Genomic DNA, 88,714 nt, shown 5'->3' with positions numbered 1-88,714 from the left:
TTTCTGGCGAGTTTGCTGAAAAGCGGCGACCTCAAAACGACCCTGACCCTTGAAGCGAAGGCCGGCGCGGCGGCGCTGGTCGCGATCAATGAAAACCTGCAGGGCGCCATTGAAGCCGCCGAACGGGCGGTCCATGGCGCGCAGCACATTGCACTGCAAGACCCCGCCGCCAAACGTTTCCGCCTGAACGAAATTGCCCATCGACGCAGCCTTGCCCAATTGCGCGGCATGTTGCCGCAAGCGTTTGGCGACCTGCATTTTCTGTCCCACGCCGACGCCCGCAGAAAGAACTATTACATTTTCGGCCTAGACGACATGCCCGAAAACGTCGGCCGCGCCGCGCAGATTTACGGCGTGTATCGCAATGAAAATGGCGTCATGAAATCCCCCGCCGAGGATCACGGCTTTGCCCGGCCGCAACTGGAGCTGCCACCCGAACGAATCGTCCTCGGCATCCCACGCAGCCATCGCACGGCCAGTGACCGTTAGCCGACTCAACCAAACGTTTAACGACGCCTGGCAACAAGACATGGCCAAGCGCGCAGCAGACAAGGCGGACAAGCTGAGTGGGCTGGAGAACGCGATCAAACTGCGGGATTCGATGCGCGACAGTACGGCTTTCCGGGTGTTGGATTCGGTGATTGTGGCGGGGCTGATTGTGGGGTTGGAATTTTATAATCTTAGGAATGAGCTGGATGCGGCTGCCGGAACTGAGCGGGAGAAGAATCGATGGCGAGCACGGTCGGGGGTAATTGGAGCTTATGTTGATTTGCTGATTGCAATGGAGTCTCTAACCGTCAAATTAGTGGGTAGCAATTCTGTCTTAGCGGTCAGTCGCAAGACATTACTAACTATTCCTGATCGCTTCGCTAAACAGCTTCTCGGCTCGTTGAGCAGTTATTTAGTGAAGTCCTATAGCGGTCGTATGCTCGGTCAAGTTGCGGGAGGTCTGATCTTCGCAGGTCTTAACCTTTACGATGCTTGGTATTTTTACAAATGGGAAGACGACGCTTATATAGGTCACTTGATAATGGCAACGGGCGGTTTGGTCGGTACATTTAGCACTTTTGTTGTTGGTGGTAGCAGTGCGTTTCTAGGCTTGGGCCCCGCGGGCTGGGTCTCGTTGTTCTTGATCGGCGTGGGTGCCGGATTAGCCTACTGGCTTAGCAGCAAATCCGTTGAAGACTGGCTCAATAAGGGGCCGTTTGGAGAGGACTCGTATGAGGTCGCACCACACCTGCAAGAGCCCGAAACGGCCTTTTATTACCTGCTCAGCCTCTTCGCCAATATACGTATCAGCATCGACCACAACCCGGAGTTCGTTCCCAATTACCCTCTGGACTTCCGTGACACGGTGCCATTCGACGTACGCAAGGCCAATACCCGAATTCGTATTGAAAGCAGTCTCGCCGGTCTTCTTAATGTAGTGGAGGGGATAGATGTCGGGGCGTTTTTAGCCCTCAAGCGTACTGAAACATTTCACGATATATCGCGTATCAATGCATACGAAAAGAACACGCTGACACCTGTTAAAGATTTTGTTCATCGACTTCTGCCAAATGCCCTGGAAATATTTGTCAATACGCCTCCGTTCTATATGTCGGAACCCTTAAATAACCTTCCGGCTGTGTCTCATCAGTGGTACGTCCGTGCGCAACTTTCGCTGAGAGACGGCCCGCTTACTTGGGTATTCCCCGCTCCGCCACCCAAGGACCCGACGCCCTTCGGGCCAGCCTACGCAAAACCGGATTTTGAAAGTCGTGGAAGTTTGTTCTGGGCTGATGAAAGCGAAAATAAAGCGGAGGACGCGCAGTGACCTCCGTGAAACCGCCTTATTATGCAGCCACGGCTTATCGTTCAGACAACACTCCTAATCAAGCAGATTCAGTAGAGCGCTCATGGCTGAAGCGCTTTGGAAAAAAAAGACTACCGTGGGGGCAAGCACGCGAACTTGCTCCTGACGCATTTATGCGGCGACGCGGGCCGAGTAGTTTACGACGTCGTGAGCAAATGCGTAACGAGCGTGAATACAAGTTAGAAAAGGGCACCTACATTCCTGCGCCTTACGAACATGTGGATTTCCATGACAGACACGACCATGAGCGGTTTCGGTTTTCGCTCTGGTCAGCCAGATCACAGTTTTGGGTTTATCTAACAAGTTTTGGTAAGGGGTTCTTTCTGGTCGGCATAATCCCTGCGTTGATTACGTGGGTTGCAAGAATGAATAGATCCGATAGGTCATGGTTTTATGACACAATTGATATTTTTCAAAGTTTTTTTTCTTGGATTTTAGGCGTTCCTCTCATATGTTGGTTTATTGGTTCATTAGTCATCCATAAATTCCCCAAGCTCTGGGTAAAACCCTCCCGTGGCCCAATCTGGGAACTAAATCGCCGCACCGGACTGGTGACCTTGTTCGATTACAACAATAACGGCGAATACAAAAAGAACGGCACTATCGGCGAAATAACCGCGCCGTTTTACGAGTTCGATGCTTATCTTGAGTCGGGACCGGATCGGCAGGGTTCGATGAACCATGTGTTGTGCATCGCCCATCGTTATCGGGACATCGTGATCAATTTCTCGTCGTTGGTGAATCTGGATAACCGCTGGCAAATGCCCTGCGCTTTGTGGGACTTTCTGCAAAATTACATGGACACCAGCCGCCCATTGCCGGATTTGCCACGCTACGAAGAGTTCCGCCACCTCGACCCGACCACCGCCGCCCACGACCTGAAAACCGGCCGCAACCCGCGCTTCTGGATCGATATGGACGACGCAACCTACAAGCAGCAGCTAAACCAGCTGCTGGAAAACATCGACAACATCGACACCTTCAAACGCCCGAACCTGATGGCGCGGCATGTTCGGTATGTGGATTAAAACGCATGAAACTGAAAAATAATCACACTGCGCAGCAGTGCAAACCTCTGGAGCATGTGTGGAGCGTAGTCTGTATATTTTTATTGCATGCCGCTAGCTCCGTCGCTTTATTCTGGCTCATTTCCGAACCACAGCGCGATTCAGGTATTTGCAGGTACGCAGGCTTGCTTGGGTCTAGCCTTTGCACTACCAGTGGAGTTCTGCTTGGGTTAGCCTTCGCCGTCTTTTCAGGTTTCATGGCATGGAAAGTAGTTATTGATTTTTTTGATATGTTTTCAATTTCACCCAAAGATCCGTTCGACCCGACTTTGCGTGTTCTGTTGTATTTGAACAGGGTGCGTCTGGAAAAGGTTTTGTATGGTGACGTACTAGAACTTTACTTAATAGTCATGGATGATGATCTTCAAGCTCAAAAGTTCTTTACATTGAACATAAAAGGAGTGCAGAAATTCAATTTCTACAACGTTGACAATGAACCCGTTTCTGCAAACTGTATTTTCCGGCGCGGTGCGCTTCTGGAGTTTAGCCCTATCGAGTATTCGACTGAATTCTATTGTGCCAGAGTCATGGTGCGCAGCCTCTATCACGGCGCTTTCTACTATGGCCAACTTGAGCTAGAAGCGGAGAGTTATGAACTGCGGGCATTGCCGAAGCCCCCGGATTTAAATGAACGCACCCGGTGAGTTATCGGCTGTATTCTCACCTCAAATCCTATCCGTCATATGGATTAACGCTTATGAACCTAAAAAATCTCCGTTTAGTTGAACGGTGGGAGCGCCTTGAGGAAATTTACACTTGTGTGGGGTTATTTCTATTATTTATCACTGTCAGCGGAATGTTTTTCTGGATTGCTGGTGAGCCGTCACGTGACCCTGGGGGTTGTGTGCGTGTCGGCGGAAAATTTAGTTCGCCTGGTCGCCTCTCCTGCGATCCTGACGACATAATGTTTGTTTTGCTTTTTGGCGTTATATCTGGATTTTTGTCCCTTTATATAGCCTTTATGCCAATTATAGATATTTTTAAGGAATTCCTGAAGCCGCTCCAGTCTCGCGCTTTCAGCCCAACCTTACGCGTATTTTTATTGCTTAAGCGGATGCGTCTGGAAAGGGTCTTCAAAAGCGATGCATTGGAGCTCAACTTAACAACGCTGGACGATAACCATAAGCCGTACCAACTCTTCACTTTTAAAATAAAAGGTATACATAAATTCAACTTTTACAACCGTGACAATGAACCCGTTTCCGCCGATTGCATTTTCCGGGGCGGGGCGCTTCTGGAGTTTAGTCGGGTGAAGGATTCATCCGAGCTTGATTGCGCCAGAGTCATGGTCAGCAGCCTATATCAAGGCGCTTTCTATTCTGGCCAGCTGGAACTGGAGGCGGAAAGTTATGAAATTCGGGCTTTACCCAAAGCCCGGTAGCCTCACCTCAAACCCTATCCGTCATAGCCGCCAACGCCACCGATGTCGCCGCCGTCCGCGTTTCCACCCCGAGCTTTATATAAATATGTTCCAGGTGTTTGTTCACGGTACGCGGGCTGAGTTGGAGGATGTCGCCGATGTCTTTGTTGGTTTTGCCGCAGGCGACCCAGCGCAGGACTTCGATTTCGCGTTCGGTGAGTTGGAAGCGGCTGGAGAGTTTGCCGTAGGCGGGTTTGTCGTTGAAGCCCAGGCTGGCGGATTGGGAGGCGTTGCGTGCCGATTGCAGGATGCGGGCGGTGCGCAGGTGGGAGGCGACGCGGGCCAGGACTTCGTTGCAGATGATGGGTTTGGTCACGTAGTCGATGGCGCCGGCTTCGAAGCCTTTGACCACGTGTTCGCTGTCGGTCAGGGCGGTCATGAACAGCACCGGGATGTTGGCGGTGTCGGGCTGGGCTTTGATGCGTCGGCAGGTTTCGAAGCCGTCGAGGCCGGGCATCATGGCGTCGAGCAGGATCAGGTCCGGGCGGCGGCGCTGGATGCGGTTCAGCGCGCTGGTGCCGTCCAGCGCGACGAGAACCATGTAGCCGGCCTCATCCAGCGCATCGGAGAGCAAGGCCAGATTGTCCGGGGTGTCGTCGACGATCAGGATCACACCGTTTTCAGCGGGTTGCGTCAGGGCGTTCATTGAGGGCCTCCTTGAGTTGCAGGCTGAGTTCATCCAGTCGGAAGCCTTTGGCGAGCATCCGCAGGTCGGCGACAAAACTGGCGCTGTGCTGGCTGTCACGTTCGATGGCGTCGAGTTTGGCTTGAATGCCGCGCACATAACCCAGGCCGCAGAGTTCATACAGATCTTCCAGATCCTGACGCGGCGGCAGCGTCCAGGGCAGTTTGATCAGTGGCGCGGGGCGCAGACGGCGCAGCCAGTGCAGCTGCAGGTGATGTTGCATGCGGTCGAGCAATTGCTGGATATGCACCGGTTTGGCCAGGTAGTCGTTGCAGACTTCGGGGAGACTGCGCTCCTTGTCGTCGGCAAAGGGGTTGGCGTTGGCGGAAATGATAATGATCGGCGCCAGCGACAGCGCGTTGCGACGAATCAGGCGGCTGGTTTCCCAGCCGTCCATGTCCGGCATCGACAGGTCCATGAGGATCAGGTCCGGATGCAGCAGTGAAACCTGACGAATCGCTTCCTGGCCGTTGGCCGCCTGGGCGACCTCAAAACCCAGCGGCGTGAGCATGCCGCTGATGACCTTGCGATGTTCAATGTGGTCGTCCACCACCAGCACCAGGCGGCGCGGACCTTCGTAGCCCATGACGTCGTGATCGACATGAATCACCGCCTTGGGCACGCGCACTTCGGAGAGGAACAGCCGCACCTGAAAATGCGTGCCTTCATCCGGCTGGCTGGTCACCGACAGCGCGCCGCCCATCAACGAAGTCAGCATGCGGGTGATAGTCAAACCCAGGCCGACGCCGTTGTCCTGGCGGACCAGTCCGCCGCGTTCGAACGGCTGGAAAATCCGTTCGATCTGTTCCGGGGCGATGCCGATGCCGGTGTCCATGATGTCGAAAATCGCCGTTTCCCGGCGGTAGCTGACCCGCAGGCAGACTTCGCCGCTGTCAGTGAAATTCACCGCGTTGCCCAGCAGATTGATCAGGATTTGCCGCACGCGCTTTTCATCGCCGCGCACCACGGCGGGCATACGGCCTACCACCTCAAGGCGAAAGCCCAGGCCTTTTTCCCGTGCGGTGGGGGCGAACATGTGTTCCAGGTCGTGAAGGAATTCCTGAAAGAGGATTTCCGAGGGTTCCAGACGCAACTTGCCGGCTTCGATCTTGGCGACATCCAGCAGACCGTCGATCAGCGACAGCAGATGGGAGCTGCTGCGCAGAATGGTCGCCAGCGGGTCTTGCTGATGCGCGGGAGTCGCGGTGTCGCGCTGCAAAATCTGGGTAAAACCAAGAATGCTGTTCAGCGGCGTGCGCAATTCATGAGACAGCCCGGTGACGTAGCGGCTCTTCGCCGCGTTGGCCGCCTCGGAGGCTTCCTTGGCTTTTTGCAGGGCCTGATCGGTCTTGTCGTGAGCGTCGATTTCCTGCATCAGTAGTGAGGTCTGGCGATCCGATTCTTCCAGGGCGACGCGGCGGCTTTCCCGGGTCAGTACGACCCACCAGGCGAGGATTCCGGCGAACACGCACAGCGTGAAAAACGCCTTGAGGAACGCCAGGAAAAGCGTGTGATGCACGGCGGGCGACTGGTCGATCAGGCTGTGGGAAACCTGGCCATAGATGACCGCCAGCGCGCCGGAAATAGTCAGCAACAACACGGTCAGCAAACCCAGGTACTGCGCCAGCCGGGTGTGCAGGTAGTGCAGCGGTAATTTCGGCAACAGTCGGCTGATGGCGTCTTCGAATTGCATCGACAGGCGCGCGCGGCTTTTGCACTGGTCAGCGCAGCGTGCGTCCAGGGAACAGCAAAGTGAGCAGATCGGCGAGCTGTAGGCCGGGCAATACGCCATGTCGGGGGTTTCGAATTCGTTGCTGCACAGGCCACAGCGCAGACTGGTTTGCTGGCCGAGGGGGAACAACTGCAACGGGTCGCTGCTGCGGGCAATGTAGTACTTGCCGTTGGTCCACCAGGCGATCAAGGGGGCGACGATCAACGCGGTGGTCAGGGAAATCAGCGGCGGGGCGGTCTGCGCCAGGGCGCCGAATGCCCCGAAATGGGCACTGATCGACAGCAGCGAGGCAATCGACATCGCGCCCACGCCCACCGGGTTGATGTCGTACAGGTGCGCACGCTTGAATTCGATGTGTCTGGGCGACAGGCCCAAGGGTTTGTTGATCACCAGATCGGCCACCAGCGTGCCGATCCAGGCGATGGCCACGTTGGCGTACAGACCGAGCACTTGTTCAATGGCGTCGAACACCCCCAATTCCATGAGGATCAGGGCAATCGCCACGTTGAACACCAGCCACACGACACGGCCGGGGTGACTGTGCGTGACCCTGGCGAAGAAGTTCGACCAGGCCAGGGAGCCGGCGTAGGCATTGGTCAGGTTGATCTTGATCTGGGAAATGATCACGAACAGCACCATGGCCGCCAGCGCCCATTCCGGCGAGCTGAACACATAGCGAAAGGCGACCAGATACATCTGCGTCGGCTCGGCGGCGCGCTCGATGGGCACTTCATGTTGCAGGGCCAGAAACGCCAGAAACGCACCCGCCATGATCTTGATCGCACCGGGAATGATCCAGCCCGGCCCGGCCATCAGCAGCGCCGCCCACCAGCGCTTGCGATTCTTGCGGGTTTTCTCCGGCAGGAAGCGCAGGTAATCCACTTGTTCGCCGATTTGTGTCACCAGCGACAGCGCCACGCTGAACGCTGCACCAAAGAACAGCAGATTGAAGGTGCCGCCTTCGCCTTCACGCCCGGCGAAACTGGTCAGGTCAGAGAGCGCTTCGGGGTTTTTCCAGATCACGAAGATGTACGGCACCAGCAGCAAAGTCAGCCACAGCGGTTGCGACCACATCTGCAAACGGCTGATCAGGGTAATGCCATAGGCGACCAGAGGGATGACGATGATCGAGCAAATCACATAGGCCAGAGCCAGCGGGATATGGAAATACAGCTCGATGGCCAAGGCCATGATTGCTGCTTCCAGGGCAAAAAACAGGAAGGTGAAACTGGCGTAGATCAGCGAGGTGATGGTCGAGCCTATGTAGCCAAAGCCCGCGCCACGGGTCAGCAAGTCCATGTCCACGCCGTAGCGGGCCGCGTAATAGCTGATAGGCAGGCCGGTCAGGAAAATCACCAGCGCCGTGGCGAGAATCGCCCACAAGGTGTTGGTGAAACCGTAACTCATGACCAGCGCGCCGCCGATGGCCTCCAGTGCCAGAAACGACACGGCGCCGACAGCGGTGTTGGCAATGCGGAATTCCGACCATTTGCGAAAGGATTTTGGCGTGAAGCGTAAGGCGTAGTCCTCCATGGTCTCGTCGGCGACCAGACTGTTGTAATCGCGGCGCACCTTGACGATGCGTTGGGAGCCGGAGGGTCGCAAGGCGGATTCCTGTGACGGATGTTTAGGGTTATGGAATTGGCGACAGCAACTTCCGTGCCTGGGAGTGGCTCGGCGGCTTCAAGCGTAGGACCGGCTTTAGCCGGGAGGAGGCAGGTACATCCGACGTATTGGTGTCGCCAGAAGTACTGCCCTCCCGGCTAAAGCCGGTCCTACGAGGTTGCTACCTCTCACACGGGCGCAATCATCCTCGCTTTGCGCCCATTCGAACCTACGTTAAATGACGTACCCCGGTACGTCATGGTGCGTATACCGGCTTTGGTCCCGCGACTTCATGCTTGCTCCAGCCTCGCCACGACGCCTTTACCGGATCTCGGCGAACCACCAGCACAGGAGCGGGAACATGGATTCACGACTGACAGGCGCCAAACGTTTTTTGCCGCGTCGATTGGCGTTGGGCGCAGCTGCGCTCTCGCTGATTGCGGCCGGTGTATTTGGCCAGGTGGCCTTGGCCGATGACGCCAACACCACCGGACTTGCCGTTACCGCGACTGAAGTAACCGTGGGCCAGCTGCACTCGGCAACCGGCACCATGGCGATTTCCGAAACCGGTTCGATCCAGGCCGAACGGCTGGCCATCGATCAGATCAACGCTTCGGGCGGCATCCTCGGTCGGCAGATCAAGGTCGTGCAGGAAGATGGCGCGTCGGACTGGCCAACCTTTGCCGAGAAAGCCAAGAAGCTGTTGGTCGGCGACAAGGTCGCGGCGGTCTTCGGTTGCTGGACATCGGCATCGCGCAAAGCGGTATTGCCGGTGTTCGAGAAAGAAAACGGCCTGCTGTATTACCCGACCTTTTATGAAGGCCTGGAACAGTCGAAAAACGTGATCTACACCGGCCAGGAAGCCACCCAGCAAATCCTCGCCAGTCTGGACTGGATCGCCAAGACCAAAGGCGCCAAGACCTTCTACCTGATCGGCTCGGATTACATCTGGCCGCGCACCTCGATGAAGATCGCCCGCAAGCACATTGAAAACGTGCTGCACGGCACCGTGGTCGGCGAAGATTACTACCCGCTGGGCAACACCCAGTTCGGCTCGCTGATCAACAAGGTCAAGCTGAAGAAACCTGACGTGGTGTTCGCTGCGGTCGTCGGCGGCTCCAACGTTGCCTTCTACAAACAGCTCAAGGCGGCAGGCGTCGATTCCACCAAGCAGACCTTGCTGACCCTGTCGGTCACCGAAGACGAACTGTTGGGCATCGGCGGCGAAAACATGAAGGGCTTCTTCGCGTCGATGAAGTACTTCCAGAGCCTGGATAACCCCAACAACAAAGCCTTCGTCGACAGCTTCAAGGCCAAGTACGGCAAGGATTCGGTGATGGGCGACGTGACTCAGGCCGCGTATCTGGGCCCATGGTTGTGGAAAGCCGCGGTCGAAAAAGCCGGCAGCTTCGACGTCGACAAAGTGGTCGCCGCATCCCCTGGCATCGAGCTGAAAACCGCACCTGAAGGCTACGTGAAAATCCACGAAAACCATCACTTGTGGAGCAAGACGCGCATTGGCGAAGTTCAGGCCGACGGCCAGTTCAAAGTCATCTACGAGTCAGAGCTGATCGAGCCGAATCCGTTTCCTAAGGGCTATCAGTAACAGCGCAGCCTCGCGGAACCCGTAGGACCGGCTTCAGCCGGGAGGGCGTCAGTTCACTCACCGCAAATCATGTGCTGTTTGGCAAATAGCCCTCCCGGCTGAAGCCGGTCCTACGACGCTGCCACAACCGCACTTTTCCACCTCGGAGACCATCATCATGGAATGGCTATCGGAATTTGGTGCCATCGCGGCGATGCAGGGGTTCAACGGGCTTTCCGTGTTCTGCGTGCTGCTGCTGATGGCCCTGGGGCTGGCGATCATTTTTGGCCAGATGGGCGTTATCAACATGGCCCATGGCGAATTTCTGACCATCGGCGCTTACACCACTTACGTCATGTCCAGCCTGACGCTGCAGTACATGCCGTCCATGCAGCCTTATTACTTTTTCTTCGCCATCGCGCTGTCATTCGTGGTGGCCGGTGCGGTGGGTTGGGTCGTCGAATCGGTGATGATCAGCCGCTTGTACCATCGCCCGCTGGACACGTTGCTCGCCACCTGGGGTTTGTCGCTGGTGATGCAACAGGGCTTTCGTTCGATCTTTGGCGCCCGGGAGGTCAGTGCCACGCCGCCGGAATGGCTGATGGGTTCCGTGAGTCTGAGCGATGCCATCGAGATTCCGCGTAACGGCCTGTTCGTCATGGGCCTGACCGTTCTGCTGACGGCGACAATTTTCCTGATGCTGTATCGCACCCGCTGGGGCCTGCATGTGCGGGCCACGGTACAGAACCGCATCATGAGTCGCGCCGTGGGGATCAACACCCGCAAGGTCGACCGCATGACTTTCGCCCTGGGCTGCGGGGTGGCCGGAGTGGCCGGTGCCGCCTTCACCACTATCGGTTCCACCGGGCCAACGGCCGGTTCGCTGTACATCGTCGACACCTTTCTGGTGGTGGTTTTCGGCGGTGCGCAAAGCCTGTTGGGCACCATCGCCTCGGCATTTGCCATAGCTCAGACCCAGTCGATTTCCGAGTTTTTCATGAGCGGTTCCATGGCCAAGGTGCTGACCCTGTCGGCGGTCGTCCTGATCCTGCTGATGCGCCCGCAAGGGTTGTTTGCCAGCAAGCTTCGTAAATAAGTGTTCGTAAAGAGAGGCAGCCCCATGAATGCTCTAAACCGTAGGACCGGCTTTAGCCGGGAGGGGGCCGGTATGCTCGGTGGTCGGCAGGGCGTGATTGGCCTGTTGATCCTGGCCGTGCTGATTCTGGTGGTATTCCCGCTGACCCTCGACGCGTTTCGCCTGAACATGGTCGGCAAATACCTGACCTACGCGTTTGTCGCGGTGGGCCTGGTGTTGTGCTGGGGCTACGGCGGGATTCTCAGCCTGGGGCAGGGCGTGTTTTTCGGCCTCGGCGGCTACTGCATGGCGATGTTCCTCAAGCTGGAAGCCTCGGACCCGGAAAGCACCAAAATCCAGTCCACACCTGGCATTCCGGATTTCATGGACTGGAACCAGATCACCGAACTGCCCTGGTTATGGGTGCCGTTTCACAGCCTCACCTTCACGGTGATTGCGGTCATCGCCGTGCCGGTATTGCTGGCGCTGGTGATCGGCCTGGCGATGTTCAAACGCCGGGTCGGTGACGTGTATTTCTCCATCGTTACCCAAGCCATCGCGCTGATCCTGACGGTGCTGATCATCGGCCAGCAAGGCCTGACCGGTGGCGTCAACGGCATCACCGATCTGAAGACGCTGCTGGGCTGGGACATCCGCGACGACAGCGCCAAGCTGGCGTTGTACTTCGTCAATGCGGCCTTGCTGTTCGGCTGCATTCTGATCGGCAAATTCATCCTCGCTTCCAAGCTCGGCCGCTTGCTGATGGCCATGCGCGACAAGGAAGAACGCGTGCGTTTTTCCGGCTACGACGTGGCCAGTTTCAAGATTTTCGTCTATTGCGTTGCCGCCGCATTCTCGGCGATTGGCGGGGCGATGTTTGCCTTGCAGGTGGGCTTCATGTCGCCTTCATTCGTGGGCATCGTGCCCTCCATCGAGATGGTGATTTTCGCCGCCGTGGGCGGGCGCATGTCGCTGCTCGGCGCGGTGTACGGCTCGCTGCTGGTCAATTATGGCAAGACCTATTTCTCCGAATCCTTCCCTGAACTCTGGCTGTACCTGATGGGCGGGTTGTTCATCGCAGTGGTCATGTACTTCCCCAACGGCCTGGCCGGGTTGTGGGAAAGCCACGGTCGCAAGTGGTTCGACCGAGTGCTGCACAAGCCCGAGCCGGTGATTGCCAGAGCGGTCGTCATTACGCCGCCACCCGGGCCAGCCCCGACGCCTTCCAAGAACGCCGCGACTTCCCTGGAGACTCAGCCATGAGCAGCCCAACGGCTTTTCAGATGCACAAACCGGTGCTGGCCATCGAAGGGCTGACGGTTTCGTTCGACGGGTTCAAGGCAGTGGACGACCTGAATCTGTACATCGACCGCAATGAAGTGCGCGTGGTGATTGGCCCCAATGGTGCGGGCAAGACCACGGTGCTCGACCTGATCTGCGGCAAGACCCGCGCCACCAGCGGCAGTATCCAGTTCGACGGCCGTGAGCTGACCAAAATGCATGAGTACGACATCGTCCGCGCCGGGGTCGGCCGCAAGTTCCAGACCCCGTCGATCTACGACAATTTGAGCGTGTTCGAAAACCTGGAAATGTCCTTTCCGGCAGGCCGCTCGGTGTTCGGCGCGCTGTTCTTCAAACGCACGGCTGAGGTGGTGGCGCGGGTCAACGAGGTCGCGGCGGATATCTTCCTCGGCGAATTGCTCCAGCAGCAGGCGGGTTTGCTGTCCCACGGCCAGAAGCAATGGCTGGAGATCGGCATGTTGCTGATGCAGGACCCGGAGTTGTTGATGCTCGACGAGCCGGTGGCGGGGATGAGCGTCAGTGAGCGTGCGCAGACCGCCGAGCTGCTCAATCGCATCAGCCAGGGCCGCTCGGTGCTGGTCATCGAGCACGACATGGAATTCGTCAAAAGCATCGCGCACAAGGTCACGGTGCTGCATCAGGGCAAGGTGCTGGCCGAGGGCAGCATGGAATCGGTGCAGAAAAACCCGAAAGTCATCGAAGTGTATCTGGGCCATTAATAAGGAGCGCGGCATGTTCAAGATCAATCAGCTGGCGTGCGGTTATGGCCAGAGCCAGATTCTTCACGACCTGGATCTCAACGTCGAGAAACAGGAAATCGTCGCGGTCATGGGCCGCAACGGCATGGGCAAGACCACGCTGTTCAAGAGCCTGATGGGCATCCTCCCACAATGGGGCGGGCAGATTCAGGTCGCGGGTGTGGAAGTTTCCGGCATGGAAACCCACTCGCGGGTTGAGCACGGCATGGCTTACGTCCCACAAGGCCGGATGATATTTCCGGCCATGAGCGTGCTGGAAAACATTCAGACCGGCTTGCCTGCATCCGCTCGCGGCATCGTCCCCGAAGACCTCTACGCGCTGTTCCCGGTGCTTTACGACATGCGCGGTCGGCGCGGCGGCAATCTGTCCGGCGGGCAACAGCAGCAACTGGCGATTGCCCGGGCGCTGGCGACCAACCCCAAGGTGTTGTTGCTGGACGAGCCCACCGAAGGCATCCAGCCGTCGATCATCAAGGACATCGCCCGCACCCTTAAAGAGATCCGCACCTTGCGCAACCTGACCATCGTGGTCTCCGAGCAAGTGCTGTCGTTCACCCTGGAAATCGCTGATCGCTTCCTGGTCATCGAGAAGGGGCGCTTCGTCATCGAAGAGACCCGGGCGAATGTCGATGAAGCGACGATCAGTCGGTATTTGTCGGTGTGATGCCTGGCAAATTCCACCTTTTGTAGGACCTGCTTCAGCCGCGAGAGCGCCCTCCCGGCTGAAGCCGGTCCTACCAAAACCTCTACCTCAAGGAGCTACGCCATGACCGAAACGCTGATCAAAGTCGACCTCAACCAGCCTGTCACCGAAAATGAAAACATCCACAACCGCTGGCATCCGGACATTCCCATGGCGGCGTGGGTCAAGCCGGGCGATGACTTCATCCTCGAAACCTATGACTGGACTGCCGGCGCGATCAAGAACAACGACGACGCCAGTGACGTGCGCGACGTGGACCTGTCCACCGTGCATTACCTGTCCGGCCCGATTGGCGTGCATGGCGCCGAGCCCGGTGACTTGCTGGTGGTGGACCTGCTCGACATCGGCGCACGTGCCGATTCCCAATGGGGTTTCAACGGGTTCTTCTCGCGCAATAACGGCGGTGGCTTTCTGACCGATCACTTCCCGTCGGCACAAAAAGCCATCTGGGACTTCAAGGGCATGATGACCAGCTCCCGGCACATTCCGGGTGTTGAGTTCGCCGGCCTGATTCACCCCGGCCTGATCGGTTGCCTGCCGGATCACAAGATGCTCGCCGAATGGAACAAGCGCGAACAGGAACTGATCGACACCAACCCGACCCGCGTGCCGCCCCTGGCCAATCCGCCCTCGGCCGCAACCGCGCACCTGGGCAAGCTCAAAGGCCCGGCCCGCGACCTGGCTGCCGCAACCGGCGCGCGGACCGTGCCGCCCCGCGAGCATGGTGGCAACTGCGACATCAAGGATCTGTCCCGGGGCTCGAAGGTGTTCTTCCCGGTTTACGTGGACGGCGCGGGCCTGTCGGTGGGCGACTTGCACTTCAGCCAGGGCGACGGCGAAATCACCTTCTGCGGCGCCATCGAAATGGCCGGCTGGGTGCACATGCGCGTCGAGCTGATCAAGGGCGGCATGGAGAAATACGGCATCAAGAACCCGGTGTTCAAGCCCAGCCCCATCGTGCCCAACTACAACAAATACCTGATCTTCGAAGGCATCTCGGTGGACGAGGCCGGCAAGCAGCACTACCTGGACGTCAACATTGCTTACCGCCAGGCATGTCTGAATGCGATCAACTACCTGACCAAGTTCGGCTACTCCCCGGCTCAGGGTTATGCGTTGCTCGGCTCGGCGCCGGTACAAGGGCATATCAGCGGCATCGTCGATATTCCCAACGCCTGCGCGACCTTGTGGCTGCCGACGGAAATCTTCCAGTTCGACATCAACCCCAATGCCAACGGGCCGAGCAAATTTATTGATGGGTTGGTGGATTTGCCGATTGCCTACGATTTGTAGCTTCTGCCCGTTGGAGCGTGGCTTGCGCGCGAAGAACGATAACGCGGGATGCCTGATGAACCGAGGTGACTGGCTCGCGGGCAAGCCTCGCTCCAACAGATTTCAACAACTTTCAGGAATTTGCCCATGCCCATGTACGAATTCGATTGCCCCAGCTGTGGCGATTTCACGGCGCTCAAACCCATGGCCGAAAGTGGCTTGCCTTGCGCCTGCCCGCAATGCGGCGAGTCAAGCATGCGGGTGATTTTGTCGGCGCCCGGTTTGAGCAGCGTATCAGGCAACAAGCGGCGTGCCATTGAAACCAATGAACGCAGCGCCAATGCGCCCAAGACGGTGGCTGAGTATCAAGAGAGCAAGCGTCACCCCAGCGGTTGCGGCTGCTGTGCGCCGAGCAAGACCGTGTTGCCGACCAAGGCCAATCCCCACGCGTTGAAAGGCAAGACGGCAGGCAGGCCGTGGATGATCAGTCATTGACACGCGGATGATTGAATCAGGCCTGCGACGACGCCGCGCCGCAGGCCTGATTGATACCGATCGCCAGTCGGTTCCCTAGACCTTGGCCGCCTCGGTCGGTACGCGGCCATAGATATCGGTGAAACGCACGATGTCGTCTTCACCGAGGTATTCGCCGCTCTGCACCTCGATCATCACCAGATCAATGACGCCCGGGTTGACCAGGCGATGGGTATGTCCCGGTTTGATGAAGGTGGATTCATTGGTGTCGAGCATGAACTCGGCGTCGTTGTTGGTGACACTGGCCATGCCGCTGACGACAATCCAGTGCTCGCTGCGATGGTGATGCATTTGCAGGGAGAGCGACCCCTGGGGCCGGACCACGATGCGTTTGATCTTGAAGCGCTTGCCTTCCTCCAGCACGGTATAAGTGCCCCATGGCCGGGTCACCGTGCGATGCAGGCGATAGGCATCGTGGCCCTGGCGCTTGAGTTCCTGAGCAATGACTTTCACCTCCTGACTGCGCTTGCCATCGGCGATCAGCAAGGCATCCGGGGTGTCGATGATGATCAGGTCATCAAGACCGATGCCGCCCACCAGGCGATTCGGCGAGTCGATGTAACAGTTGGTCACGTCGTGCAGCACGGTTTGTCCGTTGCACTGGTTGCCCAGCTCATCGACCGGAGTCAGTTCACGCAAGGCCTGCCAGGAGCCGATATCGCTCCAGCCCAGTTGGCAAGGGATCACCGCAACCCGTTGCGAGCGTTCCATCAGCGCGTAATCAATGGAAATGTCCGGCGCCAGGGCAAAGGAATGGCTGTCCAGCTCCAGTTGCAGTTCGTGATTGCCTTGCTTGCTGGTGCTTTGCTCAAGGCATTTTTCGACCGCTGCGAGGATCTGCGGCGCGTGTTCCTGGAACTCGCTGAGCAGCGTATCGGCGCGCATGCAAAACATGCCGGCATTCCATAAGTGCAGGCCACCGTCCAGATAGCTTTGCGCGGTCGCTGCGTCCGGTTTCTCCACAAATCGTGCGACCTGATAGCCGTGCTCGTTCAACGACTGACCTTTTTCTATGTAGCCGAAGCCGGTTTCCGCCTTGTCCGGCAAGATCCCGAAGGTCACCAGCCAGCCTTGGTCGGCCAGTTCTCTTGCCTGTTGGACCGCAGCGCAGAAGGCAGCGACATCATCTATCAGGTGGTCTGCCGGCAGAATCAGCAACTGGGCATCTGCGCCATATAGGCGGGCCACATGCAGGGCCGCTGCGGCCACTGCCGGTGCGGTATTGCGGCCAAATGGCTCAAGGACGAAATCCAGCGCGACCCGGGTTTTGTTCAGTTGTCGATAGTCGTCAACCGTGCGGAAGTACACCTCTCGATTGGTTACGGTAAGCAGTCGATCAACGTCAGGCAGGCCTACGGCGCGCATGAAGGTTTTTTGCAGCAGGCTTTCGCCGTCGGGGAGGCGTATGAAGGGTTTGGGCATGGCTTCGCGGGAGACCGGCCACAACCGGGTGCCGGCGCCGCCAGCGATGATGCAGGGGATGAGGGTGCTCATCAATTAGCCTCACGAGTGAAAAGCACTGTGGGACAGTGCGTAAAGGTTGTCAGTGTCTAACCACTCAGGCCCTTTCTTCGACGGCGTAGCTGAATAAGTGTTGGGCGGTCAATAAAACGTCACTTGTTGCGGAAGATAAAAATATAGTCAGTATTTTGGCTTGCGCCTGATTTTTACGACCCCACCTGTCGTTTTGCTGAGATTTTGGGTTTGTCATGCATTCGAAACGCAGTGGGCTGCTATTTGGTTGAGTGAATCACCCTCGAACAGATGTTTTTCGGGGAGTAAAGCTCATGAAACGGCCGGTGCTGGAAAAAATCAGCCGCCGGGGAGAAATTATTCTGCGATTGAAGGGTTTTTCTGCGTCCGTTGGGGTCAACATCTTGCGCATTGAATCACAGGGGAGGGCGCGTTGATGACAGGTCGAAAAGCGATGTTAATTCTGCACGGCAAGCAGGCACTGAATGAAGACGTGCGCGCCGCCGTATTGGACAAGCGCGACGAAGGTTGGGAGTTGGACGTACGTGTCACATGGGAGGGCGGCGACGCGCAACGCCTGGTAAAAGAAGCGCTGGCGGCGGGGCACACGCAGATCATTGCGGGTGGCGGCGACGGCACCTTGCGGGACATTGCCGAAGCCCTCGCCGATAGCGACGCCGAGCTGACCATCATGCCGCTGGGGACCGCCAATGATTTTGCGCGAGCCGCGGGCGTACCGCTGGAGCCCAAGGCGGCGCTGGATTTGCTGGATGTGCCTGCGCGCCCGGTGGATCTCGGGGAAGTCGACGGCAAGGTATTTCTCAATATGGCAACTGGCGGTTTTGGTAGTCAGGTCACCGCCAACACGTCGGAGGACCTGAAAAAGGTCCTCGGCGGTGCCGCTTATCTGTTCACCGGGCTGACACGCTTCAGTGAACTGAGTACGGCCTACGGCGAATTGAACGGCCCGGATTTCCACTGGCGTGGCGACTTGCTGGCACTGGGCATCGGCAATGGCCGACAAGCCGGTGGTGGGCATGTGCTGTGCCCGACCGCGCTGGCCGATGACGGCTTGCTCGATATCAGCATTCTGCCCGCACCTCAGGAACTGGTCGGAACCCTGAGAGGACTGCTGGAAGGCGGATTGGGCATCGACAACATGTTTATTCGTGCGCGTCTGCCCTGGGTCGAGTTGAAATCGGCGCAAGGCCTGGATATCAATCTGGACGGCGAGCCGCTGTCCGGCGAAAACCTGCGATTTTCGGCGCGCCCGGCAGCGCTGCATGTGCACCTGCCGGCCGATTCTGCGCTGTTTACGACGCCCCACCAAGGCCTGCGTCCGTGACAACACTGGCAGACCGGGTGACAGACGCAAGGTTTGCCAGCAGTTCGAGCTGTTCGCCATCGTCCAGCATCAAGGCTCCGTCGCGCGGGTCAACCAGTTCCAGTTGCCAGGCGAGCAGGATGAAGCAATCGTTCAAGGCCTGCAGCGTCTGGTCCTGAAAGCCGGCACCGCGCTGCGCCGAGTCCAGCGCACCCAGCAATTGTCGAGAGAAACCCGCTACGCAGGCGACCGAAGCGATGTCCGCTTCGTCGCCAAGTTGCTTCAGCGTGGCGATCAGGCAGTCAACGGCATCCGGGTCGTTGTCGATCAATTGCAGATGCAACAGGCATTCTTGCGCGCGGCTGAGAAGTGCCTGGGACTGGCTGTGAAACTCGGGATAGCGGTCTTGCCACTGAAGGCCGTTCAGCATGCTGGATCTCCACATTTCATGGCTGGCGACGGTGTCTCGCGCTCGGCGAGTGGCTGCCAGTTAATGTGGATTGCCAGCGGAAGTCTGTAGGCCGATTCTGAAATTGATCAAACCCTGACCCGCCTCGCAGTGAGCTCGCCAAGACCGCGAATGAAAAGTCTGGCAAACAATAGTGACAATGTGACATCAGTGCGCAGACGTGGCATTTTATTGCGATTAAGGTCTCGCGCACTTCAGCCGATAACAGGTCTAGCGGACTCACTGTGACCCACGCTTCTGGAGCTATACATGGCTGGCATTCTCGACTCGGTAGATCAACGCACACAGCTGGTGGGCGAGAACCGCCTGGAAATTCTCATGTTTCGCCTGGCGGGTCGTCAGTTATTCGCCATTAACGTGTTCAAGGTCCAGGAAGTGCTACAGCTGCCGAAGCTGACCCTGATGCCCCAGCGACACGCATTCGTCTGCGGCGTGGTCAACCTGCGCGGCCAGACATTGCCGGTGATCGACCTTTCCCAGGCAATCGGCATGCGCCCGCTGGTTCCGGGGCCAACCAGCACGATCATCGTTACCGAATACAACCGCTCGGTTCAGGCATTTCTGGTCGGTGGCGTGGATCGCATCGTCAACATGAACTGGGAATCAATCCTGCCACCTCCGGCCAGCGCCGGGCGCCAGCATTACCTGACTGCCATCAGCAAGGTCGATGACCAACTGGTGGAAATCATCGACGTCGAGAAAGTCCTCGCCGAAATCGTGCCCTACAACGCCAAGGTCTCGCGCGAGAAACTCGAAGATCCGATTCTCGAGCGTGCGCGCGGACGGGAAATCCTGCTGGTCGACGACTCCAAAGTGGCGCTGAGTCAGTTGCGTGACACCTTGTCCCAGCTGGGCGTGAAGCTGCATGTGGCCAGTGACGGCCTCAAGGCACTGAATATGCTCAAAGGCTGGGCGGACAGCGGCGAAGTCATGACTGACAAACTGCTGATGATTTTTACCGATGCGGAAATGCCGGAAATGGACGGTTATCGTCTGACCACCGAAATCCGTAACGACCCGCGCCTGCGCGAATTGTATGTCGTGCTGCACACCTCGCTGTCCGGCAGCTTCAACGAATCCATGGTGAAGAAGGTCGGCTGCGACAACTTCCTTTCCAAATTCCAGCCCGACAAGCTGGTGGATGTGGTGCGCGAACGATTGACCATGATTCACGGCTGATCGCCACTTTTGCGTGACTGAATCCTGGCAGGTTCGTATAAGCTTGTGGCTCTGCGAGCCTTCGCTTATCACCTGCCACACAAGGATCAGGCCATGTTGCATCTCAGTGCGCTCTATCAATTCCCCCTCAAGTCCTGCAAGGCTCATGTGCTGCAGCAGGCTGCATTTGACGAGCTGGGGATGGTCGGTGATCGACGCTGGATGCTGGTGGAAGAAAGCAGCGGTCGCTTCCTGACCCAGCGCGCCTTGCCGCACATGTCGCAACTTTCAGTGCTGTGGAACAGCGCTGGCGGCGTCACGCTGTCGGCGCCCGGTTATTCGCCCCTTGACGTGCCGCTTCCCGAGAACAGCGAGCCCACCTTGCGTGGCGTCACGCTGTGGCGCGATACCCTGCGCGTACCGGATGCCGGTGACGAAGCGGCGCGCTGGGTCAGTGAGTTCATCGGCAAACCGACACGCATGGTTTATGTGCCCGCAGATCGCGCGCGCTGGCTGCCCAGCGGTTACGGCACCATCGACGACAAGGTCGGCTTTGCCGATGGTTTTCCCTTATTGTTGATCGGTCAGGCATCCCTGGACGACTTGTCCGCCAGAATCGGCCGCCCGCAAGAGATGCTGCGTTTTCGTCCGAACCTGGTGGTCGAAGGCGCTGAAGCCTTCGCCGAGGACGGCTGGAAGCGCATCCGCATCGGCGATATCGAATTCCGTCTGCTCAAAGGCTGCACGCGCTGCATCCTGACCACCATCGACCCGGCCACCGGCGCGCGCAACGCCGACCGCGAACCGCTGACCACCCTCAAGACCTATCGCGAGCGGGAAGGGGATGTGTGGTTTGGCCAGAACATGGTCAGTGATGGGCGTGGGGTGATCGAAGTGGGGATGCCGGTTGAAGTTCTGGAGTGATTGAAGGCTTCCCGTTGGTGCGAGGCTTGCCCGCGAAGCAGGTGCCACGGTAGGTCAGACGCTACCGCGTAACCGTCTTCGCGGGCAAGTCGGAACCGCCGCCCGCTCGCCCCAACAAATTCAGCACTCACAAATCATCAAAAAACCGCTCATGCCAATCAACCAGTGGTTGCGGCGAGTTGAGCTTTTGACCGTAGATGACCGAATAAGACAGCACGTTCTGCACGTACTGGCGGGTTTCGTCGAACGGAATGCTTTCTACCCAGACATCGAAGGCCAGATGATTGGCACCCTTCAGCCATTGGCGAACGCGGCCTGGGCCTGCGTTGTAAGCCGCCGATGCCAGCACGCGGTTGCCGTTGAACTGGCTATGCACCTGGCTCAGGTACGCGGCGCCCAGCTGGATATTGGTGTCCGGGTCCAGCACTTGCTGAGGGGATGCCAGCGGAATGCTGAACTTGCGGGCAGTTTCCTTGGCCGTCGCCGGCATCAGTTGCATCAGGCCACTGGCGCCGACGCCGGAACGGGCGTCGTCCATAAAAGCGCTTTCCTGGCGAGTGATCGCGAATACCCAGCTGGAATGCAGGCCGCGCAGTTGCGCTTCACGGACCAGTGTCTCGCGGTGAGCCATCGGGAAGCGGATATCCAGATCGTCCCAATATTGCGCCTGGCTGATGGTGCGGATGGCCGGAAAGTACCATTTCAAGTCGTAGGCCAATTTGGCCTGGGCGACCATTTCATCACGGCTGAACGAGCGGCTGACGTAATACCACTCACGTCGACCGTCGACGATCTGCCCCCGCGCATGAAACTCCAGAGCCCGACGCACGCCTGGCGTGTTGCGCACTTTGGTGATCAATGCCTGGCTGAGCAGCAGTGGCTTGTTATTGAGCTGATAAGAGCTTTGCGTGCGGTCGGCAGCGAGGAATCCGTAGAAGTCACGCTCTTTCGCCACACCTTTATAGAGGTTGGCAATCAGTGGACTGCTTGGCTGGGCAAGCTCCAGTGAGCGCGCTTCCCAGTAACGCCAGCGATTGGTGTCGGCCAGATCCTTGGGCAGGCGGCGAGTCAGCTCGTAGGCATCTTCCCAGCGGCCAAGCCGTAACAGCAGGCGCAGGCGCCATTCGGTGACGGTGTTGTCACGCAGCTCCGGGTCGTACCGGGTCATCACCTCCAGCGCGCGGCCATCGTAGCGGCGGGCGAGGGTCAGGCCGATTTCCTTGGCAATCTGCACCTGTTCTTCCCGGGAGAAGTGCATGGTGGTCGCGTAGCCGTCGAGCATTTCCAGGGCTTTCTGTGGATCCTGTTTCGCCAGGCGTCGCAGTCCAAGCCCGACCACATCGGACATGGCTTCATCGACCGGGGCGAACTGGCCCGGGTTGTTGAGCATTTCCGGCTTCTTGGCTACCGCCAGCAATAATCGGCCTTGCGGGGCCAGGCTGTTGAGGCTGTTGACCAATGTCGTCGCCAGGCTGTAGTTGCCAGCGGTGGCCGCCAGCTTGGCGCGCTGCCAGCGTTTCTGCTCGGGCAACTGGCCATCGGCTGCCCACTGCGCAAAAAAGCCGTCGCAGGCTTCCGGCAGCGTCTTGCCGGTCATCCACAGTTTTTCAGCGTTGGCATAGCCCTCGGCTTTCTTGCCATGGCCCAGCAAATATTGGCCGTACAGGCAGTCAAGCTCGACGAAATTCATCTTCGGATCGTAATACTTGACGAAGGGCTGCCAGTCACCGCGTTCGGCCAGCGAGCGAAGCCAGCGCAACTTCATCCAGTTGGCCTGGGGCAGGTCGCCGTGCTCGGCCAGAAACTTCTCGATTTCCGGGTTGCTGGCGCTTTTGAGTCGCGCTGTCAACTCGTCGTAGGCCAGATAGGGTTCCAGCGGATAGTCGGCCAGTTCAGCGGCGTACATCCGATAAGGGCCGGTGTCGCCCTTGGCCAGCGCGCGCTTGGCCTCATCGTAATATTGGCGTTGCTGAGCAAGATCCGCGGCGTAGGTGCTCTGGGCCACGGTTGCCGAGAGGATGAGGCAGGAAAAAAGACCGAACAAGCGACTGCGCATGAGACTTCCGAGCAGATGAATCGTGAAAAGTGCCGCTAGCTTAGCCTTTTGCCAGCTCCGGGTGAAAGCATTGCCGACGGGGGCGTCGCACTTGGAAATAAATCACCGCTATATAAGCAGGCAGGCGCTTTCACGGTGGCCGGTCAATCATCACTGAAAGCCCACATAGGCCCGCTATCTCAGGTAGAATGCGCCCCCAGTTTTTGGAGAAGCTCATGACCCTGCTCAAATTCACCGATGTGTCCCTTGCTTTCGGCGCCATGCCGTTGTTGGACAAGGTGTCCTGGCAAATTGCCCGTGGTGAGCGGGTGTGCATCATCGGCCGCAACGGCACCGGCAAGTCCAGCATGTTGAAGCTGGTCAAAGGTGTGCAGAAGCCCGACGACGGGGCTGTCTGGCGTGCGCCGGGTCTCAAGATCGGCGAATTGCCCCAGGAATTGCCGGTGGCCGACGACCGGACTGTGTTCGACGTCGTCGCCGAAGGTCTGGATGGCGTAGGCGCCTTGCTTGCTCAATATCATCACCTTGCACAGAACTGCGTGACCGAGGAAGACCTCGACAAGCTGATGCATGTGCAGCAGGACCTCGAAGCCCGCGACGGCTGGCGTCTGCAGCAACTGGTCGATAGCACCCTGAGCCGCCTGCAACTGCCGGCCGACAAGACTCTGGCCGAGTTGTCCGGCGGCTGGCGTCGTCGTGTGCTGCTTGCCCAGGCCTTGGTGTCCGAGCCGGATCTGCTGCTGCTCGATGAGCCAACCAACCACCTGGACATCGGCGCTATCGCCTGGCTCGAAGAGGCCTTGATGGGTTTCCAGGGCGCCGTGTTGTTCATCACGCACGACCGTTCTTTCCTGCAGAACCTGGCAACCCGGATTCTGGAGCTGGATCGCGGCGGCCTGATCGACTGGAACGGCGATTACGCCAGCTTCCTGGTCCACAAGGAAGCCATGCTGTCGGCGGAAGAGACCGCCAACGCGCTGTTCGACAAGCGTCTGGCCCAGGAAGAAGTCTGGATTCGTCAGGGCATCAAGGCCCGTCGCACCCGTAACGAAGGTCGTGTGCGCGCCCTCAAAGAGCTGCGCGTAGAGCGCAGTGAACGTCGCGAGCGCACCGGCAAGGCCAACATCCAGCTCGATACTGCCGATAAATCCGGCAAGCAGGTCATGGTCCTCGACAACGTCAGCTTCGCTCACCCGGGCGGCCCGATGTTGATCAAGGATTTCTCCATGGTCCTGCAACGCGAAGACCGCATCGGTCTGCTCGGCGCCAACGGTACCGGCAAGACCACCTTGCTCAAGTTGATGCTGGATAACCTGCAGCCGACCAACGGCTCGGTTGAGGTCGGCACTCGCCTGGACGTGGCTTACTTCGACCAGCTGCGCCATCAGCTGGATCTGGAGAAAACCGTTATCGACAACGTCGCTGAAGGTCGCGACTTTATCGACATCGACGGCCAAAGCCGACACGTACTGAGCTATCTGGGCGATTTCCTGTTCAGCCCGCAACGTGCGCGGACACCGGTCAAGGCGTTGTCCGGGGGTGAACGAGCGCGTTTGCTGCTGGCCAAGCTGTTCAGCAAACCGGCCAACCTGCTGGTGCTCGACGAACCGACCAACGACCTGGACGTTGAAACCCTGGAACTGCTGGAAGAAGTACTGCTGACCTTCAAAGGCACCGTGCTGATGGTCAGTCACGATAGGGCATTTCTCGACAACGTCGTCACCAGCACGCTGGTGTTCGAAGGTGAAGGCAAGGTTCGTGAATACGTCGGTGGTTATCAGGACTGGCTGCGTCAGGGTGGCTCGCCACGTCTGCTGGGCGTGACCGACACCAAGTCCGGTAAAGCCGAACTGGCCACCGCTGTCGTCGAAGCGGCGCCTGTTGCTGCCAAGGACATGCCGGTTGCCAAGAAAAAGCTCAGCTACAAGCTGCAACGCGAGCTGGAAGCGCTGCCTGAGCAAATCGACGAAGTCGAAGCGCAAATGGCTGCCTTGAACGCTGAAATGGCCGATGCCGGGTTCTACCAGCGTCCTGCCGAACAGACCGCCGCCGTGCTCGCCCAGCTGGAAAACCGCCAGGCTCAGCTTGACGGTTTGCTGGAGCGTTGGGCTGAACTGGACGCCTGAATGCGTTTGGCGTTGCCATAAAAAAGCCCGAATCAGTCAATGATTCGGGCTTTTTGCTGCCGGGCTGCGATGGGATTGGCAGTTATTCAGCTTTTTTCAGGCGTACAGCCAGCACGTCACAAGGTGCGCCGTGGAGCACGTCATTGGCGGTCGAACCGAGCAGCAGGGCCAAGCCGTGACGGCCATGGCTGCCGACCACGATCAGGTCGCAGTTTTCCTTGCGCGCCAGTTCGTGAATTTCCTGGCGCGGTTGGCCGTAGACAAGATGGGCGTCGCCCACGTTGACTTCAGGATAATTTTCTTTCAGTGCTTTGAGTTTGTCTTTGGCCTGATCGAACTGCTGTTGCTGCAGTTGCGAAAGGTCCATGGGCACGTCGCCACCGAAGGCCATGGCCATGGGTTCGACGATATGCACCAGTGAAAGCTTGGCGCCGTTGCGCACTGCTACCTCGCGACCGCGGGCAAGTACAGGGCTGCACTCTTCAGTAAGGTCAACGGCGACCAGAATGTGTTCATACTTCATGGTGAAGTCCTCCGGAGGTTTGCAATGATATCAGTATGGCTGTTTCATGCCTTTCTGGGCAGGCCATTGTTTTTAATTGCGGTACGAATCAAAAGGCAGGCAGCTATATGACGTTCTGGATAATCCTGTCAATCGTTGGTGTGATGCTCAGCCCGCTCGTATGGCTGCGGCAATCGCGGCAACAGAGCGGTTCAATGGCCCTGCGCATGGAGGCGCGGCGCATGGGGCTGGGCATGCAACTGGCGCCGCAGGAATGGCCGCACTGGTTACCCAAAGAGCCGCCAAGCCCTTGTGCGCAATATCACCGGCCGCGTCGTATGGAAAAATCCGCCTCCTGGGTGTACTGGCAGACTGAGTCCGGCGTCTGGCTCAATCGCTGGCGCGAGCCCTGCGAGGATCAAAGCTTGTTGACTCAATTCCACACGCTGCCCGCTGATGTGTTCAAGGTCGAGGCTGATGAGCAAATGATTGCCCTGTATTGGGCCGAGCGGGGCGAAGCGGAAGTATTGCAGCGTATTGCTGCGGTGCTCAAAGCCCTGGCTTGAGGCCCGTGGACTGAATTTCAGGCATTAAAAAGCCCGATAACAACATCGGGCCGGGGTTGGCCAGGCAGGCCGATAATCTGTAACACATTTCGGTGCAATGCCGAAAAGTGCGGGCTGGAGCGGCGGAGTCGAATGACTGGTTCACCGTCTTGTGCAGTGCGCTGAATGTAGACCTTCTGCGCCGTTTTGTCGCGATTCCTTCAGTTTTTTTCTCCAGTGACCTGCTTCGGTGCAAAAACCTGTCCGGGTTTATCACCGTTTGGTCACGATAAACGCGCTGAATAGCTGCCAATCACGATTGCTGACCGGGGCGGTTACTTGTGCGCAGGCCGATCATTTCCCGGTTTTATTGGCGATTAGCCGAATTGACAATTATCCGGATTTGGCAGAAGGTAGGCGCATCCAAATCAAACGGGCGTATGAATTGAGCGTTTGGTCCGTCAGACGGCTCTTACAGAGCCCCGGCTATTACACCGGCAGGTGTGCCTGGTGATTTGGCGCTTCATCGACGGCGACGTCGTAGTCACGCCAGAACCAGCGTTCGGTGTGTATTGTTCAGCTTCCATATCGTGGAGATCAGTTGATGATTTACGAAGGTAAAGCCATCACGGTTAAGGCTCTTGAGAGTGGCATCGTCGAATTGAATTTCGATCTCAAGGGTGAGTCCGTCAACAAGTTCAACCGTCTCACCCTCAACGACCTGCGTCAGGCCGTGGACACCATCAAGGCTGATGGTTCGATCAAGGGCGTGATTGTTACCAGCGGCAAAGACGTGTTTATCGTCGGCGCTGACATCACCGAATTCGTCGAAAACTTCAAATTGCCGGATGCCGAGCTATTGGCGGGCAATCTGGAAGCCAACCGGATTTTCAGCGACTTTGAAGACCTTGGCGTACCGACCGTTGTCGCCATCAATGGCATCGCGTTGGGCGGTGGCCTGGAAATGTGCCTGGCCGCTGACTATCGAGTCATGTCCAGTAGCGCCAAAATCGGCCTGCCGGAAGTCAAGCTCGGCCTCTACCCTGGTTTCGGCGGTACAGTTCGCTTGCCTCGGATCATCGGTGCCGATAACGCCATCGAGTGGATTGCCTCCGGTAAAGAAAACCGTGCTGAAGACGCGCTGAAAGTCGGCGCCGTCGACGCTGTAGTCGCACCGGAAAAACTGCAAGAGGCCGCCCTGGACCTCATCAAGCGCGCCATTTCCGGCGAGTTCGATCACAAGGCCAAGCGCCAGCCGAAGCTGGACAAGCTCAAGCTCAACGCCATCGAACAGATGATGGCGTTCGAAACCGCCAAAGGTTTCGTTGCCGGTCAAGCCGGTCCGAACTATCCGGCGCCGGTGGAAGCGATCAAGACCATCCAGAAAGCCGCGAACTTCGGTCGTGACAAGGCGCTGGAAATCGAAGCCGCCGGTTTCGTGAAAATGGCCAAGACTTCTGCCGCGCAGAGTCTGATCGGTCTGTTCCTGAACGATCAGGAATTGAAAAAGAAAGCCAAGATCTACGACGAAGTCGCCAAGGACGTGAAGCAGGCGGCTGTATTGGGCGCTGGCATCATGGGCGGCGGGATTGCCTATCAGTCGGCTGTCAAAGGCACGCCGATCCTGATGAAGGACATTCGCGAAGACGCCATTCAGCTGGGTCTGAACGAAGCGGCCAAATTGCTCGGCAGTCGCGTTGAAAAAGGCCGTCTGACCGTGCCGAAAATGGCTGAAGCGCTTAACGCGATTCGTCCGACGCTGTCCTACGGCGATTTCGGAAATGTCGATCTGGTGGTTGAAGCCGTGGTCGAGAACCCCAAAGTCAAGCAAGCGGTATTGGCCGAAGTCGAGTCCCAAGTGGGCGAAGACACCATTCTGGCGTCCAATACTTCGACGATTTCCATCAGTCTGTTGGCCAAAGCCCTCAAGCGTCCGGAAAATTTCGTCGGCATGCACTTCTTCAACCCGGTGCACATGATGCCGCTGGTTGAAGTGATTCGTGGCGAGAAGTCCAGCGAAGTCGCCATCGCGACCACCGTGGCCTACGCCAAGAAAATGGGCAAGAACCCGATCGTGGTCAATGATTGCCCGGGCTTCCTGGTCAACCGCGTGCTGTTCCCGTACTTCGGTGGTTTCGCCAGGTTGGTCAGCGCGGGCGTGGACTTCGTGCGCATCGACAAGGTCATGGAAAAATTCGGCTGGCCAATGGGCCCGGCGTATTTGATGGACGTGGTCGGCATCGACACCGGCCACCATGGTCGTGACGTGATGGCTGAAGGCTTCCCTGATCGCATGAAGGATGACCGTCGCTCTGCCATCGACGCGCTCTACGAAGCCAAGCGCCTCGGCCAGAAGAACGGCAAAGGTTTCTACGCCTACGAGACGGACAAGAAGGGCAAGCCGAAGAAAGTCACCGATGCCGCTGTGCTTGAAGTGCTCAAGCCGGTCATCTACGAACAGCGCGAAGTGTCCGACGAGGACATCATCAACTGGATGATGATCCCGCTGTGCCTGGAAACCGTGCGTTGCCTGGAAGACGGTATCGTCGATACCGCCGCAGAAGCCGATATGGGCTTGATCTACGGCATCGGTTTCCCTCCGTTCCGTGGCGGTGCGTTGCGTTACATCGACTCGATCGGCGTCGCTGAATTCGTCGCCCTGGCTGACCAATATGCTGACTTGGGCGCCTTGTACCACCCGACTGCGAAGCTGCGTGAGATGGCCAAAAACGGCCAGAGCTTCTTCGGTTAAGCGCCTTTCAGGAGTGAATTTATGAGTTTGAATCCAAGAGACGTCGTGATTGTCGACTTCGGTCGCACCCCGATGGGCCGCTCCAAGGGTGGCATGCACCGCAATACCCGTGCCGAAGACATGTCGGCGCACTTGATCAGCAAATTGCTGGAACGCAACAGCAAAGTCGACCCGGCTGAAGTCGAGGACGTTATTTGGGGTTGCGTCAACCAGACCCTGGAGCAGGGCTGGAACATCGCCCGCATGGCGTCGTTGCTGACGCAGATCCCGCACACCTCGGCGGCACAAACCGTGAGCCGCCTGTGCGGTTCGTCCATGAGCGCACTGCACACCGCAGCGCAAGCGATCATGACCGGCAACGGCGATGTGTTCGTCATTGGCGGCGTTGAGCACATGGGCCACGTCAGCATGATGCACGGCGTCGATCCAAACCCGCACATGTCGCTGTACGCGGCGAAGGCGTCGGGCATGATGGGTCTGACAGCGGAAATGCTCGGCAAGATGCACGGCATCACCCGCGAGCAACAAGATGCTTTCGGCGTGCGTTCGCATCAGCTGGCCCACAAGGCGACGCTGGAAGGCAAGTTCAAGGATGAAATCATCCCGATGCAAGGGTATGACGAGAATGGCCTGCTCAAGGTTTTCGACTACGACGAAACCATTCGTCCGGACACCACCCTGGAAAGCCTCGCGGCCTTGAAACCGGCTTTCAATCCGAAAGGCGGAACTGTGACCGCGGGCACATCCTCGCAGATCACTGATGGCGCATCATGCATGATCGTCATGTCTGCCCAGCGTGCTCAGGATCTTGGTATCCAGCCGATGGCGGTCATTCGTTCCATGGCTGTGGCCGGTGTTGACCCGGCAATCATGGGTTACGGGCCAGTGCCAGCAACTCAAAAAGCATTGAAGCGCGCGGGTCTGAGCATCTCGGATATCGACTTCTTCGAGCTCAACGAAGCTTTTGCCGCACAGGCCCTGCCAGTGCTGAAAGATTTGAAAGTGCTCGACAAGATGAACGAGAAGGTTAACCTGCACGGCGGTGCTATCGCTCTGGGCCATCCATTTGGGTGTTCCGGTGCGCGTATCTCCGGCACTTTGCTCAACGTCATGAAGCAGAATGGCGGCCACCTCGGCGTTGCTACCATGTGCATCGGACTGGGTCAGGGCATCGCCACCGTCTTCGAACGCGTCTGATTTGTCAGGGTGACGCAAGCCGGGGCCAAGTGCCCCGGCTTTTGTATTTTGGCAAAAGCTGTTTATAGAATTGTTTTCCAATGTGTCTTGCGAGGACAGCAACATGAAATTACAGCCAGGGCTCTACCGCCATTACAAAGGCCCCGAGTACCGCGTATTCAGTGTTGCCAGGCACTCCGAGACCGAAGAAGAAGTGGTGTTTTACCAAGCCTTGTATGGCGATTACGGCCTCTGGGTACGCCCATTGGAAATGTTTCTGGAGTCTGTCGAGGTTGACGGCGAGCAAGTGCCGCGCTTTGCTTTGGTCCAGGCTGAACCGAGTCTCTTTTCCAGGCCGTGAATCGTGATCGAACACAACCCCGTGCTTGACCTCGGGTTGTAGCCACTATATATAGCGGGGCCTCGACAGGCTCCAACCGTCTTTCATTTTCAGTATTCAGGAATTTTCTGATCCATGGGCAAATCGCTGGTCATCGTGGAATCCCCGGCTAAGGCCAAGACCATCAACAAGTATTTGGGCAACCAGTACGTGGTGAAGTCGAGTATCGGCCATATCCGAGACCTGCCCACCAGCGGTTCGGCTAGCGCCAGCAAAGACCCTGCCGCCAAGCGAGGCAAAGCTGCCGCGGGCGACGGGCCGGTGCTTACTCCCAAGGAGAAGGCCAAGCGTCAGCTGGTCTCGCGCATGGGTGTCGATCCGGATCACGGCTGGAAAGCCAAGTACGAAATCCTTCCCGGCAAGGAGAAGGTGATCGAGGAGCTGCGCCGGCTCGCCAAGGATGCTGACATCATCTATCTCGCAACCGACTTGGATCGCGAGGGGGAAGCCATTGCCTGGCACCTGCGCGAAGCCATCGGTGGTGATGACAGTCGCTACAAGCGCGTGGTGTTCAACGAAATCACCAAGAAAGCCATTCAGGAAGCCTTCTCCAAGCCAGGCGAGCTCGATATTGATCGGGTGAACGCTCAGCAGGCGCGCCGCTTCCTGGACCGGGTCGTGGGTTACATGGTTTCGCCGTTGCTCTGGCAGAAAGTTGCCCGGGGCCTGTCTGCTGGCCGCGTGCAATCGGTTGCCGTGAAGCTGGTGGTCGAGCGGGAACGCGAAATTCGTGCGTTCAACCCTGAAGAATATTGGGAAATCCACGCCGACCTGGGCACCGCCAAGGGCGCCAATGTGCGCTTCGAAGTGGCTCGGGAAAACGGCGAGGCCTTCAAGCCGCTGAACGAAGCGACGGCCATGGCAGCGCTGGAAAAGCTCAAGGCGTCCGCCTACAGCATCGCCAAGCGTGAAGACAAGCCGACCAGCAGCAAACCTTCGGCACCGTTCATTACGTCGACCCTGCAACAGGCCGCCAGTAATCGGCTGGGCTTCGGCGTGAAGAAAACCATGATGATGGCGCAGCGCTTGTATGAAGCGGGCCACATCACTTACATGCGTACTGACTCCACCAACCTGTCGGCTGACGCGGTCAGCATGGCGCGTGACTACATCGAAACCGAGTTCGGCAAGAAGTACCTGCCGGAGTCGCCGAACGTCTACAGCAGCAAAGAGGGCGCACAGGAGGCTCACGAAGCGATTCGTCCTTCCGACGTCAATACCCATCCGAGCAAGCTGACGGGCATGGAGCGCGATGCTGAGCGCCTGTACGAGCTGATCTGGCGCCAGTTCGTGGCGTGCCAGATGCCGCCCGCGCAATACCTGTCGACCACGGTCAGCGTTGCTGCCGGTACCTTCGAGCTGCGCGCCAAGGGCCGCATCCTGAAGTTCGACGGTTACACCCGCGTTCTGCCGCAGATGACCAAGCCTGGCGACGACGACGTCCTGCCGGACATGGCTCAGGGCGACAACCTCAACTTGATCAAGCTCGACCCGAGCCAGCATTTCACCAAGCCGCCTGCGCGTTACTCGGAAGCGAGCCTGGTAAAAGAGATGGAAAAACGTGGCATCGGTCGTCCTTCGACCTACGCGGCGATCATCTCGACCATTCAGGACCGTGGCTACGTAGCGCTGCATAACCGCCGCTTCTACTCGGAAAAAATGGGCGATATCGTCACCGAGCGGCTGTCCGAGAGTTTCTCCAACCTGATGGACTACGGCTTCACCGCCGGCATGGAAGAAAACCTCGATGACGTCGCCCAGGGCGAGCGTGACTGGAAGAACGTGCTCGACGAGTTCTATGGCGACTTCAAGAAGAAGCTGGAAGTAGCCGAAGCGCCGGACAGCGGCATGCGTTCCAACGAACCGGTGATGACCGACATTCCTTGCAAGGTCTGTGGCCGTCCGATGCAGATCCGTACCGCATCCACTGGGGTATTCCTCGGTTGTTCGGGCTACAGCCTGCCGCCGAAAGAACGCTGCAAGGCCACGGTCAACCTGACGCCGGGCGATGAAATTGCCGAGGACGACGAGGGTGAGTCCGAGTCCCGCGTATTGCGCGGCAAGCATCGCTGCCATATCTGTAATACGGCGATGGATGCTTACCTGCTGGACGAGAAGCGCAAATTGCACATCTGCGGCAACAACCCGGATTGCACTGGCTTCGAAGTCGAGGAGGGCACTTACCGCATCAAGGGCTACGAAGGTCCGAGCCTGGAATGTGACAAGTGCGGCAGCGAAATGCAGCTCAAGACCGGCCGTTTCGGCAAGTTCTTCGGTTGCACCAATGCTGAATGCAAAAACACCCGCAAGCTGCTCAAGAGCGGTGACGCCGCGCCGCCGAAGATGGACCCGGTGAAGATGCCGGAACTCAAGTGCGACAAGGTCGACGACACCTATATCCTGCGTGACGGCGCTTCGGGCTTGTTCCTGGCTGCCAGCCAGTTCCCGAAAAACCGCGAAACCCGTGCGCCGTTGGTCATGGAAATCGCGCCGCACAAGGACGAGATCGATCCGAAGTATCACTTCCTTTGTGAAGCACCGAAGAAAGATCCGGACGGGCGTCCATCGGTGATCCGTTACAGCCGCAAGACCAAAGAGCAATATGTACAGACCGAAGTGGAAGGCAAGCCGACCGGCTGGCGCGCGTTCTACGATGGCAAGGCCTGGAAAGTCGAAGACAAGCGTTGATGCATTAACATGAGCTGCTCTGCGGAGCAGCCGCGTTAATCAACGCAAACCCTCGGTGTGCTGGTCGCATCGAGGGTTTTTCGCCATTTGGGCGCTGCTGTTTTCATTTCATCGTTATGGAGGATGCCGCCATGGCCCACGAACTCTATACCCGCACCAATCAAAAGATTTATTTCGCCGGTCTGGCACTTGAAGCCCTGGGCAAGGCTCAGGAAGGCCGCGCGATGAATTCCCAGGCGCTGGTCCAGGCCGAGCGCGAATCTGCACTGTTCCATCTGTATGGCGCGCTGCTGGGTTTGTGTCATGAGATTGCAGGCTTCTACCGTCTGCCGCAGGCTAATGCGCCGCGCGCCGAGCTGCTGCTGACTCAGGAAGTGCTGGATGCGATAGCCATCCCGGAAATGGCCGAGCTGATTGAGCTGGCCCAGCATCGCGAAACCTGGCTCGCCCAGCTGCTGGCCGCCTACAACGCGCTGTTCCAGCCGCCTCGCGCCCCGAAAAAGCCCAAGGGCGACGTCACCCGGCCGCTGATCGTGGCGGTTAATCTCGATGAAGAACCGGTGCCGGAACTGGGTCGTGAAGAGTTGGAAAGCTGGCGTCAGCAGCTTAAAGCTTTGGCCATTCGCTTTCGCGAAGGTCTGAGCGAGTGCTGAAACGCAATGATGGATGGGCTAGGGCCTGAGTCGACTGGCTGCTACAATGCCGGCCTTTCGTGGAGTATTGCTGATGCCTACATCATTTTTGGAAATTGTCGAACTGCCTGATGGCCGTATCGAGCTTCGTCGTGCCGAAGACGAGGGCTCATTGGTGACCTTGAATTTTTCCGAGGACGCCAAGGCCTTTCTGCAAGGTCAACACGTTGAAGTCGCCAAAGCGATGTTGAGCGTTGGGGTCCAGATGGCCGGTCGCATGGCTGAAGGCGAGCTTGAAAAAGACGCCGGTCCCCGCGTACTCCATTGATCCGCTTCAGCCAAGGCGGATGTTCAAGCTTTGCGCATCTCCAATCCTTGCCGCGCCAATCAACTGTTGACGCGCTGCTGCATTGATCGGATTGATCCAGCTGACTACCGTGTGACTGCGCCCCAGGCGCAGAGCTTCGCGCGTCAACTCCAGTGCACTTTGTGTACCCCGTGGTTGCAGCAACAGAATACGCTCGCGATTGAGCCCGGCATCTCGTAGCCAGGTTTGCGTCAGGCTCGAGGGCGGTGCGATCAACGTGAGCCAGCGGGCGTCCTTGTCCTCGCTGAGTTCCCGCAGAATCGGTGCCAGAAGACTCAAGCAGTTCCCGGCAGCGCCGCGCAATGACAATTCGCTGAAGACTTCTGGCTCATTGTTCCAGCTGGTTTCAACCGGAGCCTGGAGCATCGGGGCAATAGGCTGCGCCATGAATGCCTCGAACAGCGGCAATTGCGCATGCGGTGTTTGGGTGAACTGCATAGTGTCTCCTTAACGGCGAATCACGCCGACGCTCAAGCCTTCGATAACCAGATCCTGATCTTTGAGGTTCACTTCGATCGGGGCGAAATCCGGGTTTTCAGCGATCAGCCAGACCTTGCTGCCTTCACGCTTGAAGCGCTTCACTGTGACTTCATCACCAATGCGGGCCACAACGATCTGGCCATTGCGGGCCTCGCGCGTCGTGTGCACGGCGATCAGATCGCCATCGAGAATGCCGACGTCTTTCATGCTCATGCCATGCACCCTTAACAGGTAATCGGCACTGGGATGGAAAAACGCAGGGTTGATGTTGCAGGATTCTTCAATATGCTGCTGGGCAAGGATCGGCGCACCGGCGGCAACCCGGCCGATGATCGGCAGGCTGCTCTCGTCAGCCTTGGCCTCGAAGCCCGGAATACGGATGCCCCGGGAAGCGCCCGGCGTCATTTCGATAGCGCCTTTGCGAGCAAGGGCCTTCAAGTGTTCTTCTGCAGCGTTGGGTGATTTGAAACCCAGCTCCTGGGCGATTTCCGCACGGGTAGGCGGATAACCGTTGTCTTCAAGGCAACGTTTGATGAAACCCAGAATCTCTGCTTGGCGTGGCGTCAGTTTGATCATGTTGAGCGCTCTGTCTTTTTATACAGTGACTGGGATTATATACAGTGATTGCGTCTTGGCAATCGTCCTTTTTGTTTCCGCTGCCAGGCGGTACTCGGGACGGGTGAATTTGAGGTCTGCAAGCGGTCGTCAGCTAATGCCTACAGGGGCCGGTCGATATGATTAAATACGTGACCGTACAGGCAGAAAGTGAACGGCCAGACTTGACAAGTAGTCGGTGTAATACGTATGTTTCAAACAAGTGTTTGTCAGGCAGGAAACCATGGCCCAGTCGGAAACAGTTGAACGCATTCTCGATGCTGCCGAGCAGTTATTCGCGGAAAAAGGTTTTGCCGAAACATCGTTGCGGCTGATTACCAGTAAGGCATCGGTGAATCTGGCTGCGGTGAATTATCACTTTGGCTCCAAGAAAGCCCTGATCCAGGCGGTATTCTCGCGCTTCCTCGGGCCGTTCTGCATCAGCCTCGATCGTGAGCTGGAGCGCCGCCAGGCCAAGCCGGAAAACAAGCCGACGCTTGAGGAACTGCTGGATATCCTCGTCGAGCAGGCGCTGGTGGTTCAGCCACGCAGCGGTAACGATCTGTCGATTTTCATGCGCTTGCTGGGTCTGGCGTTCAGTCAGAGCCAGGGCCACTTGCGACGTTATCTGGAAGACATGTACGGCAAGGTGTTCCGCCGCTACATGACGCTGGTCAACGAAGCTGCGCCGCGTATTCCCCCGATTGAACTGTTCTGGCGCGTGCATTTCATGCTTGGCGCGGCGGCGTTCAGCATGTCAGGGATCAAGGCGCTGCGTGCCATCGCCGAAACCGACTTTGGGGTCAACACGTCCATTGAACAGGTCATGCGCCTGATGGTGCCGTTTCTCGCGGCCGGCATGCGCGCCGAAACCGGTGTCAGCGACGCGGCGATGATCTCGGCACAGCTCAAACCGCGCACCAAAAGCAGCGCAAGCATTCCGGTCACGGCCAAAGCCTGACCGCTCGCGCGTTGCGCCAGGCCCGATGATCAAGCACCATTGCCCGGATTGGATCTAGGCAATGGTGTTTTCATATGAGTTACGGCCTGCAAGGCTCTTTGATGGTGGATGTCGCCGGCACGTGGTTGACCGCCGAGGATCGCCAGTTTCTGCGTCAGCCCGAAGTGGGCGGCCTGATCATTTTTGCTCGCAACATTGAACACCCACGTCAGGTACGGGAGCTGAGCGCAGCGATTCGCGCGGTTCGCCCGGACCTGTTGCTGGCCGTCGATCAAGAAGGCGGGCGCGTGCAGCGCCTGCGTCAGGGGTTCGTGCGTTTGCCGGCCATGCGCGCCATTGCCGACAATCCGAACGCGGAAACCCTCGCCGAACACTGCGGCTGGTTGATGGCCACCGAAGTCCTCGCGGTGGGCCTGGATCTGAGTTTCGCCCCGGTGCTGGACCTGGATTATCAGCGCAGTGCCGTGGTTGGCAGCCGTGCGTTCGAGGGTGACCCCGAGCGGGCCGCGTTGCTCGCCGGAGCATTTATTCGTGGCATGAACGCTGCGGGAATGGCCGCCACCGGCAAGCATTTCCCCGGTCACGGTTGGGCCGAAGCCGATTCCCACGTGGCGATTCCCACCGACGAGCGCAGTCTTGAACAGATTCGCGCCAATGATCTGGTGCCCTTCGCGCGCCTGAGCAAGCAATTGGCAGCGGTGATGCCAGCGCATGTGATCTATCCCAAGGTTGATCCGCAACCCGCAGGTTTTTCCCGCCGTTGGTTGCAGGACATTCTGCGCGGCGAGCTGCAGTTTGATGGGGTGATCTTCAGCGATGACCTGTCCATGGCGGGCGCGCATGTGGTGGGCGACGCGGCCAGCCGTATCGAAGCGGCATTGAGCGCCGGTTGCGACATGGGGCTGGTGTGCAATGACCGTGCGGCTGCCGAGCTGGCGCTCACTGCGGCACAACGGCTGAAGGTCAAGCCTTCGCCGCGTATCGCCCGCATGCGCGGCCAGGCATACGCCAGTACCGAATACCGTCAACATCCGCGCTGGCTGGCGGCGCTCGAAGCGCTGCGGGCTGCGCAACTGATCGACTAAGGATTACTCATGACTGTTTACGCGATTATCGGCGGCACCGGCCTGACGCAGTTGGAGGGCCTGAGCATCCGTCAGTCCCTGCCGATGAACACTCCTTATGGCGCGCCTTCCGGGGAAATCCAGATCGGCGACTATGCCGGTCGCGAAGTGATGTTTCTGGCGCGTCACGGGCATCCGCACCGTTTTCCGCCGCATCAGGTGAACTACCGGGCCAATATCTGGGCCTTGAAGCAGGCGGGTGCCGAGGCGATTCTGGCGGTCAATGCAGTGGGCGGGATTCATCCGGCCATGGGCACTGGCCATTTCTGCGTTCCCCATGATCTGGTGGACTACACCAGCGGCCGCGAGCACACCTATTTCGCGGATGATCTGGAGCAGGTGACGCACATCGATTTCAGCTACCCGTACAGCGAAGCGTTGCGTGCCCGTTTGATCGCAGCGCTGGCGGCGGAAGGTTGCGAGTTCAGTGAGCGCGGGGTTTACGCCTGCACCCAAGGACCGCGTCTGGAAACCGTGGCCGAGATCGTGCGTCTTGAGCGTGATGGCTGCGACATCGTCGGCATGACCGGCATGCCGGAAGCGGCACTGGCTCGTGAGCTGGAACTGGAATATGCCTGTCTGGCGCTGGTGGTCAATCCGGCAGCTGGCAAGTCTTCGGCGGTAATCACCATGGCCGAGATCGAGCAGGCCTTGCACGATGGAATGGGCAAGGTGAAGGCGACCCTGGCGCGGGTTTTGGGTGCAGTCTGACTAAAACCTTTAGGAGCGAGGCTTGCCCGCGAACCGGTATCACAGTCGACATGTGTATTGTCTGACCTGATGCTTCGCGGGCAAGCCTCGCTCCAACGGGGTTTGCTTAACGCTTGACCTTCTTCGCCGGTAACGGCAGCGGCGCGAACAGTGCCGCGATGTCCTCGCTTTGCAGCTTCCAGTCGCCGGTCATCCGACCATCCAGAACACCCGCTGCCAGCGCTGATTTTTCCTGCTGCAAGCGCTGGATTTTCTCTTCGACGGTTCCCCGGGCAATCATCTTGTAGACGAACACCGGCTTGTCCTGACCGATGCGATACGCGCGGTCGGTGGCCTGGTTTTCCGCCGCCGGGTTCCACCAGGGGTCGTAATGAATCACGGTGTCAGCCGCGGTCAAATTCAGACCGGTGCCGCCGGCTTTCAAACTGATCAGGAAGATCGGCAACTTGCCGGCCTGGAAGGCCTGCACTGGCGTGCGCCGATCACGGGTCGCACCGGTCAGCAACGCATATTCGATACCGCGCTGCTTGAGTTCGGCTTCAATCAGCGTGAGCATCGAGGTGAATTGCGAGAACAGCAGGATCTTGCGACCTTCGGCCAGCAGCTCTTCAAACATTTCCATCAGGCTGTGCAGCTTGGCTGAACTGCCGTGGCGCGGATTTGCCTGTTCGCTGTTGACCAGACGCAGGTCGCAGCACACCTGACGCAGCTTGAGCAGCGCCTCGAGGATGATGATCTGGCTGCGTGCCACGCCTTTGCGGGTGATTTCGTCGCGGACTTTCTTGTCCATGGCCAGACGCACGGTTTCGTACACGTCGCGCTGGGCGTCGTTGAGTTCGACCCAGTGGATGATTTCGGTTTTCGGCGGCAGTTCGGTGGCTACCTGTTCCTTGGTGCGGCGCAGCAGGAACGGCTTGATGCGCGCATTCAGGTGCTGCAGGCGGTCCATGTTGCCGTGTTTCTCGATGGGGTTGCGGTAGTTGCTGTTGAACTCCTTGGCGCTGCCCAGCCAGCCCGGCATCAGGAAGTGGAACAGCGACCACAACTCGCCCAGGTGGTTTTCCAGCGGCGTACCGCTCAGGCACAGGCGCTGGCGGGCGTTCAATTCACGCGCAGCCTGGGCAGCCTTGCTGTTGGGGTTCTTGATGTACTGCGCTTCATCGAGAATCAATGTGTGCAGCGGCTGTTTGGCCAGGACTTCGACGTCCCGGGGCAGCAGCGCATAGGTGGTCAGGATCAAGTCGTAATTCTGCAGATTGGCAAAGTCCTGCGAGCGATTGGCGCCGTACAGTGCGAGCACCTTGAGTTGCGGCGTGAAGTTTTCCGCTTCGTCCATCCAGTTGGGGATCAGGCTGGTGGGCATCACCGCCAAAGCCGGGCGATCCAGGCGTCCGGCCTGTTTTTCCATCAGCAGGTGCGCCAGGGTCTGCAAGGTCTTGCCCAGGCCCATGTCATCGGCCAGTACGCCGCCGACCTCCAGTTCCCGCAGCGATTGCATCCAGCTCAAACCTTCGAGCTGATAGGGTCGCAACGTGGCGTTCAGGTCTTGCGGCACCACCACGGGTGCGTCCTTGATATTGGCCAGCCGGTCGGCGAACCGGCGCAGGCGGTCGCCGCCTTGCCAGCTCAGCGGCAAATCTTCGAGTTCACCGAGGCGCGTCGCGTCGGCGTTGTTCATGCGCAACGCGTTGTTGCCTTCGTCGCGCCAGTAGAAATCACCGAGGGTAGCCAGCACCGGCTTGAGGCGGCCGTAGGGCAGGGCGATCTGGATCGGGCCGCCGCCGCGCTGGGTGAAGTGGTTGATCTGCACCAGCAGTTGCTCGTCGTCAGCGCGCTTGGCGATGCCGGCTGCGCTCATCAATTCCGGATGGGTGCGAATCAGGTTGATCAGGATCGGCAGCAGGCTCAGGCGCTCGCCATTGACGATGATGCCCAGTTCCAGATCAAACCAGTCACGTTCGGCTTCTTCGTCGATGACCGCGTACCAGTCATCGACGGGGGTGACGTCGAAGGCGAACTCATCAGTGATCTCGATATCCCAGCCTTGTTCTTCGAGGCGGGGCAAATCCTTGAGCACGAAATTCAGCCAGGCCTTGTCGTTGGGCAGTTCGAACATGTCGCCGGCGGTTTCGGGCAGCGCCTTGCTCTGCCGGGTGGCGACCCTGAAACCCATGTCCTGCAGAACCTGGCGCTGCTGACGCTCCAGTTCGCCCTGACGGCGAATGCGCAGGGTTTCAGTCGCATGATGCTCGATGATGTCGCTTTTCTGGTTAACCAGATCGCTGCCCAGGGAGCTGACCAGAATGCTGACATTGGCCGTACCAATGGCGAAGTGCTCGCCGTAACCGAACGCCAGCGCCGCACGATGCTGAATATGGCGCTGCATGCGACCGTTACGCGGTTCGTAGGCGCTGTATTCGATACTCGCCAGGATCAGCCGTGGCTTGGGCTTGATGGTGTCGATCAGCCGTTCGGGCAACGCGGGTTTAGGCTCGACCCGAGGCGGCGCCTCGCGTCGGGATTCGTTCAGCACCGCCAGGATCGACGGTTGATTCGTCGGGTCTTGCAGGTAGTACAAGGCCGCTGCGCAATGTTTGCAGTTTTCCCGCACCGGGCAGGTGCATTTGCAGATCAGGGTGTTCTTGAAACGGCCTGGATCCTTGAACATCAACGTCTGGTGATAGATCTCCAGACCGGAGCCCCGGCACGCGGTGCGCACCAGGTCAGGATTGAGTTCTTCAAGGATGATGCGTTGTTCCAGGGCGTAGTTGAGCCCCCGCTCAAGAGTCTTGTCGGTAAAGTTGTCTGTCCACGCCAGGGCGAGGACTTTTTCGAGATTGGACGACACAGTTCTGGACAGCCTACGCCGTAGCGATGCTCAAAAGGGCAAGGAACGCGCTATGCGCTCCTTGATGGTTACAGGGGTGAAATCTTGATCAGCATGGCCAGACTTCCGTAGTCCATGTAGATCAATTCCCCGTTTTTTACCCGGGTTGTCTGTTTCATGCGTTCGCTGCTGAGCAGGACGCCCTGGCTATCGAGCTGGTTGACCCAGAAGTCTGCCGCGATGTCGGTGAAGCGCGCAATGCCGATGCTGAGGGTGCCTTCGATCGGGAAATGCCCCAACTGTTCCTGGCCGCTGCTGATCGCCATCTTGCCGGGCTCGGCCGTCAGATTCTGGCTCCAGGCCCGGTGCAGCAGCACTTTATAGGTGCCACTGGCTTCAAGCTTGCCGGCCAGATCGCTCAAGGCAACGCTGCGCTCGTTTTGCGCGTCGATCCTTTGCGCGTCGGCGGCCCAGCCTTCGGGCGCGAACTGACGCGTCGCGGCCGGTTCGCCCAACTGGCGGAACAGGATCATCTCGACCTGATAGCTGCCATCGGCAAAAGCTGTTGGCGCAAACAGCGTCAGCAGCAGGAGTGAACGAAACACACGCATGGATGAATCCTTCAAGCAGTTTTCGGGGTCAGGCGCTCGAACAGCGCCTCAATCGTGTTGAAACGCTCTTCCGGGCGTTCCATCGGCACCATGAATTTGAACATCGTGGCGCCTTCGAATTTGTAACGGTTGGGTTGCCCCTGAATCAGCTTGATCAGCGTCAGCGGGTCCACGGATGTGTCGGCCGCGAACTCGATTCGCCCACCCTGCGGTCCGCCATCGACCTTCTTGATGCCCAGCTGCTCGGCCTGCAATTTAAGCAACGTGATGCGCACCAGATTCTTGGTCGGCTCCGGCAACAGCCCGAAACGGTCGATCATCTCCACCTGCAAATCCTTGAGGCTGTCCTCGTCGGCGGCATTGGCGATGCGCTTGTAGAGGATCAGCCGCGTGTGGACATCCGGCAGATAGGCTTCGGGAATCAACGCCGGCAGACGCAGGTTGATTTCCGGCCCGCCACCCAGCGGTTGATCCAGATTGGGCTGCTCGCCCTTGCGAATCGACTTGACCGCCCGCTCGAGCATTTCCATGTACAGCGTAAAACCTACCGCCTGGATCTGGCCGCTCTGGCCATCGCCGAGCAGCTCGCCCGCGCCGCGAATTTCAAGGTCGTTGGTGGCCAGCACGAAACCGGCCCCGAGGTCTTGGGTGTTGGCGATGGCTTCCAGACGCTTTTCGGCGTCCGGGGTGATCTGTTTGCGCGGCGGCGTCAGCAGGTAAGCATACGCCTGGTGGTGGCTGCGACCTACGCGGCCGCGCAACTGATGCAGCTGCGCCAGACCGAATTTGTCGGCGCGCTCGATGATGATGGTGTTGGCGCTGGGCACGTCGATGCCGGTTTCGATGATGGTCGAGGCGATCAGCACGTTGAAACGCTTGTGATAGAAGTCGCTCATCACCTGTTCGAGATCACGCTCGCGCATCTGGCCGTGGCCGATGCCGATACGGGCTTCCGGCACCAGTTCCGCGAGATCTGCCGCACATTTCTCGATGGTTTTCACATCGTTGTGCAGGTAATAGACCTGACCGCCGCGCAACAGCTCGCGCAGTAAGGCTTCCTTGACCGTGGGCTTGTTGTGCTCCATGACGAAGGTGCGTACCGACAGACGTCGCGCCGGCGGCGTGGCAATGATCGACAGATCGCGCATGCCCGAGACCGCCATGTTCAGCGTGCGCGGAATCGGCGTCGCGGTCAGTGTCAGGATGTCGACTTCGCTGCGCAGGGCTTTGAGCTGTTCTTTCTGGCGCACCCCGAAACGGTGTTCTTCGTCAATGATCACCAGGCCGAGATTCTTGATCTTGACGTCGTCCTGCAGCAGTTTGTGGGTGCCGATGACGATATCGATCTTGCCTTCAGCGAGGTCGGCCACTGCGGCACTGACCTCTTTGGCGGACTTGAAGCGGCTCATGACTTCCACGCTCACCGGCCAGTCGGCGAAGCGGTCGCGGAAGCTGTTGTAATGCTGCTGGGCGAGCAGGGTGGTCGGCACCAGGATTGCCACTTGACGTCCGCCGTGCACGGCAATGAATGCGGCGCGCATCGCCACTTCGGTCTTGCCGAAGCCAACGTCGCCACAGACCAGGCGATCCATGGGCTTGGGCGCCAGCATGTCGGCGCGTACTGCGTCGATGGTGGTTTGCTGGTCCGGCGTTTCTTCGAACGGGAAGCCCGCGCTGAACGTCGCGTAGTCGGCTTTCGGGTCTTCAAAGGCATAACCTTCGCGAGCCGCGCGGCGGGCGTAGATATCCAGCAACTCCGCTGCCACGTCGCGCACCTGTTCGGCGGCCTTGCGCTTGGCTTTCTGCCAGGTTTCCGAGCCCAGGCGGTGCAACGGCGCCAGGGCGTCATCGCTGCCGGTGTAGCGGGCGATCAGGTGCAGGTTGGCCACCGGAACGTAGAGCTTGGCGTCCTCGGCATAAGCCAGCATCAGGAATTCCGCGACCTGATTCTCGACCTCCAGAGTCGCCAGCCCGAGGTAGCGACCGACACCGTGATCGATATGCACCACCGGCGCGCCTTCGCGCAGCTCGGTGAGGTTTTTGATCACCGCATCGTTGTTGCCGCCATCGGTGCGTTTTTCCCGGCGGCGACGTTGCATGACGCGCTGGCCGAACAACGGGCTTTCGGCGATCAGCGCCAGTGCCGGTTGTTCGAGGATCAGCCCTTCATCCAGCGGCGCGATGGTGATCGACAGGCGTTCCTTGCTGTCGACGAAGTCATTCCAGCTGTCCACGGTTTTCGGGCGCAGCTTCAGACGTTCCAGCAATTCAAGCAGGACTTCCCGGCGTCCGGCAGACTCGGCGGTGAACAAGACGCGGCCGGGGAATTCATCGAGGAAATTCGCCAGGGCGGCCAATGGCTGGTTGGCCTTGGCTTCGATGGCCAGATCCGGCAACTGCTGCGCCGGGAAGCGTTCGCGCCCCGTGCCGGCGTCGACATCCTGCTGGCTGGCAACCACCCGCGGCCAGTTTTTCAGGCGCGCAAAACAGTCTTCAACCGGCAGGAATAACTCTGCCGGAGGTAATAAAGGACGTTCCGGATCGACACGACGCTCTTCGTAGCGGCCGCGCACGTCGTTCCAGAAGTTTTCCGCCGCCTGCTCGATGCCCGGCAGCGAGAACACCTGAGTGTCCTGGGGCAGGTAATCGAACAAGGTCGACGTTTCTTCGAAAAACAGTGGCAGGTAATACTCGATACCGGCCGGAGTGATGCCGCTGCTCAAATCCTGAAAGATCGGGCAACGTCGGAAGTCCACGTCGAAGCGTTCGCGAAAACGCGCCTTGAAGCGGGTGACTTCTTCTTTTTGCAGCGGGAATTCCCGAGCGGGCAGCAGGCGTACCGATTCAACCTTGTCGATGGAACGCTGGGTTTCCGGGTCGAAGGTGCGCAGGGTTTCGATTTCGTCGTCGAACAGATCGATCCGGTAAGGCAGCTTGCTGCCCATGGGGAACAGATCGATCAGGTTGCCGCGTACCGTGAATTCGCCGTGCTCGTACACCGTATCGACATAACGATAGCCGCTGGCCTCGAGCCGCGAGCGCATCACTTCAATGTCGAGCTTCTGGCCGATATCCAGCACCAGGCTGCTGCCCAGCAGGAATTTGGTCGGCGCCAGACGGTGTAGGGCGGTGGTGATCGGCACTACCAAAACGCCATGTTCCAGCTCGGGCAAACGATAGAGGCTGGCGATGCGCTGGGAAATGATGTCCTGGTGCGGCGAGAACAAATCGTAGGGCAGCGTTTCCCAATCCGGGAAATGCAGGACCGGAAGGCTCGGCGCGAAGAACTTCAGCTCCTGCTCCAGCCGCTCGGCGCTCTGGCTGTCGGCGGTCAAAAGCAGGGTAAAGCGCTTGGCGGCGCTGGCAGCCTCGGCAATCGCCAGGCTCAGGGCGGCACCGGGAAGATTGCCCCAGTGTTGTTTGCCTGCAGCAGCAGGAAGAAGCGGTAGGCGCAGAACGGGCACGGAAGATAGAGCTCCAAGCGTTGCGACGGGGCGGCGATTGTAACTAACGCGGGTATCGGTTGTCTGTTTTACGAGAGCCGGAAAAATGTAGTGCCGTGCAATCTGATAGCCGTGCATTGCTCATAAACAAAGGCGGCGGCATAATGTAGCCCCTTTTTTCAGCCCCTACATGTGGAAGGTTCCCGTGACTCAGAAGCCCGACCAGTGTCTTGGTGAATGGATCGATCGTGAAGCCCTAGCCGAAGCGATGATCCCGCTAATCGGTCAGCTCTACCGCAATAACAATGTGGTGAGCTCGATCTATGGCCGCAGTCTGATCAACCGTTCAGTGATCGCGATACTCAAAGCCCACCGCTTTGCCCGTCATCGCCAGTCCGATGCGAGTGAGTTGTCCGTACACGAGACTTTCCCGCTCATCAAGGCGATGAGCGAGCTTAAACTGGGTGCCGCTTCGGTGGACCTGGGCAAGCTGGCCGTGAAGTTCAAAACCGAAGGCAACGGCCGAACTGCCGAGCAGTTCGTGCGTGAAGAGTTGGCCGATGTGGTGGGTCAGCAAAACTCCAACAGCCGCAAAGGCACCGACGTTGTGCTGTACGGTTTTGGTCGGATCGGTCGCCTGCTGGCGCGGATCCTGATCGAGAAAACCGGTGGTGGCGACGGCTTGCGTCTGCGTGCAATCGTCGTCCGTAAAGGCGCCGACAACGATCTGGTCAAGCGTGCCAGCCTGTTGCGTCGTGACTCGGTGCATGGCCCGTTCGATGGCACCATTACCATCGACGAAGCCAATAACACCATCACCGCCAATGGCAACCTGATCAAGGTTATCTACGCCAAGAACCCGACTGAGGTGGATTACACCCAGTACGGCATTCAAAACGCATTGCTGGTGGACAACACCGGCGTATGGCGTGATGCCGAAGGCCTGGGCCAGCACCTTTCCTGCCCTGGCATCGACCGTGTGGTTCTGACCGCGCCGGGTAAAGGCAAGCTGAAGAACATCGTGCATGGTATCAACCATGGCGAAATCACTGCCGATGACAAGATTGTCTCCGCCGCTTCCTGCACCACCAACGCCATCGTGCCGGTGCTTAAAGCAGTGAACGACAAGTTCGGCATCGTCAACGGTCACGTCGAAACGGTTCACTCGTACACCAACGACCAGAACCTGATCGACAACTTCCACAAAGGCGATCGCCGTGGTCGTAGCGCCGCGCTGAACATGGTTATCACTGAAACCGGTGCTGCCACTGCTGCCGCCAAGGCGCTGCCGGAACTGGCTGGCAAACTGACCGGCAACGCTATTCGTGTGCCGACGCCGAACGTTTCCATGGCGATTCTCAACCTCAACCTTGAGAAGTCGACGACCCGCGAAGAGATCAACGAGTACCTGCGCTACATGGCATTGCACTCGGACCTGCACAAGCAGATCGATTTCGTCAATTCGCAGGAAGTGGTGTCCACTGACTTCGTTGGCTCGCGTCACGCCGGTGTCGTCGACGCTGAAGCGACCATCGCCAACGATAACCGGGTTGTCCTGTACGTCTGGTACGACAACGAATTCGGTTACAGCTGTCAGGTGGTTCGTGTGATGGAAGACATGGCGGGCGTCAACCCACCAGCGTTTCCGAAGTAAGAGCAGGCGAGCAGCTTCGAGCGCTGAGCTTGACGCGGCAAGTTGAATAAAAACGCCCCGACCGGGTTTCCGGTATTCGGTATAAGGGGCTTCTGTTGGAGCAGGGCAAGCCTCCAACGGAGACGGATTACCCGACAGCCACAGCCTCTGGCGCTTCGAGCTTCTGCCCGCCCTTGCGGAACAGCACAAGCGTCGCCACCAGACCCAGGATCGCCGCGCCGGTGAGCCAGATACCCGGTGCTGCCTTGTTGTCCAGCACATGAATCAAGTACGTACAGGCCGCCGGGGTAAAGCCGCCGAAGGTTGCCGTCGCCAGGCTATAGGCCAGGGAGAAACCGGTGGTGCGCACGGCGACCGGCATGATTTCAGTCAGCGCCACGACCATCGCGCCGTTGTACGAACCGTAAAGAAACGACAACCACAACTCGACCATCAACAGATTGCCGAAGCTTGGATGGGCGACCAGCCATGACAGAGCAGGGTAGGCCGTGGCAATCGCGAGAACGGTTGCGCCGACCAGCAGCGGCTTGCGGCCGATACGATCCGAAAACGCGCCCATCACCGGCAGCCAGATGAAGTTCGAGATACCGACACAGACGGTGACGATCAAGCTGTCGAGGTCGGACAGGTGCAGCTCGTTTTTGCCGAACGTCGGCGTGTAGGCCGTGATCAGGTAGAACGAAACCGTGGTCATGATCACCAGCGCCATGCCGCCGAGCACCAGCCCGAAGTTCTGGCCGATGGAGCGTACGACTTCGCCCAGGGTAGGGCGATGAGTGCGGGCCTGGAATTCCGGGGTTTCTTCCATCGAACGGCGGATCACGAAAATCACCGGCACGATCAGGCAGCCGATCAGGAACGGCACACGCCAGCCCCATTCACCCATTTGTTCAGGGCTTAGCCAGTGATTCAGACCCACGCCCAGCAGGCCGGCGAACACGACTGCCGCCTGCTGGCTTGCGGACTGCCAGCTGACGAAAAAGCCTTTGCGGCCCGGCGTGGAAATTTCCGCCAGATACACCGAAACACCGCCCAGTTCGACGCCAGCGGAAAAGCCTTGCAGCAAACGGCCCAACAGGACCAGCAGAGGTGCCGCGACGCCGAGGGTTGCGTAACCCGGCACACAGGCAATCAGTACCGTGCCCATGGCCATCATCGCCAGGGTGACGACCAAGCCTTTCTTGCGGCCGTGGCGGTCGATGTAGGCGCCGAGAAAGATGGCCCCCAGCGGACGCATGAGGAAGCCGGCACCAAAGGTTGCCAGCGAAAGCATCAGGGAGGCGAACGCACTGTCGGTCGGGAAGAAGGTCTTGGCGATGGCCGTGGCGTAAAAGCCGTAGACCATGAAGTCGAACATTTCAAGGAAGTTGCCGCTGACAACGCGAAAAATCGCTTTGCCCTTGCCTGTTGTGGAGGCCATTTGAATTACTCGCTTAGGCTTTTTATCTATGGGGTCCGTTGTAGTTATGTCCTGTTTGCACCGGCCAAGGCTCCTGCCTGCACGCGAAGCATATTTGTAACAATATGTGTAATGACCTTCAATGACAACCTTCTGCCATTCATCGTGCAGTGCAAAACAAGCGTGGCTTGCCCTCGTAAAACGGTATTTGTTTAACGCCTGCCGCATTCGCCAATGGTTTTAGCTTCAGTCAATTGCCACGACTCAAGCTGGAATCCCATGACTATTGCCTTAGATGTTGCCGAACAATTTGCCACCCGCCCCACGCTGCGCAGCGTCGTTACCGCTGCCTTGATGGACGGATTGCGCGAGCTGTATCCGGCATTGATGATCGATCCGGAGATTGCAACCGTCGCGCATTGTGCAAAAAGCCTTACGGATTGCCTGTTGGCGCACTTCGCGGCGCAGTCATCTGCAACATGGCATCCCGACCGCACGACCCTGCTGACTCAAGCAGTGGACGCTACGCCGCTGCCGGTAGATGTTGCGCAGGTCGGCCTGTTGGTAGATCGGTTGGCGATAGGTTTGCTCGAATATTACAAACAGGCTTTGGTGGACTATTGGCACAGCTGCGCCAATGACAGCCCTGGCTGCCGCAATCGCTGGGGCTGGCTGGCGGAGCGGGTCAAGCGGCAGATCATCGAGGGGTTGGACGCAACTGTCCCGCGCCCCGCCGACTCTGAAAGCAGACAGCTACTGCGGGACATCACCCGGTTTCCGTTGAAGCTTGACCGGCAACTGACGCTGGTACGGGTGCCACCGCCTCGGGTGTGCATTGTCCAATTGCAGGTCGGGGAGCCAGCGATCGAAAGGGTACTGCTGCCGGCATTGGTGATGTTCAGTGGTGAGCGAGTGCTGGTGTATGGATTGTCCGGACGCTGCGAATCCTGGCCTTCGCTGCACGCATGGGAGCAAAGCCTGGCGCAGCTGTCGGCGATGCAGCACGCCGCCCGCGAAGTTCAGTGGACGGCCTTCGAGCCTGAGGACGATATTTTCGACGTACTCACCCAGGCGCTGCTCGAAAGCCAGCTGGTCGAGATACAGCACCTCCAGAGTGAGCCGTCTTATGAACTGGACAGCCTGGAGCCGTCACTGGCAGCGATAACCGACGTCAGTGGTTGGTTCAGGTCCGAAGAAGCCCGGGCGTATTCACCGGCGATGAGCATTGATCGTCTCCCGTCCTGGCTGAAAGCCGCATCGCAGTCTGATCGGACTGAATACAGTCGCCTGCTTACCGCGTTGGCGGTAACCCAGCAACGGGCCAACGGCGAATCCTTTGATGACGATCTGCCGCCGATCCTTGAGTTCGCTGCCACCGCATTGATGGCAGAAATCCACAAGGACCATCCTGATGCCGTGGATTTTTCAATCGCTGCTATTCAGGTACGAATCGATAAGGTCGCGGCCGAGATGGTTCCGGGGGGAGGTCAGCCATTCGCGATAGGCGGCGTTGAGCCCGTCTACATGACGGTTCCAGAGTTCGCCCTGGAAAACCTGGCGGGCTTGCCGGTCGGAAATATCACGCTCAGTCGCACCGACGCCGGTGCTTTACCAGGCTGGATGACTGTCGACTATTTGAAGCAACTCGCCACCCGCGCTGATATCGGGCAGGTTTATCCTGATTTACTTGAACGCTATCTAGTAACCGACATCGCCCAGGCGCGGCGGCGCCAACTTCTGTTCGCCGACCAGTTGCGAGTGCAGCTGCCTTTGCTGGCACTGGAGCAGAAGATCAAGGGCCAGTTGAGTTCGGCCGCCTGGCAAACAGTCGATGCCATTATGAAACCCCTCGCAACCGAACGCAGATCAGGCGCTCATGCCATCGTGTTGCGGTCATTGGCGTTAGTTCGCGCTCACGGGCAGAGCGCTGACGTCGTCGCCAACCTGTTTGTCATCGGACCCGTCGACACCACCGCCGGTCCGTATGTGCTCTACCAGCCGCTGGCTCGAACCACCCTGACCGAATTTCCCGGCTGGTCCGCGCTGTTTGCCGCGATATCTCGCCCCGGCGCCTTGCAGGACGCCATCCTGACCTGGCTGAGTGACGCTGCGCGCCCGATCTACGCCAACGGCGGGTTTGCCGAGCCGCATATTGTCCGCTTTGGCCTCGGTTTCGAATTCGCGCCGTTGGAACGTCCTCAGCCTGCGGTGCTGGCTACCGATTGGGTGAACGACGATATTTTAGGCCACCTGTTTACCTCCAATGCCCGAGCGCTGATCGAATTGGCGGATCGCAGCGCGGTGTCCAATGCGGAAAACCGCTGGATGATGCTCAAGGAAGGCGGCTGGCTGCTGCTCGGCACCCTCCTGCCGCTGGTGAGCGGCACCGTCGCTAATGCGGTGTGGCTCGGTCAATTGCTGGCAAACGTCAACCAGATACTGACCACGCCCTGTACAACCGATCCCCAGGTTCGCTCGGCAATGCTGGCCGATCTGCTGCTCAATATCTCGTTGCTGTTGCTGCATCACGGCCTGACCCTGAGCGGAGCCACGCGTTGGAAGTTGCCTGCGCCCTCGCACGGATTGGCGCGGGCGACACCTTTTGAACCGGTTGTCGTTCATCCCGCATCCGCCAGTGCGAGCAGGTTGCTGGCCGATGCGCACACCCAGCTGGATTTCTCCTGGTCGCGACCGGTCAATCGCCTCACCGAACGGCAAAACAGGCAGCTGGAACGGTTCAAGTACTGGCCTCACCCGGAGCTGGGCCAACAACTGACGAGTGGCGTCTATTCGGGGCTCTACTCCTACAACGGCATCTGGCTGGTTTGGGTCGGCACCGATTTATTCCGGGTGATTGTTGATGAAGAAGGGGTCGTGGTGGTGCGTCCCAACGATCCGTTATCCCGGGGGCCGTATCTGGTGCAGGAAGCAGATCACTGGCGTTTTGACCTTGGCTTGCGTTTGCGCGGCGGTGGCCCGAAAAAAACCCTGCGGCAGGTGGCAGAGGAAAATACGGCGAATGCGTCCCGGATCGCCACGCAAGTGGAGGCACTGGTGGCCCGGGAGCTTGTGCTGTTCGAAAAAATCGCCGGTTATCACCACCATTTGAAAACCGCAGCCGGCGAGGCCCGATCATTGTTTCTCAATCGTTGCGACAGCGAGTTGCACGAGTTGGTCGACGTGGTGGAACAGCGCCTTGCGCTGTGGAAGCAACTCAGACCGGGAGACCGGCCGTCTGAGCGGGTCGAAGCTGAAGAGCTGGAGCATCTGGTGAATCAGCTGGCGTGCTTTGAAGGTCAGCTGTTGAAGGAAAGCAGCCAGATAACCCGTGATTCCATGGCCAGGCTGAACTTGTGGACGGGCAAGGACGTCGTGGTCGCGGCCAACGTCGATGCCTATATCGAGATGTTCAAAAAGCTGCGTGCCAACCAGGAACGCGGGGTTTACTGGTCGCAAATGCATGAATTGCTCATGGCCAGGCTGCGCGCGATCCCCAAGGTCGGCGAGGAATTGTGGCGCAGCGAGGCCATGGACCCCGACAAACTCAAGCTGCTTACCAGTATGCAATGGCGAATGCAGCGCATGATGGCAACGCTGGAACTGTGCTTCAGCAAGGCGACCATGCTGGACGCTGACGAGCTGAAAATGTTGAAAGACCTGCGTATGGACAGTGCTCTGCACGGCGCGCTGGTCTCCCAGGCCGAGCTGGATAAACCCAATGAATACCTGGCGGACGAGCAGATCGCGGTGCTCGAGAATGCGTTGCGTGAGCAAGACAAGGCCCTGGATAAGGCCGGTTACGTCGAGCTGGCCGGGCTGCCCATGGAGCAGGGCGACTACTTCGAGCAGTTTCTCGAGCAGCTGCGCACGCTGCGCGAAGCCACCGAAGCGCGCCTGACCGGATTGATTCATGACAACCTCGAACCTGCTGCGACAGCGGTCGAGCGGGTGCCTCGCGTGCCGCAGGCGAACAAGAGGATCGTCCGGACTCGCGACCAGCGTGTGTTGGTCGGTCGGCTGCGCGAAGGCGCCAGCGATTCGCCTGAGCCTGTGGTTGACGTCACCAACCCGCTGACCGATGAAGTGATCACTTCCTGGCCAGCATGCCGACGGCGATTGGGTGGAAATAGAAACGGCGGCGCCTGCCAGGCCAGCGCCAGCGCCTGAACCCATCTTGCCGGTACCGGGCGAGCTGAAGAAGCGGGCCCGGATGCTGCTGGAAGGCGTCGAGGTTTCGATTGCGACAGCCCGCCAGCAATCCACACGTGCCTACGAGCCTGAAGATATCGAAGACATCCTGATGTTCAAGGCGCAAAAACTGACCGCTCTCGCGGAACAGCTGACGCAAAGCGCCAGCGATGCTCGAACGCCAGCGCCGATCACGCCGCAGTTGACCCAGACTGCGAGCGATTTGCGCGCGGCGGCCGCCCGATTGACCAGCGAAGGCCGGAATCTTCGCGTTGCCATGATCAAGAGGCAGCCGCCAACTGCCGCACGCGTCAGCTACCTGCATCGGCAAAACGAGGTCAATATTGCCCGCGTCGATGGCCGCAAGAACATGTCCGGAAGCAAGCGCGATGATTTTATTCAGGAGTACTCTTTGCGTGACCGGGACAATCAGTTGTTGTGGTGGGCGCATTTTCACTACGGCAGCGAAGATGCAGATCCCCAGTCGTACACCGGGGCCCACTTGAAGTTGCCAGACCAGCGCCTGCTCAGCTACAAGGCGTTGGTCCGTGCTGCAAAAGACAACCGCGAGGTGGTCAATATTTATCGCAGCACAATCAGCAAGGAAGTGGCGCAGCGGCTGTTTCTGGCGCTGACGCGCTGATCCGCAGTCAGGCCTTGCCCGCACTCGTGTAGGCAACGGCCCCTTCCGGGCTTTTCTCGATCTCATGTCGTTTCGTTGAACAGGGCGGTCTCTTGAACTTGCAGAAACTGGATTGGCTGCGCGCGTGTGTCTTCGGGCTTTTGTCAGTCGGCCTGGCGGGCTGTGATCCAGCAGCTGATCCACAGACGCCGGATTCTCGACTGGAAAATTTTGGCGGGCCGACCATGGGCAGCAGTTATTCGGTCAGCTACGTACGCCGGGCCGATCAGCCCGGGGTAGCCGTGCTGCAGCCGGAAGTCCAGGCGATACTCGCCGAAGTCGACCAGCAGATGTCCACCTGGCGCAGCGATTCGGACATCGAACGCTTCAACGCCTTGCCCGCCGACAGTTGCCAGGCGATGCCGGAGCCGGTTTTGCAGCTGGTCAACCTCGGCGAGCAGCTGTCACAGACGAGTGAAGGGCGCTACGACCTGACCGTCGAGCCGTTGCTGAACCTGTGGGGCTTCGGCCCGCAATCACGAACCGAACAGGTGCCGGACGCTGACCAATTGGCCCAGGCGCGACTGCGGGTCGGTTATCAACACTTGCGCATCGAGGGCCAGCGCTTGTGCAAGGATGCAGCGGTAGAAGTCGATTTCAATAGCATCGCGGCCGGCTATGCGGTTGACCGGATCAGTGCTCGAATTCAAGCCCTGGGTATCAAGGATTTTCTGGTAGAGGCGACCGGCGAGCTCAAGGCCGTGGGCAAGAAGGCTGACGGTTCGCCCTGGCTCATAGGGCTGGAACAACCCCGGGACGATCAGCGGATTGCGCAACGCGTGATTGCCCTTGATGGTTATGGGGTTTCCACCTCCGGTGACTACCGCAAGTATTTCCTGCGCGACGGCCATCGCTATTCCCACACCTTGGATGCGTTGACCGGGGCGCCGGTCGAACATGCGTTGGCGTCGGTGACGGTTATGCATCCTTCGGCGCTGATGGCTGACGGGTTGTCGACCTTGCTGCTGATTCTCGGCCCGGAGCGCGGTTGGGATTACGCCGAACAGCACCATATCGCCGCTTTTTTTGTGATTCGTGACGACAAGGGCTTTATCATTCGCAGCAATCGCGCCTTTGATCAATTGTCAGGCAATCATGAACTGCCGACAAAATTGGCTAACGACGCGACCAAGGGTTAATGTTCCCCGCCTCGGCGCAGGTTTAGACTGCGCCCCGAGTTTCGATCCTTCATGTCGCTGGCCGCGATGTGATTTAGCCAGAGATGCCAGAGTGGCAGCTCGGCCTGTTCTAAGGAGTACGCATGGCTGTCTACAACTACGACGTAGTGGTACTGGGTTCCGGCCCTGCTGGAGAAGGCGCGGCAATGAATGCCGCCAAGGCGGGGCGCAAGGTTGCGATGGTCGATAGCCGTCGGCAGGTCGGCGGCAATTGCACTCACCTGGGAACCATCCCGTCCAAGGCATTGCGTCATTCGGTCAAGCAGATCATCCACTTCAACACCAACCCGATGTTCCGGGCCATTGGCGAGCCGCGCTGGTTTTCGTTTCCGGATGTGTTGAAAAACGCCGAAATCGTCATTGCCAAGCAAGTTTCATCGCGCACCGGCTACTACGCCCGCAATCGCGTCGATGTGTTCTTCGGCACCGGCAGCTTCGCTGACGAACGCAGCATCGATGTGGTGTGCTCCAACGGCGTCGTGGAGAAACTCGTCGCCAACCAGATCATCATCGCTACCGGCTCGCGACCTTATCGCCCGGCCGATATCGACTTTTCCCACAAGCGTATCTACGACAGCGACACCATCCTCAGCCTGGGCCACACGCCACGCAAACTGATCATCTATGGCGCCGGTGTCATCGGCTGTGAATATGCCTCGATCTTCAGCGGACTGGGCGTGATGGTCGAGCTGGTGGATAACCGCGATCAGTTGCTGAGCTTCCTGGATTCGGAAATTTCCCAGGCGTTGAGTTATCACTTCAGCAACAACAACGTGATGGTTCGCCACAACGAAGAATATGAAAAGGTCGAAGGCCTGGACAACGGCGTGATCCTGCACCTCAAGTCCGGCAAGAAGATCAAGGCCGATGCCTTGCTCTGGTGTAACGGCCGTACTGGCAACACCGACAAGCTGGGCCTGGAGAACGTCGGCATCAAGGCCAATGGCCGTGGCCAGATCGAAGTCGATGACAACTATCGCACCAGCGTGCAGAACATCTATGGCGCAGGCGATGTGATTGGCTGGCCGAGCCTGGCCAGTGCTGCGTATGACCAGGGTCGTTCAGCGGCCGGCAGCGTGGTGGATAACGGCAGCTGGCGTTACGTGAACGACGTGCCCACCGGGATTTACACGATTCCGGAGATCAGCTCCATCGGCAAGAACGAACACGAGCTGACCCAGGCCAAGGTGCCGTACGAAGTAGGCAAGGCGTTCTTCAAAGGCATGGCGCGGGCGCAGATTTCCGGCGAACGGGTCGGCATGCTGAAGATTCTGTTCCACCGGGAAACCCTGGAAGTGCTGGGCGTGCATTGCTTCGGCGACCAGGCGTCAGAGATCGTCCACATTGGCCAGGCAATCATGAACCAGCCCGGCGAAGCCAACACCATGAAGTACTTCGTCAACACCACGTTCAACTACCCGACCATGGCCGAAGCCTATCGGGTCGCTGCTTATGATGGCCTCAACCGGCTTTTTTAAGCGACTCCGGCCGGTGGCCTGAGCCGGCCGGGGAGACCGATTTCAGTAATTCCCGAGCGTGGCGCTGGCCAAACCGGGAAAGTCTGTAATCAGGCTGTCTACGCCGAAGTCGGCGAGCCTGCGCATCAGCGCGGGTTCGTTGACTGTCCAGACCGACACATGCAAACCCTGATTCTGGGCTTTCTTCAGCCGCTCCGGGGTGCACAGCGTCCAGTTCAACGCGAGAATCTCGCAGCCATAGCTTTGCGCGACCTTCAAGGGGTCCAGCCAGGCATATTCGGCAACCAGCCCGCGGGCGATATCCGGCGTCAGATCCAGTGCCGCACGCAATACTTCCCGTGAACTCGACGTGATGGTGATCTTGTCCAGCAGGCCATGGCGCTGCGCAAGTTCGCGAATCGCCAGCACCGTTGTCGCAGCACGGGTGCGCGAAGCGCTTTTGACTTCCAGCTGCCAATGCTCGAAGTCGCATTTTTCGAACAATTCTTCGAGGGTCGGAATCGGGCAAGGATTGACCCAGCCCGGGCCGCCCTTGCGCGCGTCGTAAGTCACCAGATCCGCTGCCACATGTTCGTTGACCTTGCCGCGTCGGTCGGTGGTGCGTTTGAGGGTTGGATCGTGGATGACCATCAACTCGCCGTCACGGGACAAGTGCAAGTCCAGTTCGCAACGGCGTACGCCGTGCTTGAGGCATTCCTGGAAACTGGTCAGGGTGTTTTCCGGTGCTTCGCCTTTGGCGCCGCGGTGGCCATAAATAAGGGTCACGTTTACTCCTGGGGCCTTCAAGGCGTGGTGCTGGGTAGTGGTGTGAGATGTGGGCTTGTTGGACATTACTGAGATATCGCGCCGCGCACGCTGCCGTACGGTTCCATGACCTGGTAGGACCGGCTTTAGCCGGGATAGGGCAATAAAACCGACGTATATTTATCGTCAGGAATAACGTCCTCCCGGCTGAAGCCGGTCCTACGGTACGGTGTCTGCTGCACGCTATTGAGATATCCCCTATACGGACTTTTATTGCTCCAATGCCTGACGTCGCTGCTGGGCTTGTCGTTGCAAAATGTATCGGGCCAGCAGCTGGCGTTGTGAGTCAGGCAGTTCGATAAACTCGGTGCCGACGTCGAATTCGCCGTTCGGCAAAGCATCGCAATGGGTGACTTTGGCGTGCAGCATCAGTGCCGAAGCCTGCGGCATGAGCACCATTTTGATCGACAGTTGCGCATCGATGGCGTACGCCTGCGGCGAGGAAAACTGCACGCCGCCTTCGGAAATGATCACCGGCTGCGGGGCACCCAGCCGGGTCAGCGCCGTTTGCGCGACCACTTGGCCGAGCAGATCGATGCGCTTGCTCAACGATTTGAGCAGGCTGCTCAACACCCGGTCACGCTCGTCCAGCTGGCGCAGCAAATGCTGGGATTCGAACTCATTGATATGCAACTCGCTGAGCAGCTCGAAGAGTCCCGAGGTCTCGCGCATGGCTTTCAAGTCAGCCGGATCGGAGCCGGCCAGCAGGTTAATTTCCAGTGCGACACTGTCCTCGATACGGTAGTATTCGCGGCGTTCTTCTTCATCTAATGTCGACATGGCGAACCCATGGTAGCGGCGGTTGTCATAGTGGTTGCTCAGCAGTGCCTAGAGTGTTTTCGAGTGTAGAGCTGCGCGCCAAGGCCCGCCACAAGGACGTTCCCATTCCTCCGAACAAGTCCCTAAATGTTCAGACCTCTTTTTGTATTCATCGGCACGCGTTATACCCGTGCAAAACGCCGTAACCATTTCGTCTCCTTCATTTCGCTGACTTCCATGATCGGCCTCGCCCTTGGCGTAGTGGTGATGATAGTCGTGTTATCGGTCATGAACGGTTTCGATCACGAAATGCGCACCCGCGTTCTGGGTATGGTGCCGCACGCGACCATCGAGTCCGCCGAGCCCATCAGCGACTGGAAAGCACTGGCCGACAAGGTCAAGCGCAATCCTCAGGTGCTGGCCGTTGCGCCATTCACCCAGATGCAGGGCCTGCTGACCAGCAATGGCAACGTGCAAAAAGTCTTGCTCAATGCCATCGACCCCGTTCAGGAACGTAAAGTTTCGATCATCGATAACTTCATGAAGCAGGGCAAACTCGACGATCTGGCGCCCGGCAGCTTCGGCATTGTCATTGGTGACAAGGCCGCGACCAAGCTGGGCGTGAAGATGGGCGACAAGCTGACCTTCGTTGCACCGGAAGTCACGGTGACGCCGGCCGGCATGTTCCCGCGCATGAAGCGCTTTACGGTAGTCGGCATTTTCCATGTTGGTGCTGGCGAGCTGGACGGCTATCTGGGCCTGACCAATCTTGATGACATTGCCAAACTGCATCGCTGGAAACCCGAGCAGGTGCAAGGTCTGCGCCTGAAGTTCGACGACCTGTTCAAGGCCCCGCGCACCGCTTACGAGATCGCGCAAACCCTCGGCGAGCATCAGTATTACGCCCGCGACTGGACCCGTACCCACGGCAATCTGTATCAGGCGATCCGCATGGAAAAAGCCATGATCGGCCTGCTGTTGCTGCTGATCGTTGCCGTCGCCGCGTTCAACATCATTTCCACGCTGGTCATGGTGGTGAATGACAAGAAGGGCGATATCGCCATTTTGCGCACCCTGGGCTCCACGCCGGGGCAGATCATGGCGATTTTCATGGTGCAGGGCACCGTGATCGGGGTGGTCGGGACGCTCATTGGCGCGGTCCTCGGGATTTTTGCCGCACTGAACGTCAGCGCCGCGATTTCCGCCCTCGAAGGCCTGATCGGCCACAAGTTTCTCAATGCCGACGTGTACTTCATCGACTACCTGCCATCGCAGTTACTGGCCGAAGATGTGTTGCTGGTCTGCGGCGCCGCATTGATCCTGAGTTTTCTCGCCACCTTGTACCCGGCCTGGCGCGCAGCGCGCACGCAGCCGGCGGAGGCGTTACGTTATGAGTGAGTCGGGCATGAGTGATAAAGCAGTTTTGAGTTGCCGCAACCTGGGCAAATCCTACGAGGAAGGCCCGGAATCGGTGGTGGTTCTGGCCAACCTGCAGCTTGAGTTGTTTCCGGGTGAGCGCGTCGCCATCGTCGGCAGTTCCGGTTCCGGCAAAAGCACGTTGCTTAATATGCTGGGCGGGCTGGATACGCCGTCTACCGGCAGCGTCTGGCTGGCCGGTGAAGAGCTCTCGGCACTGGGCGAAAAAGCCCGTGGCCTGCTGCGCAACCGCTCGCTGGGTTTCGTCTATCAGTTCCACCACTTGCTGCCCGAGTTCACCGCGCTGGAAAACGTCTGCATGCCGCTGCTGATCGGCAAGACCGCTATCCCGGAGGCTCGCCAACGCGCCACGGCGTTGCTGGAGCGTGTCGGCCTGGGGCATCGCTTGCAGCACAAGCCTTCGGAGTTGTCCGGCGGTGAGCGTCAGCGTGTGGCGATTGCTCGTGCGCTGGTCAATCAGCCAGGTCTGGTGATGCTCGATGAGCCGACCGGTAACCTTGATCATCACACCGCACAAGGCATTCAGGATCTTATGCTGGAGCTGAGCACCTCGTCGCGCACTGCGTTTCTGGTGGTGACCCATGATATGAGCCTAGCGCGGCAGATGGATCGCGTGTTGCGTCTGGAAGACGGCCACCTGGTCGCCGCCTGATCGCGCAACCCGGCGCAGCTGAGCGCGTCGGGTCACTTTTTCTGCGGCATTTTTTGCTACGGTGTTATTCCAATGTTCCGACCGTTATCGATTTTCATAGGTGCGCGCTACACCCGCGCCAAGCGCCGCAACCGATTTGTCTCGTTCATTTCCATGACGTCGATGATCGGCCTCGCGCTGGGCGTGTTGGCGATGATCGTCGTGCTGTCGGTGATGAACGGCTTCCAGCGCGAAATGAGCTCGCGGATTCTCGGCATGGTGCCCCACGCGGTCATCGCCGGCGTCACGCCGCTGGACGACTGGAAGCCGGTCGCTGCCGCCGCCTTGAAGAACCCGGAAGTGACCGCCGCCGTGCCGTTTACCGAAATGGAAGGCATGCTGTCCTATAAAGGCTCGATGCAACCGATCCAGATCAGCGGCGTTGATCCTGCGCTGGAGCATGAAGTCTCGATCGTTGCCCAGCATATCGTGCAAGGCAAGCTTGAAGACCTGAAAGCCGGTGAATTCGGTGTGGTCCTTGGCGAACTGACCGCGCGGCGCTTTCGTCTCAATGTCGGCGACAAATTGACCCTGATCGTACCTGAAATCAGCAGCGCGCCGGGCGGTATTACCCCACGCCTGCAACGCCTGACCGTGGTCGGGGTGTTCAAGGTTGGCGCCGAACTTGATGGATCCATGGCGTTGATCAACGTGGCGGATGCTGCGCAGATGCAGCGCTGGCAGCCCAATCAGGTGCAAGGCGTGCGTCTGGCGGTTAAGGATTTGTACGCTGCGCCGCAAGTGTCCAATCAGATCGCCACCGGACTGGGCGCTGATTATCGTGCCGATGACTGGACGCACACCCAAGGCAGCCTGTTCAGTGCCATGAAAATGGAAAAGACCATGATCGGTCTGCTGTTGCTGATGATCGTCGCCGTGGCCGCGTTCAACATTATTGCAACGCTGATCATGGTGGTGAACGACAAGGGCGCGGACATCGCGATCCTGCGTACCATCGGCGCCACGCCACGGCAGATCATGGCGATCTTCGTGGTGCAGGGCACGGTAATCGGTATCGTCGGCACCTTGATCGGCGGCGTACTCGGCGTGATCGCCGCCATCAACGTCAGCACGCTGGTGGGCTGGCTGGAGCGGGTCAGCGGCCAGCACATCTTCAGTTCCGATGTGTACTTCATCAACAGCCTGCCTTCGGAACTGCAAGCCGGCGACGTGCTGCTGATCTGCAGCGCCGGCTTCATCCTGAGTTTCCTTGCCACGGTGTACCCAGCCTGGCGCGCGGCGCAGATCCAGCCGGCGCATGCGTTGCGGTATGAGTAACTGCTTTTACAACGGCAGCGCAATCAAAAACCGCGTCACGCCTTTGGCTGACTCACAGCGAATCGTGCCGCCATGGGCCTGGACGATTGAACGGGTGATCGCCAGACCCAGTCCCGCATGTTCATGGCTTTCCCGGCGGGCCGGGTCGGCGCGATAGAAGCGGTCGAACAGGCGCGACACACTCTGCGGGTCAATCGTCGGGCCGTTATTTTCGATGCTGATCGCAACTCCCCGTTGCCCATTGTCGAGGCTGACCTTTATATAGCCGCCTGCCGGGGTGAAGCGCAGGGCGTTGTCCAGCAGATTGGAAAACACCCGCCGCAGCATCGTGCGGTCGCCGGCGAAGGCGGCTTGTCCCTGGCAGCTCATGCTGACGTGTGCGTCTTCGGCCAGGGGAGCGAAAAATTCCAGCACCGCATTGGCTTCCGCATGCAGCTCCAGGCGTTCGCGCACTGGAATCAGCAAGCCATGTTCGGCCTTGGCCAGGTACAGCATGTCATTGACCATCTGCGCCATGCCTTGCACTTCTTCCAGATTGCCCAGCAACGCCTCGCGATAATCCTCCAGCGGGCGTTCGCGGGTCAGGATCACTTGGGTGTGGGTCAGCAAGTTGGATAACGGCGTGCGCAATTCATGGGCGATGTCGGCGGAAAATGCCGAGAGTCGCTGAAAGGCATCCTCCAGCCGACCGAGCATGGCGTTGAAGGCGAGGGCCAGTTCCGCCAGCTCGCTGGGCATTTGCTCCTGGGGCAGGCGGGTGGTGAGCGAGCTGGCCGAAACGCTGGCGGCGATCTGGCTCATCTGGCGCAGCGGGCGTAAACCACTGCGCGCCGCCCACGCGCCGAGCAGCGCAGTGGCCAGCGCCGACAGGCCAATGGTCAGCCAGATCAAACGCTGCATGCGTTGCAGGAAGTGTTGGTGATGGGTGATGTCGAGCATCAATGTCAGCTGTGGCGAATCGGTTGACTGCTCCTGCAACGGCACGCCGTAGATACGAAAGGCTGCCTCGGAATCACTCAGCGTGTGCAGTCCCGAGTGACCAGGTTGCTCGACCTTCAGGTTTGAATTGTCGAACCAGATCGCCCCGTCAACGCCGCTGACCCGCAAGGCGAGGTCCGGCTGACGGCTCAGTTCAGCGCGCAATTGCGCTTCCCGGGTGATGAATCCTTCACGGGTCGATACTCCGTTCAACACATTGCGCAACTGCGGCAGCTTGCTGTCCAGCAGTTGCTGGTCCAGTTCCATGAAATGCGTTTCGCTGGCGTGATTGAACAGCACGCCAGCGGTCAGGGAAACCACGGCAGTGCAGGCCGCAAACAGCAACGCCAGGCGGCTGGCCAGGGAGATTCGCCGAATCACGATGGGCGCTCTTCAAGCACATAGCCCATGCCACGCACGGTATGAATGAGTTTATTGGGGAAATCGTCATCGATTTTCAGACGCAGGCGGCGTATCGCGACTTCGATCACATTGGTGTCGCTGTCGAAATTCATGTCCCAGACCTGGGAAGCAATCAGCGATTTGGGCAGCACTTCGCCCTGGCGACGCATGAGCAATTCGAGCAGGGCGAACTCCTTGGCGGTCAGGTCGATGCGTTTGGCGCTGCGTTCAACCCGCCGACGCAGCAAGTCCAGGCGCAGGTCCGCGAGCTGCAAGTGGGTTTCCTGGGTGGCGCTGCTGCCACGGCGTAACAGAGTCCGTACCCGGGCGAGCAGTTCGGAGAAGGCGAAAGGCTTGATCAGATAGTCGTCGGCGCCCAGTTCCAGGCCTTTGACCCGATCTTCCACGGCATCCCGGGCGGTGAGGAACAGCACGGGTGTTTCCAGGCCCGCGCTGCGCACGGCTTGCAGGATCTGCCAGCCGCTGCGGCCGGGCAGCATCACGTCGAGAATCAACAGCGCGTAGTCGCCGGTCAGCGCCAGGTGTTGGCCAGTGGTGCCGTCAGCCACCAGTTCGGTGCTGAAACCGGCTTCGCTCAAGCCCTGGCGCAGGTAATGGCCGGTTTTTGGTTGATCTTCGACGATCAGTAATTTCATGAGTGACTCAGTACGCTTCAACGAAGGCTGCTTTATAGCGCGGCTGGCGTGTGCGGGTGCCAACCTGACAAAGTTGTAATCTTGCCGTCAGCTCGCCGCCAGTGCCCGGCTTGTAATGTGTGACGATCGATTGTCGCTCATTTGGAGACACCCATGCGTTCCCTCGCACGCCTCACGCTGGTCATTGCAATGCTGGCGGCCAGTCAGCCGGTGCTCGCATCGCCCGCGCCGTCCTTTGACTTCGGCCATGCCGCGCCTGCTGCTCAGGCGACTCGTACGGTTGAACTGACCTTGGGCGATATGTATTTCGAGCCCAAATCCGTGCAGGTCAAGGCCGGTGAAACGGTGCGCTTCGTGCTGGTCAACAAAGGCCGGTTGCTCCACGAGTTCAACCTCGGCGATGCGGCCATGCACGCACGGCATCAGCAGGAAATGCTCAAGATGCAGGAAAGCGGCATGCTCACGCCAACTGGCATGAGTCATAAGGACATGGCGCACGAGATGGGCAATGGCAAGATGGCCATGCAGCATGATGATCCCAACAGCGTGTTCGTCGAACCCGGTAAAACCGCCGAGCTGACCTGGACCTTCGCCAAAGCCAGCCACCTGGAATTTGCCTGCAATATCCCCGGCCACTATCAGGCCGGCATGGTCGGCAAGCTGACGATTACCGAGTAGGCGCTGAAAACCGGGCATAAAGTCTATAAACTGCCCGGTCTATCCCGTCCGCTTCATGTGATCCAGGTACCGTCATGCATCCCGCAGCCGAACACTCGCCGCTGGGCAAGTCCAGTGAATACATCGCCACCTACACGCCGTCGCTGCTGTTTCCCATCCCTCGCGCTGCCAAATGGGCCGAGTTGGGGCTGACGGCGCAGACCTTGCCGTATCAGGGTGTCGACTTCTGGAATTGCTTCGAATTGTCCTGGTTGCTGCCTTCCGGCAAGCCGGTGGTGGCGATTGCCGAATTCAGTATTCCGGCGGATTCGCCGAATATCATCGAATCCAAGTCCTTCAAGCTGTACCTGAACTCGCTGAACCAGACGCCGTTCGCCGATCGCGCCGCGCTGGTGGCTACGCTTGAGCAGGATTTGTCCGCCGCAGCCGGCAAACCGGTGGGCGTGCGCATTCGCAGCCTGACCGATATCGAGGCTGAAGGTGTCGCGGCGTTGCCGGGCGTGTGCATTGATGATCTGGACGTGACGATTCACAGCTACGACCGCCCGCAGCCTGAATTGCTGCGTTGCGATGATTCCCGCGTGGTGGAGGAGGCGGTACACAGTCACTTGCTCAAATCCAATTGTCCGGTGACCAGCCAGCCAGATTGGGGCAGCGTTGCGGTGGAGTACCGGGGCGCGGCGCTGGATCACGCGAGCTTGTTGGCGTACATCGTGAGCTTCAGGCAGCATTCGGATTTTCACGAGCAATGTGTCGAACGCATCTTTCTGGATCTGCAGCGCTTGCTCAAGCCGGAGAAACTGACGGTGTATGCGCGTTACGTGCGCCGGGGCGGGCTGGATATCAACCCGTATCGCAGTACTGAAACAATCAGTTTCGAGAACCGCCGACTGGCGCGGCAGTAGATCGCAACAGTCTGTGGGAGCGAGCTTGCTCGCGAAGGCGTCAATACATTCAATGGGATTGTCAGCGTTTGAATAATTGTCTTCGCGAGCAAGCTCGCTCCCACGGGAGTCAGTCAGATCAAATCCCGATATTGCCCAGCGTCACGATGATGTTGCGCAGGGTGCCGGCGATGCCTGGGTGGTCAAGTTCGAAGCGCTCGACCGCCAGGTTGACGTCGTCGGCAAGATTAGAATCCTGAGTAGCGGTTTCCAGTTCGATTTGCGATTCGATCTGTTGCATCAGTTGATGCAGGTCGTCGCGCTCGCTCTCGGACAGCGGCGGGTTCTGCTCCAGTTGCTCGCGCAGGGTATTGAGTTGTTCTTGCAGTTCGCGGGCAGGCATGACGTGCTCCTTCATTGATAAGTCTGTCCCATGGACCTCGTCGCCGGGCGAAAGGTCCGCTATGGGTGTAAGACTAATCCACTACGGCGCTGCCTGCATGATGTTGATCAACGCAGAGACACGGCTCAGGGTTTTTCGCCCTTGCTGCGGCGCAAGGCAATGTCAGCCAGGCAGGACTCAAACTCCCCCAGATCATCGATCACCGAATGCACACCCGTTGCATAGAGTTGCAAAGTGGCCTGACTGCGACGGTATTCGCGCTCGGCATTGCTCAGTGCCTGCCATTGTGCCTGAGACACCCCGCACAGCGAGCCGCAGGACGCGAGGCCAACCGTCCATAGTCCGGCGTTGAGGCCGGCCTGCAACAGCTTCGGCTCGCCACTGACCAACACGCTGCCATCGAGTTGGTTGACCCCCAATGCCATGAGAGCCTGCCAGCACGCGTTTGGCGCAGGCCATGGCGTCGATGCTCTTGGCGCCGCGACGATCAATGAAGTCAGTGAACGGGCCAGCGATTCGCTGACTGTTTCCGGTAATTCGTCCAGCCACGCGCAAGGAATGCCTTGTCTGCTCAGGCTTTGCAATACCTGCAGCGCGCCTGCGGTAGCCTGGCTTTGGTCGCCGGTGATGAGCTTTTTCGACGCTTGCGCGCCAAAATCCACCAGACAGCCACTCAGGCCGAACAAAACGGCGGTAAAGGCGGGCAGGGGAACAGTGACCGGCGCGAGCATGATGATCTCTCTGAAATACCGAGAAACGCTACTGGCCTTTTGTGACAGCGAGATGAACGTCTGATGATGGCGTTTAAAATGTTTTGCCGCTCTGACAGGCTTGCGTCAGTGATGCTGCCTTATTTTGCTGATATGGCTTTATACTGCCCGCCTTGACGTGGGGGCGTAGCACCCGCTTGCTTACTTTGACTAGGAGTGTCAGCTATGCCCGTAACCGGTGCAGGCTTTTTTGATCGTCTCACTCAGCTGTGTTTTTGCGCCGGTGTAGCGCTGGTTCCAATGGCCGCCCAGGCTGCCGAGGAAGATCCATGGGAGGGCGTCAACCGCGCCATCTTCCGTTTCAACGATACGATCGATACCTACGCCTTGAAGCCAATCGCTCAGGGTTATCAATACGTTACGCCGCAGTTTGTCGAAGACGGCGTGCATAACTTCTTTAACAACATTGGTGATGTGCGCAACCTGGCCAACAATGTTCTGCAGGCCAAACCTGCCGACGCGGGCGTGGATACGGCTCGCCTTATTTTCAACACCACCTTTGGCGTGCTGGGCTTCATCGACGTGGGGACCAAAATGGGCCTGCAACGTAACGACGAAGACTTCGGTCAGACGTTGGGTTACTGGGGTGTAGGAAGTGGCCCGTTTGTAATGCTGCCATTGCTCGGCCCGAGCACCGTGCGTGACACGGTCGCCCTTTACCCGGACACCTACACCTCGGCGTATCACTACATTGATCACGTACCGACCCGTAACACCGCACGCGGCGTGAACATCGTCGATACCCGTGCCAGCCTGCTGTCGGCCGAGCGCCTGATCACGGGTGACAAATACACCTTCATCCGCAACGCGTATCTGCAGAATCGCGAGTTCAAGGTCAAGGATGGTCAGGTCAAGGACGATTTCTGATCGCCCCGGCTTGAATGAATAAAGGCGACCTCAGGGTCGCCTTTATTCTTTGTGGAATGTGAACCCGTTCCGCTGCGAATCAGCGCATGGACACGATGGCCAGTCCCAGTTTCTGTCCGCCATCTTCCAGGTCGGTCAGCCAGACCACTTCTGTTTCCGCTTCAAGACCTTTGAGTGCGGCGTGCTCCGAATCGATTCGCACGCTCAGCTTGTCGCCAATCTTGAAGGTGCGCGGCGCTTGCACCTGCATGCCGGAGCTGGACAAATCAATGCATACGGCGGGAATGATCTGGCCGGCGTACACCAAACTGATGTCGGCATCCACACGCATGCGGATGTAATCGCGCTTTTCGTCGTAGTCTCGATCATTTCTGCTCATGGCTTGTCCTTCACTTTAGTTGCTTATTTGCCTGTTCTTATAACTCCGGGCGATTTGCGATGTAAAGTCGCAAAGCGAGCGCCGGAGCACGCTTGAAACGCCCGGCGGATGGGAGTACCGTCTGCGCCTTGAAGGGCACCTCTGAAATGGCAGGCGCAGGGCGAAAAGCACGGCGCGCGGTTCAGAGAGGCTAGAAGCGAATCCAGTAAGCTGACCCGTACCACGAGTCGTTTACGCCAACCTAATCTGGCGCCGTTTGCCCACATGCAAAAAACCAGTGCCACGCTGCTGATAATCGATGACGACGAAGTGGTGCGAGCGAGCCTCGCCGCCTATTTGGAAGACAGCGGCTTCAGCGTCCTGCAAGCGAGTAATGGCTTGCAGGGTATCGAGCTGTTCGAGAAGGAAAAACCTGATCTGGTGATCTGCGACTTGCGCATGCCCCAGATGGGTGGACTCGAACTGATCCGTCAGGTCACCAGCCTCGCTCCTGAAACGCCGGTCATCGTCGTCTCGGGCGCCGGTGTCATGAACGACGCGGTCGAAGCGCTGCGTCTGGGGGCTGCTGATTACCTGATCAAGCCTCTTGAAGACCTTGCGGTGCTCGAACACTCGGTCCGTCGTGCGCTGGATCGCTCTCGGCTGTTGCAGGAAAACCAGGTTTATCGGCAAAAACTCGAAACCGCCAATCGCGAACTCGAAGCCAGTCTTCATCTGTTGCAGGAAGACCAGGATGCCGGTCGCCAGGTGCAGATGAACATGTTGCCGATCAGCCCGTGGGCGATCGATGAATTCAAGTTTGCCCACGAAATCATCCCGTCGTTGTACCTGTCCGGGGATTTCGTGGATTACTTCCGCGTCGACGAGCGCCGGGTTGCGTTCTATCTGGCAGATGTCTCCGGGCATGGCGCCTCTTCGGCGTTCATTACGGTGCTGCTGAAATTCATGACCACGCGGCTGTTGTTCGAATCCAAGCGCGGTGGCACATTGCCTGAATTCAAGCCATCGGATGTGCTGGGCCATATCAACCGAGGCCTGATCAGCTGTAAGCTGGGCAAACACGTGACCATGGTCGGCGGTGTCATCGATGAAGACACCGGCAAGTTGACCTACGCGGTTGGCGGCCATTTGCCGTTGCCGGTGCTGTACACGCCGGGTGAGGCGCGTTATCTGGGCGGTCGCGGTTTGCCGGTCGGCTTGTTCAACGAGGCGACTTACCAGGACCATGAAGTTGATTTGCCGGAGTCGTTCAGCTTGACGCTGCTGTCAGATGGCATTCTGGACCTTTTGCCCGGTGATACACTGAAAGAGAAAGAGGCCGTGCTACCAGAGTTGGTAAAAACGGCGGGCGGCAGCCTGGATGGTCTGCGGCAGATTTTTGGATTGGCCACGCTAGGGGAGATGCCGGATGATATCGCCTTGTTAGTGCTGAGCAGGAACCTTGAATGAGTACCGGTAGAATCCAGTTCGCCGAGCAGGACGGCACCTTCGTCCTGAAGTTCGTGGGGGAAGTGCGTCTGACCCTTTGTTCGGCTTTGGATGCGACGATTGAGCGGATCTTCACTGCGCTGAATTTTTCGGCTGTCGTCATCGATCTGACCGAAACCCGCAGCATCGACAGTACAACCCTTGGCCTGCTGGCCAAGCTATCCATTTTGTCGCGGCAAAAAGTCGGGCTGTTGCCGACGGTTGTGACCACCCACGAAGACATCACCCGACTTTTGCAGTCGATGGGTTTCGATCAGGTGTTCAACATCGTTGACCGGCCGATTCCGCGTCCTGAGTGCCTGACGGATCTGCCGTCCCAGGATCAGTGCGAGGAAGTGGTCAAGGCCAAGGTGCTGGAAGCGCACAAGATCCTCATGGGTCTGAACGACTCCAACCGTGAAGCCTTTCATGATCTGGTCAACGCCCTTGAGCGGCACTAGGCTTCAATAACGAAGGCTCAGCGCCGAATCGCAGGCAATAAAAAGGGCGACACCCGCAAGGGGCCTTGGCTGAGAGCAACGCCTCAAGCTTTTCCTGGTCGCGGGCAAACTGACGAATACCTTCGGCCAGTTTTTCGGTGGCCATCGCATCTTCGTTGGAAGCCCAGCGGAACTGGCTTTCGGTCAGGATTTGACGCGGCTCACCGGCATTGCCCGGCGCCAGCTTGCGTTGCAGCGTACCGGTGTCATCGGCCAGCTTCTGCAAGAGGTCGGTGCTGATGGTCAAGCGATCACAACCGGCCAGCTGTTCGATCTGGCTGATGTTGCGGAAGCTGGCGCCCATGACCACGGTTTTGTAGTCGTTGGACTTGTAGTAGTTGTAGATGCGCGTCACCGACTGCACGCCCGGATCTTCGGCGCCGACAAAATCCTTGCCTTCGGCCTTCTTGTACCAATCGTAGATGCGGCCCACGAACGGCGAAATCAGGAACACGCCGGCATCGGCGCAGGCCTGGGCCTGGGCGAAGGAGAACAGCAGCGTCAGGTTGCACTGGATGCCTTTCTTTTCCAGTACTTCGGCGGCACGGATGCCTTCCCAGGTCGACGCCAGCTTGATCAGGATGCGATCCTTGCCGATGCCAGCCTTGTCGTACAGGCTGACCAGACGCTCGGCGCGCTCGATGCAGGCGTTGGTGTCGAACGACAGTCGCGCGTCGACTTCGGTGGACACGCGCCCGGGCACAACCTTGAGGATTTCCTGGCCGATAGCGACGGAGAAACGGTCACAGGCCAGATTGATATCGCCATTGCTGCCGCTGAACGCTTCTTTCAGGCGGTCGCCATTGCTTTCGCTGGAGGCGGCTTTGAGCAGCAGAGAAGGGTTGGTCGTGGCATCGACCGGCTTGAGCTTTTCAATCGCTGCGAAATCGCCGGTGTCGGCGACAACGGTGGTGAATTCTTTGAGTTGATCCAGCTTGGAAGTCATGAGAGTGCTCTGTCCTGTGCGGTTGGATGACATTACCCGAGCATTGCCGGCCTCTCAAGCGAGCTGTGTGAATCCGCGAGAGGGCAACGACTCGATTGTGCTGGTTTTGAGCCTCAGTCAGGCTGCTTGTTCCCGTAGATTTGCGAAAGCTGGACCGCTGGCGTTCGGCGTTTTTCCCTGATGCGGGGTTCTCTTGGTAGACTTGCAGCCCTTCGCCACACAGACTTCGAGACACGTAGAGCTAATGTCACAGACAACCGCCACGCAGATGAACCCCGCCTCTACGCTTTCCCGTCGGTTTTCCGTTGCCCCCATGATGGACTGGACTGACCGCCATTGCCGGTTTTTCCTGCGCCTGCTGTCGAAAAATGCCTTGCTGTACACCGAAATGGTCACCACCGGCGCGCTGCTCAATGGCGACCACGAACGTTTCCTGCGGCACGATGAAGCCGAGCATCCATTGGCGTTGCAACTGGGCGGCAGCGTTCCGGCCGATCTGGCGGCGTGCGCGCATCTGGCGCAGGACGCGGGTTATGACGAGGTCAATCTGAACGTCGGTTGCCCCAGTGACCGGGTGCAGAACAATATGATCGGCGCCTGCCTGATGGCGCATCCGCAACTGGTGGCCGATTGCGTCAAGGCCATGCAGGATCGGGTCGCAATTCCCGTCACGGTCAAGCATCGTATCGGCATCAATGGCCGGGACAGTTACGCACAGCTGTGCGATTTCGTCGGCACCGTGCAGGATGCAGGTTGCACCAGTTTTACCGTGCATGCGCGCATCGCGATTCTGGAAGGACTGTCGCCCAAGGAAAACCGGGACATCCCGCCGTTGCGCTACGACGTTGTGGCGCAACTGAAAGCGGATTTCCCTGACCTGGAAATCATCCTCAACGGTGGCATCAAGACCCTTGAGCAATGTCAGGAACACTTGCAGATTTTCGACGGCGTGATGCTCGGCCGCGAGGCGTATCACAACCCTTATGTGCTGGCGCAGGTCGACCAGCAGCTATTCGGCAGCAACACGCCGGTGATCAGCCGGGCTGAAGCCCTGGCAGCCTTGCGTCCCTACATCGCGGCGCATATTGCCAGCGGCGGCTCAATGCATCACATCACCCGCCATGTGCTGGGCCTGGGCCAGGGCTTTCCCGGCGCGCGACGCTTTCGTCAGTTGCTCTCGGTGGATATTCATAAGGCCGAAGATCCGCTCGGGCTGCTCGATCAGGCTGCGCTGCTGCTGGAAGGTCGCTAGTTCGCAAAAAAACCGGTGGGCGCAGCCATGGGGCTGTGCCCCGTCCATGTTCGTTCGACAGGAGTCCGCTGCACATGACAACCCCATCCAGCAATCCCCTCATTCGTCACCTGCACCCCGCCAGCGTCAGCGAGCCATGGGCGCGGGAGTTCGCTGAAGCCATTGAAGTGCCAGTGAACGCGCGTCAGCTGGTGTTAAGTGGCGTCGGGCCGCAGGTTGTTGACGACGCTGCGCCAGCCGGTTCTGTGCAGGCTTATGGCGATACGGCGGCGCAGACGCTGAGCGTCATCCGGCAAATCGAAGCAACGCTGACTCGCCACGGCTATGGGTTGGGCGATATTGTCAGCATGCAGGCGCTTCTGGTAGCGGACCCGGCTGCGGACGGCGTTGCCGACTTCGAGGGTTTCTCGGCCATCTACAACCAATATTTCGGCACAGTGGCTCAGCCGAACGTGCCCACCCGAACCCGTGCGCAGGTCATCCGCCTGGTCCCGCCGGGTTGGCTGGTGGAAATGACCGTGACGGCCATCAAGTCCTGAAACTGATTGTTCCAGGGGCGTGAAGCTGGGCGACCATTGGTCAGGCGCGCCGCACTCTATTGGCCAGCGGGCTTCGGATAATCATGGCCCAGGCATCTCTGGGCTCCTGACGTGAGGTGTCTCCGATGACCAACTTGTCGACAAATCAGCATGATCCCAGAAACGACCCCGGCTTCGATCCCGACTCACCCGATGTTGCCGACCCGCAAATCGATCCCATCGGACCGGCCAAAGCGCCTGATGACGGTCAGGACGTTGGCTCGGATAAGCGTGTGGATGACGATCAATACCCGCCTTACGACGACGAGAAATAACCGACAGCTCAAGCGCGCAACTTGAGATGGCTGCCAACCGTCAGGCCCTTGATCTGCTCGCCGGAAAGCGGGCGGCAGAAGAAGAATCCCTGGGCTTCATGGCAGCCGAAGCTTCTGACCAGATCCATGCACTGGAACGTCTCGATGCCTTCGGCGACGGTGCGATAACCCAGTTCGTGGGCGAGTTTGAAGATGGACTGGGCAATGATGCGATTGCGTGGTTTGTTTTCCAGGTCGGTGATGATCGACTTGTCCAGCTTGATCACATTGGCCGGGATTTCGTGCAGGTAGGCGAAGTTGCTGTAGCCGGTGCCAAAGTCATCAATGGCCACATCAACGCCCAGGGCACGAATGTCTGACAACTGGCCGAGCACGGTTGTGCTCGCCCTGATCCACTCGCCTTCAGTGATTTCCACTTCAACCCGATGCGGGGCGATCCGGTGGCGCTCGCAGCTGTCGCGCAGCGCCGTGGCGATGTCCATGGACTGGAAGTCCAGCGCGGACAGGTTCAGGGAAACCTTCGATTCCTTGTCCTCCCACTCAGCCGCAGCGGCCAGCGCGTGATCAATGACCCAGCGGGTCACCGTGCTGATCTGACCCGAGCGCTCGATCAACGGGATGAACTCGGCAGGCGAGACCGGCCCCAACGTGCTGTGATTCCAGCGCAACAGTGCTTCGGCGCTTACCTGGCGGCCGTCGTCCAGACGAAAGCGCGGTTGAAACATTAGATAGATATCGCCATTGGCGAGCGCTGCGACCACGTCCTGGCTCAGGGCCAGCGCGCGTCGGCTGGCGCAGTTCTCGTTTTCGTCCCACACCGCCCAGTCAATGCCGTCGCGACTGGCCGCTTCCACAGCGTGTCGGGCTTTGCGCAGCAGCTCGCCCATGGACTGGCTACCGTCTTCGCAAGAAGCGATGCCCAGGCGTGTGGCGGGCAGGGTCGAAATCGAATCTTCGGCGCACGGCTCGCAGATCAGCGTGCTCAAGGTCTGAATCAGCTCGGTTTTATCGGTGTGGTTGGTGGGCAGCAGCAGGCAGCAGTGGCGTTCACTGACGTGGTAGACGCTCACGCTGCTGAGCAGCACTTGCTCCAGGCGACCCGCGATGTCTTGGGCGCGCGTCTGCAGGGACGTCATGTCGTTGAGCGGCGCCAGTTCGGTTTCATACTGACTGTCGACGATTTCGACCAAAGCCAGCAAACGGCCCGGGAATACTGGATTGAGCCAAGGTTCCTGATGGTCTGTCAGAAACTGGCGCAGGTTCGGTAATCCCGAGAACGGGTTGCGCGTGAGGATCATTTGCCGCTGTTCAATCTGCGAGATAACCATCTCGGCGAGATCTTCCAGCACGCGAATCTCGATATGGCTCAGCTGATGAGGCGACTTGTCGATGATGCACAGGCTGCCGAGGGCATGGCCATCGCGGGTCAGCAACGGCGCGCCGGCATAAAAGCGAATGCCGTCCTGAGCAGTCACCAGATCGTTGTCGGCAAAGCGTGTGTCTTCGCAAGCATCGATAACCTGCATCACGCCCTGCTGCCTGGCGGTGTGGGCGCAGAAGGACTGGATGATCGGGGTTTCGCTCTGGACAAACCCCACACGCGCGGCGAACCACTGTCGGTCGGCCTCGACCAGGGAAACCAGAACCGTCGGCACATCGAAATAAGCGGCCGCAAGGCGGCAGATGCGGTCGAAGTTCTCGTTGTTGGCCGTCTCCAGCCACTGCACCGCGCGCACGGCGGCCAGGCGTTGGTGCTCTGCTTGTAGGGTTTGGTGCATGAGTTTTCTCAGGGGCGTTCGAGAAGTCAGCCAACGAAGGGCGATGTGCCATCATAGCCAAGATGGCGTGGAACGCAGACATTTTTTTCTGACCCGGATCAATCCTCTGCGGAATTTTCCGGTTAATCCGGCCCGCAGCTATTGGCCGGATGGCGAGCCGGGCAGGTTTTTGGTCACCAGGCGCAGGCCGCTGGCGATGCTGCCCACTGCCGCAAAACCGGCACCGATGCTCAGCGCCAGAACCGGCCCGTGCTCGCCGGAGATTCCGAAACTGAAAGCGACCAGCGCCGCCCCCGTTGCCTGACCAATCAGGCGTGCGGTGGCAATGGTGCCACTGGCACCGCTGGCCCGTTCCCTGGGCGCGCTGGTCATCAGTGCCTTCTGGTTGGGCGCCTGAAAGAAGCCAAAACCCAGGCCGCAGACAATCATGCTGAAGCAAATTTGCCAGGCCGAAGCATTGGCCGACATGAACGCCAGGGAAATCATCCCTGCACACAGAATCGCCAGCCCGATGCCGCCCAACAGGCCGGGCGCGTAACGATCCGACAGACGTCCGGCAAACGGCGCGATCATGGCCACGACCACCGACCAGGGTGTCATGAGAAAGCCGGTTTGCACCGGGTCGCGGCCCAGCACTGTTTCGAAGAAAAACGGCAGCGAGACAAAGGCCAGGCCTTGGGTGGCGAATGAACAGAAGGCCGTCAGGGCCGACAAGGCAAACATCGGCCGCTTGAGCAAATCCAGAGGAAACATTGGCGCCGGATGGCCAGCTTCACGGCGCAGCATCAGCACGAAGCCAACCAGAAATCCCCCTGAGGCGATCAACACGCTGTTCCACGAACCCAGTTGCGCGGCCTGGCTGAGGGCGAAAATCAACGCACCGAAGGTCAGCACGTTGAGCAGCGCGGTCACTGGATCGAAGGTCAGCGTACCGGGCTTTGATATCGGCAATGAGTTCCAGGCGAACACCAGAGCGAAGATGCCAATGGGCAGGTTGATCGCGAACAACCACGGCCAGTTCGCCACGGACAGCACCAGCGAAGCAATGGTCGGCCCGGCTGCGAACGAGGTGCCGACCACCAAGGCGTTCATGCCCAGGCCCCGGCCCAGGCGTTCACGGGAAAAAATCGAGCTGATCAATGCGGCGTTGACGCTCATGATCGCGCTGGCGCCCAAACCTTGCAAAACCCGGGCGATGGTCAACGTGGGCAGTGACCAGGCAAAGGTGCATAGTGCCGACGACACCACGAACAGAATCAGACCGCCGAGGTACACCTTGCGATGGCCGATCACACCGCCCAATGCGGCGAGCGGCAGCAAGGTTGCTACGGCCGCCAGTTGGTAGGCATTGATGATCCATACCGAAGCGGCGGGCGAGGCATTCAGGTCCGCCGCGATGGCGGGCAGGGCGGTATTGGCGATGGCGGTATCGAGGGTTGCCAGGGCTATCGAAATCAGGATGGCAACCATCCCGCGAAATTCGAGGGGTGTCAGTTTATGGCTGACCGGGACAGATAATTCGGGTGTGAGTCGAGCCATTACCTACAACGCTCCGGAAGGTTTTTCTGGCAGGGACGAGGCCTGCAACGCAGACACCAGAGCGATCCTGCCGGTTTACCGCATGGCTGTGCAATGTTTTGTATTAATTCACTTGAGATGTGATTCGTTAGAGCGAGGCTTGCCCGCGAATAAGGCGCCTCGTTGAACCTGACGCACCGCGTTAAGTTCTTTCGCGGGCAAGCCTCGCTCCAACAGGGTGATGACTAGCCGCCATCCGTATTGATATCTCCATCATGCCCTTGGGTTGGCTGATGATTGCGCTGGTCGGCGGGTTTTTCTTCCGGTTCGTAATCCGGGGTAAAGGTGCTGCCGCCCGATTCCTGGGTTTGCTCCAGTTGCGTATCGGGTTGGCCCACCGGCTTGCCTTGGGACTGGCCGGTTGTGCCCTGGTATTGCTCGCCCTGACCCAATTCGTTATCGGGGTTTTCAGGGTCGATGGCGGGGTCGTTGCGGTCGACGGGTTTCTGGCTTTGATCGGTCATCGTGGTGTCCTCTCATTCATAAGCTTGCAAGAATTCGAGGCCGATGGGATGAGGTCGTTCGATCATTTTCGTGACCGGCTGTCCGTTGTGAACTCAGCTGTCGCGATGCGCACTGTTGACCGGCAAACGGCTGCCCAGGCGATAGCGCGATGAAGGATGGGTCAGACGCACGAAGGTCACGATCTTGCCGTTGCTCCAGGTGCGCCGCATCAGGACCAGACAAGGTTCCAGGCTGTCGATCTGCATGTAGCGGCTCTCGTCGGCGCTTGGATGACTGGCTTCGACGATGTGCTCCATTTCGTCCGGGCGGATGGTCTGCAACAGATAGCGGGCTGGCTGCAGCCGTTCGCCGAATTCCTGCTTGAGAAAATCCGGCACCAGTTCCGGGTTGACGTAGCGATCCTCCAGTTGCACCGGCACACCTTCTTCACAATGCACACAAAGCAGATGGAACACCGAGCTGCCGGTGGTCAGCGAGAGCGCGGCGGCAATCGACATCGACGCCGCTTCCCGGGCCAGGTGCACGACCTCACAACTGTAGCGATGGCCCCTGGCGAGGATCTCGTCGGCAATATTCGTGATGCGCAACAGGTTCGACTGCGGCTTGCTTTCGGCGACGAAGGTGCCGACCCCGGAGATTCGCAGCAAATGGCCTTCTTCGGTCAGTTCCCGCAACGCGCGATTGACCGTCATGCGCGACATGCCCAGCTCCTGCACCAGGCGATTCTCCGAAGGAATCAGATCGCCCGGTTTCCATTCGCCGCAGCTGAGCTTGCCCTGCACATATTCCTTGGCGCGCCGGTACAAGGCCTGCGGGGTTGGCGTGCTCATCACGTGCTCACAATCAGACAGTCTGCAAGGGTCATACGCTGCTGGCCTCTTTGTTGTCCTGCCAAAACGCGTTGCGATCCAGATAGTTCTGCAGGAATTGCTGCAAGCGTGGCTGTTCGGCGTTGTGGAAGATTTCCTGGGGCGTGCCCCGTGCAACCACTTCGCCCTGATCGAGAAACACCACCGAGTCGGCCACCTGGGCGGCGAAGCCCATCTCATGGGTGACCACGACCATGGTCATGCCTTCTTTGGCGAGGGTTTTCATGACTTGCAGCACTTCGCCCACCAGTTCCGGGTCCAGCGCCGAGGTCGGCTCATCGAACAGCATGATGTGCGGCTCCATCGCCAACGCCCGGGCAATCGCCACGCGCTGTTGCTGGCCACCGGACAGCTGCGCCGGATAGGACGCGGCCTTGTGCGCCAGCCCGACTTTATCGAGCATCGCCATGCCACGTTCGTTGGCTTCGCTAGCGCTAAGCTTGCGTACCCGACGCAGCGCCTCGCAAACGTTGCCGATGGCCGTCATGTGCGGCCACAGGTTGAACTGCTGAAAGACCATGCCGACGTTGCGCCGCACCTGATTGATCTGCGCTTGCGGCGCGCGTTTGCGAGGTTTGCCGGACGTGCCATTGGCCGGCATCCAGCCCAGCAGTTTGCCCTCGATGATGATTTCGCCTTCGTCGTACTCTTCAAGAAACGCCATGCTGCGCAGCAAGGTGCTCTTGCCGGACCCGGAAGGACCGATCAGGCACACCACTTCCGAATGGCGGACCTGCAAGTCGATCCCCTTGAGCACGCGCAAGGGGCCGAAGCTTTTGCCGACCTTGTTCAAGATCAGCATGGGTTCGCGGTCGCCGGCCAGTTGCTGGGAGCTTTTCATCAGTTCACCTGGTTGCAAAATTTGAACGCTGCTCATCGGGTTTGCCTGTTCATGAAACGGCCGACCTTGTGCTCAAGGAACATACCGAGGCGGGAACAGGCTTCGACCAACAGCAGATAGCCGATGCACAGCACCAGCAAGGTCTCGACAAAGGCAAAGGTTTCCGAGCCAATGCCGGTCAGTACCATGGTCAGTTCCGGAATGGTGATGATCGACAGCACGGCGGTTTCCTTGCACAGGATCGTGACCAGATTGACCAGCGCCGGAAGGATGATCACCAGCATCTGCGGCACCTGAATGCGCATGATGCATTGGCTGCGGGTGATGCCCAGGGTGTCGGCGGCTTCGAGCTGGCCGCGCGGCACCGACTGAAAACCGGTGCGGAAAATTTCTGCGAAGTACACGCTGCCATAGATGCCCAGCCCGAGCACGCCAGCGGGGATCGGGTCCAGACTCAAGCCGAAAGCAGGGCCGGCGTAGTAGATCAGGAACAGCTGGACCAGAAACGGCGTGCTGCGGATCAACTCGATGAAAACCCGTAACGGCGCGCGCACCAGACCATTGCCGAACAACTGGGCAACGGCAATCAGCATGCCCAGCGCGAGGCCGAGCACGACGCCAGCGGTCCAGGTGCCCAGCGTGATCATGAACCCCGAGCCGATCTCGTCCAGATGGTCGGTGATGATTCGCGGATCGAAGATCATCAGTACTGCTCCTTCAGACGCCGCTCAAGCAGGCCGCCGCATAACGCCAGCGGAATGTTGATCAGGCAATAGAAGCCCGCCAGCATCAGGTAATCCTGAACGAACAGGTAGTCGCTGGCCGCCATGTTCTGCGCCGTCCGCGTCAGGTCCGCGAGGCCAACCACCGAAACCAGCGACGAAGCCTTGATCAGCAGGATCATCTCGTTGATCAGGGCGGGCAGCGTCAAGCGCACGGCTTGCGGGACGCGAATCCGGATCAGCATTTGTCCGGCGCTCAAACCCAGCAATCCGGCGGCCTCAAGTTGACCTTCAGGGATGGCGAGGAAGCCGCCGCGCATGATTTCCGCAATGTACGCGCCTGCCGCCAGCGACAGGCCGATCACCGCCGCCACTGTGGGCGATACGTTGGGCAGGCCGATACGCGGCAGGAAGTAATAAATGAACAGCAGTTGCACCAGCAGCGGAATGCCGCGGAACACGAAAATATAGCCACCACCCAGACGCCTGAGCAGTGGCACCGGGGACAAGCGCAGGCTGCCCACCAGAATGCCGATCACAAAACCGATGCACAGCGCCGCAACGGTGACTTCAAGGGTCACCAGCAAAGCTTCGAGCATCAACGGCAGGTTTTGCACGAGCAACGGCCAGTCGAACATCGTGTCTCCAGAATTCTGTGAGGCTTGCTGTAGGACCGGCTTTAGCCGGGAGGGCGATTGGGGCTCTCGCGACTAAAGTCGCTCCTACGGTCGCTTCAGCGGTCGCTTCTGCAACCTCTTCGCGAGCAAGTCGGAACGCCGACCGCTCGCTCCAAGGGGTCAGTTGTCCGGGCTTACCAGGTCGGCGTGAAATCAGCCTTTGGCACGTCCATTTCGGCACCCAGCCATTTCTTTTGCAGGGCGGCGAGGCGGCCGTCGGCGTGCATTTTCAGCATGGCGGCGTCGAGGGCGGCGATCAGGCTGTCGGCATCGGCGTCCTTGCGGCCCAGATAAGCGAAGTAGGATTTTTTGCCGAACGGCGGCAGGATCACTTTGTACTTGTCGCTTTGTTTAGCCGCCACGAAGGAGATGTTTGGCAGCGAGTTCGCTACCGCCACAATACGTTTGGCCGCGAGATCGGCGTAAGCCTGGTTGTTGTCGACGTATTCACGGATGGTGACTTTTTCCGGCAGGGTCTCGGCGAACTTCTTCAGCTCTTCCAGTTGTGCCGAGCCTTTGCCTGCTCCGACGGTCTTGCCGGAAATGTCTTCGGGTTTCTTGATGCTGTCGTCCTTGGCGCCGACCATCAGCGCAACCGTCGCTTCGGCGATCGGCAGGACAAAGTGGTAACGCTCCTGACGGGCCTTGGTCTCGATGATCGGACCGGCAACCATGTCGAACTTCTTCGCTTCAAGCCCCGGCAGCACGCTCGGCCACGGCAGGTCGATGAACTTGACCTTCACCCCCAGTTCTTTGCCCAGTTGCTCGAACAATTCTGAGTTCAAGCCCTGTTGCTTGCCGTTTTCGGTGAAGTCGAAGGGCGCAAACTGCAATTCGGTACCCACGACCAACTCGCCGGCTTTTTTCACGTCGTCCAACTGATCGGCGTGAGCCATCAGCGGCATTGCCGCCAGGGCCACGGCGATGCTCAAGCTTTTGCACGTTTTACTGAACAGGGAATCCAGTTGCATTGGGTAACTCCTTCGTCTCAGTCAGGTTCGGTGTGATATCTGTGACTAATGCTGCAGTTAGCGTGCCATACCGGTATATACAACCCTGCGCCGACAGTCAGCCAAGGATTTTTCCCGGATTGAGAATGCCCCTCGGGTCGAGACAATCCTTGAGCTGGCGCATGGTCGCCAAGGCTTCAGGGCTGACCGAATGGTGCAGAAACTCGCGCTTGAGCAGGCCGATGCCATGCTCGGCCGAGACCGCGCCGCCCATTTCACCCACGGCTGTATAGACCAACGCTTCGATTTCCAGAATCGGCGCAGGCTGCGGCAGGGAATTGCAATCCACGGTCAGGTGCAGGTTGCTGTCACCGATGTGGCCGAAATACACGCTGTGGTTACCCGGCCATTGTTGCTCCAGGCGCTGGCGACACCTATCTGCAAAGTCGCCGATCTGGCCAATGGGCAGGCTGATATCGAAATTCAGCGGCGCCAGCCGCACGGGAAACTCGCCGGTTGCCTCGCGAATCTTCCACAAGGCGCGGGCCTGGGTGTGGGAACTGGCCATGATTGCGTCAACCACTTCGCCCGCTTCCAGCGCCGCTTCGAGGCTTTTTTCCAGTACCTCACGGGCGGCCACCGACTCCAGCAACACGTACAGCGGATGGTGATCGGGTATTGGCGCTACCGGGTTTTCCAGCCAGGAAACGCCCATCCGGAAGAAGTCCTGCCACATCAGTTCGTAGGCTTGCGGCGTGCCGGCGTCACGTTGCAGACGTCGCAACAGGCTCACTGCACTTGTGTAGTCGGGCAGGGCGCACAGCAGCGTGGTGGTTTCGCCCGGTTGCGGCGCGAGTTTCAATACCGCGCGCGTGATGACCCCGAGCGTGCCTTCGCTGCCGATGAAGCACTGTTTCAGGTCGTAACCGCAGTTGTTCTTGATCATCTTGTTCATCAGATTCAGTACGCGGCCATCAGCCAGCACCACTTCCAGGCCCAGCACCAGCTCGCGGGTCATGCCGTAGCGAATCACCGCATTGCCTCCGGCGTTGGTGGCGATGTTGCCGCCGATCTGGCATGAGCCACGCGCACCAAGATCGAGCGGGAACAAAAAGCCTGCGTCATGCACGGCCTGTTGAATGTCCTGCAACGTCGTACCCGCCAGCACGCTGATGGTCGCTGAAGCGGCGTCGATTTCTTCGATACCGCGCAGGCGTTCCAGGGACAAGGCGATGTCGCTGCTGCGCGGTATGGCGCCACCGGCCAGGCCGGTCATGCCGCCCTGCGGGACGACCGATTGTTGCGCAGCGTTGCAGATGCGCAGTGCGGCAGACACTTCTTCAGTGTTGCGCGGCAACAGCAATGCCGCCGGGCAGGCGGGCGCGTGGCCGGTCCAGTCGCTGTAGTGTCGCGCGCTGATGGCGTCGCCGGTCAGGACTTGCGCGTCGCCCAGGGTATCGCGCAGCTGGTCGAGGGTTTGCTGCAAATTCGTCATCGGTCAACTCACCGTGCAGGAAGGAGAAAATTCGGCGTGCAGTGCGCTTAGATCAGGCTGGCCCAGCAGAAACAGCGCCAGGCGCAGTTCCTCGGCGAGCAGGTCAAGCGCATGACCTGCGCCGGCCTGACCACCTACGGCGACACCATATAAAGTCGCGCGGCCCAGCAGCACCGCATCGGCACCCAGGGCGCACGCCTTGAGAATGTCGGTGCCGCGCCGGATGCCGCTGTCCAGCAGCAGTGTCAGCTTGCCTTTGGCCACGGCAGCGATGGCGGGCAGGCAGTCGATACTGGCCGGCACGCCATCCAGTTGCCGCCCGCCATGATTGGTCACGACAATGCCGTCCAGGCCCAGGGCCACGGCTTTTTCCGCATCGTCGGGGTGCATCACGCCCTTGAGCAGCAGGCGTTGCGGCCAGCGATCACGCAAACGTGCCAGCGAATCCCAATCCAGGCCCATCTCCATCTGCGTACCCATGAAGTGCGCGCCACCGCTCGCGTTGCGCTGATCCGGAGGCAGGTAACGTTCGATATTTGCCAGAGTCGGCATGCCCTGTGGCCACAACGCCTGATGCAGCCAGCGCGGGTGGCGCAGGACGTCGAGCTTGTTGCGCAGGCTCAGTTGCCGGGGGCGAGAGAAATTTCGCCGGTCCCACTCACGATTGCCCAGCCGCACCGAGTCGCTGGTGAGCAGCAGTGTCTGGCAACCGACGGCAGTTGCCCGTTGCAGCATGTCTTCCTGGATGTGCGCATCTTGCAGGCAATACAACTGCAGCCAGAAATTAACGTCAGGCACTGCGGCAACCACTTGTTCCATGGAATTGGTGGAGACGGTGCTCAGGGTGAAGGGCAAGCCGCGTTCGGTGGCGGCGCGGGCCAGATGAATGTCGGCGTCGCGATGCAGCATGCCGTTGTAACCAGTCGGCCCGATGGCGATGGGTAGCGGCAGATCACGACCGAAAACCGCGCGCCGGGTATTGATGTCGCTGCACGGCACCAGGGTTTTCGGCAGCAAGGTAATGTCGGCAAATGCCTGACGGTTGCGCTTGAGGGTGAGTTCTTCTTCCGCTCCGCCTTCCAGGTATTCCCAGGCGAAGTGCGGCAGTCGGCGGCGAGCCATGGCAGCGAGTTCGGCGATGCTCTGGGCGCGACGGAAATCGGAGCCTGTGTGATAGCGGCGCATGCAAATCCTTGAACAGTAAAAAGGGACCTGGACAGGAGTTGCGCAGGCGGCGGAGCATATGTCCGCCGCCCTTATGGCAAATCAACCGTACAGGCGTTGGAACGGCAGCCAGCGGGTGAATGCACCATTTTCGACCCAGGCACGCGCAGCGGCGATGTCCGGGGCGAAGTAGCGATCTTCATCATAGTGGGCAACTTCGCTGCGGATCATGGCCAGCACTTCGCTGAGCTTTTCCGAGGTGTGCAGCGGCGCGTGCAGGTCTACACCTTGCGCCGCGCCGAGCAGTTCGATGCCCACCACCGCGCTGCTGTTACCCGCCATGTCCAGCAAACGGCGTGCCGCAAAGGTCGCCATGGACACATGGTCTTCCTGGTTGGCGGAGGTCGGCAGGCTGTCTATCGAAGCCGGATGGGCCAACGTCTTGTTCTCCGAGGCCAATGCGGCAGCGGTCACCTGAGCAATCATGAAACCGGAATTCAAGCCGCCTTCCTTGACCAGAAACGCTGGCAGGCCGGACAGGGCAGGGTCCACCAGCTGGGCGATGCGGCGTTCGGACAGGGCGCCGATTTCGGAAATTGCCAAGGCCAGCACGTCGGATGCCATGGCCACCGGTTCGGCGTGGAAGTTGCCACCCGACAGCACGTCGCCATCGGCGCTGAACACCAGCGGGTTATCCGACACCGCGTTGGCCTCGCGCAGGAACACGCTGGCGGCGAAGCGCATGTGATCCAGGCACGCGCCCATCACTTGTGGCTGGCAACGCAGGGAATACGGATCTTGCACGCGCCCGCAATCAATGTGCGAGTCGCGGATTTCACTTTTCGCCAGCAATTCGCGGTACAGCGCAGCGACGTCGATTTGCCCCGGTTGCCCACGAACGGCCTGGATACGCGCGTCGAAAGGAACGTCCGAGCCTTTGAGAGCCTCGACGCTGAGGCTGCCGGCAACTACTGCGGCGGTGAATAATTTTTCGGTGGCGAACAGGCCGCGCAGAGCCAGAGCGGTCGACACCTGAGTGCCGTTGATCAACGCCAGGCCTTCTTTCGGGCCGAGGACCATCGGTTCCAGGCCTGCCAGCGCCAAGCCTTCCACAGCGTCCATCTCGCGACCCTGATGGCGCACGCGACCGACACCGATCAGCACCGCTGACATGTGCGCAAGCGGTGCCAGATCGCCGGACGCGCCCACTGAACCCTGGGACGGGATGCACGGATAAACCTTGGCGGCGTACAGCGCGCTGATGGCCTGGATCACTTCCCAGCGAATTCCGGAAAAGCCACGGGCCAGCGAGCCGACCTTGAGCGCCATGATCAACGCGACGCTGGCGTCATCCAGCAACGGACCCGTGCCGGTGCAGTGTGACAACAACAGATTGCGTTGCAGTTTGGCCAGGGATTCGGTCGGTATCGAAGTGCGTGCCAGCAAGCCGAAACCGGTGTTAATGCCGTATACCGTGCGGTTGTTGGCGATGATCTCGTTGACCGTGCGGGTGCTGGCATCGACCACTTCCCGGGCATCAGGGTCAAGTTCGAACGGCGCCTGCTGCTGATAGATCGCACGCAGCTGATCGAGGTCGAATTGTCCGGGCTTGAGAAGAAGAGAAGCTGGCATGGCGTGTGTTCCTGCTTTGATTATTCGGGTGGATGCTGGCGAATTCGGGCTGACTTCGAATGACAATGTTAAGTCATATCATCCTGTATATACAGGTAAGGCAAAAGCCGGGCCAGTTCAGCTTGGGCCCGTAATTCGCAGGCCCGGCTGCTGCGCCTGTTTCTGCCTGCCTGAAACCTGTCACCGAAAGTTGCACCACTTGTGATCCTCGCGCCCGATGTTGGGGCGCTTGGAAACGCTGCTGATTTCGGCAACTTGTCACCCAGACACCGGTCAATCGGCGCGATAGGGATGCTGGCTGAGTAATCGCCTCGGTGCCTGGTCGACCGGCACAGGAAATGCTTGCACCTGTATACACCGCCTGCCGTTTTCTCAGGAGTCAGCATGACCGATACCAATCTGCCCTTGATCGACATGACCGGCGTTCACGAGGGCGATCCTGCCAGTATTCAGCGCGTCGGCGACGCGATTCGCAAGGCGTGCAGCGAAACCGGATTCTTCTACATCATCAATCATGGCGTGCCCCAGGCGGTGATTGATCGCGCCATGGCTGCTGCGCGGACCTTTTTCGCCTACCCGGCCGAGGTCAAGCGTCAGGTCGCGGTGAACAAGCGCCATCGCGGTTGGCACGCGCTGGGCGGGGCGCTGATGTACGAAGCGACCAAGCCCGATCACAAGGAGTTTTTCAGCATCGGCCTTGAACTGCCGGAAGACGATCCCTGTGTGCTGGCCGGCGAAGCGTTGCGCGGGCCGAATCAATGGCCGCAGTTCATGCCCGAGTTGCGGGGCGCGCTGGACGACTATTACGCGCACATCGGTGTTGCGGGGGCGGATCTGCTCAAGGCGGTGGCGGCCGGGCTGGGGATCGATGAGGACTTTTTCATCGGCAAATACAGCAAGCGGCTGCAGCGCACGCAGATGGTCTACTACCCGCCGCATCCGCCGATGGCTGAAGCCGATCAGTTCGGCGTCGCGCCACATACGGATTATGGCTGCATCACCTTGCTGTATCAGGACGACAGCGGCGGTTTACAGGTGCGTGAACTGGGCTCCAATAACTGGATCGACGCGACGCCAATTGCTGGCAGTCTGGTGGTCAACGTGGGTGATCTGCTGGCGCATTGGTCCAATGATCGGTTCCGCTCGACCCTGCATCGGGTGATCAACACATCCGGGCATGAACGCTATTCCATCGCGACCTTTTACGATCCGACCTACAGCGCAGTGGTTGACCCTTGTGATCTGGGGATTGATCCGGCCAGCAGTCTGTATCCGCCCGTGGCAGCGGGGGATTACATCCTCAAGCGGATCGATGATTCGATGGCGTATCGCAAGAAGGGTAGCAACTAGTCCAGTCCGTAGGACCGGCTTCAGCCGGGAGGCGTTCTCCCGGCTAAAGCCGGTCCTATGGATCGTGAACGACAACGTTAACGCTTCAGATCACCTGAATAATCGCCTTGCACACCGTATCGATGTTGTTCTGGTTCAGCGCCGCGACGCAGATGCGGCCGGTGTCCAGGGCGTAGATGCCGAACTCGTTACGCAGGCGGTGCACTTGCTCGGTGGTCAGGCCGGAGTAGGAGAACATGCCGCTCTGGCGACCGACGAAGCTGAAATCCTGACCTGCCGGGTTGTTCGCCAGACGCTCGACCATCGCTACGCGCATGCCGCGAATCCGCAGGCGCATCTCGGCCAGTTCTTCTTCCCACATCGCGCGCAGTTCCGGGCTGTTGAGCACGGCGGCGACGATGATTGCGCCGTGGGTCGGCGGGTTGGAATAGTTGGTGCGGATTACGCGCTTGACCTGCGACAGCACGCGGGCGGTTTCTTCTTTTGACTCGGTAATGATCGACAGCGCGCCGACGCGTTCACCGTACAGCGAGAAGGATTTGGAAAACGAGCTGGAAGCGAAGAAGGTCAGGCCCGATTCGGCGAACAGGCGCACTGCAATGGCGTCTTCGTCGATACCATCGCCAAAGCCCTGGTAGGCCATGTCGAGGAAAGGTACATGACCTTTGGCCTTGACCACTTCCAGGACTTTCTTCCAGTCTTCAAGGGTCAGGTCGACGCCGGTCGGGTTATGGCAGCAGGCGTGCAGCACGACGACGGAACCGGACGGCAGGTTCTCAAGGTCTTCGAGCATGCCGGAACGGTTCACGTCATGGCTGGTCGCATCATAGTAACGATAGTTCTGGACCGGGAAACCGGCCGTCTCGAACAGGGCGCGATGGTTTTCCCAGCTTGGATCGCTGATGGCGACGACGGCATCGGGCAGCAGTTGCTTGAGGAAGTCGGCACCGATTTTCAGTGCGCCGGTGCCGCCGACTGCCTGGGTGGTCAAGACGCGACCGGAAGCGATCAACGGCGAATCTGCGCCAAACAGCAGTTTTTGTACCGCCAGATCGTAGGCGGCGATGCCGTCAATCGGCAGGTAGCCGCGGGGAGCGTGCTGAGCCACGCGAATCTTCTCGGCTTCGGCAACGGCGCGCAGAAGGGGAATGCGTCCTTCCTCGTTGCAATAGACGCCCACGCCAAGATTGACCTTGGTGGTGCGGGTATCGGCGTTGAATGCTTCGTTGAGGCCCAGGATTGGATCGCGTGGTGCCATTTCGACAGCGGAGAACAGGCTCATTTTTGCGGCGGCTCTGAGTGAGAAGTGAGGGAAGGCCGCTCTAACCCGAATGCGCCAGAGCGGTGCACAAACGGGGAGCTAGTATAGAGGCCATCGCGGGCCGGGGCGACAGTCGGCAAGGCGTTTTTTCAAGGTTTTTCCGGTTATTTTTCCGCCGCTGGTCATATTGCGCCAGCATCCTTGGCAGCGTATCGACTCTATGGCTTGAAAGGCGGCATTGGAGACTCCACTTGTAGTCCCATCACTTTATATTCTGTACGACTGATCCTTTCACGGAGCAGGCGTTGGCGGTTCTTTCGTTTTTGCGCGCACTCTGGCGAAAACGCACACAGAGGTACGTTATGTCCGAGTTTCAGCTCGTCACCCGTTTTGAGCCTGCTGGCGATCAGCCAGAAGCCATTCGCCTGATGGTCGAAGGGATCGAAGCCGGGCTGGCGCACCAGACATTGCTGGGTGTGACCGGTTCGGGCAAGACCTTCAGCATCGCCAACGTTATTGCCCAGGTGCAGCGCCCGACGCTGGTGCTGGCGCCGAACAAGACCCTGGCGGCGCAGCTGTACGGCGAGTTCAAGGCGTTTTTCCCCAACAACGCGGTCGAATATTTCGTCTCTTATTACGATTATTACCAGCCCGAAGCCTACGTGCCGTCGTCGGACACCTTCATTGAGAAGGACGCCTCGATCAACGACCACATCGAGCAGATGCGGCTGTCGGCAACCAAAGCGTTGCTGGAGCGCAAGGACGCCATCATCGTTACCACGGTTTCCTGCATTTACGGCCTTGGCAGCCCGGAAACCTATCTGCGCATGGTTTTGCATGTGGACCGTGGCGACAAACTCGATCAACGCGCTTTGTTGCGTCGGCTGGCGGATTTGCAGTACACCCGCAACGACATGGATTTTGCCCGTGCGACCTTCCGGGTGCGCGGCGATGTCATCGATATTTACCCGGCCGAGTCGGACCTGGAAGCGATCCGCATCGAGCTGTTCGACGACGAAGTGGAAAGCCTGTCGGCGTTCGATCCACTGACCGGCGAAGTGATCCGCAAGCTGCCGCGCTTCACCTTCTACCCGAAAAGCCACTACGTAACGCCTCGGGAAACCCTGGTCGATGCGATGGAAGGCATCAAGGTCGAGTTGCAGGAGCGTCTGGAATACCTGCGCAACAACAATAAGCTGGTGGAAGCCCAGCGCCTGGAGCAGCGCACCCGCTTCGATCTGGAAATGATCCTCGAACTGGGTTACTGCAACGGTATCGAAAACTACTCGCGCTACCTGTCGGGTCGCCCGTCCGGCGCGCCGCCGCCAACGCTTTATGACTATTTGCCCGCTGATGCCTTGCTGGTGATCGACGAATCCCACGTCAGCGTGCCGCAAGTCGGCGCGATGTATAAAGGCGACCGCTCGCGTAAAGAAACGCTGGTGGAGTACGGCTTCCGGCTGCCCTCGGCGCTGGATAACCGACCGATGCGTTTTGACGAGTGGGAAGCAGTCAGTCCGCAAACTATTTTCGTCTCGGCGACGCCCGGCAACTATGAGGCTGAACACGCGGGGCGGGTCATCGAGCAGCTGGTGCGCCCGACCGGGCTGGTCGACCCGCAAATCGAAATTCGTCCGGCGCTGACTCAGGTCGACGACTTGCTGTCCGAGATCGGTAAGCGTGTGGCGCTGGAAGAGCGCGTGCTGGTGACCACGCTGACCAAGCGCATGTCCGAGGACTTGACCGATTACCTGGCGGATCACGGCGTGCGGGTGCGCTACCTGCACTCGGACATCGACACCGTGGAGCGGGTGGAGATTATTCGCGATTTACGTCTGGGCACCTTCGACGTTTTGGTGGGGATCAACCTGCTGCGTGAAGGTCTGGACATGCCGGAAGTGTCCCTGGTGGCGATTCTCGATGCCGACAAGGAGGGCTTCCTGCGTTCCGAGCGTTCGCTGATCCAGACCATTGGCCGTGCTGCACGTAACCTCAATGGCCGGGCGATTTTGTATGCCGATCGCATCACCGGTTCCATGGAGCGCGCTATCGGCGAAACCGAGCGCCGTCGCGACAAGCAGATTGCCTACAACCTTGAACACGGCATTACGCCCAAGGGCGTGTTCAAGGACGTTGCCGACATCATGGAAGGTGCAACCGTGCCGGGTTCGCGCAGCAAGAAGCGCAAAGGCATGGCCAAGGCCGCCGAAGAGAACGCCAAGTACGAAAACGAGCTGCGCTCACCCAGCGAAATCACCAAGCGCATTCGCCAGCTGGAAGAAAAGATGTACCAACTGGCCCGCGACCTGGAATTCGAAGCGGCAGCGCAGATGCGCGATGAGATTGGCAAGCTCAGGGAGCGCTTGCTGACGGTTTGAAAAACTGTTGGAGCGAGGCTTGCCCGCGAAGAACG

The 88,714-nt window shown here is 59.1% G+C and carries 75 protein-coding genes and 1 pseudogene; 44 read left to right on the top strand and 32 right to left on the bottom strand.

Translation table 11 applies throughout. The features are described from left to right. From CFII64_RS30110 to CFII64_RS27500, 5 genes and pseudogenes are all read left to right on the top strand, one after another. Positions 1-489 (top strand): annotated as a pseudogene (locus CFII64_RS30110) (hypothetical protein); the annotation flags it as partial. A gap of 40 nt (positions 490-529) precedes the next feature. Next, positions 530-1,816: a hypothetical protein gene (locus tag CFII64_RS27515; RefSeq protein WP_020294156.1), complete on the top strand. Its 1,287-nt coding sequence runs from the start codon at positions 530-532 to the stop codon at positions 1,814-1,816. Then, positions 1,813-2,883 (top strand): hypothetical protein, encoded by a 1,071-nt coding sequence (locus tag CFII64_RS29925; RefSeq protein ID WP_156883296.1) that lies wholly within the window; start codon positions 1,813-1,815, stop codon positions 2,881-2,883. Before CFII64_RS27515 ends, CFII64_RS29925 begins: the two co-directional genes overlap by 4 nt. A 5-nt stretch (positions 2,884-2,888) precedes the next feature. Continuing rightward, on the top strand, positions 2,889-3,566 hold the full coding sequence (locus tag CFII64_RS27505) for a hypothetical protein (protein ID WP_020294154.1): 678 nt from the start codon (positions 2,889-2,891) through the stop codon (positions 3,564-3,566). Between the two features lie 53 nt (positions 3,567-3,619). Then, a complete protein-coding gene (locus CFII64_RS27500; RefSeq protein WP_020294153.1) occupies positions 3,620-4,303 on the top strand; it encodes a hypothetical protein in 684 nt (227 codons plus the stop codon). Between the two features lie 7 nt (positions 4,304-4,310). Here the strand turns inward: CFII64_RS27500 and CFII64_RS27495 are convergent, their stop codons facing one another. Together CFII64_RS27495 and CFII64_RS27490 are read right to left on the bottom strand one after the other, a co-directional pair. Next, entirely contained in the window at positions 4,311-4,988 is a 678-nt protein-coding gene (locus tag CFII64_RS27495; RefSeq protein WP_020294152.1) for a response regulator, read from the bottom strand. Beyond that, positions 4,963-8,364 (bottom strand): ATP-binding protein, encoded by a 3,402-nt coding sequence (locus tag CFII64_RS27490; protein WP_020294151.1) that lies wholly within the window; start codon positions 8,362-8,364, stop codon positions 4,963-4,965. Before CFII64_RS27490 ends, CFII64_RS27495 begins: the two co-directional genes overlap by 26 nt. Before the next feature lie 361 nt (positions 8,365-8,725). Between CFII64_RS27490 and urtA the strand changes: the two genes are divergently transcribed. The 7 genes from urtA (at position 8,726) to CFII64_RS27455 (ending at position 15,554) form a co-directional block, all read left to right on the top strand. Next, positions 8,726-9,970, top strand: coding sequence for an urea ABC transporter substrate-binding protein (gene urtA / locus CFII64_RS27485; RefSeq protein WP_020294150.1), 1,245 nt, complete (start codon positions 8,726-8,728; stop codon positions 9,968-9,970). 157 nt (positions 9,971-10,127) lie between these two features. Further along, a complete protein-coding gene (gene urtB, locus CFII64_RS27480; RefSeq protein ID WP_020294149.1) occupies positions 10,128-11,045 on the top strand; it encodes an urea ABC transporter permease subunit UrtB in 918 nt (305 codons plus the stop codon). 72 nt (positions 11,046-11,117) lie between these two features. Continuing rightward, on the top strand, positions 11,118-12,287 hold the full coding sequence (urtC, locus tag CFII64_RS27475; protein WP_020294148.1) for an urea ABC transporter permease subunit UrtC: 1,170 nt from the start codon (positions 11,118-11,120) through the stop codon (positions 12,285-12,287). After that, a complete protein-coding gene (gene urtD, locus CFII64_RS27470; protein WP_020294147.1) occupies positions 12,284-13,045 on the top strand; it encodes an urea ABC transporter ATP-binding protein UrtD in 762 nt (253 codons plus the stop codon). The genes urtC and urtD overlap by 4 nt, the downstream gene beginning before the upstream one ends. 13 nt (positions 13,046-13,058) lie before the next feature. Next, positions 13,059-13,748 carry an urea ABC transporter ATP-binding subunit UrtE gene (gene urtE / locus CFII64_RS27465; protein ID WP_020294146.1) on the top strand — a complete coding sequence of 230 codons (690 nt, stop codon included), beginning with the start codon at positions 13,059-13,061 and terminating at the stop codon, positions 13,746-13,748. 102 nt (positions 13,749-13,850) lie between these two features. Then, positions 13,851-15,080, top strand: a complete 1,230-nt coding sequence (fmdA, locus tag CFII64_RS27460; protein ID WP_020294145.1) for a formamidase — start codon at positions 13,851-13,853, stop codon at positions 15,078-15,080. A gap of 126 nt (positions 15,081-15,206) precedes the next feature. Next, entirely contained in the window at positions 15,207-15,554 is a 348-nt protein-coding gene (locus tag CFII64_RS27455; protein ID WP_020294144.1) for a zinc ribbon domain-containing protein, read from the top strand. 75 nt (positions 15,555-15,629) lie between these two features. Here CFII64_RS27455 and CFII64_RS27450 read toward each other — a convergent pair whose 3' ends face one another. Continuing rightward, positions 15,630-17,087, bottom strand: coding sequence for a mannose-1-phosphate guanylyltransferase/mannose-6-phosphate isomerase (locus CFII64_RS27450; protein WP_020294143.1), 1,458 nt, complete (start codon positions 17,085-17,087; stop codon positions 15,630-15,632). A 415-nt stretch (positions 17,088-17,502) separates the two neighbouring features. Between CFII64_RS27450 and yegS the strand changes: the two genes are divergently transcribed. Further along, a complete protein-coding gene (gene yegS / locus CFII64_RS27445; RefSeq protein WP_020294141.1) occupies positions 17,503-18,411 on the top strand; it encodes a lipid kinase YegS in 909 nt (302 codons plus the stop codon). Here the strand turns inward: yegS and CFII64_RS27440 are convergent. Next, positions 18,380-18,820 carry a hypothetical protein gene (locus CFII64_RS27440; RefSeq protein WP_020294140.1) on the bottom strand — a complete coding sequence of 147 codons (441 nt, stop codon included), beginning with the start codon at positions 18,818-18,820 and terminating at the stop codon, positions 18,380-18,382. The genes yegS and CFII64_RS27440 overlap by 32 nt on opposite strands. Before the next feature lie 288 nt (positions 18,821-19,108). On the opposite strand from CFII64_RS27440, the gene CFII64_RS27435 reads away from it, so the two are divergent. Then, complete coding sequence (locus CFII64_RS27435) at positions 19,109-20,038, top strand: chemotaxis protein CheV (RefSeq protein ID WP_020294139.1); 930 nt, start codon at positions 19,109-19,111, stop codon at positions 20,036-20,038. 93 nt (positions 20,039-20,131) lie between these two features. After that, on the top strand, positions 20,132-20,941 hold the full coding sequence (locus CFII64_RS27430) for an MOSC domain-containing protein (RefSeq protein ID WP_020294138.1): 810 nt from the start codon (positions 20,132-20,134) through the stop codon (positions 20,939-20,941). 127 nt (positions 20,942-21,068) lie between these two features. On the opposite strand, the gene CFII64_RS27425 is transcribed toward CFII64_RS27430, so the two are convergent. After that, entirely contained in the window at positions 21,069-22,997 is a 1,929-nt protein-coding gene (locus CFII64_RS27425) for a transglycosylase SLT domain-containing protein (protein ID WP_020294137.1), read from the bottom strand. 215 nt (positions 22,998-23,212) lie between these two features. Here CFII64_RS27425 and CFII64_RS27420 point away from each other — a divergent pair, with 215 nt between their 5' ends. Further along, positions 23,213-25,123, top strand: a complete 1,911-nt coding sequence (locus CFII64_RS27420; RefSeq protein ID WP_020294136.1) for an ATP-binding cassette domain-containing protein — start codon at positions 23,213-23,215, stop codon at positions 25,121-25,123. Positions 25,124-25,205: 82 nt separating this feature from the next. Here the strand turns inward: CFII64_RS27420 and CFII64_RS27415 are convergent, their stop codons facing one another. Beyond that, positions 25,206-25,646: a universal stress protein gene (locus CFII64_RS27415; RefSeq protein ID WP_020294135.1), complete on the bottom strand. Its 441-nt coding sequence runs from the start codon at positions 25,644-25,646 to the stop codon at positions 25,206-25,208. 107 nt (positions 25,647-25,753) lie between these two features. Between CFII64_RS27415 and CFII64_RS27410 the strand changes: the two genes are divergently transcribed. From CFII64_RS27410 to CFII64_RS27380, 7 genes are all read left to right on the top strand, one after another. Beyond that, positions 25,754-26,191 carry a hypothetical protein gene (locus CFII64_RS27410; RefSeq protein ID WP_020294134.1) on the top strand — a complete coding sequence of 146 codons (438 nt, stop codon included), beginning with the start codon at positions 25,754-25,756 and terminating at the stop codon, positions 26,189-26,191. A 583-nt stretch (positions 26,192-26,774) separates the two neighbouring features. Further along, positions 26,775-28,922, top strand: a complete 2,148-nt coding sequence (gene fadB / locus CFII64_RS27405) for a fatty acid oxidation complex subunit alpha FadB (RefSeq protein ID WP_020294133.1) — start codon at positions 26,775-26,777, stop codon at positions 28,920-28,922. A 21-nt stretch (positions 28,923-28,943) separates the two neighbouring features. Continuing rightward, positions 28,944-30,119, top strand: a complete 1,176-nt coding sequence (fadA, locus tag CFII64_RS27400) for an acetyl-CoA C-acyltransferase FadA (RefSeq protein ID WP_020294132.1) — start codon at positions 28,944-28,946, stop codon at positions 30,117-30,119. A gap of 103 nt (positions 30,120-30,222) precedes the next feature. Continuing rightward, positions 30,223-30,459: a DUF1653 domain-containing protein gene (locus CFII64_RS27395; RefSeq protein ID WP_020294131.1), complete on the top strand. Its 237-nt coding sequence runs from the start codon at positions 30,223-30,225 to the stop codon at positions 30,457-30,459. Positions 30,460-30,573: 114 nt separating this feature from the next. Next, a complete protein-coding gene (topA, locus tag CFII64_RS27390) occupies positions 30,574-33,186 on the top strand; it encodes a type I DNA topoisomerase (protein ID WP_020294130.1) in 2,613 nt (870 codons plus the stop codon). Positions 33,187-33,317: 131 nt separating this feature from the next. Next, positions 33,318-33,839 carry a DUF6586 family protein gene (locus CFII64_RS27385; RefSeq protein WP_020294129.1) on the top strand — a complete coding sequence of 174 codons (522 nt, stop codon included), beginning with the start codon at positions 33,318-33,320 and terminating at the stop codon, positions 33,837-33,839. Between the two features lie 73 nt (positions 33,840-33,912). Continuing rightward, positions 33,913-34,146, top strand: coding sequence for a hypothetical protein (locus tag CFII64_RS27380; RefSeq protein ID WP_020294128.1), 234 nt, complete (start codon positions 33,913-33,915; stop codon positions 34,144-34,146). Positions 34,147-34,152: 6 nt separating this feature from the next. Here CFII64_RS27380 and sulA read toward each other — a convergent pair whose 3' ends face one another. Together sulA and lexA are read right to left on the bottom strand one after the other, a co-directional pair. Then, positions 34,153-34,623, bottom strand: a complete 471-nt coding sequence (gene sulA, locus CFII64_RS27375; protein ID WP_020294127.1) for an SOS-induced cell division inhibitor SulA — start codon at positions 34,621-34,623, stop codon at positions 34,153-34,155. Positions 34,624-34,632: 9 nt separating this feature from the next. Then, positions 34,633-35,241 (bottom strand): transcriptional repressor LexA, encoded by a 609-nt coding sequence (gene lexA / locus CFII64_RS27370; protein WP_020294126.1) that lies wholly within the window; start codon positions 35,239-35,241, stop codon positions 34,633-34,635. Between the two features lie 262 nt (positions 35,242-35,503). Here lexA and psrA point away from each other — a divergent pair, with 262 nt between their 5' ends. The 3 genes from psrA to CFII64_RS27355 all read left to right on the top strand — a co-directional run bounded on the left by psrA (position 35,504) and on the right by CFII64_RS27355 (position 38,055). Beyond that, positions 35,504-36,220: a transcriptional regulator PsrA gene (psrA, locus tag CFII64_RS27365; protein ID WP_020294125.1), complete on the top strand. Its 717-nt coding sequence runs from the start codon at positions 35,504-35,506 to the stop codon at positions 36,218-36,220. An 86-nt stretch (positions 36,221-36,306) separates the two neighbouring features. Then, entirely contained in the window at positions 36,307-37,305 is a 999-nt protein-coding gene (gene nagZ / locus CFII64_RS27360; protein WP_177325460.1) for a beta-N-acetylhexosaminidase, read from the top strand. A gap of 9 nt (positions 37,306-37,314) precedes the next feature. Beyond that, positions 37,315-38,055: an S-methyl-5'-thioinosine phosphorylase gene (locus CFII64_RS27355; RefSeq protein ID WP_020294123.1), complete on the top strand. Its 741-nt coding sequence runs from the start codon at positions 37,315-37,317 to the stop codon at positions 38,053-38,055. A gap of 106 nt (positions 38,056-38,161) precedes the next feature. Here the strand turns inward: CFII64_RS27355 and CFII64_RS27350 are convergent, their stop codons facing one another. The 3 genes from CFII64_RS27350 to mfd form a co-directional block, all read right to left on the bottom strand. Then, positions 38,162-40,903, bottom strand: a complete 2,742-nt coding sequence (locus CFII64_RS27350; RefSeq protein ID WP_020294122.1) for a DEAD/DEAH box helicase — start codon at positions 40,901-40,903, stop codon at positions 38,162-38,164. A 68-nt stretch (positions 40,904-40,971) separates the two neighbouring features. Then, positions 40,972-41,493, bottom strand: coding sequence for a CsiV family protein (locus tag CFII64_RS27345; protein ID WP_020294121.1), 522 nt, complete (start codon positions 41,491-41,493; stop codon positions 40,972-40,974). A gap of 11 nt (positions 41,494-41,504) precedes the next feature. Then, positions 41,505-44,957, bottom strand: coding sequence for a transcription-repair coupling factor (gene mfd / locus CFII64_RS27340; RefSeq protein ID WP_020294120.1), 3,453 nt, complete (start codon positions 44,955-44,957; stop codon positions 41,505-41,507). 169 nt (positions 44,958-45,126) lie between these two features. Here mfd and CFII64_RS27335 point away from each other — a divergent pair, with 169 nt between their 5' ends. Next, the gene (locus CFII64_RS27335; RefSeq protein WP_044901747.1) at positions 45,127-46,590 is read left to right on the top strand and encodes a glyceraldehyde-3-phosphate dehydrogenase; all 1,464 of its coding nucleotides are present in this window, start codon (positions 45,127-45,129) and stop codon (positions 46,588-46,590) included. A gap of 127 nt (positions 46,591-46,717) precedes the next feature. On the opposite strand, the gene CFII64_RS27330 is transcribed toward CFII64_RS27335, so the two are convergent. Beyond that, positions 46,718-48,010, bottom strand: coding sequence for an MFS transporter (locus tag CFII64_RS27330; protein WP_020294118.1), 1,293 nt, complete (start codon positions 48,008-48,010; stop codon positions 46,718-46,720). A 258-nt stretch (positions 48,011-48,268) separates the two neighbouring features. Here CFII64_RS27330 and CFII64_RS27325 point away from each other — a divergent pair, with 258 nt between their 5' ends. From CFII64_RS27325 to sthA, 4 genes are all read left to right on the top strand, one after another. Next, on the top strand, positions 48,269-52,156 hold the full coding sequence (locus CFII64_RS27325) for a dermonecrotic toxin domain-containing protein (protein ID WP_044901746.1): 3,888 nt from the start codon (positions 48,269-48,271) through the stop codon (positions 52,154-52,156). Positions 52,157-52,199: 43 nt separating this feature from the next. After that, complete coding sequence (locus CFII64_RS27320) at positions 52,200-52,820, top strand: hypothetical protein (RefSeq protein ID WP_044901745.1); 621 nt, start codon at positions 52,200-52,202, stop codon at positions 52,818-52,820. A 92-nt stretch (positions 52,821-52,912) separates the two neighbouring features. Further along, positions 52,913-53,998, top strand: a complete 1,086-nt coding sequence (locus CFII64_RS27315) for an FAD:protein FMN transferase (RefSeq protein WP_020294117.1) — start codon at positions 52,913-52,915, stop codon at positions 53,996-53,998. 122 nt (positions 53,999-54,120) lie between these two features. Further along, the gene (gene sthA / locus CFII64_RS27310) at positions 54,121-55,515 is read left to right on the top strand and encodes a Si-specific NAD(P)(+) transhydrogenase (RefSeq protein WP_020294116.1); all 1,395 of its coding nucleotides are present in this window, start codon (positions 54,121-54,123) and stop codon (positions 55,513-55,515) included. A gap of 42 nt (positions 55,516-55,557) precedes the next feature. Here sthA and CFII64_RS27305 read toward each other — a convergent pair whose 3' ends face one another. Both CFII64_RS27305 and CFII64_RS27300 read right to left on the bottom strand, forming a co-directional pair. Continuing rightward, the gene (locus CFII64_RS27305; RefSeq protein ID WP_020294115.1) at positions 55,558-56,280 is read right to left on the bottom strand and encodes a glycerophosphodiester phosphodiesterase family protein; all 723 of its coding nucleotides are present in this window, start codon (positions 56,278-56,280) and stop codon (positions 55,558-55,560) included. A gap of 249 nt (positions 56,281-56,529) precedes the next feature. Next, the gene (locus CFII64_RS27300; RefSeq protein WP_020294114.1) at positions 56,530-57,099 is read right to left on the bottom strand and encodes a PilZ domain-containing protein; all 570 of its coding nucleotides are present in this window, start codon (positions 57,097-57,099) and stop codon (positions 56,530-56,532) included. Positions 57,100-57,225: 126 nt separating this feature from the next. Here CFII64_RS27300 and CFII64_RS27295 point away from each other — a divergent pair, with 126 nt between their 5' ends. The 3 genes from CFII64_RS27295 (at position 57,226) to CFII64_RS27285 (ending at position 60,484) form a co-directional block, all read left to right on the top strand. Continuing rightward, on the top strand, positions 57,226-58,476 hold the full coding sequence (locus tag CFII64_RS27295; RefSeq protein ID WP_020294113.1) for a lipoprotein-releasing ABC transporter permease subunit: 1,251 nt from the start codon (positions 57,226-57,228) through the stop codon (positions 58,474-58,476). Positions 58,477-58,483: 7 nt separating this feature from the next. Beyond that, positions 58,484-59,167, top strand: coding sequence for a lipoprotein-releasing ABC transporter ATP-binding protein LolD (lolD, locus tag CFII64_RS27290; protein ID WP_177325458.1), 684 nt, complete (start codon positions 58,484-58,486; stop codon positions 59,165-59,167). A 72-nt stretch (positions 59,168-59,239) separates the two neighbouring features. Continuing rightward, on the top strand, positions 59,240-60,484 hold the full coding sequence (locus CFII64_RS27285; RefSeq protein ID WP_020294111.1) for a lipoprotein-releasing ABC transporter permease subunit: 1,245 nt from the start codon (positions 59,240-59,242) through the stop codon (positions 60,482-60,484). A 6-nt stretch (positions 60,485-60,490) separates the two neighbouring features. Here the strand turns inward: CFII64_RS27285 and CFII64_RS27280 are convergent, their stop codons facing one another. Beyond that, positions 60,491-61,843, bottom strand: a complete 1,353-nt coding sequence (locus CFII64_RS27280; protein WP_020294110.1) for a heavy metal sensor histidine kinase — start codon at positions 61,841-61,843, stop codon at positions 60,491-60,493. Then, complete coding sequence (locus CFII64_RS27275; protein ID WP_020294109.1) at positions 61,840-62,520, bottom strand: heavy metal response regulator transcription factor; 681 nt, start codon at positions 62,518-62,520, stop codon at positions 61,840-61,842. Before CFII64_RS27275 ends, CFII64_RS27280 begins: the two co-directional genes overlap by 4 nt. A gap of 153 nt (positions 62,521-62,673) precedes the next feature. Here CFII64_RS27275 and CFII64_RS27270 point away from each other — a divergent pair, with 153 nt between their 5' ends. Then, complete coding sequence (locus tag CFII64_RS27270) at positions 62,674-63,198, top strand: plastocyanin/azurin family copper-binding protein (protein ID WP_020294108.1); 525 nt, start codon at positions 62,674-62,676, stop codon at positions 63,196-63,198. Positions 63,199-63,272: 74 nt separating this feature from the next. Beyond that, the gene (gene queF / locus CFII64_RS27265) at positions 63,273-64,103 is read left to right on the top strand and encodes an NADPH-dependent 7-cyano-7-deazaguanine reductase QueF (protein ID WP_020294107.1); all 831 of its coding nucleotides are present in this window, start codon (positions 63,273-63,275) and stop codon (positions 64,101-64,103) included. Positions 64,104-64,221: 118 nt separating this feature from the next. Here queF and CFII64_RS27260 read toward each other — a convergent pair whose 3' ends face one another. Further along, positions 64,222-64,485 carry a DUF4404 family protein gene (locus CFII64_RS27260; RefSeq protein WP_020294106.1) on the bottom strand — a complete coding sequence of 88 codons (264 nt, stop codon included), beginning with the start codon at positions 64,483-64,485 and terminating at the stop codon, positions 64,222-64,224. A 125-nt stretch (positions 64,486-64,610) separates the two neighbouring features. After that, a complete protein-coding gene (locus CFII64_RS27255) occupies positions 64,611-65,216 on the bottom strand; it encodes a hypothetical protein (RefSeq protein ID WP_020294105.1) in 606 nt (201 codons plus the stop codon). A gap of 204 nt (positions 65,217-65,420) precedes the next feature. Here CFII64_RS27255 and CFII64_RS27250 point away from each other — a divergent pair, with 204 nt between their 5' ends. Beyond that, positions 65,421-66,122 carry a VacJ family lipoprotein gene (locus CFII64_RS27250; protein WP_020294104.1) on the top strand — a complete coding sequence of 234 codons (702 nt, stop codon included), beginning with the start codon at positions 65,421-65,423 and terminating at the stop codon, positions 66,120-66,122. Positions 66,123-66,201: 79 nt separating this feature from the next. On the opposite strand, the gene CFII64_RS27245 is transcribed toward CFII64_RS27250, so the two are convergent. Further along, on the bottom strand, positions 66,202-66,501 hold the full coding sequence (locus CFII64_RS27245; protein WP_020294103.1) for a PilZ domain-containing protein: 300 nt from the start codon (positions 66,499-66,501) through the stop codon (positions 66,202-66,204). Between the two features lie 264 nt (positions 66,502-66,765). Between CFII64_RS27245 and rssB the strand changes: the two genes are divergently transcribed. Next, the gene (gene rssB / locus CFII64_RS27240; protein ID WP_020294102.1) at positions 66,766-67,950 is read left to right on the top strand and encodes a two-component system response regulator RssB; all 1,185 of its coding nucleotides are present in this window, start codon (positions 66,766-66,768) and stop codon (positions 67,948-67,950) included. Then, positions 67,947-68,429, top strand: coding sequence for an anti-sigma factor antagonist RssC (gene rssC, locus CFII64_RS27235; protein WP_020294101.1), 483 nt, complete (start codon positions 67,947-67,949; stop codon positions 68,427-68,429). Before rssB ends, rssC begins: the two co-directional genes overlap by 4 nt. Here rssC and tal read toward each other — a convergent pair. After that, a complete protein-coding gene (gene tal, locus CFII64_RS27230; RefSeq protein WP_020294100.1) occupies positions 68,407-69,414 on the bottom strand; it encodes a transaldolase in 1,008 nt (335 codons plus the stop codon). The two genes, rssC and tal, sit on opposite strands and share 23 nt — an antisense overlap. Positions 69,415-69,658: 244 nt before the next feature. Between tal and dusA the strand changes: the two genes are divergently transcribed. The 3 genes from dusA to CFII64_RS27215 all read left to right on the top strand — a co-directional run bounded on the left by dusA (position 69,659) and on the right by CFII64_RS27215 (position 71,519). Beyond that, complete coding sequence (gene dusA / locus CFII64_RS27225) at positions 69,659-70,666, top strand: tRNA dihydrouridine(20/20a) synthase DusA (protein WP_044901744.1); 1,008 nt, start codon at positions 69,659-69,661, stop codon at positions 70,664-70,666. A gap of 74 nt (positions 70,667-70,740) precedes the next feature. Further along, the gene (locus CFII64_RS27220; RefSeq protein WP_020294098.1) at positions 70,741-71,205 is read left to right on the top strand and encodes a RidA family protein; all 465 of its coding nucleotides are present in this window, start codon (positions 70,741-70,743) and stop codon (positions 71,203-71,205) included. Between the two features lie 125 nt (positions 71,206-71,330). After that, on the top strand, positions 71,331-71,519 hold the full coding sequence (locus CFII64_RS27215; protein ID WP_020294097.1) for a DUF6021 family protein: 189 nt from the start codon (positions 71,331-71,333) through the stop codon (positions 71,517-71,519). 8 nt (positions 71,520-71,527) lie between these two features. Here CFII64_RS27215 and CFII64_RS27210 read toward each other — a convergent pair whose 3' ends face one another. The 11 genes from CFII64_RS27210 to hutH all read right to left on the bottom strand — a co-directional run bounded on the left by CFII64_RS27210 (position 71,528) and on the right by hutH (position 83,690). Further along, a complete protein-coding gene (locus CFII64_RS27210) occupies positions 71,528-73,297 on the bottom strand; it encodes an EAL domain-containing protein (protein ID WP_020294096.1) in 1,770 nt (589 codons plus the stop codon). 138 nt (positions 73,298-73,435) lie between these two features. Continuing rightward, complete coding sequence (locus CFII64_RS27205) at positions 73,436-74,767, bottom strand: MFS transporter (RefSeq protein ID WP_020294095.1); 1,332 nt, start codon at positions 74,765-74,767, stop codon at positions 73,436-73,438. A 293-nt stretch (positions 74,768-75,060) separates the two neighbouring features. After that, the gene (locus tag CFII64_RS27200) at positions 75,061-75,339 is read right to left on the bottom strand and encodes a hypothetical protein (RefSeq protein ID WP_020294094.1); all 279 of its coding nucleotides are present in this window, start codon (positions 75,337-75,339) and stop codon (positions 75,061-75,063) included. 93 nt (positions 75,340-75,432) lie between these two features. Continuing rightward, positions 75,433-76,170, bottom strand: coding sequence for a histidine utilization repressor (hutC, locus tag CFII64_RS27195; protein WP_020294093.1), 738 nt, complete (start codon positions 76,168-76,170; stop codon positions 75,433-75,435). A 31-nt stretch (positions 76,171-76,201) separates the two neighbouring features. Further along, a complete protein-coding gene (locus CFII64_RS27190) occupies positions 76,202-77,050 on the bottom strand; it encodes an amino acid ABC transporter ATP-binding protein (protein ID WP_052026676.1) in 849 nt (282 codons plus the stop codon). 32 nt (positions 77,051-77,082) lie between these two features. Next, positions 77,083-77,754, bottom strand: a complete 672-nt coding sequence (locus tag CFII64_RS27185) for an amino acid ABC transporter permease (RefSeq protein WP_020294091.1) — start codon at positions 77,752-77,754, stop codon at positions 77,083-77,085. Beyond that, entirely contained in the window at positions 77,754-78,410 is a 657-nt protein-coding gene (locus CFII64_RS27180; protein WP_020294090.1) for an amino acid ABC transporter permease, read from the bottom strand. Before CFII64_RS27180 ends, CFII64_RS27185 begins: the two co-directional genes overlap by 1 nt. A 173-nt stretch (positions 78,411-78,583) precedes the next feature. Beyond that, on the bottom strand, positions 78,584-79,420 hold the full coding sequence (locus CFII64_RS27175; protein WP_020294089.1) for a transporter substrate-binding domain-containing protein: 837 nt from the start codon (positions 79,418-79,420) through the stop codon (positions 78,584-78,586). A 97-nt stretch (positions 79,421-79,517) separates the two neighbouring features. After that, positions 79,518-80,894, bottom strand: coding sequence for an FAD-binding oxidoreductase (locus CFII64_RS27170; RefSeq protein ID WP_020294088.1), 1,377 nt, complete (start codon positions 80,892-80,894; stop codon positions 79,518-79,520). 3 nt (positions 80,895-80,897) lie between these two features. After that, a complete protein-coding gene (locus tag CFII64_RS27165) occupies positions 80,898-82,079 on the bottom strand; it encodes an alpha-hydroxy acid oxidase (RefSeq protein ID WP_020294087.1) in 1,182 nt (393 codons plus the stop codon). An 81-nt stretch (positions 82,080-82,160) separates the two neighbouring features. After that, positions 82,161-83,690, bottom strand: coding sequence for a histidine ammonia-lyase (hutH, locus tag CFII64_RS27160; protein WP_020294086.1), 1,530 nt, complete (start codon positions 83,688-83,690; stop codon positions 82,161-82,163). Positions 83,691-84,074: 384 nt separating this feature from the next. Here hutH and CFII64_RS27155 point away from each other — a divergent pair, with 384 nt between their 5' ends. Further along, positions 84,075-85,040 carry an isopenicillin N synthase family oxygenase gene (locus CFII64_RS27155; RefSeq protein ID WP_020294085.1) on the top strand — a complete coding sequence of 322 codons (966 nt, stop codon included), beginning with the start codon at positions 84,075-84,077 and terminating at the stop codon, positions 85,038-85,040. A gap of 85 nt (positions 85,041-85,125) precedes the next feature. Here CFII64_RS27155 and CFII64_RS27150 read toward each other — a convergent pair whose 3' ends face one another. Beyond that, positions 85,126-86,322, bottom strand: coding sequence for an amino acid aminotransferase (locus tag CFII64_RS27150; protein ID WP_020294084.1), 1,197 nt, complete (start codon positions 86,320-86,322; stop codon positions 85,126-85,128). Between the two features lie 341 nt (positions 86,323-86,663). On the opposite strand from CFII64_RS27150, the gene uvrB reads away from it, so the two are divergent. Beyond that, on the top strand, positions 86,664-88,679 hold the full coding sequence (uvrB, locus tag CFII64_RS27145; RefSeq protein ID WP_020294083.1) for an excinuclease ABC subunit UvrB: 2,016 nt from the start codon (positions 86,664-86,666) through the stop codon (positions 88,677-88,679). Positions 88,680-88,714: the final 35 nt, after the last annotated feature.

Origin of the sequence: Pseudomonas sp. CFII64 (genome assembly GCF_000416235.1) — a bacterium.
In the GTDB taxonomy this organism is placed as follows: domain Bacteria; phylum Pseudomonadota; class Gammaproteobacteria; order Pseudomonadales; family Pseudomonadaceae; genus Aquipseudomonas.
The sequence above is the reverse complement of the archived record's forward strand: the minus strand, read 5'-3'. Positions and strand labels throughout refer to the sequence as shown.

Coding starts and splice junctions, on each gene's coding strand:
- CFII64_RS27515 (WP_020294156.1), top strand. CDS start 530: ATGGCCAAGCGCGCAGCAGACAAGGCGGACAAGCTGAGTGGGCTGGAG.
- CFII64_RS27505 (WP_020294154.1), top strand. CDS start 2,889: ATGAAACTGAAAAATAATCACACTGCGCAGCAGTGCAAACCTCTGGAG.
- CFII64_RS27500 (WP_020294153.1), top strand. CDS start 3,620: ATGAACCTAAAAAATCTCCGTTTAGTTGAACGGTGGGAGCGCCTTGAG.
- CFII64_RS27495 (WP_020294152.1), bottom strand. CDS start 4,988: ATGAACGCCCTGACGCAACCCGCTGAAAACGGTGTGATCCTGATCGTC.
- urtA (WP_020294150.1), top strand. CDS start 8,726: ATGGATTCACGACTGACAGGCGCCAAACGTTTTTTGCCGCGTCGATTG.
- urtB (WP_020294149.1), top strand. CDS start 10,128: ATGGAATGGCTATCGGAATTTGGTGCCATCGCGGCGATGCAGGGGTTC.
- urtC (WP_020294148.1), top strand. CDS start 11,118: ATGCTCGGTGGTCGGCAGGGCGTGATTGGCCTGTTGATCCTGGCCGTG.
- urtD (WP_020294147.1), top strand. CDS start 12,284: ATGAGCAGCCCAACGGCTTTTCAGATGCACAAACCGGTGCTGGCCATC.
- urtE (WP_020294146.1), top strand. CDS start 13,059: ATGTTCAAGATCAATCAGCTGGCGTGCGGTTATGGCCAGAGCCAGATT.
- fmdA (WP_020294145.1), top strand. CDS start 13,851: ATGACCGAAACGCTGATCAAAGTCGACCTCAACCAGCCTGTCACCGAA.
- CFII64_RS27455 (WP_020294144.1), top strand. CDS start 15,207: ATGCCCATGTACGAATTCGATTGCCCCAGCTGTGGCGATTTCACGGCG.
- CFII64_RS27450 (WP_020294143.1), bottom strand. CDS start 17,087: ATGAGCACCCTCATCCCCTGCATCATCGCTGGCGGCGCCGGCACCCGG.
- yegS (WP_020294141.1), top strand. CDS start 17,503: ATGACAGGTCGAAAAGCGATGTTAATTCTGCACGGCAAGCAGGCACTG.
- CFII64_RS27440 (WP_020294140.1), bottom strand. CDS start 18,820: ATGCTGAACGGCCTTCAGTGGCAAGACCGCTATCCCGAGTTTCACAGC.
- CFII64_RS27435 (WP_020294139.1), top strand. CDS start 19,109: ATGGCTGGCATTCTCGACTCGGTAGATCAACGCACACAGCTGGTGGGC.
- CFII64_RS27430 (WP_020294138.1), top strand. CDS start 20,132: ATGTTGCATCTCAGTGCGCTCTATCAATTCCCCCTCAAGTCCTGCAAG.
- CFII64_RS27425 (WP_020294137.1), bottom strand. CDS start 22,997: ATGCGCAGTCGCTTGTTCGGTCTTTTTTCCTGCCTCATCCTCTCGGCA.
- CFII64_RS27420 (WP_020294136.1), top strand. CDS start 23,213: ATGACCCTGCTCAAATTCACCGATGTGTCCCTTGCTTTCGGCGCCATG.
- CFII64_RS27415 (WP_020294135.1), bottom strand. CDS start 25,646: ATGAAGTATGAACACATTCTGGTCGCCGTTGACCTTACTGAAGAGTGC.
- CFII64_RS27410 (WP_020294134.1), top strand. CDS start 25,754: ATGACGTTCTGGATAATCCTGTCAATCGTTGGTGTGATGCTCAGCCCG.
- fadB (WP_020294133.1), top strand. CDS start 26,775: ATGATTTACGAAGGTAAAGCCATCACGGTTAAGGCTCTTGAGAGTGGC.
- fadA (WP_020294132.1), top strand. CDS start 28,944: ATGAGTTTGAATCCAAGAGACGTCGTGATTGTCGACTTCGGTCGCACC.
- CFII64_RS27395 (WP_020294131.1), top strand. CDS start 30,223: ATGAAATTACAGCCAGGGCTCTACCGCCATTACAAAGGCCCCGAGTAC.
- topA (WP_020294130.1), top strand. CDS start 30,574: ATGGGCAAATCGCTGGTCATCGTGGAATCCCCGGCTAAGGCCAAGACC.
- CFII64_RS27385 (WP_020294129.1), top strand. CDS start 33,318: ATGGCCCACGAACTCTATACCCGCACCAATCAAAAGATTTATTTCGCC.
- CFII64_RS27380 (WP_020294128.1), top strand. CDS start 33,913: ATGCCTACATCATTTTTGGAAATTGTCGAACTGCCTGATGGCCGTATC.
- sulA (WP_020294127.1), bottom strand. CDS start 34,623: ATGCAGTTCACCCAAACACCGCATGCGCAATTGCCGCTGTTCGAGGCA.
- lexA (WP_020294126.1), bottom strand. CDS start 35,241: ATGATCAAACTGACGCCACGCCAAGCAGAGATTCTGGGTTTCATCAAA.
- psrA (WP_020294125.1), top strand. CDS start 35,504: ATGGCCCAGTCGGAAACAGTTGAACGCATTCTCGATGCTGCCGAGCAG.
- CFII64_RS27355 (WP_020294123.1), top strand. CDS start 37,315: ATGACTGTTTACGCGATTATCGGCGGCACCGGCCTGACGCAGTTGGAG.
- CFII64_RS27345 (WP_020294121.1), bottom strand. CDS start 41,493: ATGCGTGTGTTTCGTTCACTCCTGCTGCTGACGCTGTTTGCGCCAACA.
- CFII64_RS27335 (WP_044901747.1), top strand. CDS start 45,127: ATGTGGAAGGTTCCCGTGACTCAGAAGCCCGACCAGTGTCTTGGTGAA.
- CFII64_RS27330 (WP_020294118.1), bottom strand. CDS start 48,010: ATGGCCTCCACAACAGGCAAGGGCAAAGCGATTTTTCGCGTTGTCAGC.
- CFII64_RS27325 (WP_044901746.1), top strand. CDS start 48,269: ATGACTATTGCCTTAGATGTTGCCGAACAATTTGCCACCCGCCCCACG.
- CFII64_RS27320 (WP_044901745.1), top strand. CDS start 52,200: ATGCTGCTGGAAGGCGTCGAGGTTTCGATTGCGACAGCCCGCCAGCAA.
- sthA (WP_020294116.1), top strand. CDS start 54,121: ATGGCTGTCTACAACTACGACGTAGTGGTACTGGGTTCCGGCCCTGCT.
- CFII64_RS27300 (WP_020294114.1), bottom strand. CDS start 57,099: ATGTCGACATTAGATGAAGAAGAACGCCGCGAATACTACCGTATCGAG.
- CFII64_RS27295 (WP_020294113.1), top strand. CDS start 57,226: ATGTTCAGACCTCTTTTTGTATTCATCGGCACGCGTTATACCCGTGCA.
- lolD (WP_177325458.1), top strand. CDS start 58,484: ATGAGTGATAAAGCAGTTTTGAGTTGCCGCAACCTGGGCAAATCCTAC.
- CFII64_RS27285 (WP_020294111.1), top strand. CDS start 59,240: ATGTTCCGACCGTTATCGATTTTCATAGGTGCGCGCTACACCCGCGCC.
- CFII64_RS27275 (WP_020294109.1), bottom strand. CDS start 62,520: ATGAAATTACTGATCGTCGAAGATCAACCAAAAACCGGCCATTACCTG.
- CFII64_RS27270 (WP_020294108.1), top strand. CDS start 62,674: ATGCGTTCCCTCGCACGCCTCACGCTGGTCATTGCAATGCTGGCGGCC.
- queF (WP_020294107.1), top strand. CDS start 63,273: ATGCATCCCGCAGCCGAACACTCGCCGCTGGGCAAGTCCAGTGAATAC.
- CFII64_RS27260 (WP_020294106.1), bottom strand. CDS start 64,485: ATGCCTGCCCGCGAACTGCAAGAACAACTCAATACCCTGCGCGAGCAA.
- CFII64_RS27255 (WP_020294105.1), bottom strand. CDS start 65,216: ATGCTCGCGCCGGTCACTGTTCCCCTGCCCGCCTTTACCGCCGTTTTG.
- CFII64_RS27250 (WP_020294104.1), top strand. CDS start 65,421: ATGCCCGTAACCGGTGCAGGCTTTTTTGATCGTCTCACTCAGCTGTGT.
- CFII64_RS27245 (WP_020294103.1), bottom strand. CDS start 66,501: ATGAGCAGAAATGATCGAGACTACGACGAAAAGCGCGATTACATCCGC.
- rssB (WP_020294102.1), top strand. CDS start 66,766: ATGCAAAAAACCAGTGCCACGCTGCTGATAATCGATGACGACGAAGTG.
- rssC (WP_020294101.1), top strand. CDS start 67,947: ATGAGTACCGGTAGAATCCAGTTCGCCGAGCAGGACGGCACCTTCGTC.
- tal (WP_020294100.1), bottom strand. CDS start 69,414: ATGACTTCCAAGCTGGATCAACTCAAAGAATTCACCACCGTTGTCGCC.
- dusA (WP_044901744.1), top strand. CDS start 69,659: ATGTCACAGACAACCGCCACGCAGATGAACCCCGCCTCTACGCTTTCC.
- CFII64_RS27220 (WP_020294098.1), top strand. CDS start 70,741: ATGACAACCCCATCCAGCAATCCCCTCATTCGTCACCTGCACCCCGCC.
- CFII64_RS27215 (WP_020294097.1), top strand. CDS start 71,331: ATGACCAACTTGTCGACAAATCAGCATGATCCCAGAAACGACCCCGGC.
- CFII64_RS27210 (WP_020294096.1), bottom strand. CDS start 73,297: ATGCACCAAACCCTACAAGCAGAGCACCAACGCCTGGCCGCCGTGCGC.
- CFII64_RS27205 (WP_020294095.1), bottom strand. CDS start 74,767: ATGGTTGCCATCCTGATTTCGATAGCCCTGGCAACCCTCGATACCGCC.
- CFII64_RS27200 (WP_020294094.1), bottom strand. CDS start 75,339: ATGACCGATCAAAGCCAGAAACCCGTCGACCGCAACGACCCCGCCATC.
- hutC (WP_020294093.1), bottom strand. CDS start 76,170: ATGAGCACGCCAACCCCGCAGGCCTTGTACCGGCGCGCCAAGGAATAT.
- CFII64_RS27190 (WP_052026676.1), bottom strand. CDS start 77,050: ATGAAAAGCTCCCAGCAACTGGCCGGCGACCGCGAACCCATGCTGATC.
- CFII64_RS27185 (WP_020294091.1), bottom strand. CDS start 77,754: ATGATCTTCGATCCGCGAATCATCACCGACCATCTGGACGAGATCGGC.
- CFII64_RS27180 (WP_020294090.1), bottom strand. CDS start 78,410: ATGTTCGACTGGCCGTTGCTCGTGCAAAACCTGCCGTTGATGCTCGAA.
- CFII64_RS27175 (WP_020294089.1), bottom strand. CDS start 79,420: ATGCAACTGGATTCCCTGTTCAGTAAAACGTGCAAAAGCTTGAGCATC.
- CFII64_RS27170 (WP_020294088.1), bottom strand. CDS start 80,894: ATGACGAATTTGCAGCAAACCCTCGACCAGCTGCGCGATACCCTGGGC.
- CFII64_RS27165 (WP_020294087.1), bottom strand. CDS start 82,079: ATGCGCCGCTATCACACAGGCTCCGATTTCCGTCGCGCCCAGAGCATC.
- hutH (WP_020294086.1), bottom strand. CDS start 83,690: ATGCCAGCTTCTCTTCTTCTCAAGCCCGGACAATTCGACCTCGATCAG.
- CFII64_RS27155 (WP_020294085.1), top strand. CDS start 84,075: ATGACCGATACCAATCTGCCCTTGATCGACATGACCGGCGTTCACGAG.
- CFII64_RS27150 (WP_020294084.1), bottom strand. CDS start 86,322: ATGAGCCTGTTCTCCGCTGTCGAAATGGCACCACGCGATCCAATCCTG.
- uvrB (WP_020294083.1), top strand. CDS start 86,664: ATGTCCGAGTTTCAGCTCGTCACCCGTTTTGAGCCTGCTGGCGATCAG.